This window comes from Microbacterium sp. BDGP8, from assembly GCF_029991045.1.
GTDB classification, from domain to species: domain Bacteria; phylum Actinomycetota; class Actinomycetes; order Actinomycetales; family Microbacteriaceae; genus Microbacterium; species Microbacterium plantarum.
In genome coordinates this window covers 2666693-2782035 of sequence record NZ_CP120712.1, presented here as the reverse complement: position 1 = coordinate 2782035, position 115343 = coordinate 2666693, and the positions used below count along the sequence as shown (strand labels likewise).

The window sequence follows — 115343 nt, the reverse complement described above, 5'->3', positions numbered from 1 at the left end:
ACACGGTGCTGCGCTTCACCTACCGGCAGGCCGTGCATGAGCGGGCCGCCGTCCAGCGCACCCTCCAGCGTGCCCTCGCCCAACGGCTCCACCTGCGGCAGTAAGTGGGCTTGCGCAGGGACCGCCCGTGAACTTCGGACAGTTTCGTCGGTATCGGAGCGATCGAGCCGATCGGTCCGAGTTTCGCGTCATTCTCCGAACTTCGCGCAGCCCGCCGGACCCGGACTCACCCCGCCGGCAGCCGGAAGGGCGCGGCTGCGCGCGCCGTCGCATCCAGCGCGAGGTCGGCCAGAGTGGCGCCGACACCGGGCGCGAACTTGAAGCCGTGGCCCGAGAATCCCGCGCCCACCACCACCGAGCCGACGCGATCCAGCACGAAGGCGCTGTCGTCGGTCGAGGTGTAGGTGCACGACAGGTGCACGGCGGATTCGGGGTCGAGCCCCGGCATCCATTCCCGCACGTACTCGACGAGCGTCTCGTGGTGCGTCACCCGGTGCGGGCGCGCATCGGGATCGACGACGTCCCCGACGCGGTGGAACCCGACCTTGACCCCTTCGTCCGGCGTCGGCATCCCGTACACCGGCGCCGGGTAGCGCGCGGGGTCGAGCCGATGGTTGAACGAGGGCCAGGGACCGGTCGTCGAAGCGAAATGCGCCGGGGTCTCCTCCGTGACCGTGAGGCGGGGCAAGCGGATGCCGGGCAGCAGGCCCTCGGTCCAAGCGCCGACCGTCGCGACGACGACATCCGCGTCGACCTCGCCGCCGCTCGCCAGCCGCACCCGCGCGCCGCGCTCGCCGAGATCCTCGATGCCGGCGACAGGCGCGCCCCAGCGCACTTCGCCGCCGCCGCCCTGCACGCGGCGCTCCAGCTCGAGCATCGCCGCCGACGCCCGCGCCACGCCGGCGTCCGACGAGTACAGGACGTCGGTCTCGAATCGCATCCCCGGCCACCGCGCGCCCGCCTCCACAGCAGACAGCATCTCCGCGGGGATGCCGCGCGCGCCGAGGCTCCGCGCGATCGTCTCAAGCCCGTCGCCGTCGTCGGCGCCGCCGCCGAGGTCGCTGCCGACGCCGTGCGTCACCAGCCCGTGCCGTCGCAGCAGCGGCTCCCCGTCGACCTCGCCGAGAGCGTCCCACCCGTCGCGGGCCCGCTGCAGCAGATCGAGGTAGTGCGCGTCGGCGTAGGCGTTGTTGAAGTTGCGGGTCGCGCCGTGCGACGCGCCGTGGGTGTGCCCCCGCCCGAAGCGCTCGAGGACGAGGGGGCGCTCACCCCGGCGGACGAGGGCCCACGCGGTGGCGAGGCCCATGATGCCCGCGCCGACGATCACGATGCGTGTCATGCCGCCAGCATCCCACTCGCCGCGGTCCGGGCGCGCGCACGAGCGCGCCCCGGCGTGCGATAGCCTGGTCGGCTCCGCAGTGGAGCGGAAAGGCCCGGTCCACGATGGGATCGCTCGACATACAGGGTGTCTCGTACACCCTCCCCGACGGCAGGCCGCTGCTCGACGAGGTCACGTTCCGCGTCGGCGCGGGTTCGACGACCGCGCTGATCGGGCAGAACGGCGCGGGAAAGACGACGCTGCTGCGCATCATCCGAGGGGATGCCGCGGCCCACGGCGGTGTCGTCCAGATCGACGGCGGCCTCGGGGTCATGGACCAGTTCGTGGGGCACGGCGGCGCCGGTGAGACCGTCCACGACCTGCTGATCTCGGTCGCGCCCGATCGTGTCCGTCGTGCGGCCCGTGAGCTGGACGACGCCGAGAACGCCGTCATCGCGTCCGACGAGCTCGACACCCAGATGCGCTACGCCGCCGCGATCGCCGACTACGCCGACGCGGGCGGCTACGAGTACGAGACGGTGTGGGACACCTGCACGACGGCGGCCCTCGGTGTGCCGTTCGAGCGGGCGCGCTACCGCGAGCTGACGACGCTCTCGGGCGGCGAGCAGAAGCGGCTCGCTCTCGAGGCACTGCTCCGCGGGCCCGACGAGGTGCTGCTCCTCGACGAGCCCGACAACTATCTCGACGTCCCGGGCAAGCGCTGGCTCGAGGACCGCCTGCGCGAGACGGCGAAGACGGTTCTGCTCGTTTCGCACGACCGCGAGCTGCTCGCCCGTGCCGCCGACCGCATCGTCACTCTCGAGGCCGGGGGAGCGGGCAGCACCGCCTGGGTCCACGGCGGGAGCTTCGAGACCTATCACCGCGCCCGCGACGACCGGATGGCCCGGCTCGACGAGCTGCGCCGCCGGTGGGACGAGGAGCACGCGAAGCTGAAGAGATTCGTCGCCGATATGAAGGCGAAGGCCGCGGCCAGCGACGAGTTCGCGTCGCGATACCGCGCGGCGCAGACGCGGCTGCGCCGGTTCGAGGAGGCCGGGCCGCCCGAGGAGCGGCCGGCCGAGCAGAACCTCGAGCTGCGCCTGCGCGGCTCGCGCACCGGCAAGCGCGCGGTCGTCGCCGACGGGCTGGAACTCGTCGGCCTCATGCGGCCGTTCGACCTGGAGGTCTGGTTCGGCGACCGTGTCGCGGTGCTGGGCTCCAACGGCTCGGGCAAGTCGCACTTCCTGCGTCTCCTCGCCGCGGGCGGCACGGAGCCCGACGCCCTGCTCGGACACGTCACCGCCGTCGGCTCCGCCCTCGAGCCGGTCGAGCACGCGGGGACCGTGACGCTCGGCGCGCGGGTCGTCCCGGGCTGGTTCGCCCAGACCCACCGGCATCCGGAGTTCACCGGCCGCACGCTGCTCGAGATCCTGCATCGGGGCGACGATCGCCGAGCCGGGATGCCGCGGGATGCCGCGAGCTCGGCGCTCGACCGCTATGGGCTCGTCCGCCAGGCGGAGCAGAGCTTCGACAGCCTGTCGGGTGGTCAGCAGGCGCGGTTCCAGGTGCTGCTGCTCGAGCTGTCGGGTGCGACGCTGCTGCTGCTCGACGAGCCCACCGACAACCTCGACCTCACGTCGGCCGAGGCGCTCGAGCTCGCGCTCACCGCTTTCGAGGGCACGGTGCTCGCGGTGACCCACGACCGTTGGTTCGCTCGTTCGTTCGACCGCTTCGTCGTCTTCGGCGGCGACGGACGCGTCTACGAGTCGAATGAGCCCGTCTGGGACGAGCAGCGGGTCGCGCGCGCCCGTTGAGCGGACGGCCGGTCCGGCGGTCGTGTCCGGACCGGCCGGTAGGCTGGAGGAGTGACCATGGAGATCGAGCTCGGCCGCGCCAAGCGCGCCCGTCGGGCCTACGCGTTCGACGACATCGCTGTGGTGCCCTCGCGGCGCACCCGCAACACCGAGGACGTGTCGACCGCGTGGTCGATCGACGCCTTCCAGTTCTCGATCCCGGTGCTCGGCGCCCCGATGGACTCGGTCATGAGCCCTCGGACGGCCATCATGCTCGGTCAGCTCGGCGGACTCGGCGTGCTCGATCTCGAAGGGCTCTGGACGCGGTACGACGACCCCGAGCCGCTGCTCGCCGAGATCGCGGGGCTGCCCGACGCGTCGGCGACCCGACGCATGCAAGAGCTCTACGCCGAGCCGATCAAGCCCGAGCTCGTGCGCGACCGTCTGGCCGAGATCCGCGCGGCCGGCGTCACCGTCGCCGGCTCGCTGACCCCGCAGCGCACGCAAGAGCTGTACGAGACCGTCGTCGCCGCCGGCGTCGACCTGTTCGTCATCCGCGGCACCACGGTGTCGGCCGAGCACGTCTCGAGCGTCGACGAGCCGCTGAACCTCAAGAAGTTCATCTACGACCTCGACGTCCCGGTGATCGTCGGCGGCGCCGCGACCTACACCGCGGCCCTGCACCTCATGCGCACCGGTGCCGCGGGCGTGCTCGTGGGCTTCGGCGGCGGTGCCGCCTCGACCACGCGCGCGACGCTGGGCCTCCACGCTCCCATGGCCACGGCGGTCGCCGATGTCGCCGGGGCCCGCCGTGACTACCTCGACGAGTCGGGCGGACGGTACGTCCACGTCATCGCCGACGGCGGCGTCGGCACGTCCGGCGACATCGTGAAGGCGCTCGCCATGGGCGCCGACGCGGTCATGCTCGGCGTCGCCCTGGCGCGCGCGACGGATGCCCCCGGCCAGGGGTTCCACTGGGGACCCGAGGCCCACCACGCTCAGCTCCCGCGCGGCCGCCGCGTCGCCGTCGAGCAGGTCGGCTCGCTCGAAGAGGTGCTCTACGGCCCGGCACCGGTGGCCGACGGCACCGCGAACCTCATCGGCGCGCTGAAGAAGTCGATGGCGACGACCGGCTACTCCGATCTGAAGGAGTTCCAGCGCGTGGAGGTCGTGGTGGCGCCGTACAGCGTGCGGTGACATGAGCTCGACCGACTCGGTTCCGCCACAGGCGTCGACGGCGGCCTTCGCGCCGACGTTGCGCGAGGTCATGCTGCGCCCGTGGTGGCTGGGCATGCTCGCGTTCGCCCTGCTCGTGGCGGCGGTCTTCGCGTGGCTCGGCCAATGGCAGCTCTCGCGCGCCGTCGACACGTCGCCCCCGCCGCCGGGTCAGACCGAGCAGGTGCGCCCGCTCGCCGACGTCGCCGAACCCGGGGAGTATCTCCCCGAGCCCCTCGTCGGTCAGCGGGTAGAGGTGAGCGGCTCGTTCGTCGCCGACGACTTCGACGTCGTGTCGTCGCGATTCGACCGAGGCGAAGAGGGGTACTGGGTCACGGGGCAGTTGCGGGTCGATCCCGAGTCCGCGCGATCGTCGGAGCCGACCTCGCTCGCCGTCGCGGTGGGATGGACCTCGGATCGGACCGAGGCGGATGCCGTTGCGGCAGCCCTCGACGCCGATCCGCCGCAGGATGTCGTGCTCACGGGGCGAATCATCTCCGACGAGGGGCCTGCTCTGCCCGGACGCGGAGCCGGTCCGCAGGAGATGACGCGGATGTCGCCGGCGGCTCTCCTCAGCCGCTGGCACGACACCGCCGGGCTCGACGTCTACCGCGGCTACCTCACCTCCGCGGAATCCTTCGGGGGACTCACCGCGATCCACTCGCCGGCACCCGAAGAGCGGTCGAACGTCAACTGGCTCAACATCTTCTACGCCGTGGAGTGGGCGGTCTTCGCGGGCTTCGCGTTCTACATGTGGTACCGCCTCGCCAAGGACGCGTGGGAGAAGGAGCTCGAGGACCTCGAGGACGAGCACGAGGGCGCCGACGTCCCCGCAGCGGGAAGCGCGCCGTCGGGCCGCGACTAGACTGGACGCCATGCCTCGCGCCCCGAAACTCGCCACGTTCCCGGCGATCCGGAACGCTCTGCGCTTCTACCAGATCTGTTCGGTGATCACGGGTGTCGGCCTGCTGCTCCTGCTCGCGGAGATGATCCTGAAGTACACCCCGATCCACACCGAGCTCTTCGCCGGCGGCTCGGGTGGGTTGCTCTGGTTCGCGCCGGTGATCGCGGGCGCCGACTGCGAGTGGTGGTCGCTGTTCCTGCCGCAGACGAACTCGTGCGAGATGCTCTCGACGGGCGACGGGTTCAACATCTCGCTCGCGATCCTCGTGGTGCACGGTTGGTTCTACGTCGTGTACCTGTTCTCGTGCTTCCGCGTGTGGAGTCTCATGCGCTGGTCGTTCCCCCGCTTCATCCTGCTCGCGCTCGGCGGCGTCGTGCCCGCCCTGTCGTTCTTCATGGAGGCCCGCGTCGCACGCGAGGTGAGGACGTACCTCGCCGAGCGCGAAGCCGCTGAGGCATCCGCATCCATCCCCGCCACGGAAGGCACCCGATGACCACACAGACCGAAACGTCGCAGCGTCCTGTCCTCGTCGTCGACTTCGGCGCGCAGTACGCCCAGCTCATCGCCCGCCGCGTGCGTGAGGCGGGGGTGTACAGCGAGCTCGTCCCGCACACCGCGACGGCCGAGGAGATCGCAGCGAAGGAGCCGGTGGGCATCATCCTCTCCGGTGGCCCCTCATCGGTGTACGAGCCCGGTGCCCCGGCTCTCGATCCGGGCGTGTTCGATCTCGGCGTCCCGACGCTCGGCATCTGCTACGGCTTCCAGGTGATGGCCCAGACGCTCGGCGGCGAGGTCGCCAACACCGGACTCCGCGAGTACGGCGCGACCGACGCGACCATCGTGACGGAGGGCACGCTGCTCGAGGGGCAGCCCCCCGAGCAGAACGTGTGGATGAGCCACGGCGACCAGGTCTCGCGTGCGCCGGAGGGCTTCGAGGTGCTCGCCCGGACTGCGGCGACCCCGGTGGCAGCGTTCGCCAACGACGTGCGCAAGTTCTACGGCGTGCAGTGGCACCCCGAGGTGAAGCACTCCGACCACGGCCAGAACGTGCTCGAGAACTTCCTGCACAAGGCCGCGGGACTCCCGGCGGACTGGAACAGCGGCAACGTCATCGCCGAGCAGGTCGAGCGCATCCGCCAGCAGGTGGGCTCGGGCCGGGTGATCTCGGCGCTGTCGGGCGGTGTCGACTCAGCGGTGTCGACCGCGCTCGTGCACAAGGCGGTCGGCGACAAGCTGACCGCGATCTTCGTCGACCACGGGCTGCTCCGGAAGGGTGAGCGGGAACAGGTCGAGAACGACTACGTCGCGTCGACGGGAGTCCGGCTCATCACGGTCGATGCGCGCGAGCGTTTCCTCGAGGCCCTCGCCGGCGTCAGCGATCCGGAGCAGAAGCGCAAGATCATCGGCCGCGAGTTCATCCGCGCGTTCGAACAGGCCGAGCGCGACCTGATGGCCGAGGCGGCCGCCGACGGGGAGCCGATCCGCTTCCTCGTGCAGGGGACGCTGTACCCGGATGTCGTGGAGTCCGGCGGCGGTGCCGGCACGGCGAACATCAAGAGTCACCACAACGTCGGCGGATTGCCCGAAGACCTGCAGTTCGAGCTGATCGAGCCGCTGCGAACCCTGTTCAAGGACGAGGTCCGTGCCATCGGGCGCGAGCTGGGTCTGCCGGAGGCCATCGTCGGGCGCCAGCCGTTTCCGGGGCCCGGCCTCGGAATCCGCATCGTGGGCGAGGTCACCGCTGATCGTCTCGAGATCCTGCGTGACGCCGACGCCATCGCGCGCGCCGAGCTGACGAAGGCGGGGCTCGATGCCGAGATCTGGCAGTGCCCCGTCGTGCTGCTCGCCGATGTCCGATCGGTGGGCGTCCAGGGGGATGGCCGCACCTACGGTCACCCGATCGTCCTCCGTCCCGTCTCGAGCGAAGACGCCATGACCGCCGACTGGACGCGGCTGCCCTACGACGTGCTGTCGAAGATCTCGAACCGCATCACGAACGAGGTCCGCGAGGTCAACCGCGTGGTGCTCGATGTCACGTCGAAGCCCCCGGGGACGATCGAGTGGGAGTGAGCGCGCGAGCGACGCTCCACAGCGAGACGGCGGATGCCGCGGCCGAACAAGCCGCGGCATCCGCCGTTTTCCGCGTCATGGCGCGGATCGCGGGCCTCCCGAGGCCGCGCGACACGCCCGGGATGTCACGCCGCTTTGCCACGATGCCGGGAGCCGCGTAACTTATTACTTGTTCGCCCCACAGGGAAGAGCGAGAAGGCCGGAAGGCCTACGCCCCCTCAAGCGGAGAACAAATCCCATCCCAAACCTCTTGCGAGAACAAGGCGCTTGCGTCTAGGATGGAACTTCCACCCCGAACAGCAGTCCTCGACTGGCGCGGAACCTCGTTCCGACGGCAGATTGAAGCGCGTCGTCGGTGGGGTATGGTTGTGAAGTTGCCCTCTGGGCTGGCTGTGAGGTCAGTTGGGGGAGCGTCCGATCCTTGAGAACTCAACAGCGTGCACTTGTCAAATGCCAAATAACCTCGACTCCACTTCGGTGGGGTGAGATTCCTTTGGATCAAAGACCTTCCCTTCGGGGGAGGCAACGGATAGTCAGCAATGATTTATCTCTTTGGTCAGCATCAAACTCGCTGCTCCAGTCTTTTTCCGGCTGGTCGCAGCAAATTTTCTTTACGGAGAGTTTGATCCTGGCTCAGGATGAACGCTGGCGGCGTGCTTAACACATGCAAGTCGAACGGTGAAGCAGAGCTTGCTCTGTGGATCAGTGGCGAACGGGTGAGTAACACGTGAGCAATCTGCCCCTGACTCTGGGATAAGCGCTGGAAACGGCGTCTAATACCGGATACGAGCTGCGACCGCATGGTCAGTAGCTGGAAAGAATTTCGGTCAGGGATGAGCTCGCGGCCTATCAGCTTGTTGGTGAGGTAATGGCTCACCAAGGCGTCGACGGGTAGCCGGCCTGAGAGGGTGACCGGCCACACTGGGACTGAGACACGGCCCAGACTCCTACGGGAGGCAGCAGTGGGGAATATTGCACAATGGGCGAAAGCCTGATGCAGCAACGCCGCGTGAGGGATGACGGCCTTCGGGTTGTAAACCTCTTTTAGCAGGGAAGAAGCGAAAGTGACGGTACCTGCAGAAAAAGCGCCGGCTAACTACGTGCCAGCAGCCGCGGTAATACGTAGGGCGCAAGCGTTATCCGGAATTATTGGGCGTAAAGAGCTCGTAGGCGGTCTGTCGCGTCTGCTGTGAAAACCCGAGGCTCAACCTCGGGCCTGCAGTGGGTACGGGCAGACTAGAGTGCGGTAGGGGAGATTGGAATTCCTGGTGTAGCGGTGGAATGCGCAGATATCAGGAGGAACACCGATGGCGAAGGCAGATCTCTGGGCCGTAACTGACGCTGAGGAGCGAAAGGGTGGGGAGCAAACAGGCTTAGATACCCTGGTAGTCCACCCCGTAAACGTTGGGAACTAGTTGTGGGGTCCATTCCACGGATTCCGTGACGCAGCTAACGCATTAAGTTCCCCGCCTGGGGAGTACGGCCGCAAGGCTAAAACTCAAAGGAATTGACGGGGACCCGCACAAGCGGCGGAGCATGCGGATTAATTCGATGCAACGCGAAGAACCTTACCAAGGCTTGACATATAGAGGAAACGTCTGGAAACAGTCGCCCCGCAAGGTCTCTATACAGGTGGTGCATGGTTGTCGTCAGCTCGTGTCGTGAGATGTTGGGTTAAGTCCCGCAACGAGCGCAACCCTCGTTCTATGTTGCCAGCACGTAATGGTGGGAACTCATGGGATACTGCCGGGGTCAACTCGGAGGAAGGTGGGGATGACGTCAAATCATCATGCCCCTTATGTCTTGGGCTTCACGCATGCTACAATGGCCGGTACAAAGGGCTGCAATACCGTGAGGTGGAGCGAATCCCAAAAAGCCGGTCCCAGTTCGGATTGAGGTCTGCAACTCGACCTCATGAAGTCGGAGTCGCTAGTAATCGCAGATCAGCAACGCTGCGGTGAATACGTTCCCGGGTCTTGTACACACCGCCCGTCAAGTCATGAAAGTCGGTAACACCTGAAGCCGGTGGCCCAACCCTTGTGGAGGGAGCCGTCGAAGGTGGGATCGGTAATTAGGACTAAGTCGTAACAAGGTAGCCGTACCGGAAGGTGCGGCTGGATCACCTCCTTTCTAAGGAGCATCTGACTCTTCGGAGTCCAGAACCCAGATCGAAGGCACATGTTCTTCGCTGGGAGCTCATGGGTGGAACATTTGACATGGTGCGAAAGATGAGGTTCTTCTCTAGTACGCCGCTTGCGGTGGGAACGGGGAGGGTTTCGGAGGTCGCACCTGCACGCTGTTGGGTCCTGAGGGACCGGATGAGAGTCCGCAACCTCTGGGCCTTTTCTTCATGCTGCTTGGGTGGCATGTGGGAGGGTACCGCCCGTACTTTGAGAACTACACAGTGGACGCGAGCATCTTCGATGCGACACCTTCGGGTGTTGTGTCGTGAAGATGATCTTAAAGATCATTAGTCAATTTTTTGACGATTCAACTCATGTGATTTCAAGTCTTTAAGAGCAAACGGTGGATGCCTTGGCATCTGGAGCCGAAGAAGGACGTAGCAATCTGCGATAAGCCTCGGGGAGTGGATAAGCACACTGTGATCCGAGGGTGTCCGAATGGGGAAACCCCGCTGGGCGGCGTGCCGACCTAGTGACTCCCGCCTGAATATATAGGGCGGGTAGAGGGAACGTGGGGAAGTGAAACATCTCAGTACCCACAGGAAGAGAAAGCAACAGCGATTCCGTTAGTAGTGGCGAGCGAAACCGGATCAGGCTAAACCTTGCGTGTGTGATAGCCGGCAGGCGTTGCACGTTGGGGGTTGTGGGACTTTTCTGATCATTCTGCCGAGTGGTCGACGTTACAAGAAGGTATAGACGAACAGGTTTGAATGCCTGGTCATAGAGGGTGCGAACCCCGTAGTCGAAATGCTTCTCTTGGCGTGAAGAGTATCCCAAGTAGCACGGGGCCCGAGAAATCCCGTGTGAATCTGTCAGGACCACCTGATAAGCCTAAATACTCCCAGATGACCGATAGCGGACAAGTACCGTGAGGGAAAGGTGAAAAGTACCCCGGGAGGGGAGTGAAATAGTACCTGAAACCGTTTGCTTACAAACCGTTGGAGCCTCCTTAGTAGGGGTGACAGCGTGCCTTTTGAAGAATGAGCCTGCGAGTTAGCGATACGTGGCGAGGTTAACCCGTGTGGGGTAGCCGTAGCGAAAGCGAGTCTGAATAGGGCGATTCAGTCGCGTGTCCTAGACCCGAAGCGAAGTGATCTATCCATGGCCAGGTTGAAGCGACGGTAAGACGTCGTGGAGGACCGAACCCACTTAGGTTGAAAACTGAGGGGATGAGCTGTGGATAGGGGTGAAAGGCCAATCAAACTTCGTGATAGCTGGTTCTCTCCGAAATGCATTTAGGTGCAGCGTTGCGTGTTTCTTGCCGGAGGTAGAGCTACTGGATGGCCGATGGGCCCTACAAGGTTACTGACGTCAGCCAAACTCCGAATGCCGGTAAGTGAGAGCGCAGCAGTGAGACTGTGGGGGATAAGCTTCATAGTCGAGAGGGAAACAACCCAGACCACCAACTAAGGTCCCAAAGCGCGTGCTAAGTGGGAAAGGATGTGGAGTTGCTCTGACAACCAGGAGGTTGGCTTAGAAGCAGCCACCCTTGAAAGAGTGCGTAATAGCTCACTGGTCAAGTGATTCCGCGCCGACAATGTAACGGGGCTCAAGCACGCCACCGAAGTTGTGGCATTGACATTATTGGTAGGCCTTCGTGGTCCAGCCGTGTTGATGGGTAGGAGAGCGTCGTGTGCCGGGTGAAGCGGCGGGGTGACCCAGCCGTGGACGGCACACGAGTGAGAATGCAGGCATGAGTAGCGAAAGACGTGTGAGAAACACGTCCTCCGAAAGACCAAGGGTTCCAGGGTCAAGCTAATCTTCCCTGGGTAAGTCGGGACCTAAGGCGAGGCCGACAGGCGTAGTCGATGGACAACGGGTTGATATTCCCGTACCGGCGAAGAACCGCCCAAGCTAATCCAGTGGTGCTAAGAGTCCTAACCCGGGCTTAGTTGATCCCTTCGGGGTGAGACGGTCCGGTCTAACGCTCGACCCCATGCTGGTGCGGCTAGCGTATTAACAGGTGTGACGCAGGAAGGTAGCCCAACCCGGGCGATGGTTGTCCCGGGGCAAGTGCGTAGGCCGAGTCATAGGCAAATCCGTGACTCATCAAGGCTGAGACACGATGCGGATAAAAAGTGGGTGATCCTATGCTGCCGAGAAAAGCATCGACGCGAGGTTCTAGCTGCCCGTACCCCAAACCGACTCAGGTGGTCAGGTAGAGAATACCAAGGAGATCGAGAGAATCGTGGTTAAGGAACTCGGCAAAATGCCCCCGTAACTTCGGGAGAAGGGGGGCCTTCCACTTATTAGGATTTACTCCGAAAGGGTGTGGAGGCCGCAGAGACTAGTGGGTAGCGACTGTTTACTAAAAACACAGGTCCGTGCCAAGTCGCAAGACGATGTATACGGACTGACGCCTGCCCGGTGCTGGAAGGTTAAGAGGACCGGTTAGCCGCAAGGCGAAGCTGAGAATTTAAGCCCCAGTAAACGGCGGTGGTAACTATAACCATCCTAAGGTAGCGAAATTCCTTGTCGGGTAAGTTCCGACCTGCACGAATGGCGTAACGACTTCCCAACTGTCTCAACCGCGAACTCGGCGAAATTGCACTACGAGTAAAGATGCTCGTTACGCGCAGCAGGACGGAAAGACCCCGTGACCTTTACTACAGCTTGGTATTGGTGTTCGGCGTGGCTTGTGTAGGATAGGTGGGAGACTTTGAAGCGGTGACGCCAGTTACCGTGGAGTCATTGTTGAAATACCACTCTGGTCACTCTGGATATCTAACTTCGAACCGTAATCCGGTTCAGGGACAGTGCCTGGTGGGTAGTTTAACTGGGGCGGTTGCCTCCCAAAAAGTAACGGAGGCGCCCAAAGGTTCCCTCAACCTGGTTGGCAATCAGGTGGCGAGTGTAAGTGCACAAGGGAGCTTGACTGTGAGACTGACAGGTCGAGCAGGGACGAAAGTCGGGACTAGTGATCCGGCAGTGGCTTGTGGAAGCGCTGTCGCTCAACGGATAAAAGGTACCTCGGGGATAACAGGCTGATCTTGCCCAAGAGTCCATATCGACGGCATGGTTTGGCACCTCGATGTCGGCTCGTCGCATCCTGGGGCTGGAGTAGGTCCCAAGGGTTGGGCTGTTCGCCCATTAAAGCGGTACGCGAGCTGGGTTTAGAACGTCGTGAGACAGTTCGGTCCCTATCCGCTGCGCGCGTAGGAAATTTGAGAGGATCTGACCCTAGTACGAGAGGACCGGGTTGGACGAACCTCTGGTGTGCCAGTTGTTCCGCCAGGAGCACCGCTGGTTAGCTACGTTCGGGATGGATAACCGCTGAAAGCATCTAAGCGGGAAGCCGGCCTCAAGATGAGATTTCCATGCCTTCGGGCGAGAGGCTCCCAGCCAGACTACTGGGTTGATAGGCCGGATGTGGAAGCGTGGTAACACGTGAAGCTGACCGGTACTAATAAGCCGATGACTTGATAACACACCGTTTTTGGTGCTTGCGTCCACTGAGTGGTTCTCGATGTACGGTCGAGAACCGCATAACGAATTGATCGTTGTGCAGACTGAAACATCAATAGTGTTTCGGCGGCCATAGCGTGAGGGAAACGCCCGGTTACATTCCGAACCCGGAAGCTAAGCCTCACAGCGCCGATGGTACTGCAGGGGGGACCCTGTGGGAGAGTAGGACACCGCCGGACTTCTTTCGTGAAATGGCCACCCAATGTTGGGTGGCCTTTTCTCGTTTCCGGGACGAAAGGAACGTCGTGACTGAAGAAGACCGCCCGCGATCGGAGCGCAAGCCCCGTTACTCTGCTGCGGATTCCGGCGCACGGCGTCCGCGTCGCGACGGCGATGCTCGTCCGCCGCGTTCCAATGACGAGCGCCCGCGCCGGGAAGGCGATTCCCGTCCGCGTCGTGACGGCGATTCCCGCCCGCGTCGTGACGGTGACCGCCCGTCGTACCCGCGTCGCGATGGCGCGGGGGATGGTCGTCCGCGTCGTGACGGTGATTCGCGCCCCCGTCGTGATGGTGATTCGCGTCCGCGTCGTGACGGTGATTCCCGCCCGCGCCGCGACGGCGACCGTCCGTCGTACCCGCGTCGCGATGGTGATTCCCGCCCGCGCCGCGACGGCGACCGTCCGTCGTACCCGCGCCGTGACGGTGACGCGCGCCCGCGGCGCGACGACCGCGACGGGGCACGTTCATCGCGTCCGCCGCAGGGGTCCGAGCGTCGCGACGTCCCGCGCGGCCCCGAGATCCCCGAGACCGTCACGGCTCGCGATCTGCCGGGCGCTGCGCGCAACGAACTGAAGACTCTGAGCAAAGAGAACGCGGAGCAGGTGGCCCGCCACCTCGCCATGGTCGCCCAGCTGATCGACGACGACCCCGCGCTCGCGCACGAGCACGCGCTCGCGGCTTCACGTCGCGCCGGACGCGTCGGGGTCGTGCGCGAGACCGTCGCCATCACCGCCTATGCGACGGGGGACTACGCCCTCGCCCTGCGGGAGCTCCGCACGTACCGACGGATCTCCGGCAGTGACGACCAGATCGCGATGATGGTCGACAGTGAGCGCGGTGTCGGTCGCCCCGACCGGGCGCTCGAGGTCGGTCGAGCGGTCGACCGGTCGACGCTTCCGATCGAGGTTCGCGTCGAGCTCGCGATCGCGATGTCGGGGGCACGGCTCGACCTCGGTGAGACCGAGCGCGCGCTGCAAGAGCTCGACATCCCCGAGCTCGACCCCGACCGTGCGTTCTCGTGGAGCCCCGCCCTGTTCGCCGCCCGGGCTGCCGTGCTCGAGGACCTCGGTCGCTCCGAGGAGGCCGCGCTCTGGCAGCGGCGCGCCCTCGTCGCCGAGGAAGCCCTCGGCGCGACTGATGCGGACCGTGAACTGATCGTGGTCGACGACATCGACGAGGACGCCGCGCTCGAAAGCGAGGCGCCGGCGGAAGGCAAGACCGAGGAGCGCGGCTGATGGGCCTGTTCTCCCGGGCACCGTCGACACCGCTCGACGGTGTGGATGCCGTCCTGGCCGATCTCGACGGTGTCGTCTATGCCGGTCCCGGCGCCCTGCCGCACGCGATCGAGAGCCTCAACCGCGCGGGGGAGACCCGCCGGCTCGGGTACATCACCAACAACGCGTCCCGGCGCGACTCGGTGGTCGCCGACCATCTGCGGGAACTCGGCCTGACGGCGACGCGCCCCGAGGACGTCATCACGAGCCCGCAGGCAGCGATGCGCCTCCTTCGCGAACGTGTTCCCGCCGGGGCGACGATCCTCGTCGTGGGCGGCGATGGACTGGTCCACGAACTCGAGAAGGCGGGCTACGTCCCCACCCGATCGGCCGACGACGATCCGGCCGCCGTCGTGCAGGGATTCGCACCCGAGGTCGGCTGGGCGCAGCTTGCCGAAGCCGCCTATGCGCTGGCGACTCCGGAAGACGAGGGCGGCATCCCCTGGATCGCCACGAACACCGACTGGACCATTCCGCAGGCGCGGGGGATCGCGCCGGGGAACGGCACGCTGGTGTCCGCCGTGCACACGGCGGTCGGACGTCTCGCGACCGTCGCCGGCAAGCCCGAGCGACCCATCTTCGATGAGGCCGTCGCGCGTTTCGGCGCCTCCCAGCCGCTCTTCATCGGTGACCGACTCGACACCGACATCGCCGGGGCCCAGGCGGCCGGCATCCGGTCGGTGCTGGTGCTGACGGGTATCGATCGGCCCAAGCACGTGCTGGCGGCGCCCGCCAACTCGCGCCCGACTTACATCGTGAGCGACCTGCGCGAGCTCCACGAGCCCTACCCCGAGGTCAGGACGAAGGGCGACGTGACGACCGTCGGCAACGCGTCGGTGCGCATCGACGGCGCCGACATCGTCATCGTCTCGGCAGGCGACCGGCCGATCGATCTGGTCCGGGCGGGCGCGGCCGCGATCTGGGCGACGGGTCGCGCGATCTACGGATTCCGGGTTCCCGAGGCTCTCTACGCGGATCCCTTCCACCGTCCCTGACCCCGCGTATCGTGGGAGCCATGTCGATGGATGGTGCCGACCCGGGCGAGCACGAGCCCACCGCCGCGGACAGCGCGACGCCGAGCATCGCCGAGCAATGGCGCGACGACCTGCTGTCTTCGCTCGACGTCATCGAAGACCAGCCCCTGAGCGAGCGTGCCGCGTCGTACGCGGCGCTGCACGACGAGCTCGCGCGCCGCCTCGACTCCGGTCCGACCGGCGCCGCGTGAGCACCCGACTCGATGCGGCCGTCGCCGCCCGGGGTCTGGCGCGCTCACGCAGCCACGCCGCAACACTGATCGCTGAGGGACTCGTCTCCGTCGACGGGCGCACCGTCGTGAAGGCGTCACATCCGGTGGCCGACACCGCGACCCTCGTCGTCGCCGGCGCCGACCACTACGTCAGCCGCGCCGCCCACAAGCTGATCGCCGGACTCGATGCGTTCGATATAGCCGTCGCCTCGCGGAGCGCACTCGACATGGGCGCCTCGACCGGCGGCTTCACCCAGGTGCTCCGCGAGCGCGGCGCTCGGCCGGTCGTCGCCGTCGACGTCGGTCACGGTCAACTCGCGCCGAGCATCGCCGCGGACGACGACGTCATCGCGGTCGAGGGCTTCAACGTCCGCGACCTCTCGCCCGAGACGCTCGCCGGGCTCGTCGGCGCCCCGTTCGAGCCGCAGGTCATCACCGGCGACCTCTCCTTCATCTCCCTCGAGCACGTCCTGCCCGCCGTCGTCTCGGTCTGCTCACCGGGAACGGATGTCGTCCTGCTCGTGAAGCCGCAGTTCGAGGTCGGGCGGACCGCCGTCAAGGGCGGGCTGGTCACCGATCCGGCGCTGCGGGCGGATGCCGTGATGAGTGTGCTGTGGTCGGCGTGGGACGCCGGACTCGCCACCCACGGGGTGATCGCCTCGCCGCTAGTCGGCACCCACGGCAATCAGGAGTACGTCGTCCACCTGTGCATCCGCGCTGGTGAGGCGGGCAATCCGACACAATGGATACACACGGTGGACGAACTGGCGGGAGCCCGATGATCGACGCGATGCGCAACATCCTCGTCGTCGCCCACGCGCGCCGTCCCGACACCGTCGCCGCGGCGCAACGCGTCCTGAACGCGCTGTCCGACGCGGGGGCGCGTCCCGTGCTGGCGGCCGACGACCGCGCCGAGCTCGTCGAGGCGCTGGGCGAGCTTCCCGGTGTCGTGACGCTCGACCTCGACGTGAGCGTCGCCGAGCTCGAACTGGCGATCGTCCTGGGCGGCGACGGCACGATCCTGCGCGCCGTCGACCTCGTCCGGGGCGGCACCGCTCCCGTCCTGGGGATCAACATGGGCCACGTCGGGTTTCTCGCCGAGATCGAGGCCGACGACATGGACGATGCCGTCCGGCGGGTCATCGATCGCGACTACGACGTGGAGGAGCGCATGGCGCTCTCGGTGCGGGTCAAGGACGGCTCCGGCGACGTCGTCTACGAGACGTGGGCGCTGAACGAGGCGACCGTCGAGAAGGCCAGCCGCGAACGGATGCTCGAGGTCGTCCTCGAGGTCGACCGGCGTCCGCTCTCGGCCTTCGGCTGCGACGGAGTGGTGATCGCGACTCCGACCGGGTCGACGGCGTACAACTTCTCCGCCGGCGGTCCCGTGATTTGGCCGGACGTCGAGGCGGTCGCGGTGGTGCCGCTCTCCGCGCACGCGCTGTTCGCACGCCCGCTCGTGATCAGCCCGGAGGCATCCGTCGCGATCGAGGTCGGCGCGGGTACGAACGGCACCGGCATCCTCTGGGCCGACGGACGCCGCTCGCAGGAGCTGCCTCCCGGAGCACGCGTCGTCGTGCGCCGTTCGAAGACCCCGGTTCGCCTGGCCCGGCTGCATCCGGCCGCCTTCACCGACCGGCTCGTCCGGAAGTTCCGGTTGCCGGTGGTCGGGTGGCGTGGTCCCAGTCTCGAGCAGCGGGAGGGCGCCTCGTGATCGAAGAGATGCGCCTGCGCGGCCTCGGTGTCATCGCCGAGGCGACGCTGCCGATGGGTCCCGGGTTCACCGCGATCACGGGCGAGACGGGCGCGGGCAAGACGATGGTCGTCACCGGACTCGGGCTGCTGCTCGGCCAGCGGGCCGACTCGGGCGCCGTGCGTGCGGGCGCGCCGCAGGCATCGGTCGACGGCGTCTGGATCATCGACGAGGGCGGACCCGTCGCCGAACGCGTCCGCGAAGCCGGGGGAGACGTCGAGCCGATCGGCGGAGGCCGCTCCGAGCTGTATCTGGGACGCGTGCTGTCGAGCGAAGGTCGTAGTCGCGCCAGCGTGGGCGGGCGTCCCGCGCCGGCGGCCGTACTCGCCGAGCTCGCCGAACAGCTCATCGTCGTCCATGGGCAGTCCGACCAGCTGCGGCTGAAGTCGGCCACCGCCCAGCGCGACGCACTCGACCGCTTCGGCGGCCCCGAGATCACCACGGCGCGCGACCGCTACCGCGCGGCGTTCGACGCCTGGCGTGCCGTCGACGCAGAACTGACGCAGCTCGACGCCGATCGCGACGCGCGCCGCCGCGAGGCCGACGACCTGCGCGCGCGCATCGCCGACATCGAGGCCGTCGCCCCGCAGCCGGGGGAGGACGCGGCGCTCGCCGAGCGGGCCGAGAAGCTCGCCAACGTCGAAGAGCTGCGTGCCGCCGCTGCGACGGCGCACGACGCGCTCTCGAACGACGACGAGCTGCCCGACGCGGTGTCTCTGCTCGCCGAGGCCCGGCGCGCGATCGAGCGCTCGGCGGCGAGCGACACGGCCCTCGCCGCTTTCGTCGAGCCGCTGGCCGACCTCGGCTACCGCGCCGCCGACCTCGTGACAGGGCTGAGCGCGTACCTCGCCGATCTCGATGAGAGCGGGCCGCAGGAACTCGCGGCCGTCGAGGAGCGGCGCGCCGCGCTCGGCGGTCTGCTGCGCGTGCACGGCACCCTCGACGAAGCACTCGCGCTGCTCGAGAGCGGATCCGCACGGCTCATGGAGCTCGACGACGACGGCGACCGCATCGAGCGCCTGCGCGCTCAGCGCGACGAGCTCGCCGAGGCGCTGGATGCCGCCGCCGCCGAGCTGACCGCGGCCCGCACTGCCGCCGCGGAGCGACTCGGTGCCGCGGTCACGGCGGAGCTCCGCGAACTCGCCCTGCCCGACGCGCGCCTGGTCGTCACGGTCGAGCCCGGCACGCCATCGGTCTCGGGGCGCGACGACGTCACGATCCTGCTCGCGCCTCACCCCGGCGCCGAGCCCCGTCCGGTCGCCAAGGGCGCCTCGGGCGGTGAGCTCAGCCGGGTCATGCTCGCGATCGAGGTCGTGATCGCGGGAACCGACCCCGTGCCGACGTTCGTGTTCGACGAAGTGGATGCCGGAATCGGCGGCGCCGCGGCGATCGAGGTCGGGCGCCGGCTCGCCCGGCTCGCCGAGACGAGCCAGGTGATCGTCGTGACCCACCTCGCCCAGGTCGCCGCTTTCGCGACGAACCACCTGACCGTCGTGAAGTCGAACGACGGCTCGGTGACCGCGTCGAGCGTCCGGCGGCTGGAGGGCGGCGACCGCGAGGCCGAGATGGCGCGTCTGCTGTCGGGCCTGCCGGATTCGGGCGCCGCGATCGAGCACGCCCGAGAACTGCTGAACCTCTCGCGTTCCTGACTGATAGAATAGAAGCCCGTGACGGACACTCATCGCGCGGCCTCTTCCCAGAACACCACCAAGCAGATCTTCGTGACCGGTGGTGTGGTCTCTTCTCTCGGTAAGGGACTGACCGCCGCGAGTCTCGGCAACCTCCTCACCGCACGCGGTCTTCGCGTCGTGATGCAGAAGCTCGACCCGTATCTGAACGTCGACCCGGGCACGATGAACCCGTTCCAGCACGGTGAGGTCTTCGTGACCGATGACGGCGCCGAGACCGATCTCGACATCGGACACTACGAGCGGTTCCTCGACATCGAGCTGAGCCAGGCGGCGAACGTCACGACGGGCCAGATCTACTCGCAGGTCATCGCCAAGGAGCGCCGCGGCGAGTACCTCGGCGACACCGTCCAGGTCATCCCGCACATCACCGACGAGATCAAGCGCCGGATGCGGCTGCAGGCGACCGAGGAGCCCCGCCCCGACGTCATCATCACCGAGGTCGGCGGCACCGTCGGCGACATCGAGTCGCAGCCGTTCCTCGAAGCGGCCCGTCAGCTGCGCCACGAGCTCGGCCGCGACAACGTGTTCTTCGTGCACGTCTCGCTCGTGCCGTTCATGGGCGCCTCGGGCGAGCAGAAGACGAAGCCGACGCAGCACTCCGTCGCGGCCCTCCGCCAGGTCGGCATCCAGCCCGACGCCCTCGTGCTGCGCAGCGACCGCCCCGTCAGCGAGAGCAACCGCAACAAGATCGCGCTCATGTGCGATGTCGACGTCGAGGGCGTCGTGAACACCGTCGACCTGCCGAGCATCTACGACATCCCCTCGACCCTGAACGATCAGGGTCTCGACGCGTACATCACGCGCCGGCTCGGGCTGGCCGAGAAGGCCGACGACGTCGACTGGACGCGGTGGAGCAAGGTGCTCGACGCCGTCCACAACCCCAAGCACGAGGTCACGATCGGTCTCGTCGGCAAGTACATCGATCTTCCCGACGCGTACCTCTCGGTCACCGAGGCGCTGAAGGCCGGCGGCTTCGCGCAGGAGACCAAGGTCAACGTCACCTGGATCCCCTCCGATCTGTGCGAGACCCCCGAGGGCGCCGAGAAGGCGCTCGCGAGCGTCGACGGCATCGTCGTGCCCGGCGGCTTCGGCATCCGCGGCATCGAGGGCAAGCTCGGCGCGCTGAAGTTCGCGCGCGAGCAGGGCATCCCGACCCTCGGCATCTGCCTGGGGCTGCAGTGCATGGTGATCGAGTACGCCCGCAACATGGCGGGCCTCGCCGGTGCGTCGTCGAGCGAGTTCGACCCGGAGACCGAGTTCCCCGTCATCGCGACGATGGCCGAGCAGGTCGACATCATCGCCGGCGGCGACCTCGGCGGCACGATGCGCCTGGGCCTGTACGAGGCCGACCTCGCCGAGGGCTCGCTCGCGGCCGAGGTGTACGGGGCGACGAAGGCCTCCGAGCGCCACCGCCACCGCTACGAGGTGAACAACCGGTACCGCGACCAGATCGCCGAGGCCGGCCTGGTCTTCTCGGGCCTGTCACCCGACCGCAACCTCGTCGAGTACGTCGAGCTGCCGCGCGACGTGCACCCGTACTACATCGCGACGCAGGCCCACCCCGAGCTCCGGTCGCGTCCGACCGAGGCGAACCCGCTGTTCCGTGGGCTGGTCGCCGCCGCCCTCGACCGGCACCGCGCGAGCGAGCTGTTCGAGGTCGAGGATGCCTGAGCTGCGCGACGAGCCCGTCGAGCCCGAGGTCATCTCGAGCGAGCTGGTGTACTCGGGGCACGTCTGGGACGTGCGGAGCGAGACGGTGCGTTTCGGTGACGGGGAGATCACGCGCCAGTTCGTGGACCACCCCGGGGCGGCCGCGGTCGTCGCGATCGACGACGAAGAGCGCGTCGTGCTGATCCAGCAGTACCGGCATCCGATCCGTCATCGCGACTGGGAGATCCCCGCGGGGCTGCTCGACGTCGCCGGCGAGCCCCCGATCGAGACCGCGCGGCGGGAACTCGCCGAAGAGGTCGACCTGGTGGCGGCGTCGCTCGAGCCGCTCGTCAGCATCTTCACGACGCCCGGGGGCAACGACGAGGTCATCCACGTCTTCCTCGCGCGCGGCCTCAGTCCGGCGCCGAGCGCGTACGAGCGCGAGGACGAGGAAGCCGACATGCGCGTCGAGCGCGTACCGCTCACGGAGGTCGTCGACGGCGTGCTCGCGGGACGGTTCCGCAACGGCATCCTGGCGACGGGCGTGCTGGCGGCAGCCGAACGGCTGCGCCGGGGCTGACGGACGTGCGGCTCGACCGCGCCGTCGCGGCGTACCTGCGCCACATCTCGGTCGAGCGGGGGCTGTCGGCGCACACGGTCGCGGCCTACCGGCGCGATCTCGACGCGTACACCGCGTGGCTCGCCGAGCAGGGGATCGGTGACACGTCCGAGATCACGGCTGAGGTCGTGACCCGGTTCGCCGAGGAGGCGGCATCCGCCGACCCGCCGCCGGCGGCCACGTCGCTGGCGCGGCTGCAGTCGTCGCTGCGCGGGTGGCACCGCTTCCTCGCCCGTGAAGGCATCGTCGATGCCGATCCCACGCAGCGGCTGCGCCCGCCCAAGACGCCGCGGCGCCTGCCGAAAGCTCTGACGATCGACCAGGTCGAGAGTCTGCTCGACGCGGCGGGTCCCGCTCCGGGCGATGTCGCCGCGACCGACATCGCCGCGCTGCGGGATCGAGCGCTGCTCGAGCTGCTCTATGCGACGGGCGCGCGCGTGTCCGAGATCGTGCAGCTGGATGTCGACGACCTCGCCCTCGGCGACGTGCTGCGCGTTCGCGGTAAGGGCGCGAAGGAGCGGATCGTCCCGGTCGGCTCGTACGCGCGCGCTGCCGTCGAGGCCTATCTGGCGCGGGGCCGGCCGGAGCTCTCCCGGCGCGGACGCGCGACGCCCCGGCTCTTCCTCGGCGTCCGCGGTGCTCCGCTGTCGCGGCAGAGCGCGTGGCTGATCATCCAGCAGGCGGCCGAGCGCGCGGAACTGACGGCGCATGTGTCGCCGCACACCCTGCGGCATTCGTTCGCGACGCACCTGCTGCAGGGCGGGGCCGACGTCCGCGTCGTGCAGGAGCTGCTCGGGCACGCGTCGGTCGCCACCACCCAGATCTACACGCACGTCACGGTCGACGCGTTGCGGGAGATCTACGCCACGTCGCATCCTCGCGCGCGCTGAGACGGGGTACAAGCGGACGGCGTCGCAGCCCCGGCACGGCAGGATAGGGGCATGAGCAGCGGCGCACCCCGGGACGACGCCGGCGCCACCCCGTTCGGCACCGAGGCGCTCACGACCCCGCTCCCCGAGCCTGGCGAAGAGGGGCTCCGTGGCGAAGCGGGCCGGCGCGCCTCATGGCTGGTCGCCGTGCGAGCGGTGTTCGTCTCGGCGGTGCTGGTGCTCGGGGTGGGCGTGCTCGCGTTGCTCTTCGTCCTCTTCATCCAATCGATGGCAGGCGGCTCGGGCCTGTCGTGGTCGAACATCGTGATCGCGGCGGTGATGGTGCTGCCACTCGCGGTGAGTCGCTTCGGCGGGATGCGTCGCGCCCGGCAGGAGGCCGACGCCGCGTTGTACCGTCTGGAAGGGTTCGCGACCGCGAACCGGCTCGGTCTGCGCCACCGCGAGGACGACCCGCAGGAGAGTGCGACCGTCTTCGGCCTCGGCAAGCGCCGGATGGCGACCGCTGTCGTGACGGGGAGCGAGCCGCGCCCGTTCCGGTCGGCGGACTATTCGTTCGACACCTGGATCGGCCGCTATCGGATGCCGCACTCGCTGACGTATCTCCGCGTAGGCCTCGCCGCCGAGCTGCCGCGGGCGAGCCTGGTCGCGGTGCACGCGCCGGGCGCGCCCTCCTGGCGTCCGCCCCTCGGGCAGGAGCGGATCGAGATCGGTGGCGGGTTCGACGAGCACTTCGGCGTCTGGTGCGCGCCCGCCGACGGCGACCGTGTTCGCCGGATGCTCACGCCGTCCGTGCGCTCCGGCCTGGCGGCGGTCGCGCCCGACGTCGACGTCGAGACCGTCGGCCGACACGTGTACTTCCTCTCCCGTGGCGCGCTGGCGCGCTGGACCGCCCCGTTCTGGCGCTGGACCGAGGACCTGCTCGCGATCGCCGCGCGTATGGAGGATGCCGCGACCGCTCACCCGGAGCCGTCGCCGGGCGGCGCGCTGCGCAGCACCGACGCGGAACGGGCCGAGACGCGAGCGCTCCTGTTCACCCGGCCCGCGGTCGGTCGCCCCGTCGCCATCGGCTGCCTGCTGCCCCTCGTCTTCGGGGTCGTCGCAGGTCTCCTCACCGCCACCTGGCGCTGAAGCTCGGGCGGGGCTCGCGGCATCCGGTCGAACCCGGTTTTTCCCGGCACGGGGCGGCCGCGGGCGCGGTACCGGCGCCGCAGGATGACAGCATGCCCACCGCAGCATCCGCCGCCGTTTCGGAGAACAGGCGCGGCATCCGTCCCGGCCCCGCGCTCGCCGTCGTCTGGATCGTGGCGGGCGTCGCGGGCTGGATCGTGTCGTTCCTGCTCTACCACGAGTACGTCGGCCAGCTCACCGGTGCCGAAGCCCTCATCTCGTGCGACATCAGCCCGATCGTCACGTGCGGCCCCAACCTGCTGAGCCCCGGCGGGAACCTGCTCGGGTTCAGCAACTCGATCATCGGGATCGTGCTCTTCCCGGGCGCCATCTACGCGGGAGCCTCCGGGCTCGCGGCGCCGGGCGGGCTGCGTCCCTGGTACTGGCGGGTGTACGCGGGGTTCGTCGCGGCGGCGTTCGCGCTCGTCCATGTCTTCGCCTACCGCAGCGTGTTCGAGTACGGCTCGCTCTGCCCGTGGTGCATGGTCGTGTGGCTCGTGACGATCCCGCTGTTCTGGACGACTCTCGGCTGGACGCTGCGCGAGGGTGTCTGGGGCCGCGCGCCGCAGCGCGTCGGCGCGCTGCTGCTGGCGTGGACGCCCCTCGTCGTGGTCGTCGACTACCTGCTGATCGCCGTCGCCGCCCAGCTGCGGCTCGACGTGCTCGGGAGCCTATGACCCGGAGGCGTTGCGGCGATACGTTCGTCGGATCGGCGGTGCTGGTGTCGCCTCGGGCGTCGGCCCAGGCCACTTCTGCCCCGCGCGTCCGACGAACGTATCGGCTCACGCCGGGTGCCTGTGCGAGAATCGATCGCACGCTACGGAAAGCAGGAGTCTCGGTGACGGACAAGTCGCGGAAGGCCGGGAAGGCCCCCACGGAGGACACCCCGATCGGACCCACCGGTCGGCCATACCGAGGTTTCCCGACCCCGCCGAAGCTCGATGGTCACGGCCCGGCCCGCATCATCGCCCTCTGCAACCAGAAGGGCGGCGTCGGCAAGACCACGACGACGATCAACCTCGCCGCCGCGCTCGCCGAGTACGGTCGCAAGGTGCTCGCCGTCGACTTCGACCCGCAGGGGGCGCTGTCGGCGGGCCTCGGAATCGCGACGCACGACGTGCCGACGATCTACGACCTGCTGCTCGACACCAAGCGCGACCCTCACGAGGTCATCGTCGAGACGTCTGTGCCCGGGCTCGACGTCATCCCCGCGAACATCGACCTCTCGGCGGCCGAGGTGCACCTCGTCAACGAGGTCGCCCGCGAGACGATCCTGGCGCGCGTGCTGCGCGGGGTCTCGTCCGAGTACGACGTCATCCTCGTCGACTGCCAGCCCTCGCTCGGGCTGCTCACGGTCAACGCGCTGACGGCGAGCCACGGCGTGCTCATCCCGCTCGAGTGCGAGTTCTTCGCGCTGCGCGGCGTCGCGCTGCTGATCGAGACGATCGACAAGGTGCGCGACCGGCTGAACCCGTCCATCGAGCTCGACGGCGTCCTCGCCACGATGTACGACCCGCGCACCCTCCACTCGCGCGAGGTGCTCGAACGCGTCGTGGAGGCCTTCGGCGACGACGTACTCGAGACGGTCATCGGGCGCACCGTGAAGTTCCCCGATGCGTCGGTCGCGGGGGTCCCGATCATCACCTTCGCGCCGGAGCATCAGGCCGCGCAGGCCTACCTGCGTCTCGCGCGGGAGCTCGTCGCCCGTGGCGCCGTCGCCTGACGGGATCGTCGATGCGGCCGGGCCGGCCGAACCCGACGCGGGCGATCCGAACGGTCCGGGCTTCCGGGTCTCGCTGACGAACTTCGACGGCCCCTTCGACCTGCTGCTGAACCTCATCGGCAAGCACGAGCTCGACATCACCGAGGTGTCGCTCAGCAAGGTCACCGATGAGTTCATCGGCTACCTGCGCGGGCTCGAGCCCGCAGAGCTCGACGCCGCCTCGGAGTTCCTCGTCGTCGCCGCGACGCTGCTGGACATGAAGGTCGCCGGGCTCCTGCCGCAGGGCGAGCTCATCGACGCCGAGTCGGTGGCGCTGCTCGAAGCGCGCGACCTGCTGTTCGCCCGTCTGCTGCAGTACCGCGCGTTCAAGCAGGTCGCCGGCTGGTTCGCCGAGCGGGTCGTCGCCGAGGACCGTCGTCACACCCGGTCGGTTCGCCTCGACGAGAAGTACCGCGCGGCCGCGCCGGAGCTCGTGTGGACGCTGACCCCCGACGACTTCGCGGCACTGGCGATGCTCGCGTTCGCTCCGAAGGAGATCCCCGTCGTGGGGCTCGACCACCTGCACGCTCCGCTCGTGTCGATCCGCGCGCAGGCGGCCATCGTCGTGACGCTGCTGCGCGGCGCGGGTACCCTGAACTTCCGTGAACTCGTCGCCGGGGTCGCGCAGCCCGGCGTCGTCGTGGCCCGTTTCCTCGCCGTGCTCGAGCTCTACCGTCACGCGGCGCTGTCGTTCGAGCAGCTCGAGCCGCTCGGCGAGCTGACGCTGCGCTGGACCGCGGAGCGCTGGTCCGAGGAGAACCTCGCCACCCTGGGAGCCGACTATGACCGATGACCCGACACCGACCGTGGCCAACCCGATCGCGGACGTCGCGCGGCGGCTCGAGGCGGTTCTGCTGATCGTCGACGAGCCGCAGAGCCTCGTCTCCCTTGCCGCCGCCGTCGGGGCGCCCGTCGCAGCCGTGCGGCAGGCGGTCGCCGGGCTCGTCGCCGATTACGACGGCGAGACGGGCGGGCCGCGTCGCGGCTTCGAGCTGCGCGAAGTGGGCGGCGGGTGGCGGATGTACGTGCGAGCGGAGCACGACGCCCTCGTGAGCGAGTTCGTCAACACGCAGGCGCCGTCGCGGCTCTCGCAGGCAGCCCTCGAGACCCTCGCGGTCATCGCGTACAAGCAGCCGGTGTCGCGCAGTCAGGTGGCGTCGATCCGCGCCGTCAACGTCGATTCGGTCGTGCGCACCCTGCTCTCGCGCGGGTTGGTGACGGAAGTCGGTCACGACCCCGAGACCGGTGCCATCCTGTACGGCACGACCGACGCGCTGCTGGTCAACCTCGGCATCAACTCGCTCGACGAGCTGCCGCCCATTTCGCCGTTGCTCGACGACGGCGCCGACGGTTTCGAAGGAGAGGCGACGCGATGACGGATGCCGAAGGGGTACGCCTGCAGAAGGTCCTGGCCAATGCCGGGGTGGCGTCGCGCCGCGTGTGCGAGCAGCTGATCGTCGAGGGACGCGTCCGGGTCAACGGCGTCGTCGTGACCGAGCTCGGCAGCCGCATCGACCCGGCTGCCGACAGGGTCGACGTCGACGGCACGGCCGTGCAGCTCGACACGACGAAGCGCTACGTCATGCTCAACAAGCCGACGGGTGTCGTCAGCTCGATGAAGGACGAGAAGGGCCGCGCCGACCTGCGCCGGTTCACGAAGGACTGGGACGAGCGCCTGTACAACGTCGGCCGCCTGGATGCCGAGACCAGCGGTCTGCTCGTGCTCACGAACGACGGCGAGCTCGCCCACGTCCTGGCCCACCCCTCGTTCGGGGTGACGAAGGTGTACATCGCGAAGGTGCGCGGGCGCGTGACCCCGCAGACGATCGCACGGCTGACGAAAGGCGTCGAGCTCGACGACGGCCCGATCGCGGCCGACAAGGCGCGGCTGCTCGACACGTCGGGTGAGACGAGCCTCGTCGAGCTGACGCTCCACTCGGGCCGCAATCGCATCGTGCGGCGCATGATGGCCGAGGTCGGGCATCCGGTTCTCGAGCTCGTGCGGCGACAGTTCGGGCCGCTTCACCTGGGAACCCTCCCGGCGGGACGCGCCCGGGAGTTGACTACAGTGGAACGCGGTGCGCTGCTGACGCTCTCGCGCAGCGCCGACGGTGCCCCCGAGCACCCGACTTCTCCGGAGAACCCGTGACCGATTCCTCGCTCGATCCCGTGCGCCCCGGCCGTGCCGCGCGCACGGCCGGCACCGTGCGCATCGTCGGCGCGGGCCTGCTCGGCTCGAGCATCGGTCACGCCCTGCGTCTGCTCGGCGTCGACGTCGTCCTCGACGACGCTTCGCCCGCTCAGCTGCGGCTCGCCGTCGACTACGGCGCGGGCCGGCTCGCGGCCCCGGACGACCGCCCCGTCCTCATCGTGGTCGCGGTGCCGCCCGACGTCACGGCGGATGTGATCGAGCGCGAGCTGCGCGCCCACCCCGGCGTCGTCGTGACGGACGTCGCGAGCGTCAAGCTCGAGCCCTACCTCGAGCTGCGCAAGCGCGGGGTCGACCTCACCCACTACATCGGCTCGCACCCGCTCGCCGGCCGCGAGCGGGGCGGTGCGATCTCGGCGCGCGCGGACATCTTCGTCGGTCGCCCGTGGGTCGTGTGCCGTGACGATGAGACGCGCGCCTCCGATCTCGCGGTCGTCGAAGGGCTCGCGCTCGACCTCGGCGCGATGCCGCTCGAGATGACACCGCAGGAGCACGACGAAGCGGTTGCCCTCACCTCGCACGTCCCGCAGCTGGTGGCGAGCCTCCTCGCCGGACGCTTCGTCGCCGCTCCCGAGGGATCCCTGCGCCTGACCGGTCAGGGCGTGCGCGACACGACGCGCATCGCGGCATCCGCTCCCGAACTGTGGGTGCAGATCCTCGGCGCGAATGCGGCTCCCGTCGTCGCCGTGCTCGATGAGCTGGCGGGCGACCTGCGGGCGGTGGCCGACGCGCTGCGCGACCCGGCGGCTCCCGGTGCCCGCCGCGCGCTCGCCGACACCATCCGTCGTGGCAATGAGGGCGTCGAGCGCCTGCCCGGTAAGCACGGCCAGAACCGCCGGTTCGAGCAGATCGTCGTGCGCGTCGACGACACCGCGGGTCAGCTCGGGCGCCTGTTCGGCGACCTCGGCGAGCTCGGGGTGAACATCGAGGACCTCCGCCTCGAGCACTCCCCAGGCGCGCAGTTCGGGCTGGCCGAGCTGAGCGTCGTCCCCAGCGCCGTCCATGAAGCCGTCGCCGGGCTCGAGAAGCGCGGCTGGAAGATCGCGAGTGTTCCCCATGCCTGAATCGTCTCCGGTGCCTGAATCGTTCCCGGTGACCGTCGCGATCGACGGTCCCGCCGGCAGCGGCAAGTCGAGCGTGTCGAAGCAGGCCGCCCGCGTGCTCGGCTACGGCTTCCTCGACACCGGCGCCGCCTACCGTGCGCTGGCGTGGCGCGTGCTCGAGCGCGATGACGACACCGCCGACGCGGACGCCGTGGTGCGCGCCCTCGACGGTTTCGACTACGCGATCTCGCTCGACCCCGATGACCACTGGGTCCGCGTCGGCGACGTCTTCGTCACCGATGAGATCCGCGAGCCCCGCGTCTCGGCGGCCGTCAGCGGCGTCGCACGCGTGCCCGAAGTGCGCGAGCGCGTGAACGTCCTGTTCCGGGCGCTCGTCGCGGCATCCGGATCGGCCGGTGTCATCGTCGAGGGGCGGGACATCACCACCGTGGTCTTCCCCGATGCGCCCGTGCGCATCCTGCTGACCGCCAGCCCCGAGGTGCGCGCCGCGCGCCGCAGCGCCGAGCTCACGGGGGAGGATGCCGCGGCTGTCGCCGAGGCGCTCCACCGGCGTGACGCGTCGGACTCGAAGGTCGTCGACTTCCTCACCGCGGCGCCCGGCGTCGTGGTGGTCGACTCGACCGAATTGGACTTCGATCGGACCGTGGACGCCGTCATCGACGTCGTTCGCACCGCGACAGGAGAGAACTGATGGCTACGACCGAAGACGAGTACCAGGGCGGTCCCGACCAGCTCGAGGAGAAGCTCGCGAACCTCGACGAGGAGCTCGCCGACCAGCGGGCCGCCGCGCTGCGGGCGACCCTCGCCGACTACGAGCTCGATGATGAGGATGCCGACCTGCTCGCGGGCCTGACCGCGGGTGGCGAGGTCGTCGAGGTGCTCCCGGCGCTGCCGGTGGTCGCCATCGTCGGGCGTCCGAACGTCGGGAAGTCGGCGCTGGTCAACCGCATCCTGGGTCGGCGCGAAGCCGTCGTCGAGGACACCCCGGGTGTCACGCGTGACCGCGTCAGCTACAAGGCCGAGTGGATGGACCGCCGTTTCACCCTCGTCGACACCGGCGGGTGGGAGCCCGACGCCCGCGGCATCGACCGTTCGGTGGCCGCGCAGGCCGAGGTCGCGATCGACCTCGCGGATGTCGTGCTGTTCGTCGTCGACGCGATGGTCGGGGCCACCGCCACCGACGAGGCCGTCGTCCGTCTGCTGCGCAAGAGCGACAAGCCGGTCTTCCTCATCGCGAACAAGATCGATGACGCGCGCCAGGAGCCCGAGGCTGCGGCGCTGTGGAACCTCGGCTTGGGCGAGCCGCACCCCGTTTCGGCCATCCACGGGCGTGGAGTCGCGGATCTTCTCGACGAGATCATGAAGGTGCTCCCCGAGGTCTCGGCCGTCGCGAAGAACGAGCTGGGCGGACCCCGTCGCGTCGCGATCCTGGGGCGCCCGAACGTCGGCAAGTCGTCGCTGCTCAACAAGGCCGCGGGCGAGGAGCGCGTCGTCGTGAACGACCTCGCGGGCACGACCCGCGACCCCGTCGACGAGGTCGTCGAACTCGGCGGCAAGCTGTGGCGACTCGTCGACACGGCCGGCATCCGTCGACGGGTGCACCTGCAGCAGGGTGCGGACTTCTACGCGTCGCTGCGCACGTCAGCGGCCCTCGAGAAGGCCGAGGTCGCCGTCGTCGTGCTCGACGTGACCGAGTCGATCAGCGTGCAGGACCTCAACATCATCGACCTCGTGCTCGAGTCCGGTCGAGCGCTCGTGCTCGCGTTCAACAAGTGGGACCGCCTCAACGACGCCGACATGGACAACGCCGACCGTCGCCGCTACCTCGAGCGCGAGATCGAGCAGGACCTCGCGCACGTCACGTGGGCGCCGCGCGTCAACCTCTCGGCCCGTACCGGTCGTCACCTCGACAAGCTGGTTCCCGCTCTCGAGACCGCGCTGCAGTCGTGGGACCAGCGCATCCCGACGGGCAAGTTCAACGCGTTCCTCGCCGAGCTCGTCGCGGAGCACCCGCACCCGCTGCGCGGCGGCAAGCAGCCCCGCATCCTGTTCGGGACCCAGGCGTCGACGCGTCCGCCGACATTCGTGCTGTTCACGACCGGGTTCCTCGACCCGGGCTACCGCCGGTTCATCCAGCGACGGCTGCGCGAGATCTTCGGCTTCGAGGGCACGCCGATCGTGACGAACATGCGGGTGCGCGAGAAGCGCCAGCGCTGACCGTTCGAGTACCGTTCACCTGGCAGTCCGCGCCCCCTCGCACGAGTCTTGGGGGCGCGAATTGCCAGGTGAAGCGCTTGGCGGGGCTGCTGCCTCAGCGCTTGGCGGGTGACGCGCGACGCACCATCGCGGTCTCGTCGGGGGTCTCGAAGCCGAATTCGGCGTAGAGACTGTGCGCGTCGCGCGTGAACAGCGTCCAGCGGAAGTCGTGCCCGGGGCCCTCGTCGATCATGCGCCGGAGGATGCGGTGCGCGACGCCCGCGCCCTGATGCTCAGCGGCGACGAAGACGTCGGCGAGATAGGCGAAGCTCGCACCATCGGATGCCGCGCGGGCGAAGCCGATCTGTTCTCCGGTGTCGGCGCGATAGGCCCCGACGACCCGCCAGGCCGCGTCGAGCTGCGCCTCGAGCACGGAGCGCTCGCGCCAGCGGCCCCAGTAGGCCTCGGACGAGAGCCAGCGCCATACGACGTCGCGCTGGATGCGGGCGGGTGAGTCATCGATCTCGTACTCCACGTCCCCATTGTGCGCCGCAGCACCGGGGAGACCCGGCTGGTAACACGATGCCAATCACGGGCCCGCGGACCGCGGCTGTGTCAGGCTGTGAGGATGACCGACGATCCCGCCGCCGCCCCGCGCCCGCCGCACGGCCCGCGCGATCCCGGCGACGCGTGGGTCGTGGCGCCGTCGGGCGAGCGGTACTGGGGGCGCTTCGGTGCCGCGGGCCTGCTGGCCATCGATCCGGAGCGGGGCGTGCTGCTGCAGCATCGGGTGTCGTGGAGCCACTTCGGCGACACCTGGGGTCTTCCCGGCGGCGCGCGTCACGCGGGGGAGTCCGCGCGCGACGGAGCGTTGCGCGAGTCGGCCGAAGAGGCCGGCGTTCCCGCGGACGCCGTTGCTCCGCGGTTCCTGTCCGTGCTGGATGTCGGGGTGTGGACCTACGGCACCCTCGTGGCCGACGTCACGACGCCCTTCCACCCAGTCATCAGCGATCCCGAGAGTCGCGAGCTCGCGTGGGTTCCCATCGACGAGGTCGAGTCCTTCCCGCTGCATCCCGGGTTCGCGGCATCCTGGCCCCGGCTGCGCGGCCTGCTCTCGCTACGCCCGACCGTCATCGTCGACGTCGCGAACGTGGTCGGCTCGGTCCCCGACGGCTGGTGGCGCGATCGGGCCGGCGCCGCCGAGCGGCTGCTCGCCCAGGTGGCCGCGCTGTCCGACCGGGGGATGGATGCCGCGGGCCTGGAGCTCCCCGAGGACATCTGGTTCCCGCGCGTGGTCGCCGTGGTCGAGGGGCAGGCCCGCGAGGTCACCGCCCCCGCGGGGGTCGAGCTCACTCGCGCACTGGCTGCCGGTGACGATGCGATCGTCGACGCGACCACCGCCGCCGTGGCCGCGGGTGAGCGGGTCAGCGTCGTGACGTCGGATCGCGAGCTGCGCGCTCGCGCCGAGGCGGCGGGGGCCCGGGCGGTCTCGACGTCGTGGCTCCGCGACCGGCTGTGACCGCCGGCCGCGCAGCCCGGCGCTGGGGCGCGGTCGCGCTGGCCGTCGCTGTCGTCGCGGCAGGGCTCGTCGTTCACGGCATCCTGCCCGACACCGCGGCGACCGACATCGCCGGTGACGCGCTCTACGCCGTGTTGATCTACGCTCTCGTCGTCGCCGTCGCACCCCGTGCCGGAACCGTCGTCGTCGCGGCGATCGCCGGCGGCTGGTGCATCGCCGTCGAGCTGCTGCAGCTGACCGATCTGCCCGCGCGGGCGGCCGCCGTCTTCCCGCCGGCGGTCCTGGTGCTCGGGACGGTGTTCGACGCGCGCGACCTGCTCGTCTACGTCGTGACGATCGTCATCACCGGGGCGCTGGATGCTGTGTGGCGCCGCCGGCGAGCACCGTCGTCACCCCCGCGATGATCAGGTCGAGCGCCGCGGTGAAGCCGTCATCGTCGCTGGCGGCGATGCGTTCGGGCGACGCAGCGACGTCGCCCGAGGCCGCGCCCCACGCGTCGGCGCTGCGGCGCTGCTGCTGGTGGAAGGTGAAGCCGACGACGAAATGGGTGACGGTGTCGGCGATCGTGTCGGCGAGAGAAGCCGACTCGCCGCGCTCGAGTGCGACGGCCCGGAGCCGCGCGTGCGCGGGTGGCTCGACGAGCCCGAGCGCGAGCGAGCTGGAGACGACCTCGGCCCCGTCGCGGTAGGCGAGCAGGCTGTCGTGCAGGCGCACGGCGACCTCTCGGGCGGCGACGTCGAGGCTCGTGCCGGCCTCGTCAGCTGCGCTGACCGGACGGAGGATGCGCGCGCTCACGGCCGCGAGCAGCTGCTGCTTGTTCTCGACGTGCCAGTACAGGGCACTCGGCTGCACGCCGAGATGCTCGGCGAGGCGCCGCATCGACAGATCGGGCAGGCCGACCCGGTCGAGCAGCTCGAGGGCGGCGTCGACCACGTCGTCCCTCGAGCGTCGGGGCGCGCGACCTCCGCGGTTTGAATCGTCGGCGATCATGGCGCTACTCTACCTGAACGCCGTTCACGTGAACGGTGTTCAGGAGGAACAATGACCCCGTCGATCCCCGCGTCGCGCGCCGCGCTCGATGCGACCGACCTCGCCCGCGCCGCGGTGTTCGCGGCCCTGATCGCCGTGCTCGGGCTGCCCGGCTCGTTCCCGCTGTTCGGGGGTGTGCCGATCACGGCGCAGACCCTCGGCGTGATGCTCGCCGGCGCCGTTCTCGGGCCCGTCGTCGGCGCGGCCTCGGTGGGCACCTTCCTCGCTCTCGTCGCCGTGGGGCTTCCGCTCCTCGCGGGCGGTCGCGGCGGGCTCGCGGTCTTCGCCGGCCCGACGGCGGGCTACCTCGTCGGCTGGCTCGTCGGCGCCGTGGTGGTGGGGCTGATCGTCCACGCCGGCGGGCGGCGACCCGTGTGGTGGCGCACCGTGGCCGGGCTCCTCATCGGCGGGGTGCTCGTCGTGTATGCGTGCGGCATCCCGGTCCAGAGCCTCGTCCTGCGCCTGCCGCTCGAGCAGGCGGCGCTGGCGAACCTCGCCTTCGTCCCGGGCGACATCGTCAAGGTCGTCGTCGCGACGCTCGTGATCGGAGCACTCGTGCGCGGCTACCCTCGCGCCTTCCGGCGTACGTGGGCGCCGCGTGCGAGCACCCGGGCCGGCGATGATGCGCCGACCCGGACCGCCGCCCCGGCATGACGGTCGGCATCCGTCTCGAGGCCGCGGCCGTCCGCCTCGGGGACGTGCAGGTGCTGGCACCCCTCACCCTCGGCCTCGACGCGCGCACGATCGCGGTGGTCGGCGACAACGGTTCGGGCAAGTCGACGCTCGCCCGACTCATCGGCGGACTCGTGCGGCCGACGTCGGGAGCCGTCCGGGTGCTCGGCTGCGACCCGGTCCGGGATGCGGCCGAGCTGCGGCGCCGCGTCGCGATCGTCTTCAGCAACCCGGACGCGCAGATCGTCATGCCCACGGTCGCCGAGGATGTCGCCTTCTCGCTTCGCGGCGATCGCGGCTCGCGCGCCGACCGCGCTGCACGGGTCGACCGGGCGCTCGATCGGTTCGACCTGACCGACCTCCGCGATCACCCCGCGCACGAGCTGTCGGGCGGGCAGAAGCAGCTGCTCGCCCTGTGCGGAGCCTTCGTCCGCGACCCCGAGCTCGTCGTCGCGGATGAGCCGACCGCGTTCCTCGACGGGCGGAACGCCGCCCGTATCGCCGGGCATCTTCTCGGCGACACCGGCCACCGAATGCTGCTCGTGACCCACGACCTCGCTCTCGCGCGGCGGTGCGAGGTCGGCGTGCACGTCGCCGCGGGACGCATCGTCGCCGTGGGAGACGCGGCCGAGGTCGTCGATTCATACGCGAGGACCTGGCGATGACGTCGGCCGAGGCGGATGCGGCGCGATGCTGACCCTCTACCGTCCGGATGCGCGTGGGTGGCACCGGCTCCCGGCGGGACCGAAAACCCTGCTCCTCCTCGGCCTGGTGATGACGGTGTCGCTGCTCCCGGCTGCACCGGCGACTGCGGCCGGTGCGGCCGTCCTGTGCCTCGCCTGCTACGCCGTCCCCGGAACGGGCTGGCGCGAGCTGATCCGACAGATCCGGGCGCTGCGGTGGCTCGTGATCATCGCGCTCGCCGGCCAGCTCATCTTCCTGGGGCTCGAGCCCGCCGTGGTCGGAACCGTGCGCATCCTGGCCGCGATCCTGCTCGCCGCCCTGCTGGCGCTGACGACGCCGGTTGCCGCGCTGCTCGACCTCTTCGAGCGTGCCCTCCGTCCCGCCCGGGCGATCGGCGCCGACCCCGAGCGCATCTCCCTCCTCCTCGTCGTCGCGCTCGGCTCCGTGCCGACGCTCGCGCGCCTGGCAGGCGAGGTGCGAGACGCGCACCGCGCGCGGGGCGCGGGAGGCGGCATCCGTTCCTCCGCGCTGGCGTTCATCGTCCTGGCACTGAAACACGCCGACGACCTCGGCGACGCTCTCACCGCGCGGGGCGTGCGCTGACTCGTGCCGAGTTCGCGCAACCGCGGCGCCTCATCTCACGTCGACGCGCTCGAACCGTTCTCGCGGCACGCGGTCGAGCCGCAGCGGGGCGGCGACCGGCGTGCCGCACCGGCTGCCCGCCGCACGGAATCGCTGGATCGCCCACCGCCGCACCCCGCGGTCGGCCAGCAGCTCGCCGAGATCGCCGAGCCGGGCGTCGTCGATGAGGTCGGGATGCACGGTCGTGCGGACCTCGACATCGAGCGGATGCGGCGAGTCGGCGCGCTCGCGCTGAGCGGCGACCACGAGGTCGAGCGAGCGCAGTGCGGCGCGTCCGCTCGGACCCCGGCCCGTCACGCCGGCGTAGTCGTCGGCCCCCGCTTTCATATCGAGGCCGATCCACGACAGGGCCGGCAGCACGGCTTCGAGCAGGTCCGGGTAGGCGCCGCCCGTATGCAGTCCGACGTCGAACCCGAGTTCGCGGGTCCGTGCGATCGCGTCGGGGAGGGCGCGTTGCATCGTCGGCTCACCGCCCGAGAAGACCACCCCGTCGAGCAGGCCGCGGCGCTCGCCGAGGAAGGCGGCGACGTCCGCCCACGGCATCACCCCGCTTGTCCGCGGATCGATCAGATCGGGGTTGTGGCAGTAGGTGCAGTCCCATGGGCACCCCTGCAGGAACACCGTCGCCACGAGGTGCCCCGGCCAATCGACCGTCGAGAACCGCGAGAGTCCCGCGATGCGCAGCTCGGAAGCGCTGCGACCCGCCACAGCGGACACGTCACACGACCGCCGCGGCGCGTTCGTACGAGAACGCCACACGCTCGGCGGCCTCGCCTCTCTTGCCGATGTTGAACGACGAGACCGGGCGGAAGTAGCCCATCACCCGCGTCCAGACCTCGCACTCGGCGAGGCACTGAGGGCACGTCGCGTGGTCGCCCGAGAGGTACCCGTGCTGGGGGCAGATTGAGAACGTGGGGGTGATCGTGATGTACGGGATGCGGAACCGCTCGAGCGAACGGCGGACGAGGGTCTTGCACGCCGCCGCCGTCGGTGCGGCCTCGCCCATGTAGAGGTGCAGGACGGTGCCGCCGGTGTACCTCTGCTGCAGCCCCTCCTGGAGCTCCATCGCGAGGAATGGGTCGTCGGTGAACGCGACCGGCAGCTGCGACGAGTTCGTGTAGTACGGATTGGCGGTCGTGCCGGCGTGACGGATGCCCGCGAAGCGCGCGATATCGGCGCGGGCGAAGCGGTAGGTCGCCGACTCGGCCGGGGTGGCCTCGAGGTTGTAGAGGTGCCCGGTCTGCTCCTGGAACTCCACCATGCGTACGCGCACGTGATCGAGCAGGTCTGCGGCGAACCGCATCCCCTCCTCGGTCGTGATGTCATCCGTGTCGCCCGAGAAGTTGCGCACCGCCTCGTTCAGCCCGTTCACGCCGATCGTCGAGAAGTGGTTGTCCAGGGTGCCGAGGTAGCGCCGGCTGTAGGGGAACAGGCCCCCGTCGAGGTGGCGTCCGATGACGGTGCGCTTGGCCTCGAGGCTGTCGCGCGCGATCTCCAGCAGCCGGTCGAGCTGCGCGTACAGGCCCGCGCGGTCGCCGGCGTGCACGAATCCGAGCCGCGCGCAGTTGATCGTGACGACCCCGACCGACCCGGTCTGCTCGGCCGAGCCGAACAGCCCGTTGCCGCGCTTGAGGAGCTCCGTGAGGTCGAGCTGCAGGCGGCAGCACATCGAGCGGATCATTCCGGGGTCGAGGTCGGAGTTCACGAAGTTCTGGAAGTAGGGCAGGCCGTACTTCGCCGTCATCCGGAACAGCGCGTCGGCCTCGGGAGAGTCCCAGTCGAAGTCCTTCGTGATGTTGTAGGTCGGGATGGGGAAGGTGAACGCCCGGCCGTCGGCGTCGCCCTCGGTCATCACCGACAGGAACGCGCGGTTGATCATCGCCATCTCGGGCGCGAGATCGCCGTACGTGAAGTCGGCGAGGCGCCCGCCGACGAGCGGGCGCTGGTCGGCGAGGTCGTCGGGGCAGGTCCAGTCGAAGGTCAGGTTGGTGAACGGGGTTTGGGTGCCCCATCGCGAGGGGACGTTGAGGTTGAAGACGAGCTCCTGGATGCCCTGGCGCACGGCTCGCTCGTCGAGCCCGTCGAGCCGCACGAAGGGTGCGAGATAGGTGTCGAACGAGCTGAACGCCTGCGCTCCGGCCCACTCGTTCTGAAGGGTGCCGAGGAAGTTGACGATCTGGCCGAGGGCGCTCGAGAAGTGCTTCGGCGGGGCCGACGAGATCGCGCCCGGAACCCCGTTGAACCCCTGCTCGAGGAGCTGGCGCAGCGACCACCCGGCGCAGTAGCCGGCGAACACGTCGAGATCGTGGATGTGGATGTCGCCGTCGCGGTGCGCGGCTCCGGCCTCGGGCGCGTAGACCTCGTCGAGCCAGTAGTTGGCGATCAGCTTGCCAGACGCGTTGAGGATGAGCCCGCCGAGGCTGTAGCCCTGATTCGCGTTCGCGTTGACGCGCCAGTCGCGTCTCTCGAGGTACTCCTCCACGGTGCTTCGGACGGGGATGGTGCGCGTGGTCATGGAGGTCCCTTCGCGAGATGCCCCAGATGTGGGGGTCGAATCTCGATTCAGCCACCACATGCTGTGTCGGCCCCGCGTGGCGCGCCGGAACAAATCCGCGCACGGCTCGCGCACGAACAGCGGAGAATGTCGCGGACTTCGGACATATCGCGCGAATAGGTCCGAAGTACGCGGCATCCTCCGAGTTCCGCGACCCGCGGAGGCAGGGCTCAGCGGGCGAAGCGGAGGGTCACGATCTCGAACGGGCGGAGGGAGAGGGGAACGGCATCGTCGACGAGGGCGGAGGCCGCGACCTCGCGCTCGAGCAGATCGGTCCGAACCGCCCCGAGCGCGTCGAAACCGGGGTGCACGACGGTGTCGACACGGCGGCCGAGCGCCTCGTACAGACGCACGACCACGTCGCCCGAGCCGTCCTCGGCGAGCTTGACCGCCTCGACGACGACCCCCGGATCCGCCACCGTCACGATCGGCTCGATCGCGGAGGCGGTCCCCGTCACCACCCGTTCGGGCAGATTCAGCCGATAGCCCTCGACGACGGCATCCTCGACGTCCGCGCCGACGACCAGGCCGACCCGCAGTGCATACGCGCCCTGATCCTGCGTGGGATCGGGGAACAGCGCCGACCGGATGAGCGACAGCCGGACGACCGAGACCGTGCCGCCGCCGACCGAGCGCTCGGCTCGCGTGATGTCGTGACCGTAGGTGGAGTCGTTCACGACCGCGACGCCGAAGCCGGGTTCGCCCACGCGCACCCACCGCTGCGCGACGGTCTCGAAGCGCGCGGCATCCCACGACGTATTGGTGTGGGTCTTCCGCTCGATGTGGCCGAACTGCACCTCCGAGGTCGCGCTGTCGGTGTGCACGTCGACGGGGAACGCGAGCTTGAGCAGTTTCTGCGTCTCGTGCCAGTCGAGTTCGAACCCGAGCGACAGGGTGCGCGACCCGGCATCGAGTCCGATGCGCTCGACCACGCGCGACGAGCCGAACGATCGGGTGACGACGACCTCGTCGCCGTCGAGCTCGAGGCCGTCGATGTCGGTGAGGTCGGTGACGGTGTTCCGATAGTGCACGTCGACATCCCAGGCATCCCACTGCGTCGGGGTGTCGCGGTGCAGTTGCAGAAGAGCGGATGCCGCGCCCGGCGGCACACTCTCGCGACCACTCGCCACATCGACCGCCGAGACGATCAGGCCGCGATCGTCGATCACCACGCGCACGATGCCGTTGTCGAGCACCCAGCCCTCGGGCGAGCGTTCGGGGCGCACGCGGGATGCCGGGGCAACGGGTACGGCTCCGAGCGCCGGAACCCCGCCGCGCGCATGCGGCGCGGCGTTGACCCTGAGCTCGGATGTCGCCTCGCCCGGCTCGGGCGATCCCGCGAGAGCGGTCAACGCGTCGCCGATGATCTCCTCGAGCTCGCGGGCGACCGCGGCGTAGTTGCGCTCGGCGTCCTGATAGACCCAGGCGATCGACGATCCCGGCAGGATGTCGTGGAACTGCTGCAGAAGCACCGTCTCCCACGCCCGCGCGAGCCTCTCGGCGGGATACGTTGCGCCGGTGCGTACGGCCGCGGTCGTCGCCCACAGCTCGGCCTCGCGCAGCAGGTGCTCGCTGCGGCGGTTGCCCTGCTTCGTGGCGAGCTGGCTCGTGTAGGTGCCGCGGTGGAACTCGAGATAGAGCTCGCCGACCCAGACCTCGGGCTCGGGGTACTCCGCTTCGGCGGTCTCGAAGAACCGCTGCGGCGTCGAGTGAACGACACGGGGTGAGCCCTCCAGCGAGGTCGTCCGCGCGATCGCCGCCGTCATCTCGCGAGTGGGGCCGCCCCCGCCGTCACCGAATCCATAGGGGAGCAACGACACCGTGCCGCGCCCCTTGTCGGCGTAGTTGCGTTCGGCGTGCGCGAGCTCGGCTGCCGACACGATCGAGTTGTACGAGTCGACCGGCGGGAAGTGGGTGAACAGGCGGGTGCCGTCGATGCCTTCCCACCGGAAGGTGTGGTGCGGCATCCGGTTCGTCTCGTTCCACGAGATCTTCTGCGTGAGGAACCAGCGGGCGCCCGCGGCCTTCGCGATCTGCGGAAGAGCTCCGCTGTAACCGAACGAATCGGGAAGCCACACCTCGGGGGTGTCGATGCCGAACTCGCGCTCGAAGAAGCCTTTGCCCGCGATGAACTGCCGCGCCAGGGCCTCCGCGCCGGGCAGGTTCGTGTCGGATTCGACCCACATGCTGCCGACCGGCACGAACCGGCCCTCCGCCACACGCGCGCGGATGCGCTCGAACAGGTCAGGGTAGTACTCCTTCACCCATGCGTACTGCTGCGCCGACGACGCGGCGAAGACGAAGTCGGGGTCTTCGTCCATGAGCGAGAGGACGTTCGAGAACGTGCGAGCGACCTTCCGCACCGTCTCGCGCACCGGCCACAGCCACGCCGAGTCGATATGGGCGTGCCCGACGGCATGCAAGGTGTGTGCGCTCGCCGAGGCCGGCGCGGCCAGCACGGGAGCGAGGACGGCGCGGCCCGCGGCGGCGGTACCGGCGACGTCGTGCGGGTCGACGACGTCGATCATCCGCTCCAAGGCGAGAAGGAGGTCGGCACAGCGGGCCGACGCCGGGTCGAGCTGCGCCGCAAGTCCCCGAAGCGCCGAGGTGTCGTCCAGGAGAGCGGTGACCTCGAGGTCGCGCAGTCGCACATCGACCGTCCGCAGCACGTAGACGGGATCGTCCCCGGCGGTCGCCCGGTCGCCGACCGGTGTGGGCGCGAAGGTGAAGATGCTCCCGACGTCGGGGTTGGAGGCGCCCTCCACGAAGACGTCGATCTCACCGCCCGGCGACACCGCCTCGGTCACCGCGTTGTTGAACGGCGCGATGCCGCGCAGCGGCCGGCCGTCGACCGACCACACCATCGCCTCGCATTGGAAGCCCGCCTGTCCGGTCGTGAATCCGAGGTCGACGACGAGCTCGGGTCGCGTCCCGGCGATCGGCTCGCCCCCGTCGAACCACTCGTCCGGCGCCTCGCCCGTGACGCGGAACCAGGTCGTCCCCCACGGGCGTCCCCACGGGTCACCGACAGTGATCGGACGGTAGGCGCCGTCGCGGGCCTCGTCGAAGGCGACCGGCTCGGCCGGCGCCTCCCAGCAGCTGACCGCGAGCGGGCGGGAGTCGCGGTGGATCGCCGGGGCCAGACGTTCGCGGACGAATCGGTCGATGCGCAGCAGCGCGAGAGTGGAGCGGTCGTGCATGGAGGAGCCTTTCGAGGAGGAAGCGGGTCAGCCCTTGACGGAGCCGGCGAGGGCGAACGAGCCGCCCGAAAATCGCTGGACGAGGACGTACAGCACCACCATCGGTGCGGCGTAGAGCACCGAGTAGGCGGCGAGCTGCCCGTAGGCGATCGAGCCGTACTGACCGAAGAAGTTGAAGATCGACACCGCCGCCGGGAACTTCGACGACGTGAAGAGCAGCACGAAGGGGACGAAGAAGTTCCCCCAGGCGGTCGTGAAGACGAAGATGAACACGACGCCGATGCCCGAGCGCATGAGCGGGATGACGATGCGCGCGAGAGCCTGCATCGACCCGGCCCCGTCGACCCAGGCAGCCTCTTCGAGAGAGATCGGCACCGAGTCCATGAAGTTCTTCAGCATCCAGATCGCCATCGGCAGAGATGTCGCGGCCATGAAGACGATGACGCCCCACACCGAGTCGAGCAGCCCGAACGAGACGAACAGCGCGTAGACCGGCACCATCATCGCGGTGATCGGCAGCCCGGTGCCGAAGAGGATCGCGTACATGAAGGTCTTCTGGAACCGCATCGCGTAGCGCGACAGCGGGTAGGCCGCGAGCACACCGACGACGACGGTGATGACGGCGGTGCCCAGCGAGACGAGGATCGAGTTCAGGAGAGGCTGGAACGTGAGCTCCCACGTCATCACCTGCGTGTAGTTCTCGAGGGTCCAGGTCTCGGGGACCTTCATCGTGACCTTCGCGTCGCCGTCGAAGGAAGCGAAGACGATCCACAGCAGCGGCACGAGGAAGAGCACGCCGATCGCCGCGAGGATGATCGACGACAGCACGGTCTGAGCCCGCTTCCGCGGTGCCGAGACCGAGGTGGCGATGGTGGCCATGTCAGTCGACCTCCGGCTTGAGGATGCGGATGTAGACGGCGGAGAAGACGGCGCCGATCAGGAGCGTCACGACGGCGATCGCGGTGCCGTATCCGACCTGGGCGAACTTGAACGCCTCCTGGAACGCCAGCACGGGGAGCGTCGACGACTGCGTTCCCGGACCGCCCCCGGTCATCACCCAGATGAGCGTGAACACGCCGAGCGTCTGCAGTGTCGTCAGCAGCAGATTGGTGGAGATCGACCGCCGGATGACGGGGAGGGTGACGCGGATGAAGCGCTGCCAGGCGCCTGCGCCGTCGATCGTCGCGGCCTCGATCAGCTCCGGCGGCACCTCGGAGAGCGCCGCGTTGTAGACCATCATCGAGAAGGCCGTGCCGCGCCAGATGTTCGCCAGGATCACCGCCAGCATCGGGAAGTAGTACAGCCAGCTCGTCCCCTCCAGCCCGAACCAGCCGAGGAAGGTGTTGAGGGTGCCGTCGGTCTGGAAGAAGGCGTAGAGGGCGAAGGCGGCGACGATCTCGGGCAGCACCCACGCCAGCACCACGAGTCCGCCGACGAGCGAACGCAGCGGCTTCACCGAGTTGCGGATGAGGACGGCGAGCAGCATCCCGAGGACGTTCTGGCCGATCACGGCCGAGGCCAGCACGAACACGACGGTGAGTCCGAGCGAGAGCCAGAACTCTCCCGAGGCGAACAGGGCCGTGTAGTTGTCGAGTCCGATGAACTGCGGGTTCGCGGCGCGGGGCCCGGTCATGGCGCGGTCGGTCAGTGACCCGTAGAGCGCGTAGACGATCGGTCCGAGCATGAACGCCAGCAGCAGGAGCACCGCGGGCAGGAGCGGGAGAAGTCGTGCGGCGGCACGGCCGGCCGACCGGCCGGACCGGGAGGTGATCTCCCGGCCCGGGCGGTGCCGACCGCCGGTGGTGACGGTGGCGGTGGCGGTCATCGCTGGATCAGCCCGCCTGCGTGTTCTCCTCGCCGACGATGCCGACGAGAGCGGAGTCGTACGCGGCCTGTGCATCCTGCGGGGTCGCCTGACCGGTGAAGATCGACTCCGTCGCGCGCGGGATGTTCGCCGAGATCTGCGAGTAGTCGGGCGTCGCCGGCCGGAAGTGGGTGTACGGCACGAGCGATGAGAAGAACTCGAACGACGGGTTGTAGTCGAGGTACTCCTGGCTGGCGGCGACGTCCTTGCGCACAGCGATCTGTCCGGCCTCCTGGTGGTACATCAGCGCGTTCTCGAACGTCAGCGCCTGGGCGATGAAGTCGAAGGCAGCCTGCGGGTTCTTCGCGTTGGCGCCCATCGCGAGCGTCCAGCCGCCCGACATCGAGGTGAAGCCGTCACCGCCGCCGTCCTGCGTCGGCATCGCGGCGAAGCCCATCGTCTGCTCCCACTCCGGCCAGGCGTTCTCGCCGTCGATCCAGTTGCTCGGCAGCCACGAACCGTCGAGCGCGATGGCGATCCCGCCCTGGGGAAGGAGTTCCGTGCTGACCTTGGTTCCCCAGCCGGCGTCGAGAGCCAGCGCGGGGTCGGGGCCGAGCTTCTCCTCCGCGACCGTCTGATAGAACTCGAGTGCGTCGAGGAACCCCGCCGAGCCGGTGACCCACTTGTTCGTGTCGGTGTCGAGGAGCTCATCCTCGGTGCCGTAGAGCAGCATCTCGAAGCCCTGCATCGACGTCGCCTCGCCCAGGGCCTGCGACGCGTAGATGTTGAACGGGATGACGTCGGGGTTGCTCTCCTTGATGGTGCGCGCAGCCTCGAGCACGTCGTCCCAGCTCTCCGGCGCCCAGTCCTCGGGAAGCCCCGCCGCCGCGAACAGCTGCTTGTTGAAGTAGAGGCCCCGGGTGTCGGTGCCGAGCGAGACGCCGTACGTCTTGCCGTCGTCGCCGAGCCCGGCCTGCTTGGCGCCGTCGTCGTACTGCTCCCACTGGTCCCAGTCGGCGAGATAGTCGTCGATCGGCTGCAGGTATCCGGCGGCGGCATCCGATCGGATCTGGAAGGTGTCCTCGTAGATCACATCGGGCGCCGTCCCCGCCGACCCGTTCATGAGGGCGAGCTTGGTGAAGTACTGGTCCTGCTCCGCCTCGATCGGCACGAGCTCGACCGTCATCCCCTCGTGCGCGGCCTCGTACTCCTCCTTCGTCTTCTTCATGAGCTCGTCCATCGCGGTGAACGACGTCGTCTTCTGATAGGCGACGCGGATCGTGTCGGACGACGCTTCGTCTCCGCCCCCACCGCCGCTGCCGCAGCTCGTGAGAGCGAGCGAGAACGCTGCGATGCCGACGACGGCCACGGTCGTGATGGGTCTCTTCATGGTCGAAGCTCCTTTGCTTTGACGAGGGGCGCTGGTGCGTGCGCACGTCTTTTATAAAACAAATGGAATAAAAGAACAAGGCTTCGCCTCGACCCGTCCCGGCGGGTTCAGTTCGGGGCGCCCGCAATCATGAGGTCGGTCGGGCGGGCGGTCATCGCGGCATCGAGCACGAGGCACGCGGCGCCCACGGCGGCGGCATCCGTGGCCAGTCCGCTTTCGAGCACGCGGATGCCGCGCACCGTGGCGGTCTCGGTGCTCGCCGCCACGGCGTCGGAGAGGGCGGGCCCGGCCGTCGTCGAGAGGAGCTTCCACAGCGGCCCCCCGACCACGACGACATCCGCGTCGAGGAGGTTGTTGATCTGCACGACGGCGCGGGCGAGGCTCGACCCGGCTCGCCGCACCGCCGACGCGGCGCGCTCGTCGCCGGCGCGCGCCCGGGCGGCGAGTTCGCGGAGGCGTTCCCGGAGCGCGGGTGCGGCCACGGGCTCACTGCCGTCGATCACGCCCCCGTCGACGAGCAGCCGTTCGGGGGCGATGGCGGCGCCGAGGCATCCGCGCTGACCGCATCCGCATGCCGGCCCGCCCGGTTCGACGACGAGGTGGGCGACGTCTCCGGCGTTTCCCGTGCGGCCCCGGATCGGTGCGCCGTCGACGGCGAGGCCCGCGCCGACGCCCGCTCCGTAGTAAACGAAGATGGAGTCCTGCAGCTCTTGCGCGGCATCCCGCCAGAGCTCGCCGACCATCGCCGCGACGACATCCTTCTCGACCGTGGTCGGCAGTCCCGTCGCCTCGCGCAGCAACGGCCCGAGGGCGAGGTCGTGCCAGACCGGCGGCAGGAGCGGCGGCTCGAACAGGACCCCCGCGTCCGCGTCGAGGGGGCCAGGAGCGGCGACGCCGATGCCGAGCACGGATGCCCGGGAACGGCCGCCCTCCGCGAGCAGCGACTCGACGGTGCCGACGAGGTCGTCGAGGATCTGCTCGCGGGTCGCGTCGGGTCGCGGGGTGCGCTCGGTCTGAGCGACGACCTTGCCCAGAAGGTCGACCACGACGACCGTCTCGACTGCCGGATCGAGATGGATGCCGACGGCGCACCGGGCCGTCGGGTCGAGCTGGAGCGGGGTCCGGGGCTTGCCGGGGCCGGTGACGATCGGGGTTCCCTCGCGCACCCAGCCCTCGGCGACGAGACGGCGGGCGACGTTGCTGAGCGTCTGGGCGGACAGCCCCGTGCGGGCGGCGAGCTCGATGCGGCTGATGCCGTCGGGGGAGCGCCGGATCAGGTCGAGCACGAGCGTCTGGTTGTACGTGCCGACGGCCGGCAGGTTCGAGCCGCGTCTCATGGTTCCTCCCGTCGAACCATACTGCGCACGCGCATGACGAAGGCCCGCCCGGCGAACCGGACGGGCCTTCGGGGATCGCGGGGGAGCGTCAGTTGTTGCCGCGCAGGATCGCGATGATGCGGAGGATCTCGACGTACAGCCAGACGACCGTCACCATGATGCCGAATGCGCCGACCCAGCCGTACTGACGGGGTGCGCCGTTGCGGACGCCCCGCTGGATGTTGTCGAAGTCGAGCACGAGCGAGTACGCCGCCATGATGACCACGAGCACGCCGATGATGAGGCCGAGCGGGATGCCGGCGATCTTCATGCTGTGGAGGCCGAACATCATGCCGCCCGGGATTACCCCGAAGAGCATCAGGCCGACGTTCAGCAGCGAGAAGACGAGGTAGCCGAGCATCGCGATCATGAAGATCTTCGTCGCCTTGGCCGACGCGCGGACCTTGCCGCTGGCGAAGAGGGCGAGGGTCACGCCGACGACCGCGAGGGTCGCGAGGGTCGCCTGCATGACGATGCCCGGGAAGATGAACTCGAGGTAGGCGGAGATACCGCCGACGAAGAGGCCCTCGAACGCGGCATACCCGAAGATCAGGCCGGGCCGGACCTTCTTGCGCGAGGTGAAGGTGACGACCATCGCCAGGACGAAGCCGCCGAGCGCACCGATGATCCAGGGCATCATCGTGGGGGCGGGGTTGTCGCGCGTCACCGGCGAGAGCGTCCAGACCCAACCGACGACCGCCGTGGCCAGCAGGATCGCGAAGAGCCCGAGCGTCTTGACGACGGTGTCTTCGACCGTCATGCGGGAGGTCTCGCGGGCACCGGCGGCGGGTGCCGCGTACATGCCTTCGAGGTGGGCCTGCGTAGCGGCGTTCACGCCGGCGTGCTGCGCCGAGGCGGTCTGCATGCCGGGGGCGGCGGGCGGCGTCAGACCCGGCCGCTGCTCCTTGAACGCGGGATTGTCGAATGCGGGGTTATTGAGGGCCACTGCTCTCACACTCCAAGTCGAGGGTCGACACAGCTGGATGCCGTGTATACCCAGCCTACGGGAACCGGTTCCTCCCGGATATGCGCGGCGCTGTGAGCAGGCCATGAAGCCGATCGCCCTGAGCGAAATCACGCGTCATCGGCCCGTACGCTGGGGTCGTGTCCCGCCCGCTCGTGATCGGCCACCGCGGTGCGCCCGGGTATCGTCCCGAGCACACCCGCTCCTCCTATCACCTCGCGCTCGAGAGCGGGGTCGATGCCGTCGAGCCGGACGTGGTCTTCAGTCGGGACGGGGTCGCCGTGATCCGGCATGAGAACGAGATCGGCTCGACCACCGACGTTGCCGACCATCCCGAGTTCGCTTCGCGCCGCACCACGAAGACCGTCGACGGCGCGTCGCTCACCGGCTGGTTCGCGGAGGACTTCACCTGGGACGAGCTGTCACGGCTGCGCTGCCGCGAGCGGCTCCCGGCGCTGCGGCCCGACAGCGCTCGTCATGACGGCGCGGAGCCGATGCTGCGGCTGCGCGATCTCCTCGACCTCGTCACGGATGCCGCGAAGACCTCCGGGCGGCGGCCCGGCGTCGTGCTCGAGATCAAGCACGCCACCTTCCTGGAGGCCGCCGGCTTCGACGTGGCCGGGCTCATCGCGGCAGAGCTCGACGCGGCTGGCTGGACCGACGGCGACCTGCCGCTGTGGATCGAGTCGTTCGAGCTCACGATCCTCGACCGCCTGGCAGACGCCGGCGTCCGGGGCGCGCGGATCTTCCTCCTCGAGGCCGACGGTGAGCCGTACGACCTGGTCGCGACCGAGGGCGCGGGGGCACGCAGCTACCGGGAGTGGTCGTCGCCCGCGGGGCTCGACGACCTCCGCGGGCGGGTCGCCGGTGTGAGCCTGGACAAGCGGATGATCCTCGACCCCGCGCGGGGCACGGACGGCGGTCGGGTGCTCGTTGCCGCAGCGCACGAGCGCGACCTGGCCGTCTTCACGTGGACGGCGCGTCCCGAGAACGCCTTCCTCGTCCGGCGGCACCGACGCGGTGGCGGTCGATCCGCCTGGGGAGACTACGCGGGCGAGTGGGCCGAGCTCGTGGCATCCGGCGTCGACGGCGTCTTCGTCGACCACCCGGATCTCGGCGTCGACGTGTTCGGGCGCTGATCCCCGATGCTCAGCAGACCCCGGATCCAGCCCTACGCCCAGTATCTGATGGGGGCGTCGACGGTGATGATCTCCACGACCGTCGCGGTCGTCGCTCCCGAGCGCATCACCGTGGCTTACGTCGTCGGCGTGAGCGTCATCGTCGCGGCCTGTGTCGCGATGGGGTTCGTCTGGCGCGACAAGCCGACTCGCGGAACCGTCTGGGTGTGCATCGTCCCGCTCGTCTCGATTCTCGCCTGCGCCCCGCTGCGCAACGGTGCCATCGATCTGCTGCCGGTGACCGGAATGCTCGTCATCTTCCCGATCGCCTGGCTCGCCTTCGCGTTCCCACCGCCCGTTGCGGCGCTGGGAGTCCTCCTCGCGGGGCTGCTGCCTCTCGCGGCGGCGACCGAGCCGCCCGCCGGGCTCGCGGAGTGGCTGGCGCTCGCGACGGTGCCGGCGCTGCTCGGCATGTTTGCGATGGGAAGTCGTTTCGTCTCCACCGACCTCGGCCGCCACCGCACCAGGGCCCGACGCGCCACGCATCGATTGGCCGAGGCGCTCGACTCCTCGAACCGGGCCGACGCCGCGCTGCGCCAGCTGCTCGACACGAGCCCGGACGCGATCGTGCTCTTCGGCGATGACGGCGCGGTGCTGGTCGCGAACGCCCCCGCGCATGCGCTGGCCCAGCGTGCGGGGATCGCGATCTCGCTCGACCAGGACGGGCGCACGTCCGTCTACGAGGAAGACCGGATCACCCCGGTCGTGGTGGGGGCGGACCTGCGCGACATCATCCTTTCGGGTGAACTCGCCGAGGCGCGTCGCGTGTGGGTCGGTGAGCCGGGCGATCAGGTAGCGCTGCGCTTCGTCGCCCGCCCCATCGCGCTCGACGGCGAGCCCATCGGCGTGCTCGTGGTCGCCCAGGACGTGACCGAGCTCGTCGAAGCCGTCGACGTCCGCGATCGATTCCTCGACACGGTGGGCCATGAACTTCGGACGCCGCTCACGGTCATCCTCGGCAATGCCGAGCTCGCGCTCGCCGGAGCGATGCCGGAGCATCGCGACCGCTGGGAGACCATCCACCGCGCCGCCGAGAGACTGGAGCACACCGTCGAACTGATCCTCGCGACGGGTCGAGCGGACGCGACGCCCGGGACAGCGGCGTGCGAGGCTCGTGCCGTCGTCGACAGGGTCGTCGCCGAATCGGCCGACGGCGACTCCGGCGTGGCCGTGACCGTGACTGGAGCCACGGTGCACGCGCGCATCGCAGCCCGCGACCTTCAGGCGATCATGACCGAGCTGCTGCACAATGCCCGGCAGGTGTCGCCTTCCGCCGGTGTCGTCGAGATCTCGATCGCGATGAGACCGGACGAGGTCGAGATCTCGGTGACCGACGAGGGCCCCGGCATGACCCCTGCCGAGCGCCGTCAGGCGTTCGAGCGGTTCTATCGCACCACGCGCTCGCGTCGGAGCGCTGCGCAGGGGCTCGGGCTCGGGCTCGCCCTCGCGCGCGGGCTGGCGCGCGCCCACGGGGGCGAGGTGCGGCTGACGCCCGGGCGGGTGGGCGGTACCGTCGCCGTCGTGAGGCTGCCGCGGGCCAGCCCGCCGGACGCCCCTCCCCCTCTCGATCACGTCTCCGCCGTCCCCTAGGGTGTCGGACATGCTCACCGCCGGGATCACCGTCCGCGATGTCCGTCGATCGTTCGGGCGCGTCGAAGCCGTTCGCGGAGTGGATCTCGACGCTCGCGCGGGAGCGGTGACCGGACTCGTCGGCCCCAACGGCGCCGGTAAGACGACGCTGCTCCTGATGCTCGCGTCGCTTCTGCAGCCGGACGCGGGCAGCATCCGGATCGCCGGCGTCGACCCGGTGACCGATCCCGCCCAAGCCCGCGCACGGCTCGGATGGATGCCCGACGCGCTGGGCGCGTGGGGCTCGCTCACCGTGCGGGAGACGCTGGAGATGACCGCCCGGCTCTACGACCTCGACAGAGCCGCAGCGGCCCGCCGCGCGCGGGAGCTTCTCGATCAGGTCGGTCTGGTCGATCTCGCCGAGTCGCCCGCCCGTGTGCTCTCGCGCGGGCAGAAGCAGCGCCTCGGTCTCGCCCGAGCTCTCGTGCACGACCCGTCCGTCCTCCTCCTCGACGAGCCTGCCTCGGGCCTCGACCCCCAGGCGCGGGTGGACCTGCGCGGACTCCTGCGCGCGTTCGCCGCTGCAGGGAAGACCGTGCTGATCTCCAGCCACATCCTCTCCGAGCTCGAGGAGGTCGTCGACGACGCGGTGTTCCTGCTCGATGGCGCGACCGTGAGTCCCGACCGGGTCGCGGCGGCGGCTCGCCGCACCCGCACCTGGCGCGTCCGCGTCGCCGATCTCGATGCGCAGGCTGCCGTGCTCCCGATCGCGACGGCCCTCGGACTCGACGTCGCGCGCGTGCCGACAGACCGCCGCGATGTCCTGATCCCGTTCTCGTCCGAGATCGAGGCTGCCGCCGGTCTGCGGGCGCTGCTGAGCGCGGGCATTGCGGTCGCCGAGTTCTCGGCCGCGACCGGGATGCTCGAGCACACCTTCCTCGATCTCGGCACCGGCCGGGATCTGGGCACCGAGGGGAAGGAGGCGTCATGAGCGTCGCCCGGCTGTGGACCGTCGCTCGGCTCGAGCTGCTCCAACGGGTGCGCACGGTGTCGTGGTACGTCCTGCTCGGCATCTTCGCCGTGCTGCTGATCGGTGTGACCGCGCTGTCGTTCCTGGCCTTCGGCGGGGGCATCGCGGAGGGCGACCAGCGCGGCGCCGGCATCTACTCGACGATCGTCATCATCACGTTGCTGCTCGTCGTCCTCGTCTCGCCCACACTCAGCGGCAACTCCGTCAACGGCGACCGGGATGCCGCGACCCTCGCACCGGTCCAGGTGACGCTCGCGCGAACCTCCGAGATCCTGCTCGGCAAAGTGCTCGCGGCATGGGTCACGGGTCTCGCGTTCGCCGCGGTGGCCGCCCCGTTCCTCGTCATCGCGACCCTGGCCGGGGGAGTGGACCCTGTCGTCGTCGTGGTGTCGCTGGTCGTCCTCGTGATCGAGATCGGCATCATCGCTGCGATCGGCGTCGGGCTGAGCGGCCTCATCGCCCGGCCTCTCTTCTCGGTCGCCGCGACGTACCTCGTCGTCTCTGCGCTCGTCTTCGGAACGCTCATCGCCTTCGGCCTCGGCGCGACGGCGTTCTCGAGCGAGGCGACCGCGACCTACCGGCCGGCGCAGTACAACGCCGACGGGTCGCCGCAGTGCATCGACGGGGCGGACGACTGCTGGAACGATCCCGCTCGCATGGTCTGCGGCGAGCCGGAGACATCGACCTACACCGTGCCGCGGTTCGATCGTGTGTGGTGGGTGCTCGCGGCCAACCCCTTCGTCATCCTCGCCGACGCGACGCCTGCCGAGTACGACCGGTTCGGCTACCCCGTCGACCTGTTCGGTCAGATCGCATCCGGTGTCCGGCAGGCACAGGTCGCACCTGATCTCGAGACGGGGTACGACGAGTGCCGGCCGGCCGCAGACGGCGCCGTGCCGACCGCGGCGGAGATCCGGGAACGAACGGCGCCGAGCTGGTTCGTCGGACTGGCCGGGCAGATCGTGGTCGCGGGTCTGCTCGTGGCGGGAGCGTGGTCGCGGACGAGGACGCCGGCCCGAGCCCTGCCGCCCGGAACGCGGATAGCGTAAGAGTGCCATGGTCACCGAACTCGACATCACCCGCCGCGAGGCGATCGACGCCTATCACGTGATCGGCGAGGCCCCCGCGCCCGACCTGCAGGGGATCGTCCGCCTCGCAGCCACCGTTTGCGGCGTCAACACGGCCGTCATCAACATCATCGACGACCGCTCGCAGCATCAGATCGCCGCGGTCGGTTTCGAACCCGCGGTCTGCTCACGCGAAGACTCGATGTGCGCCGCCGTCATCGCGCGTCCCGGTCGGGTCATCGTGCCCGACGCGCGGCTCGACGAGCGGTTCGCACACAACCCCTTCGTCACCGGTGAGATCGCCCACGTGCGCTTCTACGCATCGAGTCCGCTCGTCACGCCGGCGGGCGTCGCCATCGGCACCCTCTGCGTCTTCAACGACTCCGTGGGCGACCTCGACGAATCGGCTCGCGAGGCGCTCGATCTGCTGGCTCATCAGGTGGTCGACCTGCTCGAGCTGCGCCGGATCAGCCGCGCTTTGAGCGAGTCGAACGATCAGCTCTCGCGTTTCGCGGGGCAGATCAGTCACGACCTCCGCAATCCGCTGACGGCCCTCACCGGCTTCCTCGAGCTCGCGATCGACAGCCCCGACATGGACAACGCGCCCGAGGCGGCGCGCGTGCTCGCCCGTGCGGAGTCGGCGGCCGACCGCATGAACGCCATGATCTCCGACATCCTCGCCTACGCCCGCATCGGCGGTGCGAGCCCCCAACGGGCGCGCGTCGATCTCGGTGCCGTGATGCACGCCGTCGTCGAGGATCTCGACGCGTCCATCTCGGCCTCCGGCGCCGACATCCGTCAGGACATCGCGGTCGAGCCCGCCGGTGATCCCACGCTCCTGCGCGCGGTGCTCCAGAATGTCGTGGCGAACGCGGTGAAGTTCACCGCGGCCGCGGGGAAGGTCCCGCAGGTGCGCGTCGAGGCGCACGCGGTGCACGGCGGCTGGCGCATCACGGTCGACGACAACGGTCCCGGGGTGCCCCCGGCGGACCGCGAACGCGTCTTCGCGCTGATGGAGCGGGGGGACTCCGAGGCCGAGGGCCTCGGCATCGGCCTGTCGACCTGTCGACGGGTGATCCAGGCGCACGGTGGGCGCATCGGTCTCGACGACTCACCGCTCGGCGGCACCCGCGTCTGGATCCTCCTGCCGGACCCGGCGGCGACCGCCGCCTGAGTCGCGCGCCTCAGCGGCGCAGCGTGTGCGAGGGGTGCTCGCCGTACATCGCGGCGTAGAGCTGCGCGAAGCGTCCCGTGTGCGCGAACCCCCAGCGCAGAGCGACATCCCGCACGGTCGTCGACCCGGGAGGCGCAGCGCGGAGCTCGCGGTGGGCGCCCTCGATGCGCAGGCGGCGAAGGTAGGTGCTCGGCGGGATCTCGAACGCCTTGTGGAAGGCGCTCTGGAGTGCGCGGACCGATGTTCCGGAGGCCACCGCGATGTCGCTGATGCTGATGGGGTTGCTGACGTTCTCCTCCATGAACGCCACAGCGCGGCGCACGGCTCGCGCGGTCGGGCGTCGGCGTTCCCCCTCTTCGGGGTCGATGACGGGGAACGCCGTCACGAGCGATGCGACTGCCTGGTGCATGAGCTGAGTGCGCATGAGAGGCGAGGCGGCGACCTTCTCGTCGGCCAGCATGGTCGCCTCGAGAAAGCGCAGGGTCTCGGCGACGAGCCGTGGATTCTCAGCCCGGCGGTTCAGTCCGGAGAACTGCAGATGGTGAGGGTCGTCGCCGATCATGCCGCGCAGCACGTGGTCGAGCGTCTCCGTGGTGACGCTGAACGTGCGCAGGTGCAGCTGACCGAACTCGGCGGTGAACTCGGTGTCCGGCGGCACGATGAAGGGGGTCCGGCCGTCGCCGGACTCGCCTCCGACCTGCCACCGGTGGCTGCCATGCGCCGCGTGCGCCACGATGAGACGCGGAAAAGCTCGCGTCGTGGTGCGCATCGTCCCCGTGAACCGCACAGCGGCGGCGGCTGCGGCCGGGTGGGCGAGCGCCGCCATCTCGTATCGGAATGGCGCGGACCCGTCGACCGCGAGCGCCACCGGCGTCTCGTACAGCGAGCTGACCGATTCCTGTGCCCGACCGGGGTCGTCGGTCTGCAACCCCCGCCGAACGGGCTCGCTATTCAACAACGAGCTTGTCGGATGCGGACTCTGCCGGTTCGGGGACGACGTAAAGTCCGCTGGGGGAGTTGGCCGTGTACATCAGCGCCTCGAGCCAGGCACGGTTGATCGCGGGGGTCCGGCTGCCGTGGAACGTGAAGACGAGAGAGGCTCCGGCGTGCATCCAGACGGTCGTCCGCCCCTTGCCGACGCTGACGTCGTCCTTCCAAGTGAAGAAGAACGCCTCACCGCGACGAAGCTTCGCACCGATGGTCATCTGGAGGTGTGCGAGCGTGCGGTCCTCGATCTCGACGCGATTGTTGCCGTCGTAAACAAACCTGCCCAATATTCCTCCTCGCGCGCCATTCGGCGCGATCATCAGCTTCCGCGATCGGGTCACGACGCCGCGCGGAAGAGTCCGTTCCGCGCGCGCTCTGTCCGCGACGCGCACAGCCGTGCTGTGCCACCGCAGATTTCAGGCAGTTGTCAGGGAGCGGGAGGGGGTTGACTTTTACGGACGATTACGTAACACGTTAATCACCGGGGATGGCGGCGAGTGTGACGTCCACCCCGGAGGTGATGAGCAGATCGGTGGTCTGCGCCACGCCTTCGCCATCGTTCACGGTCAGCCAGCCGTGACCGAGCGCGAGTGCCGCCGCGATCTCGGCGCGGACGTCTTCGATGTCGCGACCGCCGATGCTGTACGGGCGACCGCCATAGAACACATCGACTCTCTTCGACACGCTTTCGCCCTTCGCTCCACCGGCGTCGAGTCCGCCGTGTCAGGCGAGACTACCGAGCAGCTGAGGAATCACAAGGGGATGCGGCAGGACCGCGCTGATCACTATTGTCAGGTCGAGCACGGGAAGGAAGTGCGATGGGCAGATTCATCTACGAGAACCAGATCCGCGCAGATTTCGAGGATCGGACGCTCGCGCACCTCCAGGCCGTGATCACGACGAAGCTCCGCCGGGGCGAAGCCTTCACGCTCACCTGGAAGGACGACGTGAGCATCGGCGACGGCCGCACGACGGTATGGCTGCACCCGGGCTGCGGCCTCGTCTTCAAGTACTACGGCAGCCGGACGCCGTCGCTGAATCGCGCATGGCTCGAGGCGCTGACGTACACGGCGAACTCGCCGACGGGCCTGTACGTCGTTCCCGAGCCGCCGGAATCGCCCCGTAACGGCGCATTCCTCGACGGCGCGGAGTAGCGGGGCGCCGAGCGTCCCGCCTGTGCGACCGCCGTGCATCGCCGGTGAGACCGGGGCATATACCGCTCCGGCGATCCAGCGCTCCGTAGTGTGAGCCACAGCCGTCGGCATCCGCCTTCTGCTCCCGACCTTCCCGGTCACGAACGAGTCAGCAGGTGCTCTCATCGCTTCATCCGTCGTCGAGTCGCGTCTCGGCCCCATCCGCACCACTTACGCCGGAACCGCCGATTTCCCGCCGATGGCCAAGGCCTTCACCGATGTCTCCCGCGTCGTTCGGGAATCGGGTCTGCTGCGGCGCACGCCCTGGTTCTACGGCCTCGTCGGCCTCGCCCTGATCCTCGCGATCGGCGGCTGCGTGACCGGATTCGTCCTGCTCGGCGACAGCTGGTTCCAGCTGCTCATCGCGGCAGCCCTCGGCATCGTCTTCACCCAGGTGGCTTTCCTCGCACACGAGGCCGACCACCGGCAGGTTCTCGCCTCCGGCCCCGCGAACGACCGCCTGGCCCGCTTCCTCGCCGTCGGCGTCGTCGGCATGAGCCTGTCGTGGTGGACGTCCAAGCACGCCCGGCACCACTCGAACCCGAACAAGGTGGGCAAGGATCCCGACATCGAGATCGACACGATCTCGTTCATCGAAGAGGACGCGGCCACTGCGCGCGGCATCCGCCGATTCATCACGCAGCGCCAGGGCTGGTTCTTCTTCCCGCTGCTGCTGCTCGAAGGCCTGAACCTCCACGCGCTGTCGATGCGCCACCTCTTCAGCCGAGGCCCGGTGAAGAAGCGTGCGGTCGAGATCACGCTGATCATCGCGCGGTTCGCGGTCTTCGTCGCTCCGATCTTCATCTTCCTGCCGATCGGTATGGCCTTCGCCTTCTTCGGCGTGCAGGTCGCCGTCTTCGGGCTGTACATGGGCGCCTCCTTCGCGCCGAACCACAAGGGCATGGCGATCATCGCGCCCGACGCGAAGCTCGACTTCTTCAGCAAGCAGGTGCGCACCTCGCGCAACATCGGCGGCGGCTGGTGGGCGACGTGGCTCATGGGCGGCCTCAACTACCAGATCGAGCACCACCTCTTCCCGAACATGCCGCGGCCGGCACTCGCCCGCGCTCGCGAGATCGTGAAGGACCAGTGCGACGCCCTGAACGTGCCGTACACCGAGACCACACTCTGGCGCTCCTACGCCATCGTCATCGACTACCTCAACCGCGTCGGACTCGCCGCCCGCGACCCGTTCGACTGCCCCATGCGCGCGGAGTTCCGTCGCGCCTGAGGCGCAGCATCCCTCGACGTCGGCCACGGCTCATACTGAGTCCGTGGCCGAAGTCGATTCCGAACGCTGGCTCGTCATCGACGGGAGACGCTGGCGGCGCACCGACCCCTCGCTGCCCGATGATCTCGTCGCTGCGCTGAAGTCCCACCTCGGACGCGGCCGATCGGCGGTGGGAGCCGCGAAGCGGCGCGGAGACGACGAGGCGGTCGCCGCAGCACGCGAGCGCGTGGGCCTGGCCAAGCATGGCCTGGGAGAGCGCGGACCGTACTGGTGGGACGAGCCCGAGGGCGATCGCCTCGCGCGGGCGCGGGACGCGCTGCGGCGACTCGATGCGCTCGATGAGGGCTGAGACCCGAATGGACGCGACGGCGGGAGTCGAACCCGCAACGCGATCGGTTATGAGCCGATGCCCGGGACCACCCGGATCGCCGCGATGCCTTCACGCTACGTGGGCGCCCGCCGGGTCGCCAGGGGTGTGAAGGCCGGAGACGCCGTGCTACGTCGTGTGACGCTCCGGCGTCTCGGTGGTCTCGGTGACGTGGTCCGTGCTGGGCGCAGCAGCGTGGCGGGGCGCCAGCGAGCGCTGAGCGTGCCTGAGCATGCCGACGATTCCCGTGACGAGGACCGCGGCGCCCACGGTCAACAGGCCCGTGGCGACGAGCGTCGGAATCGAGATCGCCGCCACCCACTCGAGCAGTCCGCCGTAGGCGTCGGGTGACCGGGTGAGCACGACGCCCGCGACAGCGAGGGCCGCGAAGGCGAGGCCCCACACGATGCCGGCCCACCGCACGCGGGGACGAGGAGGAGGCGAGGGGAGCGCCGTGTCTTCGGTGGAGGTCAGGTCGGTCATCGGTCGGTCTCCTTCGGGTCGAGGATGCGGATCTCGATGTAGCCGCTCTCCTGGTCGAGGGTGAGCGACTGACGCGTCGTCGTCTCCCCTCGAGAGGGGATCGTCGTGTCGACCGCGGTCCGGTTCGCGCTGAGATCTCGCGCGTCGGGGCCGTCAGTGAGTACGGTCCATTCGTCGCCCTCCGAGAGGATGAGTGACGCTTCGTCGCCGACAGATGCGTGCAGCGTCACTTCGACACCGGGTGCGACCGTCACGTAGGTCGAGCCTGACCCCTTCTCGATGGTCAGCGGCGCCGCATCGGACGCGTCGACGAGCGCGACGCGGAGTTCGCCGAACGTCTGCCGATAGGTCTCCGTCCGGGCCTCGGATGAGACGTTCGAGATCCCGTAGACGCCGATGTGCAGTTCCTCGACGACGGAGACAGCGACCGCGACGCCCCCGCCCATGAGCAGGCATGCGGTTGCGAAGGCGAGGAAGCCGCTGCGGCGGCGGATGGCTCCGGCGACGATCATGGCGAGAGCCGTGACGGCGGCCGCGGCGAACAGCCCGAGCGCCGTCTGCAAATCACCCGACGCACTGAGCGCGGCGATCGTGCCCGTGACGACGGCAGCACCGGCGGTCACCGCGACGAACGCGACGCTGGTGCGCGGCCGTTCCGACCGCCGGATGCGCCGGCGTTCTGCCGCCTCGCGCGCGAAAGCGGCCGCCGACGCGCGACGCTCTTCCCGCGCGGCGGAGCGAGCCGCGCGATCGGCGTCATCCTGTTCCCGTCGCCACGCTCGATCGCGCTCTTTCCAAGCCGCGTGCTGAGCGCGCCAGGCCGTCAGGTCGGCCGGGTCGGCGTCGTTGTTCAGAGGCGCGGGCGGGGTGGGCGCAGGCTCGCGCTCCGCTCCCCCCGCGCCGGCATCCCCGACAGAGCGGTCGGCGGATGCAGCCGGCGCCGTCTCGGACGCTGCGGAAGCCCGACGCGCTGCTCGGACCAGCAGCGCGATCATGCCGGCCGCCACCACCACCCCGCCCATGAGGGCGAGTGCCCCGAGGACGGCCGTGACCGCTGCAGCGCTCGAATTCGTCGCGAGGCCGGCGAGAGTGATCAGGAGACCGAGGATCTGCACGACGCCGGTGATCGCGACGGCGAGGATCGCACCCTGAGCGTATGAGAACCGGCCGCGCTCGAGGTCGGCGGCGTGCGACCGCCCCGAGGTATCGGGCAGGATCGCCCAGGCGGTGGCGTAGGCGACGATGGCGGGGAGGCCGATCACGGTCGCGACGACGGCGAGCCCGCGCACGATGACCGGGTCGACACCCCAGCGCGCGGCCACTCCCGCACACACGCCGCCGATCCACCCGTCTCGGCGGGCGGCGCCGAGGGCGTCGACCCAGCGGAAGAACCGGCCCTCCGTCGGTGACACGGGATCGGGTCGCGGTGGGGCGGCGAGAGGCGGTGCGGAAGTCATGATCCGATCCTCCGCGGTGCGCGGCAGCGGGCGATATGGGGGATCGCCCTGAGGCTTCCCTGATCCTGCGCCGGCGCTGGTGTGCGGCCGCGTCCGGAGTGATTGGATGTGGCCATGTCCTCCGCTCTCGCGACTCCCGCCGCGCACCCGGGACCTCCGCCTCCGCGACCGGTCATCGGCCCGGGCACGCGACCGCCGCTCGATCGCGCTCGCGACAGCGTGGTCTCGGGCGTCAGCGCGGGGCTCGCCCAGCACCTCGGCGTCGGGGTGGGCAGCATCCGTGCGCTGTTCGTCGTCCTGACGCTCGTCGCGGGAGTCGGTCCGCTCCTGTACCTCTGGTTCTGGGCCCTCGTGCCCCGCCGGCCCGGGCCTGCGGCGCCGACCCGGCAGGCGCCGGTCGCCTGGATCCTCGCCGCAGCCGCGACCGCCGCGCTGCCGATCCTGTTCGCGGTCCTCGCCATCGAGGCCCGTGATGCCTGGATGTCGCGATCCTTCTCGCCCACTCTCCTGGCGGTCGTCGCGTTCGTGACCGTCCTCGCGACGACCGCGGGGTGTTGGGCCGAGCTCGTCGACCGCCGAGACATCGATCGCGGGGGCCGGCATACCGTCACCGTTCGGACGGTCGCGGCCGGCATCCTGATCGTGGTGCTCCTCGCGATGCTGCCGCGCGTCGACTCCGACGGTCTCGTGGCGCTTCCTGACCTGGCCCTTCCCGTCGCGGGGGTGCTCGCGCTCGGCGGGGCATTCCTCGCCGGTCGGTGGCGCGACCTGTCGGGGGAACGCGTCCGGCGCATCCGCGAGGAGCAGCGAAGCGCGATGGCAGCGCATCTGCACGATTCGGTGCTGCAGACTCTCGCGCTCATCCAGAACACGGCGGGCGCCTCGAGCGAGGCCGCGCGCATCGCTCGGGCACAGGAGCGCGAGCTTCGCGCCTGGCTCTTCGACGGCGAGGCGCACCCCGACAGCGACCTCGTCAGCGACCTGCGCGACTACGCCGCCGCGCTCGAGCTCGATTATGCGGTGCGGATCGACGTGGTCTCCGCCGGGCTGTCGGCCGAGCAGGCCAGCGGTGAACTGGCGGCGGCGGCGCGCGAGGCGATGCTCAACGCCGCCCGGCACGCCGGCGGCGACGTCTCGGTCTACATCGAAGGTGGAGCCCACGGGGTCGACGTCTATGTGCGCGACCGAGGGCCCGGGTTCGACGTGACCGCGATCCCGGATGACCGGCTGGGCGTCCGGGAGTCGGTCATCGGCCGGATGCGGCGCGCCGGGGGATCGGCATCGGTCCGCACGGCGGCCTCGGGCGGCACCGAGGTCCACCTCCATGTCGGCGGCCCCGGGGACGCACGTGGCTGACGCGCTGCGCGTCGTCATCGTCGACGACCACTCCATCTTCCGGTCGGGGCTCCGGGCTGATCTGGGCACGGGGATCGCCGTCGTCGGGGAGGCCGCGGACGTCGAATCCGCCGTCGAGGTCATCGCGCGAACGGAGCCCGACGTCGTGCTGCTGGACGTGCACCTGCCCGGCGGAGCGGGCGAGGACCGTGCCGGGGGAGCGGAGGTGATCGCCCGGACCGCCCCGACACCGGCGCGGTTCCTCGCGCTGAGCGTCTCGGATGCCGCCGACGACGTCGTGCGGGTCATCCGCGCTGGCGCACGCGGATACATCACCAAGGGCTCATCGGGCGACGAGGTGAGCCGCGCCGTCGCTGCGGTGGCGGGCGGAGACGCCGTCTTCTCGCCGAGGCTCGCGGGATTCGTCCTCGACGCGTTCGGGGCCGTGGCCGGTGAGACGGCGACGGCGGTGGAGGAGCTCGACCGGCTGTCTTCGCGCGAGCAGGAGGTCATGCGGCTCATCGCCCGCGGCTACGCATACAAGGAGGTCGCGGCCGACCTGTTCATCTCCGTGAAGACGGTCGAGACGCACGTCTCGGCGGTGCTGCGCAAACTGCAGCTGTCGTCGCGGCACGAGCTGACCGCCTGGGCGACGGCCCGACGCCTGCTCTGAGTCGCCGGGCGGGTGTCGGTGGCCGAACGTAGAATCGAGTGGTCATGCCAGAGCCCATCAAGCCCGTCATCGTCGGGTCCGCCGCATCCGTGCGCCCCGGCGCCTCCTCGGGCGAGCGTCCCGACGCCGACCTCCTCGAGGGACTCAACCCGCCCCAGCGCGAGGCGGTGACCTATCGCGGTCCGGCGCTGCTGATCGTCGCGGGCGCCGGCTCGGGCAAGACCCGGGTGCTCACACATCGCATCGCGTCGCTGCTCCGAGGCCGCGAGGCGTGGCCGAGCCAGATCCTCGCCATCACCTTCACCAACAAGGCCGCCGGCGAGATGCGCGAGCGCGTGCAGCAGCTGATCGGCGACAGCGCACAGGGCATGTGGATCTCGACGTTCCACTCGGCGTGCGTGCGGATCCTCCGGCGCGAGGCGCAGCAGTTCGGCTTCACCAAGAACTTCACGATCTACGACTCGGGCGATTCGCGCGCGCTCATCAAGCGTCTCGTGAAAGAGCACGAGGCCGACGCCTTCGGACTCACGCCGGCGGCTGTCCAGAGCCGCATCTCGAAGCTCAAGAACGAGCTCGCCGACGCCGACTCGTACGCGCGCCAGGCGAACATGTCCGATCCCGCCGAGCGCGTCTTCGTCGAGCTCTTCGGCGCCTACCAGTCCGCCCTGCAGCGGGCCAACGCCTTCGACTTCGACGACCTCATCGCCCAGACGGTCTACCTGTTCCGGGCGTTCCCGCATGTGGCCGACGTGTACCGCAAGCGGTTCCGGCACATCCTCGTCGACGAGTACCAGGACACCAACCACGCCCAGTACGCGCTGATCCACGAGCTCACGCGCCCCGTCCAGGGGCAGGGCGGCGACGCGTTCTCGTCGGGCGGCATGATGATCTTCGAGCCCGAGTCGGCCCCCGAGGTCGAGGCTGCGTCGCTGACCGTCGTCGGCGACTCCGACCAGTCCATCTACGCGTTCCGCGGCGCCGACATCCGCAACATCACCGAGTTCGAGCGCGACTATCCCGGCGCGAAGGTCGTGCTGCTCGAACAGAACTACCGCTCGACGCAGAACATCCTCTCTGCCGCCAACGCCGTCATCTCCCATAACTTCGACCGCAAAGACAAGAAGCTCTGGACGGATGTCGGCGCGGGCGACGCGATCGTCGGCTTCACCGGCTACTCGCAGCACGACGAGGCGCAGTTCGTCGCCGACGAGATCGAAGCGCTGCACCGCTCGTCGGTGCCTTACTCGCAGATGGCGGTCTTCTATCGCACGAACTCGCAGTCGCGAGCGCTGGAGGAGATCTTCATCCGCGCGGCGATCCCGTACAAGATCATGGGCGGCACGAAGTTCTACGACCGTGCCGAGATCAAGGATGCGCTGGCCTACGTCGTCGCGGTGGCGAACCCCGCCGACGAGCTCGCGGTGCGCCGCATCCTGAACCGCCCGCGCCGCGGCATCGGCGACGTCACCGAGACGTCCATCGCCCGGTACGCGGCCGACCACCAGATCACCTTCCGCGATGCGCTCGCCAACGCCTCGGCGCTCGGCGTGGGTCCGAAGATCCAGGCCGCGATCGCGCAGCTCGATGCCGTTCTCGCCGAGGCATCGGAGATCATGCTGCCGAGCTCGGGCGAGATCGCCCCGCCGACGTCCGTGACCGAGGGCCTGACGGTGCTGCTGAACAAGTCGGGGTACATGGACGCCCTCCGGGCGAGCCGCGACCCGCAAGACGAAGCGCGCCTCGAGAACCTCGACGAGCTCATCGCGGTGACTCGCGAGTTCGCCCGTAACAACCCCGAGGGAACCATCCTCGACTTCCTCACCGAGGTCGCCCTCGTCGCCGATGCCGACGACCTCGACGACGCATCCGGCACGGTGTCGCTCATGACCATGCACACGGCGAAGGGTCTCGAGTACGACGCCGTGTTCGTCACGGGCGTGGAAGAGGACCTCATCCCGCACCGCATCTCGGCGAACGAGCCCGGCGGCCCGCAGGAAGAGCGGCGGCTCTTCTACGTCGCGCTCACCCGTGCCCGCAAGCGCCTGCATCTCTCGCTCGCCATGACGCGTGCGCAGTTCGGCGAGGTGTCCGCCGCGATGCCGAGCCGGTTCCTGCAGGAGATCCCGCACGACCTGATCGACTGGCGGCAGTCGCCCGGTGACGTCAACTCGCGCGGGGGCATGCAGTCACGAGCCCTCAATGGTCGGCGTTCCGGCGGATCCGGCGGCGGCTTCGGCGGATCGGGCAAGCGATACGGCGACGACCTCGTGCCGCTTCCGCGCAAGGAGAAGAGCGGCGATATCGCGAAGTTCGCCAACCGCATCCCGGCCAAGGTCCGTGACAACGGCGACCTCGAGCTCGGCCCCGGCGACCGCATCAAACACGACGACTTCGGCGAGGGTCGGGTCGACGCGGTCACGGGCGAGGGGGCGAAGCGCGTCGCGCACGTCCGCTTCGATTCGGCCGGCCCGAAGAAGCTGCTCATCAAGATCGCACCGATCGTCAAGCTGTGACGCAACCCCCCGCGCGGCGCGGGGGCGCGGGTTAGGCTCGGGGACATGGCGATCTTCAAGCGCTCCGCGCGAGACACCACGAGCCAGCCCGCGAACGCCGACGAGGTCGCTGCCGACGTCGACGGCGACTCCGCCGTCACCCCCGACGCCGAGACACCTGCCGAGGTGGTGCCCCACGTGGGCATCTCGGTGTCGACTTTCGGTGCTCCCGCTCAGGCCGCAGCCCCGGCGCAGCCCGAGCGGACGGTCACGCGCCCGCCGGCTGAGGCCCCCGCCCGCACCGAGACGGTGACGGGCATGCCCGACAACACCCTCGTGCAGGCGGCCCTGGCGTCGCTGCCGGAGAAGCCCGGCAACGTCGACGTCATGAACGTCATGCGTCAGAGCATGCAGGGCACGATGTACGTTCGCGTGCGCGGCGACGCGCGGGCCCTGACGGCCGAAGGCAAGCCGATCACGCTCGCGGTCTCGCAGATCGACGGTGCCCGCTTCCTCCTCGCCTTCACCGGCGGCGCATCGCTGCGGGCGAGCGTCGAGGCCGACGGCGACCGCGACACCTCGGCGCTGGGGCTTCCCGTCGCGAACGTGTTCCGCAACGCGATCGAGGGTCCGTACGAGGGCCTCATCATCGATCACGCGGTCGCCGGATCGCGCATCGTCCTGCCCGTGCAGCTCATCACGAAGGCGTTCGAAGAGGGCGATCCCGCCTTCACGATCAAGAACCTGCTCGCCGGACCGCGCAGCGCCGAGACGGCGGCTGCGGTCGGCGAGGCTCTCGCGCAGGCACCGTTGTGGGTGGCCGCGGGTCCCGCGGGCGACAGCGGCCAGCTCGGTCTCGCCGAGTCGCGCACCGTATCGGGCGAGCGGCGCCTCGAGGTCTACTCGCACCCGCTCGAGGTGCTCGTGCTCCAGCGCGGCGACCGCCCCGTGCCGGTGACCGCGCCCCAGCTGGCGCGTGCCCTCCAGTCCAACCCCGCGCTCAACGGCGTCATCGTCGACCCGGGTGGGCCTTGGATCCATGTCGACCGTGCCGACCTCGGTCCCGTCCTCGCGCGGGCCGACGAGCCCGACCCCGAGCCCGCTCCGGCCGCACCGGCTGAGCCGGCCTCCGAGCCGCCGGCGTCCTGACGACGTCCTCGCGCTGATACATCCGTCGGGCCGCCGGTGCAGGTGAGCCCACACGCCGCGTGCGAGGGCTCACCAGCACCGCCGGTCCGGCAGGTGTATCAATCCGCTCGCTCCGTCGCCGAGCATTTCGCCGACGGGATTGTCCAGGGGCTACGTCATCCGTTCCCGACGCCCTAGGGTCGGGCCATGGCGAGCGAGCGCATCACCCTGACCGTGCCCGGCCCCGAGGGCGACCGTGAGGTCGGCCTCTCGAGCCCCAATCGCGTGCTGTGGCCCGAGCTCGGCATCACCAAGCACGAGTACGCCGAGTATGCGATCGCCGTCTCCGAGCCGTTCCTGCGGGCCAACGGCCATCGGCCCGTCTCGCTCGAGCGCTTCCCCGACTCGATCGACGGCGAGCGATTCTTCTCGAAGAATCCGCCGAAAGGCGCCCCGGGCTACGTCGATCAGGTCGTGTGCACCTACAACAGTGGGCGGCGGCATCCGCAGGTCGTGCTGAACGAGACCGCCGCCGTCGTGTGGGCGGTGCAGATGAACACGGTCGTCTTCCATCCGTGGGCCTCGCTCGCCGCCGACACGGACAACCCGGTCGAGCTGCGGATCGACCTCGACCCGCAGCCGGGCACGGACTTCGCGGATGCCGCATCCGTCGCGCCGGCTCTGCGTGAAGTCCTCGCCGAGGCCGGCCTGACGGCGTTCCTCAAAACGAGCGGCAATCGCGGCCTGCACGTCTTCTGTCCGATCGAGCCGACGCACGAGTTCCTCGATGTGCGGCACGCGGTCATCGCCGCCGGGCGCGAGCTCGAACGCCGGATGACCGACCGGGTGACCACCAACTGGTGGAAGGAGGAGCGAGGCGAGCGCGTCTTCGTCGACTTCAACCAGGCGAACCGCGACCGCACGATGGCGGGCGCCTACAGCGCACGGGCGCTGCCGGCGGCGACGGTGGCGACCCCGATCACCTGGGAGGAGCTCGAGGCCGGAGTCGAACCGTCCTCGTTCACGGTCCGCACCGTGCCGCAGCGGCTGGCGGACATCGGCGATCCCTGGGCCGAGCTGCAGGCCGGCCCCGGCCGCATCGACACCCTGCTGGAGTGGTGGCAGCGCGACCTCGACGCCGGTCTCGGCGAGCTGCCCTTCCCGCCGGAGTTCCCCAAGATGCCGGGAGAGCCGCCGCGCGTGCAGCCGAGCCGTGCTCGACAGCCCGGCGCCGACTAGCCGGGATCGCGCCGTTCACCGTGCGGAGGGTCGCTGCCATTCGCGCTCGGTGACCACGCGCGCAACGGTGAGGCCCACCGCCAGAGCGACGACGACGAACACCGCCGTCACCCCGTACTGCACCGCGCTGATGGTGTCGCTCTCGATGGTCCCGACGATGGCCCGGTAGGCGGAGGCCCCCGGCACCATGATCAGCACGGCGGGCACGGTGAGGGTGATGCGCGGCGCCCGGACGAAGCGCGACACGGCGAACGCTCCGAATCCGACCGCGACACCGGCTGCGGCGGCCGCGACCGGCTGCATCGTGCCGTGGTCGATCATGAGGAGGCGGCCCACGTTGGCGACGGTGCCGATCGCCGCGGCCGCGAGGGCGATGCGCCAGGGCGTCGAGAACAGCAGCGCGAAGCCCATCACGCCGACGAACCCCGCGATGAGGCGACCGAGGGAGAGCAGCGGCTCCGCCAGCTCGGGGGCCGCGACGGCGACGGCACTCGTCTGGAACACGGCGGCCACGGCCCACACGGCGCACCCTGTCGAGAGCAGCACGAGGCAGGCGTACACGACGCGGTTCACTCCGGCGTTGAGATCGAGGCGGGCGAGATCGAGGGCACCCGTGACGAGGGGGAATCCGGGCACCAGGTAGAGCACGGCGCTCGTCAGCGCGGCGCCGTACTGCGGCGAGGGCGCACCGAGCAGCTCGATCAGATGCGAGACGCCCAGGAAGGTGAGCAGCGCGGCCGAAGCCGACAGGAACACCAGCAAGAACTCGTTGACCTGCAGCCGGGCTCCGCGAACGCGCACGTACTGGCCGAGCGCGACGGCCAGCGCCACGCTCAGGCACTCGGCCCATCCGCCGTTGTTGAGGAACGCGAAGGCCGTGCAGGCCGCCGCGGCGGCCAGCACCCGCACCGCGGTCGGGTAACGCGGCGGCATCCGTTCGATCCGGTCGAGCTCGCGCTGCAGGTCGTCCGCGGTGACGCCGCCGGCGACGCGATGGGAGAGATGCATGACCTCGGCGATCCGCTCGGAGTTGACGACCGGATGCCGCACGTCGGCCACCCTCGTGCGGAAGAGCTGTCCCCGCTGCGCGGTGATGACGATGTCGGTCATCCCGACGCGCGACTCGAGGCGATCGAGGCCGAGTCCATGAGCGGTGCGGTCCATCGTGTCGCGCACACGGGCCGAGGAAGCGCCCGCGCCGAGCATCAGCGTGCCGAGGCGGAGGACCGCATCCGTCCGCGCGATGAACCGCAGGGGCTCGAGGTGCAGTTCGGCGGTGCCGTCGGGGACGTCGTCGCGCTGGTCATCCCGCATGGTTCGATCCTCCCACCCGAGGAGGCTGCTCGGGTGGGAGGATCGGCCGGACCAATCGGGTCGATCGGGTCGCCGCGCTGTCAGCGGCGCGCGAGGCGACGGAGCCGCGAGAGCAGCACGACGCCTCCGGCGGAGACCAGGAGGACTCCGCCGATCAGGAGACCGATCGGCGAGCCCTCGCCGCCGGTCCGCGCGATGCGGTCGGTGGTGGGCCGCGCCGCGCTCGTTCCGATGGCCGCAGCGGAGTCGCCTCCGGCAGCGGTGTCGGAAGCTCCGGGCATCGGAACGCCGGGCGCCGGGATGCCGGGCGCCGGGGCGCCGGGCGCCGGGGTGCCGGGCGTCTCCCCGGGCGTCTCCCCGGGCGCGGTGACGTCGACGAGGTACACCCCGTCGGCGCGGTACTCGAGGGCGCCGTCGAAGCCCGCGCCGGCGCCGGTGAGCTCCACCGCGTCGAACGTCGTGTCGGCGGCACGCGCGACGTACGCGATCAGCCGCAGGGGAGAGGTCGGAGCCTCCGCGGGAAGGTCGACGCGCAGGGTGCCTCCGAGCGTGGCGGTGCCCGCGATCGAGAGGGCCGGCGCTGCGTTCTCGACCGACAGCTCGAGCGCGGCATCCTTCGCCTGCGTGAAGTCGCCGCCCACGGCGAGCCCGGAGGTCGCCTCGACGAGCGATCCGCCGGTGACCGAGAGGTCGCCCGTGCCGAGGGCCGTCGGGGAGGTCGCCTGCACGATGCCGTCGTCGATGATGGTGCCGCCGGTGTAGGTGTTCTCGCCCGACAGGACGAGGGTGCCGGAGCCGTCCTTCGTCAGCGCCCCGGAACCGTCGATGTCGTTGCGCCACTCGTCGGCTGCGGCGAAGCCGCCGGAGCCGGCATCCATCGTCACCGTGACATCGGTGTCGAAGGCGCCGTAGCCGTTCGACGCCTCGAACAGGTTGAGTCGTCCCCAGCCCTCGGGGTCGTCGAGCACGGCGTGGCCGGAGTCGATGGCGGTGGAGTGGAGCACCCAGCGGCGCTGCTCGGCGTCGAGGTAGGGCAGCCGGTGCTCGAGCAGCACTTCGGCGCCGGCCGGGACGCGTGCGGGCAGGCCGGCGATGCCCGTGCTCGGCAGCCCGTAGGTCATGCGATCGCGGTACTGCTGCGCGAGCGCGTCGTAGTCGGCATCGTCGAGCGTGGATGTGGATGCCGGGGCGGGCAGCGTGTCGATCAGACCCTGGGCCTCGGCCGACGCGGCGGCGCGCAGCTCGGCGTTCGCGGGATCGTTCAGGCTTGCGGCGGCGAGGGCGGTCGCCAGCACGCGACCGCCGATGACGTCGAGCGACGAGTGCATCCCGGCGACGATGCGGCTGTCGCCGATCTCGGCGGCGTTCGCGATGAGGAGGTCCTGGTACTGCGGCGCCGCGTCGGCGAGGGCGAACGAGGCGAGGTAGGCGGCGTTGGTGTGACCGCTCGGAAAGCCGCCGTCGCTCGCCGCCTCGCTGTCGGGCTTTCGCACCGGCATCAGCGCGGGGACGATGATCGAGTCGTCCACCCAGCGGAAGGGTCGCTTGTAGCTGAAGAAGTTCTTCGACGGGTTCGACGAGGCCGAGGGACCGCGCACCGTGTCGACGAGCGCGACGACCGAGCCGAGCTCGGAGTTCGGGTCTGCCCAGCGGCCCGACGCGTTGCCGGCGTCGTCGTAGCGCACCGTCGTGGCGTCGGCGGGGATGGCGTCGGGGATCGTGGTGCCGGCATTCATCGCCTGGCGGAACGCGGAGGCTGCCGGGCCGAGTCCGTCGATGGCGCTGTAGCTCTGATGACGGCGGTCGAAGATCCACGCGGCGGTCTCGTCCGCTGCGGTACGGGTGCGCGCGACCTCCACGTTGCGCGCGATGTTGGCGTCGAGCACCGCCGCGCCGGCATCCGTCGCCCGGCCGGTGTCCCAGGTGGCTCCCGGCTGCCAGAGGTCGAGCATTCCCGAGAGCACCCCGATCGCGGGGTTCGTCTCGGGCGTGGTGTTGGCGGAGCTGTTCGCGGTGTAGACGTCGACGAACGTGCCGTAGGGAGCGGCGTGCGGTGCGATCGCGTTCTCGTCGAGCAGATCGCCGGCGGCCGCGTTCGCGGGCGCGGCGACGCCGAGAGCGAGGGTCGTGACGGCGAGCGCCGCCACAGCCAGGGGGATGCCCGTGCGGCGCCGGGATGGATCGGAAGCAGAGGGAGCGAGGTGCATGCAGCGTCCTTCGGATGCGGGGGGAGAATCGCGCCCCCAGCCCGGGCGGGCGGGGGTTGCGGGCGACTCTCGCACGCTAGGAAGCGGCGCGCAACGATCGGTGGCCGCGGCGTGAACGGCCGGTGTCGCCCCCTCGCCCGCCGTCAGTCCAGAACGTCGGCCAGGTCGTAGGCGGCGACGGTCTCGAGCTGGTCGAACGTGCACGAGCGCGCGTCCCGGTCGTGGCGCCAGCGCTCGAACTGGACCGTGTGCCGGAACCGCCGACCCTCGAGCTGGTCGTAGCGCACCTCGAGCACGAGCTCGGGTCGCAGCCTCACGAATGAGACATCCTTCGACGATGCGAAGCGCGAGCGGTCGGATTCGCCGGTGACCGCCGCCCCGGCGGCATCCCGCTCGACCAGCGGCTCGAGCTCGTCGATCAGCTCACGGCGCCGCTTGTCGCTCCACGCGGACACCCCGCCGACCCCGTGCAGCTCGCCGTCATCGCCGTACAGCCCGACGAGCAGTGAGCCGACCCCGGTGCCGGACTTGTGGATGCGGTATCCGATCGCGACGACGTCCGCCGTGCGGGCATGCTTGATCTTGAGCATCGTGCGCTTGCCCGGGGCGTAGGGCTGATCCACGGGCTTGGCGACGACGCCGTCGAGGCCGGCGCCTTCGAACTCCGCGAGCCAGCGACGCGCGGTGCGCACGTCGTCGGTCGCGCGCGTCACGTGGATCGGATCGGGCACGTCGCGCAGCAGCTCGACGAGTTCCTCACGCCGCCGCGAGAAGGGCTCGGCCTGCAGGTCTCGCTCGCCGCGGGCCAGGAGATCGAACGCGATGAACATGGCAGGTGTCTGCTCGCTCAGCAGCGCCACTCGCGAGGCCGCGGGGTGGATCCGCTGCGAGAGAGCCTCCCACTGCAGCCGCCGGCCGGCACCGGTGTCGGTGGCCACGACGATCTCACCGTCGATGAGGCACGGCTCGGGGAGCAGCCTCGAGAAGGCGTCGACGAGCTCGGGGAAGTACCGGGTGAGCGGCTTCGAACCGCGGCTTCCGATCTCGACCCTCTCGCCGTCCCAGGAGACGATCGCGCGGAACCCGTCCCACTTCGGCTCGAACGACAGCCCCGCGCCGCGGGGCCCGGCATCCGGAATGGCGGGCACCGCTTTGGCCAGCATCGGGGCGGGGATGTCGTACGTCATCGCGGTCCCTCAGGCGCGCAGCTGCTCGCGCGGCTTCGGTCGGGCCCAGCGGGCGGGCAGGTTCGGCCCGTCCCACACCTGCACGATGCCCCACACGACGGCGGTGGTCGGGACGGCGAGCAGGGTGCCCAGGATGCCGCCGATCGCGGTGCCGGCGGTCAGTGCGACGAGCACGACGAACGAGTGCAGCTTCATCGTGCGGCCCATGAGGACCGGCTGCAGGAAGTTGCCCTCGAGCTGGTTGACGAGCACGACGGCACCGACGACGAGGACCGCGTTGAGCGGGCCGTTCGCGACGAGTGCGACGAGCGCGGCCAGGATGCCGGCGAGCGTCGCACCGACGATCGGGATGAAGGCCAGGAGGAAGACGAGCACGGCCAGGGGGATGGCGAGCGGAACCTGGAGGGCGAGCAGCGCGATGAAGATGCCGACCGCGTCGACGAAGGCGACGGCGGCGGTGCCGCGGATGTAGGAGCCGAGCACCACGACCGTCTTGTCGCCGATACGGCGAGCCCGCTGCTCGTTCGCCCCGCGGAACGGGCGCAGCAGGAACTCCCACATGCGCGGGCCGTCCTTGAGGAAGAAGAACAGGATCACCACCATCAGCACCGCGCCGGTGATGAAGGTCGCGACCGCGCTCACGCCGGCGATGGCGCCCGAGCCGAACTGAGCGCTGGTGACGAAGTCGCCGAGGGCGCCCAGCCACTCGTCGATCTGCTTCTGATCGATCGAGAAGGGAAGGGTCTGCGCCCACGCGACGAGCTGCTGGAATCCTTCCTCGGCCTGGGAGTACAGGTCGTCCCACTGGTCGCGGACGGCCCACACGATGAGCCACGAGAGGCCGCTGAGCAGCAGCACGATCGTGAGCAGGGTGATGATCGTCGCCAGCAGCGACGGCACCCCGTGACGACGCATCCAGCTCATGGCCGGCGCGAACGCGCACGCGAAGATGAGCGCGAGGATCAGGGGGATCGCGACGACCGACACCTGGCGCAGCACGTAGACGACGCCGATCGCGAGGATCACCAGGACGATGATCTGCACTCCGCGGATGGCCAGCCGCCCGAAGCCGTCGGCCCACAGGCCTGCGGGAGGTCGCTCGGCGTCGCGGTCGATGGCATCCGCCAGCACGATCTCGGGCCGCGGTCTCCGTCGGAACAGGCTCATGACGACGACGCTAGCGGACCGCGACGCCCCTGACGCGGGGTTGCGCTCGAGGCGCTCGCGGGGCAGGGCAGCGGCGACGGCGGTCACGTCCGCGGCTCCTCCCGTTCACCGACCCGTCGCTCAGGTGTCGGCGGGTGGACACCTGCGCCGACCACCGTTGAAGGGCCGCCCGCACGCGGCGGCTTTCGCACCTCCCCCCAGATACGAAAGAGGATCTCCATGCAACGGAGAGCGCACACGCGCGCCTGCACATTGACGGCGACGAGCATCGTCACCGGCCTCGCCCTCGCGTCGGCACCCGCCATCGCCGCGGGCGCGACCGAGGCCGACCCGGCATCCCTTCCGAAGAACGTCATCCTGATGATCTCGGACGGCGCGGGCTACAACCAGTTCGACGCCGCGAGCCTCTACGAGCACGGAACGAGCGCGCACCAGGTCACCGTCGATCCCGAGACCGGCGCGATCGCGCACGAGGCGGCCACGCCCGGTCAGGCCTACGAGACCTGGCCCGTTCAGGTCGCCCAGTCGCACTACTCGGCCTCGGGTCGGGCGGAGTACGTCACCGAGAAGGCGTGGGGAGACTTCGACTGGGTCGCTTCGGGCGCCACCGACTCCGCGGCAGCGGGCACGGCGCTCGGAACCGGTGTGAAGACGAACAACGGGACCCTCGGCTTCGAGCCGGGCGGGGACCGCCTGCTCACCGTCGGCGAGCAGGCGCAGGAGGTCGGTAAGAAGGTCGGGCTCGTCACCTCCGTGCCCTTCAACCACGCCACCCCCGCGGGCTTCATCGCCCATAACGCCGACCGCAACGACTACCAGGGCCTGGCGGCGGAGATGATCGACAGCGGCGTGGACGTCCTCATGGGCGGCGGACACCCGATGTACACCGACGGACACCAGTCGCGTGCGGCCGACTGGACCTGGATCGCGCAGAACGACTACGAGCGGGTGTCGACGGGCGCCACGCCCTACAGCTTCATCGACGACAGAGCCGACTTCGAAGCTCTCGCCGCAGGCACCGCCGTCCCCGAGAAGGTGTTCGGCCTCGCGCAGGTGGCCGAGACGCTGCAGTACAACCGTCCCGGTCTCGCCAACGATGCCGTGCTGCCGTACACCGATCCCGCGAACGACGTCCCCGACCTGGACACGCTCGCTCGCGGCGCGCTCAACGTGCTCGACACGGGCGACGAGGGCTTCTTCCTCATGGTCGAGGGCGGGGCGGTCGACTGGGCCGGCCACGCGAACCAGACCACGCGCCTGATCGAGGAGCAGATCGCCTTCAACGACGCCGTCGAGGCCGTCGAGGCGTGGGTCGAGGAGAACAGCAGCTGGGACGAGACGCTCGTCGTCGTCACCGCAGACCACGAGACCGGCTACCTCGCGGGTGCGGGCGCCGGTCCCGAGGCCGGATGGACGCCGATGACGGGAACGGCGGGTCAGCTGCCGGACCTCACCTGGCACTCGGGTGGACACACCAACGCGCTCGTTCCGCTCTTCGCCAAGGGTGCCGGGGCCGAAGTGCTCGAGGCGCGCGCCGATCAGTGGGACGTCGTCCGCGGCGCCTATCTCGACAACACCGCGATCGGCGAGACGATCTTCGACTTCCTCGGACACGGCGAGCGCAGCTCGGCGGATGCGGTGGCGCTCGAGGCCACGGTCGCGGGACATCAGGCGGAGGGGGCCCTGAGCCTGAGCGTCGCCGGCCACGGCGAGCGGGTGTCGTTCAGCGGTTCGGGGGAGGGGCTCGACGCCACTCTGCCGCTCGTGACGGTCGCCGATACGCGCAATGAGGTCCGCGCCCAGGGACGCGGTTGGACGCTCGCGGGCTCCGCGACCGATTTCGTCGCGGGCAACCGCACGCTCGCGGCGGAGAACCTCGCCTGGACGCCGCGCGTGATCCGGTCGGAGTCGGGCGCCGCCGCGGGCGGGCGCGCGACCCTCGAGGCTCCCGCGACTCTGGCGGCTGCGGACCGCACCTCGCGCCTGGGCGCGACGGTCGTGGGCGCTGATCTCGACCTGTCGATCCCCGCCGAGGCAGCGGGCGGTCGGTACGGCAGCGAGATCACGCTCACCCTGTTCGCGCAGGACTGAGCGTCCCGCGCAGCACACCCCCATCGGCGGGGGCGGGCTCCCGCCCGTCCCCGCCCACGCTCACCGGAGACACCATGCCCCGCATCCCTCTCGTCCGTGCCGTGCTGCTGGCGACCGGCGTCCTCGTCGCGCTCACGGCGTCCGCTTCGCTCACCGTCGTCCCGGCATCGGCTGCCGCGCCGGAGTCCCCCGCGATCGAGTGGGGGGTCGTCCCCGCCGACGCTGCGGGACCCGACGGCCGGGTGTCGCTGCGGCACACCATCGACCCGGGCGCCGCGATCACCGACGCCGTCGCGGTCACCAACCACTCCGCCGAACCCGCCGTCTTCGCCGTCTCCGCCGGTGACGGGCTCGTCGGCACCGACGGTGCTTACGACGTCCGCACCGATGAGCCGGAGGCGGGCGGCGCGTGGATCGATGTCGGCGGGCTCGACGGCGGGTCGCTGGCCCTGGCGGCGGGCGAGACTCGGGTGCTGCCGGTGACGATCACCGTTCCGGCGGACGCGACGCCGGGCGATCATCCCGCGGGGATCGTCGTCGGACTCAGCACCGACGAGACGGGTGTGACGGTGACGCACCGCGTCGGCGTGCGCGTGCACCTGCAGGTTGCCGGCGAGATCGCCCCCGCGCTGCGGATCGACGCCGCCACGGCGAGCTTCAGACCGTCGTGGATTCCGTTCGCGCCCGGGACCCTGACGGTCGAGTATCAGGTGACCAATACCGGCAACGTCCGGTTCGGGGCGAGCGCCGCCGCCGATGCCGCGGGGCCGCTGGGGCTCATGCCGGGCAGGGGTGCCGGTGAAGCGCTCGAGGTGCTGCCCGGCGGATCGGCGACGCAGCGCATCGAGCTGCCGATTACGCCGCTGTTCTTCGCCGCCGGCGAGGTCGCGGTGACCCCGATCTCGCTCGGCGACGATCGCGTGCCGCTGCCCGAAGCGGCATCCTCGGGGTTCTCGACGCCGGCCGTGCCCTGGTCGTCGATCGCCGTCGTCGTGCTGGGCGCGGGGATCATCGCGCTCGTCGTGACCGTCATCGCGCGGCGGCGCGCCCGCTGAGCCGCCGCCCACCGCGGATCAGGTGAACGCGCCGACGCCGGTGATGTCGCGGCCGAGCAACAGCGCTTGCACGCTCTCGGTCCCCTCGTAGGTGTGGATCGCCTCGATGTCGGCCATGTGCTGCATGACCCCGTTCTCGAGCAGGATGCCGTTGCCGCCGAGCAGGTCGCGCGCGACCTGGGCGATCCGCCGTGCGGCGCGGGTGTTGTGGTACTTCGCCAGGGAGGCCTGGGTCGGGCGCAGGCCGCCGGCGGTCTCGAGGTCGGCGAGGCGGCGGCAGTAGAGCTGCATCGCGGTGAGCTCGTCGAGCATCTGCGCGAGGCGCTCCTGCACCATCTGCGAGCGGGCGAGCGGCCGCCCGAACTGGATGCGCTCCCCGGCATAGGTGACCGCAGCCTCGTAGCAGGCGGTCGCGTGGCCGAGCGCCGACCACGCGACCCCCGAACGGGTGGCGTAGAGGACGGTCGAGGCATCCCGGAACGACCTCGTGCCCTCCAGCACCGCGTCGGCCGGAACCCGCACGTCGCGCAGGGCCACGTGAGCCTGGTGGATGCCGCGCAGTGAAGCCTTGCCCGCGATGACGGTGCCGGTGTAGCCCGGGCGGTCCTGCTCGACCAGGAAGCAGCGCACCGAGCCGTGCAGATCATCGCCCTCATCGTCGACGCGTGCCCACACGAACGTGATGCCGCCCGAGGCGCCGTTGCCGATCCACTTCTTGGCGCCGCGGAGCACCCACTCGTCGCCCTCGCGGCGGGCGACGGTCTCGAGCGAGACCGAGTCGGAGCCGTGGTCGGGCTCGGTGAGGGCGAAGCTGCCCAGCACCTCGCCCGTCGCGAGGGGGCGCAGCCAGCGTTCCTGCTGGGCGGGCGAGCCGAACAGCGCGAGGGTGCGCAGCGCGAGCCCGCCCTGCACCGCGTGCGCCGTGCCGAGCGAGCCGTCGCCGCGTGAGATCTCCATCGTCACCAGGCCCGCCCCGAGCGGTGTGATGCGCGTCAGGTCCGCATGCTCGATGCCGTCGACGAAGAGATCGAGCTCGCCCATCCGCCGGACGAGGTCGAGCGGGTAGATCGCGGAGTCCCAGGCCTGCTGCATCCGGTCGCCCACCTCGTCGACGAAGGCGCGGGCGCGGTTCCAGGCGGCCCGGTCCTCGTCGTCGACGTCGGCGAAGACGCCGTAGTAGTCGGTGTCGCGGCGTCCCGTCAGGACATACGAGGCGACGCGCTCGCCGGGGAGCGCGTCGAGATCACGGTCGGCTTCATCGCTCATGACATCCAGTATCGCCCCTAGTGGCACTGAGTGTCACCGGTTGCACTCAGGAGAGATCGGCGCGGAGACGGCGGGTGACCTCGGCGAGCGGCATGCGGCGGGGGAAGACGGCCACCACGACGTCGTCGGCGGCGGGCGCCTGACCGTCGGGGTGCACGCCGAAGCGATGCAGCAGGTCGTCCAGCGCGGCTTCCACCGTGGCTCGCGTGACCGCGTCGTCGCCGCGCAGGAGGCGGCGCAGGACATGGTTGTGCACCGCGGTCACCGCCGCGCTGAAGGCGACGGCCTCGGCGGGATCCAGGTCGGGCAGGCGTTCGCGCAGGTGGTCGCCGAAGAGCCGCTCGTAACGGAAGACCATGACGATCTCGCGCTCGCGCAGCGCCGGGACACCCCGCACCACGCGATACCGGCGTCGCGCCAGCTCGACATCGGCGGCGAAATGGTCGAAGGCCGCGAGGGCGGCGTCGCACACGGCCCGCCAGGGGCTCTCGTGCGGCGTCTCGAGCAGCTCGCGCAGCGTCGCGATCGCCACGTCGTGGTCGGCGAAGACCACATCGTCCTTGCCGCCGTACTGCCGGAAGAACGTCGACCGCGACAGACCCGCCGCCCGCGCGATGTCGTCGACCGAGGTGCGCTCGTACCCCTGCTCGTCGAACATCGCGACGGCCGCGGCCACCAGAGGGTCGCCGGGGGTGCGGGAGGCCTCGGTCATGGGCACCGAGCCTAGTGTCAAGTCGCTTGCCGCCGTCCGGCGCTCGGCGTTGACTGCGAAGATGACCGCGCTCTGGAAGTCCGACGTCACCGTGCCCGCCGGAACGCCGTTCGAACCCGGTCGACGCCACGACGTGATCATCGTGGGCGCGGGGCTGACCGGCCTCGCCACCGCCCTCGAGCTGGTCCGGAGCGGCATGGATGTCGCGATCGTCGAGCGCGGCGGCATCGGCGAGCTCGCCTCGGGCTCGAACACCGGCAAGATCTCGCTTCTGCAGGGCGCGACGCTGTCATCGCTCCGCCGGCACCACCCGGCATCCCTCGTCCGGGCCTACGTCGACGCGAACCGCGACGGCTTCGAGTGGATCACCCGCGCCGCGGACGAGCTCGGGGTCTCGACCACGACCCGAACCGCGTACACGCATGCGCAGGGGGCCGAAGGCGTGGCGGCCGTGACCGAGGAGTACCGGGCGGCCCGGGAGGCGGGCCTCGACGTGCGGCTCGCGGGCGCCGACGAGCTCGCCGCCAGTCCCGTCCACATGGCCGGCGCCGTCGCTCTGGATGATCAGCGCGCGATCGACCCCATGAGCCTGTTGGCGGCACTGGCGACCGCGTTCGTCGCGGCCGGAGGTCGGCTCCACCTGGGCACGGCGGTGAGCCGGGTGCGGGTCGTGCCGAGGCCGCGGGTCGACACCGAGGCGGGCCCGCTGTTCGCCGGGAAGATCGTGCTCGCCACGGGTGCCCCCATCACCGATCGGGGGCTCTACTTCGCCAAGGTGAGCGGGATGCGGTCGGCGTGCGTGTCGTTCGACCTCGAGGGCGAGGTGCCCGACGGCATGTACCTGTCGGCCGACAGTCCCACCCGGTCGGTGCGCACCGCGACGGCCGCCGACGGTGCCGGCCCGGAGCGGTCACCGCAGCTCATCGTCGGCGGCGCCGGACACCCGGTCGGCCGGACCGACAGCGAGCTCGCGAAACTCGACGAGCTCATCGCGTGGGCCCGGGACACGTTCCCGGTGGGCGCGGAGACCCACCGCTGGTCGGCGCAGGACTACACCTCGCACAACCTCGTGCCGTTCATCGGCTCGATGCCGCGCTCGCTCGGACGCGTGCGCTTCGCGACCGGCTACGCCAAGTGGGGGCTCACGAACGCGCCGGCAGCGGCCCTGCGGATCGCCAGCGAACTGCGCGGCGAGAAGATGCGCGAGCGGCCGACCTGGATGACGGTCATCGGAACGCGATTGACGGTGCCCGCAGACCTGGCGCGCGGGGTCTCCGAGAACGCGAAGGTCGGAGCCGTCGCCGCGCAGGGCTGGACCGCGGCGCTGGCCCGGTCCACCCCGGTCGCGCAGCCTGCGGAAGGCGAAGGGACCGTCGCGCAGCACCACGCCCGGCCGGTGGGCGTCTCGACGGTCGACGGTCAGACACGGGCGGTCAGCGCGATCTGCCCGCACATGGGCGGTGTGCTCGAGTGGAACGACCTCGAGTGCACGTGGGACTGCCCGCTGCACGCGTCGCGCTTCACCCCCGACGGCGAGCGCATCGAGGGTCCCGCCTCGACGGGCCTGCGACGTCTGCGCTGACCCGAGAGGTCAGTCCCGCGCGAGCAGCTGTTCGCGCACCTGACGTCGCAGCACCTTGCCGATGAGCGACCGGGGCAGGTCGTCGACCGCGACGATGCGGCGCGGGACCTTGTACGCGGCTAGACGCGTCCGGCAGAAGTCGCGGAGCCCCTCGACGTCCAGCGAAGCGCCCTCGCGCAACACGACCGCGGCGACGACCTCCTCGCCACCGGATGAGCGGGGAGCCGCGACGACGGCCGCCGCCTCCACGTCGGGGTGCGCGTGCAGGGTGTCTTCGACCTCGCTGGGCGAGACGTTGAACCCGCCGGTGATGATCAGCTCCTTGAGCCGGTCGACGATCGTGACGAAACCGTCGGGCGAGACGACGGCGATGTCTCCGGTGCGCAGCCAGCCGCCGGGCAGCAGCGCGTCGGCGGTCTCGGCGGGGCGGCGCCAGTAGCCCGAGAACACCTGGGGACCGCGCAGGAGCAGCTCGCCCTCCTCGCCCGGTTCGCGGTCGACCGACGGGTCGTCGGGGTCGACGATGCGGATGTCCGTGCTCGGGAACGGCACCCCCACCGTGCCGGGGCGGCGCGAGGGACCCATGGGATTGCCGAGCGCGACGGGGGAGGACTCGGTCATGCCGTAGCCCTCGACGAGGAGCCCGCCCGTGGTGTCCTCCCAGCGGCGGACGGTGGCGACCGGCAGGCTCATCGCTCCCGAGATCGCGAACCGCACGCGCGAGAGGTCGATGGTGCCGCGGGATGCTGCGCGGGCGAGCTGGTCGTAGATCGGCGGCACGGCGGGAAGGAACGTCGGCGGGCTCTTCTTCGCGGCATCCGCCATGAGGCCGACGTCGAACTTCGGAAAGAGCACGAGCTTCGCTCCGATGCTCATCGCGAAGGTCAGGCAGAGCGTCATGCCGTAGGCGTGGAAGAGCGGCAGGACGCCGTAGAACGTCTCCTCGCCCTCGACGAGCCCAGGAACCCACGCGCGCCCCTGCATCGCGTTGGCCCGCAGGTTGCGGTGGCTCAGGATGGCGCCCTTGGGGATGCCGGTCGTGCCGCTGGTGTACTGCAGCAACGCCGTGTCGTCGAGGGTCGGCCCCGCCACACGACGCGACAGGGGGCGGTGGTCGACGAGCTTCGACCAGGGCAGTGCATCCTTGGTCCGCGGCTTCGCGGTCAGCTGGGCGCGCGACTCCCGTGCTTTCGCGATCGGCAGCCGGAGCAGCATCCGCTTGCCGCGGGGGAGCGCCTCGGTGACGTCGACGCTGATGATGCGCTCGACGCGCAGATCGGTCGGGAAGTCGGCGATGGTGTCGACGGTCTTGTCCCACACGATGGCGAAGCGCGCGCCGTGGTCCTCGAACTGGTGGCGCAGCTCGCGGGCCGTGTAGAGCGGGTTGTGCTCGACGACGATCGCGCCGAGGCGCAGCGTCGCGTAGAACGCGACGACGTGCTGCGGGCAGTTGGGCAGCACGATCGCCACCCGGTCGCCCGCGGTCACCCCGAGCCGGCGCAGCCCCTCGGCGGCCCGGTCGACGTTCGCGCCGAGCTCGCGATACGTCATGGTGGCGCCGAAGAACTCCAGAGCGGTCCGGTTGCCGTGCCGTTCGACGGTCGCGGCGAGCATCTCCGGCAGGGTCTGCGTCACCTCGTCGATCTCGGCGGGGACGCCGTCGGCGTAGGCCGACAGCCACGGGCGGGACTCGAGGGCGGTCATGTCCCCATCCTGCATTCCGCGGCATGCCCGCCGCTGAATACGGCCTGGGGGTTGCGTGCGCGTCAGGTGGCGACGTAGAGCACTCCGGTGATGAACAGCGTGATGATCGTCGTCCACATCACGATCGCCGCTCCCTGCCAGAGCAGGACGGTGCGCGGGGGCACTCCGGTGGCGGTCAGGGCGGCGGCGGTGAACTGCGTGGGCAGCAGAAGCGGACCGAGCAGGCTCACGCCCGGGGTGCCGTAGCGGTGGTACGCCTTCTGGAACTTCTCGCTTCGGGCGGACTTCGGCTTCTCGGGTGCCCCGCCGCGCGTCGTCACGGCCGTGCGGACACGAGCGGCCACGAGCACGACGACCGCGACGCAGACGAAGTTGCCGATGGCGCCGGCCAGCGCGGCGACGACGGGGTGGATGCCGCCGATGATGCCGATGCCCGCGGCGCCCTCGCCCTCGATGAAAGGCACAGCGCCGGCGAGGGCGACGATGACGGGCTGAAGGATGTCGGGCATCCGGGCCACGAGGTCCTGGAAGCCGAGGATGAGGTCTGCGAAGGGATTGGTCATGGATCCATCCCAGCGGCGGCCCGACGCTCACGGGAGTGCCGGGGCGTCACCGGAGTCCGGGAGGTTCTGCGACCCGGACCGTGACAAACGTCATGGCCGTACTGTGGGCCTCGTGAACGACCGCGACCCTCGCCCGGCAGCCGCGCCGCGCAGCACGACGCTCGCCCGCGAGGTCGTGGCCACCTCGTGGTACATCGCCGTGTCCATCGTCTTCTTCATGATCTCGGCGCTCGGCATCTGGAGCCTGTGGGCACTGCTGGTCCGCACCCGCCTGGAGGATCCGGCAGTGATCGTCGGATACGCGGTCGGATCGATCGCCGTCCTGGTGTCGACGGTCGTGCTGCTCGTTCGATACCGAGCCGACGGCGATGTGGGGGAAGCGGATCGCCCGCCTCGCCTGCGCCGCTTCCTGTCGTGGCCGGTTCTGCTGGGGACGGGCGGATCGGTGCTGCTCGGCGCGGCGACCGTGTCGGTGCTGTTCGGGGCCTCGGTCCTGGCGACCATCCTGTGCCAGGTGCGCTGGGGGCCCGGCATCCGATGGCGTGGAGTGATCCTGGTGGAGGCGGCGCTCGTGGCGCTCTGGTTCGCCGAGCGTGCCCGTCTCGAGGGTGCGGGCTCGCTGACATTCGCTCTCCTCGTCTTCGGTGTCGCTCTGCCGGCATCCATCGCTCTGTCGCTGTGGTCCTGGGACGTGGTGCTCGAGCTCGATCGTGCGCGTGCGACCGAGTCGCGCCTCGCCGCGACGCAGGAGCGGCTGCGCCTGGCGGGGGAGCTGCACGACCTGCAGGGGCACCACCTGCAGGTGATCGCGCTGCAGCTGGAGCTCGCCGAGCGGATGCTCGCCCGGGATCCGGATGCCGCGGGGGAACAGATCCGCCTGGCCCGCGCCTCCGTCGACGCGGCGCGAACGGGCACCCGAGAACTCGCCGGACGCTTCCGCGGCGTGCCCCTGCCCGATGAGTTGGCCAACGCCGCCGATCTGCTGCGCGCGGCCGGACTCGCGGTGCGGTCGGACGTGGCCGCCGACGCCGTCCTCGCCCCCGCTGACCTCCTGGGGCCGGTGGTCCGGGAGTGCACGACGAACGTGCTCAAGCACGGCGGTGGGCGATGGGCGGAGGTGCGGCTCGATCGCGACGGCGGATTCTGGCGTGTCGTCTTCGCCAACGACCCGGGCCCGACGTCGTCGCTCGGCGCTGGTTCGGGCCTCGCGGGCATCTCGCACCGGGTCGGGGTGGCCGGCGGCGATCTGCGGACCCGCCGCGAGCACGACCGGTTCGAGGTCGTCGTCTCGGTACCCGCGGAAGCCCCCGCGGCCGCCGCGAGGCGGGAGCAAGCGGGCGAGGGGATGCCGCGGTGATCCGGGTGCTCATCGCCGACGACGAGGACATGATCCGTTCGGCCCTCGCCGCGCTGCTCCGGCTCGAGGACGACCTCGAGGTGATCGCCGAATGCCGCGACGGCGAGAGCGCGGTCGAACAGGCGCTCGAGCTGCGTCCCGACGTCTGCCTGCTCGACCTCGAGATGCCCGGCATCGACGGGGTCGAGGCGGCGGCCCGCATCCGGCAGCGGGTTCCGGCGCGCTGCGTCGTCGTCACCCGGCACGCGCGGCCGGGTGTGCTGCGGCGCGCGCTGAGCGCCGGCGTCGACGGCTTCGTGCCGAAATCCCGCCGCGCCGACGACGTCGCCGCCGTCATCCGCGAGGTCGCTGCGGGGCGACGCTACGTCGACCCCGAGATCGCCGCCGACGCCCTCAGTGACGAGCGGAGCCCCCTCACCGATCGGGAACTCGACGTGCTGCGGGCAGGCGCCCGAGGCGAGACGATCGCCGAGATCGCGGCGACGCTGCATCTGTCGGCGGGCACGGTCCGCAACCACGTCTCGTCGGTGCTGGGCAAGCTCCATCTCGCCACCCGGCAGCAGGCGGCGATCATGGCGCGCGAGCGCGGCTGGATCTGACACAGCCCCCTCCGTTCGGCGGGGAGCGGACACGGGGCCGTCAGGCGCGGGTAGTAGGCTTTCCGATCGGGCGATCTCTCGACATCGAGATTCTTCACGCCCATCACCCACCGTCGCCCAGCGAAGGATTGCAGTGGACCTTTACGAGTACCAGGCCCGAGACCTGTTCGAGAAGTACGAGGTGCCGGTGCTCGCCGGCATCATCGCCGACACCCCTGAGGAGGCGAAGGCGGCGGCCGAGAAGATCGGCGGTGTCGTCGTCGTCAAGGCTCAGGTCAAGACCGGAGGTCGCGGCAAGGCCGGCGGCGTCAAGGTTGCCAAGACCCCCGACGAGGCATACGCCGCAGCCGAGGCCATCCTGGGCCTCGACATCAAGGGCCACGTGGTCCAGCGCGTCATGATCGCGCAGGGCGCCGACATCGCCGAGGAGTTCTACTTCTCGGTGCTGCTCGACCGCGCCAACCGCTCGTACCTGAGCCTGTGCTCGGTCGAGGGCGGCATGGAGATCGAGGAGCTCGCCGTCGAGCGTCCCGAGGCGCTCGCGCGCATCGAGGTCGACCCGCTGCAGGGCATCGATAAGGACAAGGCGGTCGAGATCGCCCGGGCCGCGAACTTCCCCGACGACCTCGTCGAGAAGGTCTCGGACGTGTTCGTCAAGCTCTACGACGTCTACAAGGGCGAGGGCGCGACCCTCGTCGAGGTGAACCCGCTCGTCCGCACGGGCGCCGGTGACATCGTCGCCCTCGACGGCAAGGTCTCGCTCGACGAGAACGCCAGCGAGGTGCGCCACCCCGAGCACGAGGAGCTCGAGGACAAGGGCGCCGCAGACCCGCTCGAGGCCAAGGCCAAGGAATCGGGCCTGAACTACGTCAAGCTCGACGGTCAGGTCGGGGTCATCGGCAACGGTGCGGGTCTGGTCATGTCGACCCTCGACGTCGTCGCCTACGCCGGTGAGAAGCACGGCGGCGTCAAGCCCGCCAACTTCCTCGACATCGGCGGCGGCGCGAACGCCCAGGTCATGGCCTCGGGTCTCGACGTCATCCTCGGCGACGAGCAGGTCAAGAGCGTCTTCGTCAACGTCTTCGGCGGCATCACGTCGTGCGTCGCCGTCGCGGAGGGCATCGTCAAGGCCCTCGAGATCCTGGGCGACTCGGCGACCAAGCCGCTCGTCGTGCGTCTCGACGGCAACCAGGTCGACGAGGGCCGCGCGATCCTCGCCGACGCGAACCACCCGCTCGTGACCCTCGCCGCCGGTATGGACGAGGGCGCCGACAAGGCCGCCGAGCTGGCGAACGCCTGAGCTCCGGACGCGAAAAGGACCAACGACATGTCTATCTACCTCAACAAGGACTCCAAGGTCATCGTCCAGGGCATCACGGGCGGTGAGGGCACCAAGCACACCGCGCTGATGCTCAAGGCGGGCACCAACATCGTCGGCGGCGTCAACGCCCGCAAGGCCGGCACCACCGTCTCGCACACCGATGCCGACGGAAACGCCGTCGAGCTGCCCGTGTTCGGATCGGTCGCCGAGGCGATCGAGAAGACCGGCGCCGACGTCTCGGTCGCGTTCGTGCCGCCCGCGTTCACCAAGGACGCCATGGTCGAGGCCATCGACGCCGAGATCCCCCTCCTCGTCGTCATCACCGAGGGCGTGCCCGTCGGCGAGTCGGCCGAGGCCTGGGCCTACGCGAAGTCGAAGGGCAACAAGACCCGCATCATCGGGCCGAACTGCCCCGGCATCATCACGCCCGGCGAGGCTCTCGCGGGCATCACGCCGGCGAACATCACGGGCAAGGGCCCGATCGGCCTCGTGTCGAAGTCGGGCACCCTGACCTACCAGATGATGTTCGAGCTGCGCGACCTCGGCTTCTCGACCGCCATCGGCATCGGCGGCGACCCGATCATCGGCACCACGCACATCGACGCCCTCGCGGCGTTCGAGGCCGACCCCGAGACGAAGGCCATCGTCATGATCGGCGAGATCGGCGGCGACGCCGAAGAGCGCGCGGCCGAGTACATCAAGGCGCACGTCTCCAAGCCGGTCGTCGGCTATGTCGCGGGCTTCACCGCCCCCGAGGGCAAGACCATGGGCCACGCCGGCGCCATCGTCTCCGGCTCCGCGGGCACGGCGCAGGCGAAGAAGGAGGCCCTCGAGGCCGCCGGAGTCAAGGTCGGCAAGACGCCTTCCGAGACCGCCGCGCTCATGCGGGAGATCATCGAGAAGCTCTGACGCTTCGGGATACGACGAAGGGGCGGATGCTGCGGCATCCGCCCCTTCGCTGTTCTCCGGAGCTGCGCCCGGCGGCGGCGTGCCGCGGTCGGGTCAGACTCCGAGGAGCGCCTCGAGGGGCCCGCGGGCGAAGAAGATCACGAATCCGCCGGCGACGACCCACAGCAGCGGGCTGATCTGCTTGACGCGGCCCGAGAGAGCGTTGACGAGCACCCACGAGATGAAGCCCGCACCGATGCCGTTGGCGATCGAGTAGGTGAGCGGCATGACGGTCGCCGTGAGGAACACCGGCAGCAGGACGCGGAAGTCGGTCAGGTCGATGTGCGCGATCTGCGACAGCATCATGGCTCCGACGATGACCAGTGCCGCCGCGGCGACCTCGGTGGGCACGATCGAGGTCAGCGGCGTGAAGAACATCGCCAGCAGGAAGACGAGGCCCGTCACGACGTTGGCGAGGCCTGTGCGCGCGCCCTCGCCGATGCCCGAGCCGGACTCGACGAAGACCGTGGCCGACGACGAGCTCGTCGCGCCACCCGCGATCGCACCGACGCCCTCGACGATCAGCGCCGACTTGATGCGCGGGAAGTCGCCCTTCGCGTCGGCGAGGTTCGCCTCCTTCGCGAGTCCGGTCATGGTGCCCATCGCGTCGAAGAAGTTGGAGAAGACGAGGGTGAAGACGAGCATGACGAGGGTCACGATGCTCACCTTGCCGAGGTCGAACCCGAAGTCGACTGCGCCGATGAGGCTCAGGTCGGGGACGCTGACGGGCGAGCCGGAGAGGGCCGGGACGGTCAGTCCCCACCCGCCGGGGTTCTCGGTGGCCGCGCCGAGATGCCAGATCGCCTCGACGACGATCGACAGGACCGTGCCCGTGACGATGCCGATGAGCATGCCGCCCTTGACCTTGCGAGCGACGAGGATGCCGGTCAGCAGGAGGGTGATGACGAACATCAGGGTCGGCACCGACGCGACGGACCCGCCGACGCCGAGACCGACCGGGGGAGAGGCCTGTCCGGTCGAGGTCACGAAACCGGAGTTGACGAAGCCGATGAACGCGATGAATAGGCCGATGGCCACCGTGATCGCGAGCTTCAGCTGCACGGGCACCGCATCGAAGATGAGCTTGCGCAGGCCGGTGGCGGCCAGCAGCACGATGATGACGCCGTTGATCATGACGAGCGCCATCGCCTCTGCCCACGTGACCTCGCCGACGACCCCGAACGCGACGAAGGCGTTGATGCCCAGGCCGGCGGCGAAGGCGAAGGGCAGACGCGTGATGAGACCGAACAGGATGGTCATGACACCCGCGGTCAGAGCGGTCGCGGCACTGACCGCCGCGAAGTCGAGGGTGGTCCCCGCGACATCCGGCTTGCCCGACAGGATGATCGGGTTCAGGATCACGATGTAGGCCATCGTGACGAAGGTCACGAGGCCGCCGCGGACCTCCGTGCCGATCGTCGAGCCGCGTCGGCTGATGTCGAAGAAGCGGTCGATGGCACCCTGGGGCGCGCGCGATTGCGTAGTGTTCACAAAATCCTCCGAGAAGACGGTAGCGCCCCGCGCGCGTCCGCCCGACACGCACAGGCTCGCTGGGTAGGGTCGATCAGGCATGAATCGCCTGCTCGTCGCCCTCCTCTCCGCCTTCGACGCCCTCGTCGCGGTGGCCGTCGGCGTTGCCGCGGCCCTGGCGCCGCTGACCGTCCTCTGGGCCGTCGCCTTCGGTGGTGGAGCCGACTGGTCGTCGCTCTGGCCCGCGTCGGTGCGCCTCTGGCAGTTCGGGAACCTGGTGCCGCTGGAGGTGACGCTGCCGCAGGAGTACACGGTGGGAACCGGCATCGGCGCCGACGCGATGTCGTTCTCGCTCTCGCTCGCGCCCCTCGCCGTGGCGCTGCTCATCGCGCTTTTCGCCGCGCGGTCGGGATCGCGCGCTGCCGGCGCGGGAGCCGGGTTCACGGGCGTGCTCGCGGGGGCATCGACCGTCGCCGTCGTTTCGGCCATCCTCGCCGCGACAGCCTCGACTCCGTACGCCGTCGTCGAGACCTGGCAGGCCGTCCTGCTGCCCACCGCCGTCTTCGCGGTGCCGGCCCTGGTCGGCTCCGTGACCCGCGCGTGGCGCGACGGCGACGACGGCCCCGTCGATTCGCTCTTCGTGCGGCTCGACCGCAGCGGTCATGCCGCCGCGGTATCGGCGGGGGCTCGCGGCCTCGCGATCGCCGTTCTCGGCTTCGTCGCGGTCGGTGCCCTCCTCGTCGGCATCGCCATGCTCGTCCGCGGCGGCGACATCGTGGCGCTCTTCCAGGCGGCCAACGTCGACGCGATCGGCGCGACGGTCATCACCATCGGCCAGGCGGCGTACCTGCCGACCTTCTTCGTGTGGGGCGGCGCGTTCGCGGCCGGCCCCGGGTTCTCGCTCGGCGCCGGCTCGACGGTCGCCGCCTCCGGCACGCAGCTGGGTGTGATCCCCGGTATCCCCGTGCTGGGAGCCGTCCCGCCGGCGACGCCGCCGATGCTGCTGCTCGCGGCGCTGCTGTTCGTCGCGGTGGGATTCGTCGCCGGGGCGGCGGCACGGCGCAGGCTTCCGGCGCCGGCATCCGCTCTCGCCGCCGAGCCCGTCGCGCCCCGGCTCATCGCCGCCGCGATTCTGGCGGTCGGAGGCGGTCTCGCCGTCGCGGTGCTGTCGATGTCGGCATCCGGCGCGTTCGGTCCTGACCGGCTCGACCAGATCGGCCCGTCCGCGGGCGCCGTCGGCCTCGCCTTCGCGGTCGAGGTCGGCATCGGTGCCGCGATCGCCCTCCTCGGCCCGCGGTCGTCGCATCGCGAACCCGGGCGCGACGCCCCCTCGGCAGCCGATGCCGAACACCCGGCTCAGACCGCCGGAAAGGCGTGGGTAGAGTAGGACGGTGCTGACGGTCGCGGTCCTCATCTCCGGTGGCGGGTCGAACCTGCGGGCCCTCCTGGACGCCGCGGCCGAGCCCGACTTCCCCGCCCGCGTGGTGGTCGTCGGAGCCGACCGGCCCGCCGACGGTCTCGCTCATGCCGACGCGTACAATATCCCGACCTTCGCGGTCCCGTTCCGCGAGTACGCGACGCGTGAGGAGTGGGGTGACGAGCTCGCTCGCCAGCTGGCGGCCTGGGCCCCCGACCTCATCGTGCTCAGCGGGCTGATGCGACTGCTGCCCGCCGCGGTCGTCGACGCGTGGTCGCCCCGCATCATCAACACCCACCCGGCGTATCTGCCCGAGTTCCCGGGCGCTCACGGCGTGCGCGATGCGCTCGTAGCCGGTGCCGAGCTGACGGGGGCAAGCGTCATCGTCGTGGATGCGGGCGTCGACACCGGGCCGATCCTGGCCCAGGAGCGCGTGCCCGTGCTCCCCTCCGACGACGAGGCGTCGCTGCACGAGCGCATCAAGCCCGTCGAACGCCGACTGCTCATCGACGTCGTGCGGCGCATCGCCACCGGCGAGATCGACCTCGCCGCGCCCGCATCCCCGAACCCGACCGCTCCGACCGCCTGACGCACCGCAGGCCCCACACCGCACCCGAGGAGAACCGCCATGGCCGGACCGAGCCACGACCCCGCCCTCTACCGCGCGCGCGACCTCGTCGCCGTCCGCCGAGCGCTCATCTCGGTGAGCGACAAGACCGATCTTCTGCCGCTCGCACAGGCTCTCGCCGATGCCGGTGTCGAGATCGTCTCAACCGGTGGATCGGCCGCGCTGCTCCGCGATGCGGGCCTGACCGTGACCGATGTCGCCGAGGTCACCGGGTTCCCGGAGTCGCTCGACGGGCGAGTGAAGACGCTGCACCCGGGCGTTCACGCCGGTCTTCTCGCCGACCTGCGACTCGAGAGCCACGAGGCCCAGCTCGGAGAGCTCGGCATCTCGGCGTTCGACCTCGTCGTCGTGAACCTGTACCCCTTCGTCGAGACGGTGGCCTCGGGCGCTGCGCCCGACGACGTCGTCGAGCAGATCGACATCGGCGGGCCCGCGATGGTGCGCGCGTCGGCGAAGAACTTCGCCAACGTCGCGATCGTCGTCTCGCCCTCGTCGTACCCGGCCATCATCGAGTCGGTCTCCGCCGGCGGGACGAGCCTCGCGCAGCGCCGCGACCTGGCTGCCCGCGCTTTCGCGCACACGGCGGAGTACGACCGGGCCGTCGCGACGTGGTTCGCCGAGTCGACCCTCGAGGGCGACGAGCTGCCGCAGCACCTCACGATCCGCGCCGAGCGTCTGGCCACGTTGCGCTACGGAGAGAACTCGCATCAGCGCGCCGCCATCTACACGCGCGCGGGCGGCCACGGCATCGCTCAGGCCGAGCAGCTGCAGGGCAAGGAGATGTCGTACAACAACTACGTCGACGCGGATGCCGCACTGCGCGCCGCGTTCGACATGGTCAAGCCCGCCGTCGCGATCATCAAGCACGCGAACCCGTGCGGCATCGCCGTCACCGCACCGCAGGCGCTCGACCCCATCGCATCCGCGCACCTGCGCGCGCACGAGTGCGACCCCGTGTCCGCATTCGGCGGGGTGATCGCCGCCAACCGGACCGTCACGCTCAAGATGGCCGAGAACCTGCGCGACATCTTCACCGAGGTGATCGTCGCTCCCGACTTCGAGCCCGCCGCGCTCGAGGTGTTCAAGCTGAAGAAGAATCTCCGCGTGCTGCGGCTCCCCGCCGACTGGCGTCAGGAGCGCATGGACGTCCGGCTCGTCTCGGGCGGGCTGCTGCTGCAGGACGCCGACCGCTTCCCCGATGACATCGAGTCGGTCGCCACGGACTGGCAGCTGGTGTCGGGGGAGCGTCCCGACCCCTCCGAGCTCGAGGGGATGATCTTCGCGTGGAAGGCGTGCCGTGCCGTCAAGTCGAACGCCATCGTGCTCGCTCAGGGGTCTGCGACGGTCGGCATCGGCATGGGACAGGTCAACCGCGTGGACTCGTGCCGCCTCGCCGTCGAGCGCGCCGGAGAGCGGGCGGCCGGCTCGGTCGCGGCATCCGATGCCTTCTTCCCCTTCGCCGACGGCCCGCAGGTCCTCATCGACGCGGGGATCAAGACGATCATCCAGCCCGGCGGTTCGGTGCGCGACCAGGAGGTCATCGATGCGGCCCAGGCCGCGGGCGTGACGATGTTCTTCACGGGCGAGCGCCACTTCTTCCACTGACGCCGAGCGGGGTCGGCCGAGTCAAGAGGTGATCGGCGGGCCCGGAACGGGCGATAGGGTCGCTTCGGGTGTGGATCGTTTCGAGGAGGAACGAGTGATCTGGGAGATCGATGAGCGCGCTCGGACGATCGAGGGGCTCGATGCGGACGGCCGACCGAGGCCGGAGTACGCCGCGTCTCTCGGACTGCGCCGAGCACCGTTCGGCCGGCGCGTGCTGGCCACGGCCATCGAAGCGCTGGTCCTGCTCCTGATCCAGTCGCCGCTGCTCGTCTTCGTGGTTCCGGCGCTGAGCGGCATCGCTCTGGCGGCCGAGCCCGTCGAGGCGCTCGGCGCCCGTGACGATCTGCTGCTGCTGATCATCCTCGCGGCCGTGAGCTCGGGTCTGTCGACGGCTTTCGTCCTCACCCAGCTCATCCTGCTCGGCCGCCGTGGAGTCACTCTGGGCAAGGCGCTGACGGGCTTGCGCGCCGTGAACGTCCGCACGCTGGAGCGTCCCGGCTTCTGGCGAGGCGCTGTCGTGCGCTACCTCGTCCTCTGCGCGAGCATGATCGTCCCGATTCTCGGCCCCCTGCTCGTCATCGCGCTCTCGCCCTTGTTCGACCCCAACCGGCGAGGCCGCAGCTGGCCCGATCTCGCGGCCGCCGTCTGGCTCGTCGACATCAAGCGCGGGCTCAACCCGTACGACGACAAGCGCATGCGCATCGCGAGGAAGACGGTCGCGACGGACCTGCTCGATGTGAAGACGGAGCTGCCGTCGCTCGCGACACCCGTCGCCTCGGCGGGCACCGGGTCGTACGTTCCGCTCGCGCGAAACAAGGGCGGTGTGCTCGGAGCCGTTCGCTCCGCACCCGGCAGCGGAATCATCGGCGAGACGGATGCCGTCGAGGAGGAGGAACGCCCGGGCATCCCCACCACGGTCGCGCCGGCGCCGTTCGTTGCACCCGCACCGGGCATGCCCGCGGCGTCGCCGCCGCCCGCAGCGCCGGGAGTGCCTGCCGGCGCACCCACGCCCGGTGCTATTGCTCCGGGGGCGATCGTCGCTCCCGCCGCCGGCGCGGCGCCGTGGACGCCGCCGTCGCTGCTCGAAGAGCCCGTTGCGCCGCCTGCCCCGGCTTCGCCTGCCCCGGCCGCCCCCGCCCCGGCTGCGCCCGCTGTGTCGGCGCCGGCACCCGTTCCCGCCGCCGAGCAGGTGGCCGCGCCGTCCGCGGTCGTCGAGCTCACGCTCGACTCGGGCGACACGATCGCGGTGCCGGGCGGGGGCGTCGTTCTGGGCCGGGCCCCGGCAACCGGTCCCGACGATGTGGACGTCTCACCCGTTCCGGTCGTGGACCACACGCGTTCGATCTCGAAGACCCATTGGGCGCTCCTTCGCTCCGGCGGCCGAGTCGTGGCTGTCGAACGCGGCTCGACCAACGGAAGCGTTCTCGTGCGCGGTGCCCGAGAGCAGGTCCTCGTCCCCGGCCAGCCCGTCGAGCTGCGCGACGGCGACACCATCCGCTTCGGCGACCGCTCCGCGGTCGTCGCGATCCGCTGACTCCCCGCCGACCGACGTCGCACGGCTGACAGGAAACCTCGATGAGACTCAAGCTGACTCTGCAGCGCCGCGATCACACCGGGACGGACATCGTCGTCACGTCCGACTCGACCGCCACCGTGCACGACGTCGCGCGTCGGATCGTCGACAGCGACCCGCGACGTGAAGTCGCCGCGGGCGACTCGGATGTCCTGACGTTGACGGTGGCGCCGCCGACGTCGCCCGATTTCGTCATGCTCGACCCGAACATGCTCGTCAGCGATGCTCCGATCGGCTCGGGGTTCGTTGCCACCGTGACGAACCTCGGAGCGGACTACGTCGCCACCCGCGGTGCCGGCGGCCCCGTCGCCGCGATCCTCCACGTGGTCGGCGGGCCGCTTGCGGGACGCGAGTTCTCGCTCCCGCAGGGCCACTTCACGATCGGCCGCTCGCAGGGCAACGACATCGTGCTCGATGACCGGCTGGTGTCCAAGCGTCACGCGCGCATCGAGATCGGGGCATCCGTCGAGCTCGTCGATCTGAACTCCGCCAATGGAATCGTCATCGACGGCGGTCTCGTGCAGCGCCTGCGCGTGATCCCCGGCCAGCGGTTCCAGCTCGGCGACACCGAGCTCGTCATCTCGATGGTCGAGAGCTTCGCCCCCGTCGAACAGGATCCTGTGCTCGAGCGGGGCGGCAGTCTCCTGTTCAACCGCAGCCCGCGGGTCGAGGCGCGCTACGTCGGCGAAGAGCTCGAAGAGCCGCGGATGCCGAAAGATCCGGTGTCGCGCCTCTTCCCATGGCCGATGCTCATCGCGCCCCTCATCCTGGGCATCGCGATGTTCTCGATCACCAACCAGCCGCGCACGCTGCTCATCGTCTTCATGACGCCGATGATGCTGCTCGGAAACTTCATCTCGCAGCGGACGCAGCTGGGCCAGCGTCAGCGCAAAGAGGTCGAAATCTTCGAGCGCACCTTCGAGGAGCTCGAGGAGAAGCTGTACCGGCTGCGGCCGCGTGAGCGCGAGGTGCGCAACGCCGAGGTCCCGCCCGTCGCCGTGGTCTTCGAGCAGTCGATGCAGCTCGGCCCGATGCTGTGGACGCGGCGCCCCGAGCACTGGAACTTCCTCTCGGTGCGGATGGGCACCTCCGAGGCTCCTTCACGCACGAGCGTCAAGCGTGCTGAGAACCCCGATGCGCTGCAGGAGTACGTCGAGCGCGTCGACCGGCTGCGCGAGCGCTACCGGATGATCGACGGCGTCCCCGTCCTTGAGTCGCTGCAGAGCGTCGGCGTGCTCGGCGTCGCCGGCGGCGCACGCGAGGCCGCGGATGCCCTCCGCGGGCTGGCCGTGCAGCTGTTCGGGCTGCACTCCCCGAACGATCTCGCCGCCGTCGCGCTGACCGAGCCCGAGTGGGCGAAGGAGCTCGAGTGGCTCAAGTGGCTGCCGCACACCTCGAGCGAGCGCAGCCCGTTCCGCGACATGCCGCTGTCGGATTCCGCCTCCACCGGCGCCGCACTGCTGTCCGGGCTCGAGGAGCTCGTGATGCGGCGATCGAAGGCGGCAGCCGCGCCCCGTCTGCCGTTCGACGACGACTGGGACCCGATGCGTTACGGCACCGATGTCCGTCGCGCCGCCGAAGAGGCGACCTTCCCGGGGCAGACCGCGGTGCTCGTCATCGTCACCTCCGACGCGCCGGTCGATCGTGCCCGTCTCACGCAGGTGCTGGAGCGCGGCGCCGACGTCGGTGTCTACGGCATCTTCGTCGCGCCCGTCGTCGACGCACTGCCCGCCGTGTGCCGCACGTTCGTCGACGTGTCGGCGGGACTCGGCGCGGCGCGTGTGGGAACCGTCCGCAGCGGCGTCGAGTACCCCGTCACAGAGGTCGAGGGCGTCTCGAACGAGCTCATGACGGTGCTCGCGAAGCGACTCGCTCCGGTGGCCGATGCCAGCACGATCATCGAGGACTCCTCCGACATCCCGAACTCGGTGATGTTCCTCTCGCTCGTCGGTTCCGAGCTCGCCTCCGACCCGACATTCGCTGTCGAGCGCTGGCGCGAGAACAACACGATCCTCGACCGCAGCGGGGGAGCGCTGCCGCGGCTGAAGAAGGCCGGCAACCTGCGCGCCATCGTGGGCCAGGGTGCGACCGACGCCATGACGCTCGACCTGCGGACGCAGGGGCCGCACGCCCTCGTCGGCGGTACGACGGGCGCCGGCAAGTCGGAGTTCCTGCAGGCGTGGGTGCTCGGCATGGCCGCGGCCCACAGCCCCGACCGCGTCACCTTCCTCTTCGTCGACTACAAGGGCGGATCGGCCTTCGCCGACTGCGTCGAGCTGCCGCACACCGTCGGCCTCGTCACCGACCTGAGCCCGCACCTGGTCCGTCGCGCCCTGACGAGCCTCCGGGCCGAGCTGCACCACCGCGAGCACCTGTTCAACCGCAAGAAGGCGAAGGACCTGCTCGAGCTCGAGAAGCGTCGCGACCCCGAGACGCCGCCCGCACTCGTGCTCGTGATCGACGAGTTCGCCGCGCTCGCGGGCGAGGTGCCGGAGTTCGTCGACGGCGTCGTCGACATCGCCCAGCGCGGTCGCTCGCTCGGCATCCACCTCATCATGGCGACGCAGCGTCCCGCCGGCGTCATCAAGGACAACCTCCGCGCCAACACGAACCTCCGCGTCGCCCTGCGCATGGCCGACGAGTCGGATTCCAAGGACGTCGTCGACGACCCCGTGGCGGCCCGATTCGACCCCAGCATCCCCGGCCGCGGTATCGCCAAGACCGGCCCCGGCCGTCTCGTTCCCTTCCAGTCGGCCTATGCCGGTGGCTGGAGCACCGATGAGGTCGTCGCCGCCGACGTCAGCGTCGCGGAGCTCCGCTTCGGGTCGGTGCAGCGCTGGGAGGTCGACGAGAAGCCCGAAGACCCGGCCGCCGAGGTCGATCCCGGACCCAACGACCAGAAGCGCATCGTCGCCACCCTCGTCGCCGCCGCGAACCGAGCGGCGATCCCGGCACCCCGTCGGCCCTGGCTCGACGACCTCGAGACCACCGTCGACATCCGTTCGCTGCCCGCGGGTCGCGCCGGGTCGATCCTCATCGGCAAGAGCGACATCCCCGAACGCCAGCTGCAAGAGGCGGTGTACTTCGATCCCGACCGCGACGGCTCGATGCTCGTGTACGGCACCAGCGGCTCGGGCAAGTCGACGGTCCTCCGCACGATCGCCATCGCCGCCGCGACGACGGGCCGCCGTGCCGAGAACATCGAGGTCTACGGTCTCGACTTCGGCTCGGGATCGCTCAAGAGCCTCGAGATTCTGCCCCATGTCGGGTCGGTGATCCCCGGCGACGACGCCGAGCGTGTGCAGCGCATCATGCGCTCGCTCGGGAAGGTGCTCGACGATCGCGGCAAGCGGTTCAGCGCCGCCAACGCGTCGACGATCGCCGAATACCGCGATCTCACCGGCCGTGACGAGGCGCGCATCGTGCTGCTCCTCGACGGGTTGCCGCAGTTCCGGGCCGAGTGGGAATCCACCACGGCGCGGATGCCGTTCTACCAGGCGTTCATGCGGATCCTCGGCGAGGGACGTCCGCTCGGCGTCCACGTCGTGGCCACCGCCGACCGTTCCGGCTCGGTGCCGACGGCGGTCAGCTCGAACATCTCGCGCCGCGTCGTGCTGCGCCTCTCGGACGAGAACGCCTACGCGCTGCTGAACGCGCCGAAGGACGTCCTCGACGAGCGCTCCGCGCCCGGGCGCGCGATCGTCGACGGGTTCGAGACGCAGATCGCCGTCCTCGGCGGAACGCCGAACGTCGCGGAGCAGACGAAGCTGCTCGGTCAGCTCGCCGACGAGCTGCGATCGCGCGGCGTGCGCGAGGTCGCGGAGATCGGTTCGCTGCCGACGCGTCTCGCGCCCGCGGACCTTCCCGACCGCATCGGCGAGTTCCCGGTGCTCGGCGTCGCGGAAGACACCCTGGCTGCGCGCGAGTTCGACCCCGTGGGAACGTTCGTCGTGGCGGGCCCGCCGATGGCCGGCAAGACCACCGCGATGAAGGCCCTCATCACGTCGATGACGCGCCTCGACCCCGAGGTGACGCTGTTCCACTTCGGCGGGCGCCGGTCGCAGCTGCGCGATTTCGCGCCGTGGGTGCGCAGTGCCACCACGCCCGACGATGCGAAGGAACTCGCCACTGAGCTCGCCGAACTCGTCGCCGACGAGACGCTGGGGCGCCGCATCCTCATCGTCGTCGAAGACGTGCCGCAGTTCGCCGACTCGCCGGCGGAGCGCCCGCTGAAGGCCCTGTTCCAGGCGGTCAACCGCAGCGACCACCTGCTCATCGGCGACGCCGACGTCACGCAGGTGACCAGCGGATTCGGCCTCGTCGGCGACTTCAAGGGCGGGCGCAAGGGCATCATCCTCAAACCGGATGCCTTCGACGGCGACGCCGTGTTCAAGGTGCCGTTCCCGAAGGTCAAGCGCAGCGACTTCCCCGAGGGCCGCGGCATCTTCGTGCAGGCCGGTCGTGCCGTCACGGTGCAGATGCCGCTGGTGGAGTCCGAGACCGTCGCGGCGTCTCGTCCGGTCGCGGCGGGCGCGGGGGAGGCCGTGTCGACCGACACCGTCACCGAGACCATCCGCTGAGTCGGATGTCGTCGGGGCGGGTCCGCGCGTCGCCAGCCACTGCGGGCGGGCGGTGGTGGGCGTGGATCGCGGGCGCCGGGATGACGTCCGCGGTCGTCTCGGCTGCCGTGATGTATCCACCGCTCCGGCGTATCCGGCTCGACCCCGGCCTCGCCCTTCCGATCATGGTGACGGCATCCGTCGTCGCGGTTCTCGCTCTCGGCGCGGCGGCCGTCGTCCGGCCTGCGGCAAGGCGAACGGATGCCGCGATCATCGCCACGATCGTCGCGGTGGCAATGGTCGCGGCGATCGGATACCGCGCTGTGGTGGGAACGTCTGCGGGCACGTCGTTCTCGGAAGCGCAACTGCGGCTGTGGTTCGCACTCGCCGTGGCGCAGGTCGTGCTCCTCGTCATCATCGCGGTGCGATCGCCCCGCACCCGGCGCGCCGATGAGGTGCGGCGTTGAGCATGCGAGCGACGATGCGGCGGTCATCGCCTACGTCCAGGCCGACCTCGAGCAGCTGTTCGCGTCGGTCGTCACGGTGACGCACTGAGCGTCTCTGTCGCTCCGGGCGCCGTGCCGCAGCGACCGCCTCACCACGACGAGCGCACTCCGCGAGCCGAACGCTCCATGTGGTGATCACCGTCGTCTCACCGATCGGGTGGCCAAGTGAGCGCACCGATGGACACGAAGTGGGACCCCGTCATCCCCTATCCGCTCTTCCTCGCGCCGACGGCGATCCTGGTCGGCCTCGCTGCCCTCTCCGGGGTTCTCGCGCTGGTGGTCGCCCTCAGTGCGCGAGCCGGCGACGAGTCAGGGCAGCGGGGTCCACTGGGCCCCACGGCGCCGGCCATGGTCAGTGCTTTCGCTTTCTCCTCCTCGTCCCCGACGGGGCACCCGGTGGGGTGACACCGTCTTCGGTGAGCAATGGGTGGCAGCAGCCGTTCGCGCCGGCGCGTTCGTCGTGCTGCTCTTCGGCGTGGCTGCCTCGTCCGCGAAGAGTCGTCGTCGCCGAGGCGCAGACGCATGAGCCCGTCCGCCGCGCACCTGGACGATGACCGCCCGCAGAGCGTGAACGTGGGATGACGTTCTTCAACGACAGTGCCACCGACTGGGCCGACGATCATTCCTTGAGCGCGGAGACGCGGTTCAGTCGCCTCGAAACGGTCGCTTTCCAGCGGCATTCCGAGTTCTTTCATACCCTGGCGCTGCGCGTCGGAACGGCGGAGATGCGCGCCAGAACGGTGGTGGTACGTCGGGTGGTGGCTCAGCCGTGCCGTGTGGTTCTGGGATCGTGAAGGTGACCAGTGGTGGTGGTGCGTCTTCGCGATAGACCCGCCCGGTCGGTGAGGTCCAGACGAGGGTTCCACCCGCGAGTTGTACCACGTGCCATCTGGTGTGGTGTTTGACGTCGTGGTGGCGCTTGCAGAGGTCGGCGAGGTTGCACACGTGTGTCTTGCCGCCGTCGGATGCGGCGATGGTGTGGTCGAGTTCGCATCGGATGGCGGGTTGTCGGCATCCGGGGAACCGGCAGTGCCGGTCCCGGGCTCGCAGCAACCGGATCATCGCCGCGGTGGGCCGGTACGCGTCGCATTCCAGCACGGTTCCGGTGACGGGGTGGGTGAGCAGCCGGTCCCACGAGGTGGCGTTGCCCGCGAGCTCGCGGGCGGTGGCGGCGTCGATGGGGGAGCGCCCGGCTAGATCGGCCGGCCCCTCGTCCTGACCCATCAGCGTCAGCGCGGATACCGCGACCTGCACGTGTGCGCGGATCGCGCCGAGGGTTCCGTTGCCGTCACCGGTCGCGGTGGGATCGAGGGTCGGTGTTCCGGCCAGCAGGAGGTCGGAGAACACGTCGGCTCGAACCTGGTCGATGCTCCGGCCGTCGTCGATGAACGACGACCCGACATCAAGCGTCGTTTCGGCGTCGGGTGCGCGGCCATTCGCGTCGGCTCGCTCGTCAGGAACGCCCGCGGCGTCGCGCGCAGGTCGTGCGTTGATGATCTCCCGCGCCTGTCGCGTAAGTCGGTCGACGATTCCGTCGGCGATCACGGTCGGCAGCGTCGCGATCAAATCCGACATCCCGTCCGGGCCGGGCTTGACCGAGACGCACCTCCCCGCCGCGACCTCCTCGTGGCGTTCCGTGAACGATCGCGGGTGCACCCGTTCGGCGACCATTTGGAGCGCGTCGCGCACCCGGTTCGGGGCGTCGCGTTCGCACTTCTCGATCGCGAGGCGTTCGAACTCCGCACGGTCACCCGCCGGGATGACGCATCCGACGTCCTGGATGACCCGCACGTGCCCGCGGACGATCCGCCCGGCCTCCCATGCCGCCATCGTCAACGGGTAGTTGTCGACGAGGTCTCGGGCTTCGTCGATGCGACGCTGCAACGTCCGGTCGGTCGCGACGAACACCCCGGCAAGCTCGGCGGCGATCAGTGCCATCTCCCGCGCCTTCACCCGCTCGGACGCGCCCGCCGACTGCTGCTCAGCCAGCACCCCCGCCGCCACCAGAACCCGCACCTCCCGGACCTGCCCGGCCCGCACCACATCCGCAGCCGCCTCGGCATCCGCGACCAGCGCCGCGAGCGCGGCGACGTCGGCGTCGCTGCCCATCCCGCTGTCGGATGCGTGGTTCGAATGCATGTTCTAATCATGGCACCGACGTCCGACATTCACCCGAACTGTCCACAGGCTGCGGCATCCGCGCGATCGACCGTGGGAACATGCCGCAGCACAGCCGTCCGAACCTGACGCGTCACGCACGTTCGGACCGCGGTGGAGCCTCCCGAACGCCTGGGTTCCGCTCATCATCATCGCCGTCGTCAACATCGTTCCCGCCGCGATCGTTCTGGCTGGCCGCGGCCGCGGCTCACATCGCCCTGCACGTCTTCCTCTCGCGCGTCGTCCGATTCCGCGGGGATGGTCCGATGTCGAGAAGCTCGAGATGACGATGGCGCCGGAGGCCATGTCGCCTCGCACGAAGGCCGCGCTCGCGGGTGTCGGCCACCTCACCTGAGCCCACCGACGGGCGGGATGGAAAAGACCGCGGTATCACGGCGCGTCCTCTCGGCATGAAGGGCGGAACTGCGCCACGGGCTGCCAGAGGAAAGCGATTGCCTAGCACATTCCGAGATGGGGAGTTCTCCCCATCGACCTGATGTGATCGGTGCCGATAGGTTTTCTGTGTCGGCTCCGGAGGGGGGTCGGGACATCTACTTTCAGGAGGGCCGTCATGGCTGATTTCGGTGCATCTTATGGCGAGATGGAGCAGGTTGCGAGCTCGCTGGCGCAGGCTCGTGATGACATTCAGGGTCAGCTGGACACCCTGAAGTCGCAGGTCGACACGCTTCTGGGCGACGACTTCAAGACGCAGCACGCGTCGGGCAAGTTCGGTGAGGGCTACTCCGAGCTCACCACCGGTCTGAAGAACGCGGTCGATGGCATCAACGACATGTCCGAGTCGCTGCTGGGCATGATGCGCGCGATCCAGGACCTCGACCAGCAGCTCGCCGGCAGCTGATCTCGTCTTCTCGGAGCCGAGGCGTCCTGGGCGCCTCGGCTCCGCTCGATTCTCGGAGGTGACCATGGTCGACGTGCGGATCGACTACGGCGCGATGCGCGCCAGCCGCAACGCTTACGCGAACATGCGGGATGTTCTCGACGGGGCGACACGAGCGATGTCGAACGTGTCGGGCGCGGCCGTGCCCCAAGACGTGCTGCGGCGGCGTCTCGAGGATCTCCACGACTCGTGGGGTGGCGGTATCGACAAACTCGCCCGCTATGCGGAAGACGCGGGCACGGGACTCGAGGGCATTCTCGAGGCATTCCAGCAGCTCGACACCGAGCTCGGCAACAGCATGGTTCCGCAGGAAGGATCGGCGTCGTGACCGACTTCTCCGCTCTCGGCTTCGACCCCGCCCCTGGCGATGTCGCGACGCTCTCCGGATATGTGGATGCGCTCACCACCAGCTGCGACGGCGTCGATGACGCGCTGTCGATGATGGACGGCTCCGACGACGCCGCCTGGATCGGGAAGTCGGCGACGGCGTTCCGCGCCGCACTCAGCGAGGACTTCCGACCGCACCTCAGTGACACCGGCGAGGCGTTGCGCACATCGCGGACGGCCCTCGCGACCTGGACCGATCAGCTCACCAACTACCAGCGGCGTGCCGCAGCGCTCGCGGAGGAGGCCTCAGCGGCATCCGCGAGCGTCGCCTCATCGGAATCGGCCCATGCGCAGGCGCAGGCGAACAAGGACGCCGAGGACGCCGACCCGGATGCCGTGTCGAACGCGTCGACGGCGCTGGCGAACGCGCAGGGCGAGCTGGAGTCGATCCGCGCGCGCGCTCGTCAGCTCAAGGACGAGGTCGATGCCGACGCCGCCGCCGCGGCCGGAGCACTGCTTTCCGCGAGCGACACGCTGAACTCCTACGCCGGCAACCCGGTCATGAACTTCCTGGGCTCGGCCGGCGACTGGCTCGCCGACGCAGGCAACTGGCTCATGGACAACGTGGTGCCGATCCTGGAGGACATCCTCCGGGCGGCGCTGCCGATCATCGCGATCCTCTCGCTCTTCATCCCCGTCCTCGGCACGGTGGCGCTCATCATGTCCATCGCGCTCGTCGCGATCGACGGCCTGCAATGGGCGACCGGTCGCGGAACGTTCGCCGAGTTCGCCACCGGCGCCCTCGGACTGCTGGCGGGTGGCGCGCTCGGGCAGGCTGCAAAGGCGCTGATCGGCCCCGGTGGACAGGTGCTCATCCCGTCGATCCAGGGCATGACGCCGGCGATCGCCGGCGGTGGGGCCGCGGCGGGAAGCGTCGCCGTGGCGCTCAACGTCAATCTGCCCAACATGGTCGCGAACACCTACTGGACCGTGAACAGTGCGATGGACGCCCACAGCAAGGGGACGGACTTCGTCGACAGTCTGACCGGGCCGTGGCAGAACCTCTCCGAGCGGTTCAACAACACCCTGCGCGGCAACGGTCCGCGCACCGACGAGGAGGTCTGATGACCGAGCAGGAGGCGACGCTCGACCCGATCGCGGCTGAGGGGGCGCCGCTGCGGGTCTGGCAGCGCGTGCCCCAGGGGTGGATCGAGTTCCGCTCGTTCGGCGATCGTTCGCCGCAGGAGTGGCTCGACTGGTACCTCGTGAGTGCCGAGGGCTGGCTCCCGGATGCTGCGCGCGACGCGATCGTCGACGGATTCCGCGCCGGCGTCGAGCTGTTCGCCGACACAGCTTTCGCGTTCGCCGGTGTCTCGCTGACGTTGGGCGAGCGCCCGGCGGCGTTCTTCCTCTGCACGAACGTGGTGCCGGGGGCGGCCGAGACCGACGCCGCCGCGACGGCGTTCCACCGGCTGCTCCCGCTCGCGCGGTTCGGCGAGGGCGGGCGCAGCGAGAGCTTCACCACCCCGGACGGCCGCGTCGGCACCATCACCCTCGGTGCGTCGATGGACGGCGGGATGCCGCATCTCACGGCGGTCGGCGAGATCCGTCTTCCCGGCGGCGCGGGCACCGCCGTCGTCATGGGGTTGTGCTCCGACCCGCAGCAGTCGGCCGAGCTGGCGCTGCACGTCGCGTTCGCGCTCACGACCACTCAGGCTCTGCCCGAGGGTGTCGAGCCCGCGGAGCCCGAGCCCGCCGCCACGTAGCATTCTGTCCATGGCGTTCGCTTTCATCCAGGCAGCATCCCGCCCGCTCCTCGAGACAGGCGAGGCGGGGGAGCCTGCGGCATCCGCGGGGCCGTCCGACGCCGATCGTGCTGTCACCGTCCTGCGTGCCGACTACGAGCGATGGTCGCGCTGGGCGCTCGGAATCGTCGGATTCGTCGCTGCCGCGGGCGGCGTGTTCTTCGCGGGCGGGCTGGTCGCGACCGTCGTGGCGATGGGCGTCGTGACACCGGACACCGTCATCGTCATCGTCATCGCAGCGGCGATCGCGCTCGGAGGCGTCGCGCTGCTCGTGGTGTTGTGGCGCACGGGTCGCGCTTTGACTCGCGCCGCGTCGTTCTGGCTGCGCGCACCGTACGTCGCGGGCCAGCGCGCGCCGCGCGCCGCCGGATGGGTACAGGCGCGTACCGTCAACCTCGAGCCGCGCATCCTGGTCCGTCTGAGCACGGCGACCTTGGCGCTGCTCGTCGCCATCGGCGGTGTCGCGGTCTTCGTGCGTGACCTCGGCGCCGGCGTCTCGGTTTTCACGGTGCCGGTCCTGCTGGTCGGCATCTGCGGCGCCCTCAGCGGCATCGGTCAGATCAGCGGCGTATTGCGTATCGTCAACGGCCTGAGTGCGGGCGACCCGCTGTGGGCGTGGCTGACGCGCTCGGTGCGCGCTCGCTGACACGCGCTCCATCTGCCGCATACGCTGACACCGTGGTCCTGCCGTCGTCGCCGCCGAGCCGCGTGCACGCGTTCGCCACACGAGCCTTTGCGATCGTTGCCGTGATTCCGTCCGTTGCGCTGATCGTATTCCTCGTGGGGTCGCTGATCCTCTCGGGCGGGCAGGTCAGCGAGTCCACAAGGGCCAAGTGGGCCGTCGCGGCGCCGTATCCGCTCTTCGTCATGCCCGCCGGAGTCCTGATCGCGCTAGCCGGTGCATTCGTGGTCTTGGCCGTCGTCTCGGTGGCGACCGCGCGTCGCGACGATGTGCCGGGTCTGCGCGGACTTATCGGGCCTGGCATTGCCGCCGCGATCGCTGCGGTCCTGTTCGCCGGTATGACGCCGGAGCGCGGCGTGCGTGCGGGGGACATGGTGTGGGGTGCCCAATGGACCGCGGCCCCGATCTCGGCTCTCGCGGTCGTCATCCTGGTCGTGGGCATCGCCGTGCTCTCCCGACGTTCCTCGATTGGTGAGCGATGACGGCGGGCCGGCTGAGGCACTCGCGGAGCAGCTCATACCGCCACCGCGCGACAGGGCGAGCGCGACGCACGTTTGCCATGGCCCTGGCCACGGGAATGGTAGTGATCATGACGGGATGCAGTTCCGCAGCCGAAGCACCGACGGGAGATGCGCTCTACCGCGACGGCGAGGATCGATACCTCTCGTACGCGACGACCATGCATTCGGTGATCATGGCGATCCACGATGGTGAGTGGAAGGTGGATCAGGGGTCGTGGGGCGCCTCGCCTATCCCGTGCCGGACAGAGGGCGGCTCCGACGGGTATGCCTTCTCGTGGGCCCGACTGCTGGAGCAGGATGCCCCGGATGTCGACGCGATCGTGGCGGCATCATCCGCTGCCTTCGAGGCCGCAGACATGTCGGCGACCACCACGACCTACGGCGAGGGAGACCGCCAGGAAGTCAACGTGATCGCGACGGGTGGTCCCGTCGTTCGTGGCGTCGTGACCATCCGCCCTGCCCTGGGTACGATCCGAGTGACCGCGGAACCCGGGTGCTTCCCCGGTGACGCCGCGAAGCTGTATGACATGGTTTTCGCCGGCATCTCCTACCCCGGACTCGCCCTGCGCGTGCCGGCCTTCGAGGGGCCCGATTGGCAACCCCGGTTCTATTTCCCCGAGGACGGCAGCCCGGTGTACTGGAACGAGGACGGAACGCCGATCGAACCTCCGCCCGCGTCCACCGACTTTCCCGTCGCCCCGTACGGTGGTGACTCATAGGCTTCCTCCACACCACGGCTCGCGGCTGGGCAGAAGGCCACTCGCTCGCCGCTGACGTCCGATTCGCGCAACTCGAGGCTGTGGCCTACCAGCGGCATCCGGAGATCTTCCAGCACTTCGGCGCCGACGGCGCCGCGATGGCGCACCGCCTGCACGCGAACGCGAAGAGGTCATCGTTACATCGCATCCTCGACGTCGTGCTGTGGGCCCTCGTGATCGGCGCGTTCTTCGCACCGATCGCGGGCCTCGCCGTGCTCATGGGCGACCGCTTCGACTTCCACCGCATCGAGGCCCAGCGGGCGATGCCGATCGCGGGCGCGATGTTCACCGTCGCGGCGGTCAGCCAGGCCACCCTCCTGGTCATCTGGCTGGTCCGGGGCGCCCGGTTCTCGTGGCCGGAGTTCTCCATCCACCTCGTGGCGGCGGCGATGGCACTTCTCGCGCTGGGCACGATGCCCGGCGTCGCCGAGCTCGACGACTACACGGGGTGGCAGCAGTGGCGGGTTCCGGTCCTCATCGCGCTCGGCGTCGCCGGGCTGGCAGCCCTCGTGATGCTGGTGCGCTTCCGCGTCCGCGAGCCCGATGGCGACGGCGAGGGCGCGCCCGAGACAGGCCTCAGCGTCGGCGACATCCGCGCCCGCATCGCGGCGCTGCCGGCGGGTGAGCGTCAGGCCATCGTCGACGACCGGAACGCCGCGCTCGCCGTGCTGCACGAGCGTGGCCTGATCGATGCCGAAACCCTCGAGCGGGCCCTCGGGTGCGAGCCGGGAACGCTGTTCCTCCTCGACGCCGAGCGGCCCGCGTGAGCCGGTGGCTGCGGCGGGCCGACCGGGTCAGATGTTCGGGCGACCGTAGGTCTCGAGGAAGCGCAGCCACACCTCGCTGAGCGTCGGGTACGCCGGCACGGCGTGCCACAATCGCGCGAGCGGAACCTCGCCGACGACCGCGATCGTCGCAGCCTGCAGCAGCTCGCCGACATCCGCCCCGACGAACGTCGCTCCGATGAGAACGCCGCGGTCCTCGTCGACGATCGCCCGTGCCTGACCGGAGTAGGCGTCAGACCGCGTCGACGCGCCCGCGATCCACGAGAGGTCGTAGTCCAGCACACGGATGTTGCGTCCCGCAGCACGCGCGGATGCCTCGGTCTCGCCGATCGATGCCACCTCGGGGTCGGTGAACGTCACCTGCGGCACGGCGCCGTGGTCGGCGGTCGCGACGTGCGCGCCCCATGGGGCGTCGTCGATGGTGCCCCCGGTCGCCCGCGCGACGATCCCGTCGCCCGCGGCGCGGGCCTGGTACTTGCCCTGGTGGGTGAGGAGGGCGCGGTGGTTGACGTCGCCGACCGCGTAGAGCCAGTCGGATCCGCGGACGAGCATCGTGTCGTCGACCTCCAGCCACGAGCCGGGCTGGAGGTCGACGGCATCCAGCCCGAGATCGTCGGTACGCGGGACGCGACCGGTCGCGACGAGCACCTCAGCGGCGCGGACGCGCGTGCCGTTCGACAGCTCGAGCTCGACCTGACCGTCGTCGACGCGCTGGGCGGAGACGAGGTCGGTGTGCAGCAGCACCCGCGCGCCGCGGTCGGTCAGCGACTGCGCGACGAGGTCGCCCGCGAAGGGCTCCATCGGTCCGAGCAGCCGGCTGCGCGCGATGAGCGTCACCTCGCTGCCGAGGTCGACGAACGCCGTGGCCATCTCCGCGGCGACGACACCGCCGCCGACGATCGCGAGCGAGCCCGGGATCTCCTGCACGGCGGTCGCTTCGCGACTCGTCCACGGAGACACATCGGCCAGGCCGGGGATATCGGGGAGGAGAGCCGCCGAACCGGTGCACACCGCGACGGCGTGACGTGCGATGAGGGTGGTGAGCGAGCCGTCGGGTCCGGTGACCTCGACGCGCTTCTCGCCGGAGAGGCGGCCGTGCCCGCGGACGAGGTCGACGCCGGCCCCCTGGAGCCACTCGACCTGCGACGCGTCGTTCCAGTCGGAGGTCAGCGAGTCGCGGCGGCGAAGTACCCCGGCGACGTCGATCTCGCCCGTCACAGCCTGCTTCGCACCGTCGACCGCGCGCGCCGCGCGGAGGGCGGCGCCGGCTCGCAGCAGACCTTTCGACGGCATGCACGCCCAGTACGAGCACTCGCCGCCGACGAGTTCGCTCTCGACGATGGCAACGCTCAGGCCGCCCTGCACGGCGCGGTCGGCGACGTTCTCTCCGACGGGACCGGCTCCGATGACGACGAGGTCGTAGGTGCGTTCGCTCATGTCGCGACGCTAACCCCGGTTGCGGGCTGTGCGCCAGCACTTGCGCTCAGCGGGGTCGCGCGTGCCGCCAACGGGCTGAGCGGCTCGATCCGACCCGTGAGCGGGGATGGCAGGGGGTTGAGCCTGTGCGCGGTCCGGTCTGGCGGCGATTCGTCGGCCGGCGACGCAGGGGAGTTCTCCCCATCGACGCGGCGTCCAGGCCCCCGATAGCGTGTGAGCGTCGGCCGGACCGAGCCGGCGGAGGGGGCCCGATGTCAGACGTCGAGATCTACTATCACGCGCTCACGAGCGCCGCGGATGCGATCCAGACGCGGGTCTCGAGCGCGGTGATGGACAACGCCGACATCCAAGGCGACGACACCGGTGTCGAGCACCCCGCGCACCGGGTCGCGCTCCGTCTCGAGATGAACCGGCGGCTGAGCGGACTGAATCGCGCCGTGCTCGAGCGCACGACCGCGGCATCCGAGGTCGGCGCGTTGCTGACCGCGATCGCGACGCGCTACTCCGACCTCGACGTCGAGCTCACCGGGCAGGAGCAGCCGTGACCCTCACCTCTCCGAACCGCGGCTACCCGCTCGAACGCCTCGAGGGCAATCCCGGGTCGATGAGCTGGTGGAGCAGCGCGTTCAGCCGTGTCGCCGGCTCGCTCGGTGAACTCCGTACGACCGTCCAGTCCGCGACCGATCTCGACGGTGTCGGTGCATCGATCCGGTCGGCTCGCTCCAAAGCGCAGGAGGTCGCCAGCGCCTTGGCCGCGGAGATCGCCGAGGCGGAGCTTCTCGCGGGGGTGCTGCAGCGGTACGCGGACGCGTTCTCGTCGTCGGCGGAGGCGGCGAACCGGCTCATCGACGACATCGAGTCCGCCCACGCTTCGTTGGCATCGGCATCAGCCGCAGCCGATGAAGCGGGGCTGAACGCGCTGTGGACCTCGCGCTCCGGCGAGCCGGCCGACGTCCGGCGCGCGAACGATGCGGCGCAGGATGCCGTCGCCGCCCGGGATGCCGCGGCGCGCGATCTGGCCGATCTTTGGGAGCAGTTCGAGAGCCACTACTCCGCCTGGGATGCGGCCTACGACGCGGCGCTCGCCGAGCTCGCCGGCGGTGCGGGGCCGGCGATGACGTCGCAGGCGCAGAACCTGCTCGACCAGCTGCTCGCGGCGGACACCCCGCAGGCGGTGCTCGAGCTGTGGCTCGCACACCCCGAGCTGCAGGACGAGATCGCCCGAGCGCATCCCGACATCATCGGCAACCTCGACGGCATCCCCTACGACGTCCGCGGGCGGGTCAACCGAGAGCGCCTGGAGGCGTTGTACAACTCCAACCTGACCGGAGAGTTCGGCGACCAGATCGACGCGCTCTGGAACACCCTCGTGCAAGGTGCACCGCCGCCACTTCTGGTTTCGTTCGATCCGGACGGGTCGGCTCAGGTGACGGCCGCTCTCGCGTACGGCGACCTCGCGACCGCGACCGACATCAACGTGCTCGTGCCCGGGATGCTGTCGAACGTGACGGGGATGGGCGAATGGGGCGATTCTGCGCGTGCGCTCAACGCCGCCGGGTCGAACATCGCGAGTGTCGTGTGGTTCGGGTACGACTCGCCCACCGTCGCAGAGGAGCCGTCCATGCAGCGCGCGAACGACGGCGCTCCGGCTCTTCGTGCCTTTCTGCTCGGTCTTGACGCAGTGCACCCCGCGGCAGAGAAGGCCGTCATCGCGCACTCTTATGGCAGCACCACCGCCGCCCTCGCGATCGGGTCACGCCCGGACGCTCTCGGCGTCGACCAGTTCATCGCCGTGGGATCGGCCGGATTCCCGAGCGACCCGCAGATCTTGTCGAACCTTCAGAACGCCGAGGGCCTGAGGATGTACGCGACGCTGTCCGAGAACGACGCCTGGGCGCGGATCGGCCGCGACACGAGCTGGGGTGGCGCGCACGGCACCGTACCGGAGACTCTTCCGGGAATGACGGAGTTCGGCAGCGACGGTGGCCGCGCCGACGGCGAGGACCTCGCCCCGACACCTGGGCATGCCGCGCATTCGGGTGGGAACGGGCCGCTTCCCTCCGGGGACGGCGAGGGATACCTCGTGGAAGGATCGGAGTCGTTCTACAACATCCAGCAGATCATCCTGACCGGTGAGCCCGGGACGGAGATGGACGGCGAAGGCAGCGAGAGCGGCTTCTGGGATCTGCCCGACTGGCTGGAGTGGCTGCCCGTTGACCCTTACCGGACGTGACTGATGAGATCGACCTCGCGGATGACGATGACGGCGCTCGCCGTCGGATTGGTGTTGACGATGACCGGATGCGGTGGGCAGGGCGATCCCGGATCGACCGGAGGCGCCGGTGGCGGCGAGTCCGGTGAGACGTACGCCCAGGCCGAGCAGCGGTTCACGGCGCTGGCGACCGGCGTGCACTCGGTCATCATGGCCATCGAGCCGGCCGAGTGGAGTGTGGTCGACGGCGCGTATGGTGCTCATCCGACCGGGTGCCAGTCGGGCCTCAGCGAAGAGGGCGGGTATCGTCTCGTGGCGGTCCGCGGGATCGAGCTTCCCGGCCGTGACCCGCTGGAGGTCGCTCAGGCGGCCACGGGCGCTTTCGATGCTCTCGGTATCGACAGCGACACCGCCGACCGTGGGCAGGGAGATGCGCGCGAGGTGACCGTCGTCGCGACAGGCGGCATCGCCGAGCGGACTGTGGTCACTATTCGCCCGGCAACGGGCCAGGTGAGGGTGTCGGCCGAGACGGAGTGCGCGCCCGGATCAGCGCACGACCTCGCGACGCAGGTCTTCGGCGAAGAACGGCTGCCCGCGGATGTCTGGCGCCGGCTCCCGGCCTTCGACGGTCCGACATCCGAGCCGTCGTTCTCGTTCCCGCCCGACGGGCCGCTGTACTACGACGAGTCCGGCAACCCCGTGCAGCCGCAGCCCAGCGGCGACTGATCGCGTGCGCGCTCGTCAGCGTCTCGCCGTCGTCGCGACGATCGTCGCCGCTGCGGGCCTGACCGGTGCGTGCGCCGGTACGCCCGACGCGGATCCGTACCCCCGGGCGCGCGAGCAGTTCACGGCGATGGCCGACGAGCTGCATACGGTGATCATGGCCATCGAGCCGACCGATTGGCGAGTCGACCAGGGACAGTACGGAGCCCGCCCGAGCGGATGTCAGCTGGGCGTCAGCTCGGACACGGGATATTCGTTCACGGCGGTGCGCGCGCTCGATCTGCCGGGCCGGGAAGCCGCGGAGATCGCGGCGGCGGCATCCGAGGGCTTCGCCGAGCTCGGTGTCAACGCGGAGACCGTCGAGCGGGGTTCAGGGGATGCGCGGGAAGTGACGGTGGTGGGCGAGAGCGATGCCGCGCGCACCGTGGTGGTGATCCGTCCGGTCGATGGCCGTGTGCTCGTCTCCAGCGAGACCGCCTGCACGCCCGGGTCGAGCTCGGAGATCCTCACTGCGATCTTCGGGGAGGAGCAGTATCCCGACGACGTCTGGCGTCGGCTTCCCGCGACGGAGGGGCCGTCATCGGTGCCGCAGTTCTCCTTCCCGCCCGGCAGCCCCCTCCACTACGACGCCACCGGCGCGCCCATCCTGCCCCCGCCCCGCTGACTTCCCCGTCGACTCGCCAAAAAGTGCGCCGGAACGGTCGTGTCCGATTTCCGCGAGCCGGTGTCGGTGGAGCGTGTCAGGCTGGGGGCATGACCAGTGACGGGATGACCTTCGACGAGCGGTATCGCGCCATCGACGCGCGCGACCGCCGCTTCGACGGCCAGTTCGTCACGGCGGTGCGCTCGACGGGCATCTACTGCCGCCCGAGCTGCCCCGCGCGCACACCTCAGCCCGCCAACGTGACCTTCTACCCGACGAGCGCCGCCGCTCACGAGGCCGGATACCGCGCATGCAAACGCTGCCTGCCCGAGGCCACGCCCGGGTCGCCGCAGTGGAACCTCCGCGGCGACCTCGCCGCGCGAGCGATGCGTCTCATCGCCGACGGGGTCGTCGATCGCGAGGGCGTTCCGGGGCTCGCATCGCGCCTCGGCTACTCGTCGCGTCACCTCACCCGACTGCTCACCGCGGAGCTGGGGGCCGGACCCCTCGCGCTGGCCCGCGCGCACCGTGCCCACACCGCGCGCACCCTGCTCGTCGACACCGATCTCCCCATCGCCGATGTCGCCTTCGCCGCGGGGTTCGCGAGCGTACGACAGTTCAACGAGACGGTCGGTGAGGTCTTCGCGATGCCTCCCGGTCAGCTGCGCGCGCGCCGCCAGGCGGGGGAGCGGATGCCGGGCCGCATCGACCTCGTCCTCCCGGTGCGCGAGCCGTTCGACGCCGCGGGCCTCTTCGGATGGATGCGGGCCCACGCCATCCCCGGGGTCGAGTCGGGCGACGAACGCTCGTTCGCCCGCGTGATCCGTCTTGCCGGGGGACCGGCGTGGTTCGAGGTGCGCCAGGATGACGCGGGGCGCGTGCGCCTGCGCGCCGAGCTGGCCTCGCTGGCCGACCTGTCCACCCTCATCGCGCGGGTCCGGCGGCTGTTCGACCTCGACGCCGATCCGACGGCGATCGACGAGGCCCTCGCGCGGCATCCCGCACTCGCGCCTCTCGTGGCGAGGATCCCGGGCGTCCGCCTGCCCGCGGCGATGGACCCCGACGAGATGCTCATCCGCGCGATGATCGGCCAGCAGATCAGCGTCGCCTCCGCCCGCACCGTGCAGGGGCGCCTGACCGCCGAGCTCGGCGAGCCCGTCCAGACCGCCGCCGGCCCCGCGACACTCTTCCCGACGATGGCGGCGATCGCCGAGCGCGGCGCTGAGGTGCTGCGCGGGCCCGGGGCGCGCATCCGGGCGATCGTCGGCGCCGCCACCGCGCTCGCCGACGGCTCGCTGCGGCTGTCTCCCGGTGACGACACGCACGAGCAGCGCGCGGCGCTCCTCGCCTTGCCCGGCATCGGCCCCTGGACCGCCGACTATGTGCGGATGCGGGTGCTCGGCGACCCCGACATCCTGCTGCCCGGCGACGTCGCGGCACGCGCGGGGGCGGCCGCCGCCGGTATCCCCGCCGGCCCGTCCGAGCTGGTCGCCTGGGCCGAACGCGCCGCCCCCTGGCGCAGCTACCTCATGGCCCACCTCTGGTACGCCGCCCCCGTCACGCAGGCGTGGCGCGAAAGCGCGACCGAGCCGACCCTCCCGCCGTCCCGAAAGGCCCGAGCATGACCGCCGTCTCCCACGCCCCCGCCCCGATCGACGCCACCCGGGTCGAGACCGCTTCGATCCAGACGGTCGAGACGCCCGACGGTCCCTTCACGATCCTCGAGGCGCGCGGCGAGGTGCTCGCGTCGGGGTGGACGGCCGACCCGGTCGCGATCGTCGATCGGCTCCGGCCCGCCGCCCGCCCCATGCGGGTCGTCGAGGCCCGCACGGATGCCGCCGCCGCGGTCGCCGCGTACTACGCCGGCGACCTCGCGGCGATCGACGCGGTGCCGGTGCGCCAGTCGGGCACGGCGATGCAAAGCGCCGGCTGGCAGGCGCTCCGGCGGATCACGCCGGGCGAGCCGCTGACCTACACCGGCTTCGCGGCGGCGCTCGGTTCTCCCGGAGCCGTGCGTGCCGCGGCATCCGTCTGCGCGCGCAACGCCGCGGCCCTCTTCGTGCCGTGCCACCGCGTACTCCGCACCGGTGGGGCGCTCGGCGGGTTCGCCTGGGGCGTCGAGGTCAAGCAGAGTCTCCTGACGCGCGAGGCGCGGCTGAGCGGCTGAGCCGGCGCCAGTTTTTCCTTGCACTCAGCGAATACTCAGGTATAGCCTGGAGGGCTCCCGTGTGTGCAGCGGGTGCTCTGTCCGCTCGACCTCAGGAGGAAGCCATGTCCCCGGCCATCGTCATCACGAAGTCCGTCGCTCTCCTCATCATGGTTGACGGACGCCCCGCACGCGAAGGAATCGCCCGGTAGCTCCGGGAAGCGCTTCGCCGCTTCCGACGTTTCCTCCCGCGGGGCCCCGGTCCCGCTTCGCCGCGCTCGCGCGCGCCCCTCGCCGTCTTCGGCATCCGCTCGACACACCTCAGGATCATGACTTCCTCGACGCCCCCTCGTCTGTCCACGCCGCGCGCGCTCGCGCGTCTGCTCCCCTTCGCCAAACCGGTGCTGCCCCGGCTGAGCCTCGGCTTCGCCAGCGCGCTCATCGCGAGCCTGCTGGCTCTCGGCATCCCGCTCGTCCTCGAGGTGATCGTCGGCCCTGACGGCCCGATCAACTCGGGCGACCCGTGGCTCATCGTCCTCGGCGCCGGCGCCGTGCTCGCCCTCGGTCTGCTCGAGGCCCTCATGGTCTGGGCGCGCCGCTGGTTCGTCCTCGCCCCGGCGACCAAGGTCGAGTACGAACTGCGCACCGACTTCTTCGCGCGCCTGCAGCGGCTGCCGGTCGCCTTCCACGACCGCTGGCAGTCGGGTCAGCTGCTCAGCCGGATGATGCAGGACATCAGCCTCATCCGTCGCTGGCTCGCCTTCGGCATCGTCCTGCTCGTCGTCAACATGCTCACGATCGTCGTCGGCTCGATCATCCTGTTCCGGTGGCACTGGCTGCTCGGCACGATCTTCGTCGTGGTCTCGGCGCCGCTGTGGATCGCGGGATTCATCTTCGAGAACCGCTACGGCCTGCTCTCTCGGCAGAGCCAGGACCAGGCGGGCGACCTCGCCACGGCCGTCGAGGAGTCGGTCCACGGCATCCGCGTGCTGAAGGCGTTCGGCCGCGGCGGACACGCCTTGCAGAAGTTCACGCGTCAGGCCGAGACCCTGCGCGAGACCGAGGTGAAGAAGGCCAAGGCGGTCGGCTGGATCTGGTTCTGGCTCGTGCTGCTGCCCGACATCGCCTTCGCGCTGTGCCTCGGGGCGGGCATCTACCTCGTCCAGGCCGGTGAGCTCGGTGTCGACTCGCTCATCGCCTTCTTCGCGATGGCGACGATCCTGCGCTGGCCCGTCGAGTCGATCGGCTTCCTGTTCTCGTTCCTCGTCGACGCGCGGACGGCGACCGACCGTATCTTCGAGGTCTTCGACGAGCAGAACACGATCGTCGACCCCGAGGTCCCGACGACCATCGCGCAGCCGCGGGGCGAGCTCGTCTTCGAAGGCGCTCACTTCCGGTACCAGGACGCCCCCGAGAGCGAGCGCGACCTGCTCGACGGCATCGACCTGGCGCTGCGACCTGGCGAGACGATGGCCCTCGTCGGCCTCACGGGCTCGGGCAAGACGACGCTGACGACCCTGCCCGGGCGCCTGTACGACGTCACGGGAGGCCGCGTGCTGCTCGACGGCGTCGACGTGCGCGACCTGCGGCTCGACGAGCTGCGCCGTCACGTCGGCATGGCGTTCGAGGACGCGACGCTGTTCTCGCAGACCGTCCGAGAGAACGTGCTGCTCGGTCGCGAGGACCTCGAACGCGGCAGCGAGGAGGCCGAGCGCGTCATGCGCGAGGCTCTCTCGGTCGCGCAGGCGAACTTCGTCGACTCCCTTCCGAACGGCGTCGACACGGTCATCGGCGAAGAGGGGCTGAGCCTGTCGGGCGGACAGCGGCAGCGCCTGGCGCTCGCCCGAGCCGTGGCCGCGCGCCCGGCCGTGCTCGTGCTCGACGACCCGCTGTCGGCGCTCGACGTCGACACCGAGGCGCTCGTCGAAGATGCGCTGCGCGAGGTGCTGGCCGACACGACGGCACTCATCGTCGCGCACCGCCCCTCGACCGTGACCCTTGCCGATCGTGTGGCGCTGCTCGAGGAGGGGCGGGTGACCGCGGTCGGCACCCACTCCGAGCTGCTGCGCACGAGCGAGCACTACCGGCACGTGATCTCGAGCCTCGAGGACGAGCAGGACCGACACGACCAGGAACGACAGGATGAAACGGAGGTGACCCTGTGAGCACCGTCACCGGGACGAGCGGCGAGGACCGCTCCGATTACACCCGCGAGGAGAGCCGAGAGATCCGGCGACGCTCGCTGCGTCTGCTCGGGTCGCTGGTCTCCCCGCTGCGCATGCAGCTGGCGCTGGCGGCGGTCGTGCTCGTCGTCTCGACGGCGCTGCGCGTCGCGGGCCCCGCACTCGTCGGCTGGGGCATCGCCAACGCGCTGCCGGCCGTGCAGGAGCAGGCCGACTGGATGCCGACCATCGCGGTCGTCGTCGTCTTCCTCATCACCGCTGTCGGCGGTGCCGCGCTCATCGGCTGGTACGCCGTTGTCGCGGCGCGTCTGACCCAGGCGGTCATGATCGACCTCCGCAAGCGCATCTTCCGCCACACGCAGCGCCTCAGTCTCGAGTTCCACGAGTCGTACACGTCGGGACGCATCATCTCGCGCCAGACGAGCGACCTCGACACCATCCGCGAGCTGCTCGACGGCGGCCTGAACGAGCTCGTCTCGGGTCTGCTCTACGGCGGATTCACGCTCATCGCGCTGCTGCTGCTCGACTGGCAGTCGGGCGTCATCCTCGCGGTCATGGGCATCCCGCTGTTCCTGCTCATGCGCTGGTTCTACCTGCGGTCGCAGGTCGTCTACCGCGAGTCGCGCGTCATCAGCGCGAAGGTGATCGTGAAGTTCGTCGAGTCGATGACCGGCATCCGTGCGGTCAAGGCGTTCCGCAAAGAACCCGCGAACGACACCGAGTTCGGTGGGCTGTCGAGCGACTACCGCGATGTGAACATGCGCTCGATCCGCCTGTTCGGAACCTTCGAGCCGGCGCTCATGGCCGTGGCATCCGTCTCGCTCGCCCTCGTGCTCGCCTGGGGAGGATTCCGGGTCGTCGACGGCACGCTGAGTCTCGGGTTCCTGCTGTCGGCCGTGCTGTACGTGCGGAACTTCTTCGCGCCCATGCAGGAGGTCGCCTTCTTCCTCAACTCGTACCAGTCGGCGACGGCGGCGCTCGAGAAGGTCTCGGGTGTGCTCGAGGAGGACCCGACGGTCCCCGACCCGACCGATCCCGTCGAGCTGCGGGAGGCCCGCGGGCACCTGCGGTTCGAGGACGTGACGTTCGGCTACTCGGATGCCGTGACGATCCTGCCCGACTTCGCGCTCGACATGCCCGCGGGGCAGACGATCGCGCTCGTCGGCACGACCGGTGCGGGCAAGTCGACGCTCGCCAAGCTCGTCGCGCGGTTCTACGACCCCACGAAGGGGCGGGTCACGCTCGACGGCGTCGACCTGCGCCGGCTGCATCCGAAAGATCTGCGCCGCGCGATCGTCATGGTCACGCAGGAGGCCTACCTGTTCAGCGGGACGGTCGCCGACAACATCGCGCTCGGCAAGCCCGACGCGACGATGGATGAGATCCAGGCGGCGGCGAAGGCCGTCGGGGCGCACGAGTTCATCGAGCGGCTGCCCGACGGATACGCAACCGACGTCAACAAGCGCGGCGGGCGCGTGTCGGCCGGGCAGCGTCAGCTGATCTCGTTCGCGCGAGCCTTCCTCGCCGACCCGGCGGTGCTGATCCTCGACGAGGCGACGGCGTCGCTCGACATCCCGAGCGAGCGGCAGATCCAGGAGGCCCTGGGCACGCTGCTGGCCGACCGTACGGCGATCATCATCGCGCACCGCCTGTCGACGGTGGCCATCGCCGACCGGGTGCTCGTGATGGAGCACGGCCGCATCATCGAGGACGACACCCCCGCCGCGCTCATCGCCGGCACGGGCAAGTTCGCCCAGCTGCACAGCGCGTGGCGCGAGTCGCTCGTCTGAGCTCACGCCGAGAACGCACCGCCCCCGCGAGAACGTACCGGGGGCGGTGCGTTCTCGGCGTAACGGTGCGTTCTCGGTGCCGGTCAGCGGATGTCGCCAGCGCGGTGGGTGACCGCGGCGAGGGGGTGAGAGGTGTCGAGATCGGCGAGGGCCATCACGCCGTCGATGCCGACACCGACGGGCGCCACCAGGCGCACCGATGCGTCGCCCGTGTGCAGGTCGGCGGTGAAGGCCTCGAGCAGCGGGATGGAACCGAAGACGCCGCCGATCGCGCACACCGGGAAGGTCTCCTCGTCGGTGCGCACCTGGGCGATCGCCGC

101 protein-coding genes, 1 tRNA gene and 3 rRNA genes (2 of these 105 running past the window's edge) are annotated in these 115343 nt (G+C 70.1%); 76 read left to right on the top strand and 29 right to left on the bottom strand.

Annotated elements, in window-relative coordinates; translation table 11 throughout:
• A protein-coding gene (locus P6897_RS13435; protein WP_282501466.1) for a DUF559 domain-containing protein crosses the window boundary here: on the top strand, nucleotides 1-104 show its 3' portion. 757 nt of this gene lie to the left of the window's left edge; the window shows 104 of its 861 coding nt (coding positions 758-861); its start codon lies beyond the left edge, outside the window; the stop codon is at nucleotides 102-104.
• A 122-nt stretch (nucleotides 105-226) separates the two neighbouring features.
• Here P6897_RS13435 and P6897_RS13430 read toward each other — a convergent pair whose 3' ends face one another.
• Entirely contained in the window at nucleotides 227-1339 is a 1113-nt protein-coding gene (locus P6897_RS13430) for an FAD-dependent oxidoreductase (RefSeq protein WP_274179348.1), read from the bottom strand.
• A 104-nt stretch (nucleotides 1340-1443) separates the two neighbouring features.
• On the opposite strand from P6897_RS13430, the gene P6897_RS13425 reads away from it, so the two are divergent.
• The 27 genes from P6897_RS13425 (at nucleotide 1444) to der (ending at nucleotide 30709) form a co-directional block, all read left to right on the top strand.
• Nucleotides 1444-3132 carry an ATP-binding cassette domain-containing protein gene (locus P6897_RS13425; protein WP_274179347.1) on the top strand — a complete coding sequence of 563 codons (1689 nt, stop codon included), beginning with the start codon at nucleotides 1444-1446 and terminating at the stop codon, nucleotides 3130-3132.
• 57 nt (nucleotides 3133-3189) lie between these two features.
• A complete protein-coding gene (locus P6897_RS13420) occupies nucleotides 3190-4308 on the top strand; it encodes a GuaB3 family IMP dehydrogenase-related protein (protein WP_112617902.1) in 1119 nt (372 codons plus the stop codon).
• A gap of 1 nt (nucleotide 4309) precedes the next feature.
• Nucleotides 4310-5191 (top strand): SURF1 family cytochrome oxidase biogenesis protein, encoded by an 882-nt coding sequence (locus P6897_RS13415; protein WP_274179346.1) that lies wholly within the window; start codon nucleotides 4310-4312, stop codon nucleotides 5189-5191.
• Nucleotides 5192-5201: 10 nt separating this feature from the next.
• The gene (locus P6897_RS13410) at nucleotides 5202-5723 is read left to right on the top strand and encodes a DUF3817 domain-containing protein (RefSeq protein WP_282501465.1); all 522 of its coding nucleotides are present in this window, start codon (nucleotides 5202-5204) and stop codon (nucleotides 5721-5723) included.
• On the top strand, nucleotides 5720-7300 hold the full coding sequence (gene guaA / locus P6897_RS13405) for a glutamine-hydrolyzing GMP synthase (protein WP_112617904.1): 1581 nt from the start codon (nucleotides 5720-5722) through the stop codon (nucleotides 7298-7300). The genes P6897_RS13410 and guaA overlap by 4 nt, the downstream gene beginning before the upstream one ends.
• Before the next feature lie 610 nt (nucleotides 7301-7910).
• Nucleotides 7911-9430 (top strand): 16S ribosomal RNA (locus P6897_RS13400).
• Between the two features lie 373 nt (nucleotides 9431-9803).
• Nucleotides 9804-12910 (top strand): 23S ribosomal RNA (locus tag P6897_RS13395).
• Nucleotides 12911-13010: 100 nt separating this feature from the next.
• Nucleotides 13011-13127, top strand: a 5S ribosomal RNA gene (rrf, locus tag P6897_RS13390).
• Together the 16S, 23S and 5S rRNA genes form the textbook arrangement of a ribosomal RNA operon.
• Nucleotides 13128-13302: 175 nt before the next feature.
• A complete protein-coding gene (locus P6897_RS13385; protein WP_282501464.1) occupies nucleotides 13303-13740 on the top strand; it encodes a hypothetical protein in 438 nt (145 codons plus the stop codon).
• A gap of 29 nt (nucleotides 13741-13769) precedes the next feature.
• On the top strand, nucleotides 13770-14402 hold the full coding sequence (locus tag P6897_RS13380) for a hypothetical protein (RefSeq protein WP_269268025.1): 633 nt from the start codon (nucleotides 13770-13772) through the stop codon (nucleotides 14400-14402).
• Entirely contained in the window at nucleotides 14402-15436 is a 1035-nt protein-coding gene (locus tag P6897_RS13375) for an HAD-IIA family hydrolase (RefSeq protein ID WP_274179021.1), read from the top strand. The genes P6897_RS13380 and P6897_RS13375 overlap by 1 nt, the downstream gene beginning before the upstream one ends.
• Nucleotides 15437-15456: 20 nt before the next feature.
• On the top strand, nucleotides 15457-15666 hold the full coding sequence (locus P6897_RS13370) for a hypothetical protein (RefSeq protein ID WP_112617530.1): 210 nt from the start codon (nucleotides 15457-15459) through the stop codon (nucleotides 15664-15666).
• Nucleotides 15663-16469 carry a TlyA family RNA methyltransferase gene (locus P6897_RS13365; protein ID WP_274179020.1) on the top strand — a complete coding sequence of 269 codons (807 nt, stop codon included), beginning with the start codon at nucleotides 15663-15665 and terminating at the stop codon, nucleotides 16467-16469. Before P6897_RS13370 ends, P6897_RS13365 begins: the two co-directional genes overlap by 4 nt.
• Nucleotides 16466-17401: an NAD kinase gene (locus P6897_RS13360; RefSeq protein ID WP_274179019.1), complete on the top strand. Its 936-nt coding sequence runs from the start codon at nucleotides 16466-16468 to the stop codon at nucleotides 17399-17401. Before P6897_RS13365 ends, P6897_RS13360 begins: the two co-directional genes overlap by 4 nt.
• Entirely contained in the window at nucleotides 17398-19089 is a 1692-nt protein-coding gene (gene recN, locus P6897_RS13355; RefSeq protein WP_274179018.1) for a DNA repair protein RecN, read from the top strand. The genes P6897_RS13360 and recN overlap by 4 nt, the downstream gene beginning before the upstream one ends.
• A gap of 18 nt (nucleotides 19090-19107) precedes the next feature.
• Nucleotides 19108-20802: a CTP synthase gene (locus P6897_RS13350; RefSeq protein ID WP_094262415.1), complete on the top strand. Its 1695-nt coding sequence runs from the start codon at nucleotides 19108-19110 to the stop codon at nucleotides 20800-20802.
• A complete protein-coding gene (locus tag P6897_RS13345; RefSeq protein WP_112617526.1) occupies nucleotides 20795-21361 on the top strand; it encodes an NUDIX hydrolase in 567 nt (188 codons plus the stop codon). Before P6897_RS13350 ends, P6897_RS13345 begins: the two co-directional genes overlap by 8 nt.
• Nucleotides 21362-21366: 5 nt before the next feature.
• Complete coding sequence (xerD, locus tag P6897_RS13340; RefSeq protein ID WP_274179017.1) at nucleotides 21367-22290, top strand: site-specific tyrosine recombinase XerD; 924 nt, start codon at nucleotides 21367-21369, stop codon at nucleotides 22288-22290.
• 51 nt (nucleotides 22291-22341) lie between these two features.
• A complete protein-coding gene (locus P6897_RS13335) occupies nucleotides 22342-23418 on the top strand; it encodes a hypothetical protein (protein WP_274179016.1) in 1077 nt (358 codons plus the stop codon).
• Nucleotides 23419-23510: 92 nt separating this feature from the next.
• On the top strand, nucleotides 23511-24134 hold the full coding sequence (locus tag P6897_RS13330) for a vitamin K epoxide reductase family protein (RefSeq protein WP_274179015.1): 624 nt from the start codon (nucleotides 23511-23513) through the stop codon (nucleotides 24132-24134).
• 161 nt (nucleotides 24135-24295) lie between these two features.
• Entirely contained in the window at nucleotides 24296-25180 is an 885-nt protein-coding gene (locus tag P6897_RS13325; RefSeq protein ID WP_094262410.1) for a ParA family protein, read from the top strand.
• Nucleotides 25164-26012 (top strand): ScpA family protein, encoded by an 849-nt coding sequence (locus tag P6897_RS13320; protein ID WP_282501463.1) that lies wholly within the window; start codon nucleotides 25164-25166, stop codon nucleotides 26010-26012. Before P6897_RS13325 ends, P6897_RS13320 begins: the two co-directional genes overlap by 17 nt.
• A complete protein-coding gene (gene scpB / locus P6897_RS13315) occupies nucleotides 26002-26595 on the top strand; it encodes an SMC-Scp complex subunit ScpB (RefSeq protein WP_112617521.1) in 594 nt (197 codons plus the stop codon). The genes P6897_RS13320 and scpB overlap by 11 nt, the downstream gene beginning before the upstream one ends.
• Nucleotides 26592-27368: a pseudouridine synthase gene (locus tag P6897_RS13310; protein ID WP_274179014.1), complete on the top strand. Its 777-nt coding sequence runs from the start codon at nucleotides 26592-26594 to the stop codon at nucleotides 27366-27368. The genes scpB and P6897_RS13310 overlap by 4 nt, the downstream gene beginning before the upstream one ends.
• Complete coding sequence (locus tag P6897_RS13305; RefSeq protein WP_274179013.1) at nucleotides 27365-28492, top strand: prephenate dehydrogenase; 1128 nt, start codon at nucleotides 27365-27367, stop codon at nucleotides 28490-28492. The genes P6897_RS13310 and P6897_RS13305 overlap by 4 nt, the downstream gene beginning before the upstream one ends.
• Nucleotides 28485-29183 carry a (d)CMP kinase gene (gene cmk / locus P6897_RS13300; protein WP_274179012.1) on the top strand — a complete coding sequence of 233 codons (699 nt, stop codon included), beginning with the start codon at nucleotides 28485-28487 and terminating at the stop codon, nucleotides 29181-29183. The genes P6897_RS13305 and cmk overlap by 8 nt, the downstream gene beginning before the upstream one ends.
• On the top strand, nucleotides 29183-30709 hold the full coding sequence (der, locus tag P6897_RS13295; RefSeq protein ID WP_112617517.1) for a ribosome biogenesis GTPase Der: 1527 nt from the start codon (nucleotides 29183-29185) through the stop codon (nucleotides 30707-30709). Before cmk ends, der begins: the two co-directional genes overlap by 1 nt.
• Before the next feature lie 94 nt (nucleotides 30710-30803).
• Here the strand turns inward: der and P6897_RS13290 are convergent, their stop codons facing one another.
• Nucleotides 30804-31223: a GNAT family N-acetyltransferase gene (locus P6897_RS13290; RefSeq protein WP_282501462.1), complete on the bottom strand. Its 420-nt coding sequence runs from the start codon at nucleotides 31221-31223 to the stop codon at nucleotides 30804-30806.
• 93 nt (nucleotides 31224-31316) lie between these two features.
• Here P6897_RS13290 and P6897_RS13285 point away from each other — a divergent pair, with 93 nt between their 5' ends.
• Nucleotides 31317-32207, top strand: coding sequence for an NUDIX hydrolase (locus tag P6897_RS13285; RefSeq protein ID WP_282501461.1), 891 nt, complete (start codon nucleotides 31317-31319; stop codon nucleotides 32205-32207).
• Nucleotides 32204-32611: a DUF2809 domain-containing protein gene (locus P6897_RS13280; RefSeq protein WP_282501460.1), complete on the top strand. Its 408-nt coding sequence runs from the start codon at nucleotides 32204-32206 to the stop codon at nucleotides 32609-32611. The genes P6897_RS13285 and P6897_RS13280 overlap by 4 nt, the downstream gene beginning before the upstream one ends.
• Here P6897_RS13280 and P6897_RS13275 read toward each other — a convergent pair.
• Nucleotides 32550-33197, bottom strand: coding sequence for a TetR family transcriptional regulator (locus tag P6897_RS13275; protein WP_282501459.1), 648 nt, complete (start codon nucleotides 33195-33197; stop codon nucleotides 32550-32552). The genes P6897_RS13280 and P6897_RS13275 overlap by 62 nt on opposite strands.
• Before the next feature lie 51 nt (nucleotides 33198-33248).
• On the opposite strand from P6897_RS13275, the gene P6897_RS13270 reads away from it, so the two are divergent.
• From P6897_RS13270 to P6897_RS13260, 3 genes are read left to right on the top strand one after another with little or no spacing between them, the layout of a single operon-like run.
• The gene (locus tag P6897_RS13270; protein ID WP_112617513.1) at nucleotides 33249-33890 is read left to right on the top strand and encodes a biotin transporter BioY; all 642 of its coding nucleotides are present in this window, start codon (nucleotides 33249-33251) and stop codon (nucleotides 33888-33890) included.
• On the top strand, nucleotides 33887-34573 hold the full coding sequence (locus P6897_RS13265; protein ID WP_282501458.1) for an ABC transporter ATP-binding protein: 687 nt from the start codon (nucleotides 33887-33889) through the stop codon (nucleotides 34571-34573). The genes P6897_RS13270 and P6897_RS13265 overlap by 4 nt, the downstream gene beginning before the upstream one ends.
• 25 nt (nucleotides 34574-34598) lie before the next feature.
• Nucleotides 34599-35195, top strand: a complete 597-nt coding sequence (locus tag P6897_RS13260) for a CbiQ family ECF transporter T component (RefSeq protein ID WP_282501457.1) — start codon at nucleotides 34599-34601, stop codon at nucleotides 35193-35195.
• Nucleotides 35196-35225: 30 nt separating this feature from the next.
• Here the strand turns inward: P6897_RS13260 and P6897_RS13255 are convergent, their stop codons facing one another.
• From P6897_RS13255 to P6897_RS13220, 8 genes are all read right to left on the bottom strand, one after another.
• Nucleotides 35226-35942 carry an anaerobic ribonucleoside-triphosphate reductase activating protein gene (locus P6897_RS13255; RefSeq protein WP_282501456.1) on the bottom strand — a complete coding sequence of 239 codons (717 nt, stop codon included), beginning with the start codon at nucleotides 35940-35942 and terminating at the stop codon, nucleotides 35226-35228.
• A 10-nt stretch (nucleotides 35943-35952) separates the two neighbouring features.
• Entirely contained in the window at nucleotides 35953-37749 is a 1797-nt protein-coding gene (locus P6897_RS13250) for a ribonucleoside triphosphate reductase (RefSeq protein ID WP_282501455.1), read from the bottom strand.
• Nucleotides 37750-37958: 209 nt separating this feature from the next.
• Nucleotides 37959-40988 carry a glycoside hydrolase family 38 C-terminal domain-containing protein gene (locus P6897_RS13245; protein ID WP_282501454.1) on the bottom strand — a complete coding sequence of 1010 codons (3030 nt, stop codon included), beginning with the start codon at nucleotides 40986-40988 and terminating at the stop codon, nucleotides 37959-37961.
• Between the two features lie 27 nt (nucleotides 40989-41015).
• Nucleotides 41016-41867 carry a carbohydrate ABC transporter permease gene (locus tag P6897_RS13240; RefSeq protein WP_112617507.1) on the bottom strand — a complete coding sequence of 284 codons (852 nt, stop codon included), beginning with the start codon at nucleotides 41865-41867 and terminating at the stop codon, nucleotides 41016-41018.
• A 1-nt stretch (nucleotide 41868) separates the two neighbouring features.
• Complete coding sequence (locus P6897_RS13235) at nucleotides 41869-42813, bottom strand: sugar ABC transporter permease (RefSeq protein ID WP_112617506.1); 945 nt, start codon at nucleotides 42811-42813, stop codon at nucleotides 41869-41871.
• 7 nt (nucleotides 42814-42820) lie between these two features.
• Nucleotides 42821-44182: an extracellular solute-binding protein gene (locus tag P6897_RS13230; RefSeq protein WP_282501453.1), complete on the bottom strand. Its 1362-nt coding sequence runs from the start codon at nucleotides 44180-44182 to the stop codon at nucleotides 42821-42823.
• Nucleotides 44183-44289: 107 nt separating this feature from the next.
• Nucleotides 44290-45519, bottom strand: coding sequence for an ROK family transcriptional regulator (locus tag P6897_RS13225; RefSeq protein ID WP_282501452.1), 1230 nt, complete (start codon nucleotides 45517-45519; stop codon nucleotides 44290-44292).
• Nucleotides 45520-45607: 88 nt separating this feature from the next.
• Nucleotides 45608-46504 (bottom strand): Bax inhibitor-1/YccA family protein, encoded by an 897-nt coding sequence (locus tag P6897_RS13220; RefSeq protein ID WP_282502596.1) that lies wholly within the window; start codon nucleotides 46502-46504, stop codon nucleotides 45608-45610.
• 158 nt (nucleotides 46505-46662) lie between these two features.
• Here P6897_RS13220 and P6897_RS13215 point away from each other — a divergent pair, with 158 nt between their 5' ends.
• From P6897_RS13215 to P6897_RS13195, 5 genes are read left to right on the top strand one after another with little or no spacing between them, the layout of a single operon-like run.
• Complete coding sequence (locus tag P6897_RS13215; protein ID WP_282501451.1) at nucleotides 46663-47661, top strand: glycerophosphodiester phosphodiesterase family protein; 999 nt, start codon at nucleotides 46663-46665, stop codon at nucleotides 47659-47661.
• A gap of 6 nt (nucleotides 47662-47667) precedes the next feature.
• Nucleotides 47668-49290, top strand: a complete 1623-nt coding sequence (locus P6897_RS13210) for a PAS domain-containing sensor histidine kinase (protein ID WP_274178998.1) — start codon at nucleotides 47668-47670, stop codon at nucleotides 49288-49290.
• A gap of 10 nt (nucleotides 49291-49300) precedes the next feature.
• Nucleotides 49301-50260 carry an ABC transporter ATP-binding protein gene (locus P6897_RS13205; RefSeq protein WP_282501450.1) on the top strand — a complete coding sequence of 320 codons (960 nt, stop codon included), beginning with the start codon at nucleotides 49301-49303 and terminating at the stop codon, nucleotides 50258-50260.
• Complete coding sequence (locus P6897_RS13200) at nucleotides 50257-51348, top strand: ABC transporter permease (RefSeq protein WP_282501449.1); 1092 nt, start codon at nucleotides 50257-50259, stop codon at nucleotides 51346-51348. Before P6897_RS13205 ends, P6897_RS13200 begins: the two co-directional genes overlap by 4 nt.
• Nucleotides 51349-51355: 7 nt before the next feature.
• Nucleotides 51356-52540 (top strand): GAF domain-containing sensor histidine kinase, encoded by a 1185-nt coding sequence (locus tag P6897_RS13195; RefSeq protein ID WP_282501448.1) that lies wholly within the window; start codon nucleotides 51356-51358, stop codon nucleotides 52538-52540.
• Nucleotides 52541-52550: 10 nt separating this feature from the next.
• Here P6897_RS13195 and P6897_RS13190 read toward each other — a convergent pair whose 3' ends face one another.
• From P6897_RS13190 to P6897_RS13180, 3 genes are all read right to left on the bottom strand, one after another.
• Complete coding sequence (locus tag P6897_RS13190) at nucleotides 52551-53468, bottom strand: helix-turn-helix domain-containing protein (RefSeq protein ID WP_274178995.1); 918 nt, start codon at nucleotides 53466-53468, stop codon at nucleotides 52551-52553.
• 19 nt (nucleotides 53469-53487) lie between these two features.
• Entirely contained in the window at nucleotides 53488-53814 is a 327-nt protein-coding gene (locus P6897_RS13185; RefSeq protein ID WP_112617498.1) for an ATP-dependent DNA ligase, read from the bottom strand.
• Nucleotides 53815-54001: 187 nt separating this feature from the next.
• Entirely contained in the window at nucleotides 54002-54211 is a 210-nt protein-coding gene (locus P6897_RS13180; RefSeq protein ID WP_274178994.1) for a hypothetical protein, read from the bottom strand.
• 134 nt (nucleotides 54212-54345) lie between these two features.
• Between P6897_RS13180 and P6897_RS13175 the strand changes: the two genes are divergently transcribed.
• From P6897_RS13175 to P6897_RS13165, 3 genes are all read left to right on the top strand, one after another.
• Nucleotides 54346-54681 (top strand): ATP-dependent DNA ligase, encoded by a 336-nt coding sequence (locus P6897_RS13175; RefSeq protein ID WP_269267985.1) that lies wholly within the window; start codon nucleotides 54346-54348, stop codon nucleotides 54679-54681.
• A gap of 163 nt (nucleotides 54682-54844) precedes the next feature.
• The gene (locus tag P6897_RS13170; protein ID WP_269268047.1) at nucleotides 54845-55951 is read left to right on the top strand and encodes an acyl-CoA desaturase; all 1107 of its coding nucleotides are present in this window, start codon (nucleotides 54845-54847) and stop codon (nucleotides 55949-55951) included.
• Between the two features lie 43 nt (nucleotides 55952-55994).
• Nucleotides 55995-56300 (top strand): biopolymer transporter Tol, encoded by a 306-nt coding sequence (locus tag P6897_RS13165; RefSeq protein ID WP_282501447.1) that lies wholly within the window; start codon nucleotides 55995-55997, stop codon nucleotides 56298-56300.
• Between the two features lie 8 nt (nucleotides 56301-56308).
• Here P6897_RS13165 and P6897_RS13160 read toward each other — a convergent pair.
• The 3 genes from P6897_RS13160 to P6897_RS13150 form a co-directional block, all read right to left on the bottom strand.
• A tRNA-Met gene (locus tag P6897_RS13160) sits at nucleotides 56309-56384 on the bottom strand.
• Between the two features lie 63 nt (nucleotides 56385-56447).
• The gene (locus tag P6897_RS13155) at nucleotides 56448-56801 is read right to left on the bottom strand and encodes a hypothetical protein (protein ID WP_282501446.1); all 354 of its coding nucleotides are present in this window, start codon (nucleotides 56799-56801) and stop codon (nucleotides 56448-56450) included.
• Nucleotides 56798-58258 (bottom strand): PspC domain-containing protein, encoded by a 1461-nt coding sequence (locus tag P6897_RS13150; RefSeq protein ID WP_282501445.1) that lies wholly within the window; start codon nucleotides 58256-58258, stop codon nucleotides 56798-56800. The genes P6897_RS13155 and P6897_RS13150 overlap by 4 nt, the downstream gene beginning before the upstream one ends.
• 114 nt (nucleotides 58259-58372) lie before the next feature.
• On the opposite strand from P6897_RS13150, the gene P6897_RS13145 reads away from it, so the two are divergent.
• From P6897_RS13145 to ligD, 5 genes are all read left to right on the top strand, one after another.
• Complete coding sequence (locus tag P6897_RS13145) at nucleotides 58373-59614, top strand: ATP-binding protein (RefSeq protein WP_282501444.1); 1242 nt, start codon at nucleotides 58373-58375, stop codon at nucleotides 59612-59614.
• A complete protein-coding gene (locus tag P6897_RS13140) occupies nucleotides 59583-60266 on the top strand; it encodes a response regulator transcription factor (RefSeq protein ID WP_282501443.1) in 684 nt (227 codons plus the stop codon). The genes P6897_RS13145 and P6897_RS13140 overlap by 32 nt, the downstream gene beginning before the upstream one ends.
• Nucleotides 60267-60310: 44 nt before the next feature.
• A complete protein-coding gene (locus P6897_RS13135; protein WP_282501442.1) occupies nucleotides 60311-62779 on the top strand; it encodes a UvrD-helicase domain-containing protein in 2469 nt (822 codons plus the stop codon).
• A 45-nt stretch (nucleotides 62780-62824) separates the two neighbouring features.
• On the top strand, nucleotides 62825-63907 hold the full coding sequence (locus P6897_RS13130; protein ID WP_282501441.1) for an SseB family protein: 1083 nt from the start codon (nucleotides 62825-62827) through the stop codon (nucleotides 63905-63907).
• A 186-nt stretch (nucleotides 63908-64093) separates the two neighbouring features.
• Complete coding sequence (gene ligD, locus P6897_RS13125) at nucleotides 64094-65125, top strand: non-homologous end-joining DNA ligase (protein WP_282501440.1); 1032 nt, start codon at nucleotides 64094-64096, stop codon at nucleotides 65123-65125.
• Between the two features lie 15 nt (nucleotides 65126-65140).
• Here ligD and P6897_RS13120 read toward each other — a convergent pair whose 3' ends face one another.
• From P6897_RS13120 to P6897_RS13105, 4 genes are all read right to left on the bottom strand, one after another.
• Nucleotides 65141-66439: a threonine/serine exporter family protein gene (locus P6897_RS13120; protein WP_269267980.1), complete on the bottom strand. Its 1299-nt coding sequence runs from the start codon at nucleotides 66437-66439 to the stop codon at nucleotides 65141-65143.
• An 80-nt stretch (nucleotides 66440-66519) separates the two neighbouring features.
• Nucleotides 66520-68646, bottom strand: a complete 2127-nt coding sequence (locus P6897_RS13115; RefSeq protein ID WP_282501439.1) for a phosphatase PAP2 family protein — start codon at nucleotides 68644-68646, stop codon at nucleotides 66520-66522.
• A gap of 143 nt (nucleotides 68647-68789) precedes the next feature.
• Nucleotides 68790-69833, bottom strand: a complete 1044-nt coding sequence (locus P6897_RS13110) for an ATP-dependent DNA ligase (protein WP_112617487.1) — start codon at nucleotides 69831-69833, stop codon at nucleotides 68790-68792.
• A gap of 9 nt (nucleotides 69834-69842) precedes the next feature.
• On the bottom strand, nucleotides 69843-71000 hold the full coding sequence (locus P6897_RS13105; RefSeq protein ID WP_282502595.1) for an AI-2E family transporter: 1158 nt from the start codon (nucleotides 70998-71000) through the stop codon (nucleotides 69843-69845).
• A gap of 219 nt (nucleotides 71001-71219) precedes the next feature.
• On the opposite strand from P6897_RS13105, the gene P6897_RS13100 reads away from it, so the two are divergent.
• Together P6897_RS13100 and P6897_RS13095 are read left to right on the top strand one after the other, a co-directional pair.
• Nucleotides 71220-73091, top strand: coding sequence for an alkaline phosphatase (locus P6897_RS13100; RefSeq protein WP_282501438.1), 1872 nt, complete (start codon nucleotides 71220-71222; stop codon nucleotides 73089-73091).
• A 74-nt stretch (nucleotides 73092-73165) separates the two neighbouring features.
• Nucleotides 73166-74146 (top strand): hypothetical protein, encoded by a 981-nt coding sequence (locus P6897_RS13095; RefSeq protein ID WP_282501437.1) that lies wholly within the window; start codon nucleotides 73166-73168, stop codon nucleotides 74144-74146.
• Nucleotides 74147-74164: 18 nt separating this feature from the next.
• On the opposite strand, the gene P6897_RS13090 is transcribed toward P6897_RS13095, so the two are convergent.
• Nucleotides 74165-75412, bottom strand: coding sequence for an acyl-CoA dehydrogenase family protein (locus P6897_RS13090; RefSeq protein ID WP_274178980.1), 1248 nt, complete (start codon nucleotides 75410-75412; stop codon nucleotides 74165-74167).
• Between the two features lie 46 nt (nucleotides 75413-75458).
• On the bottom strand, nucleotides 75459-76124 hold the full coding sequence (locus tag P6897_RS13085; protein ID WP_282501435.1) for a TetR/AcrR family transcriptional regulator: 666 nt from the start codon (nucleotides 76122-76124) through the stop codon (nucleotides 75459-75461).
• A gap of 61 nt (nucleotides 76125-76185) precedes the next feature.
• On the opposite strand from P6897_RS13085, the gene P6897_RS13080 reads away from it, so the two are divergent.
• The gene (locus P6897_RS13080) at nucleotides 76186-77706 is read left to right on the top strand and encodes an FAD-dependent oxidoreductase (protein WP_282501434.1); all 1521 of its coding nucleotides are present in this window, start codon (nucleotides 76186-76188) and stop codon (nucleotides 77704-77706) included.
• 9 nt (nucleotides 77707-77715) lie between these two features.
• Here P6897_RS13080 and P6897_RS13075 read toward each other — a convergent pair whose 3' ends face one another.
• Both P6897_RS13075 and P6897_RS13070 read right to left on the bottom strand, forming a co-directional pair.
• A complete protein-coding gene (locus P6897_RS13075) occupies nucleotides 77716-79410 on the bottom strand; it encodes a long-chain-fatty-acid--CoA ligase (protein ID WP_282501433.1) in 1695 nt (564 codons plus the stop codon).
• A 62-nt stretch (nucleotides 79411-79472) separates the two neighbouring features.
• A complete protein-coding gene (locus P6897_RS13070; RefSeq protein ID WP_282501432.1) occupies nucleotides 79473-79973 on the bottom strand; it encodes a small multidrug efflux protein in 501 nt (166 codons plus the stop codon).
• Between the two features lie 112 nt (nucleotides 79974-80085).
• Here P6897_RS13070 and P6897_RS13065 point away from each other — a divergent pair, with 112 nt between their 5' ends.
• From P6897_RS13065 to sucD, 4 genes are all read left to right on the top strand, one after another.
• Nucleotides 80086-81330: a histidine kinase gene (locus P6897_RS13065; protein WP_282501431.1), complete on the top strand. Its 1245-nt coding sequence runs from the start codon at nucleotides 80086-80088 to the stop codon at nucleotides 81328-81330.
• Nucleotides 81327-81929 (top strand): response regulator transcription factor, encoded by a 603-nt coding sequence (locus tag P6897_RS13060; protein WP_274178975.1) that lies wholly within the window; start codon nucleotides 81327-81329, stop codon nucleotides 81927-81929. The genes P6897_RS13065 and P6897_RS13060 overlap by 4 nt, the downstream gene beginning before the upstream one ends.
• A 133-nt stretch (nucleotides 81930-82062) precedes the next feature.
• Complete coding sequence (sucC, locus tag P6897_RS13055) at nucleotides 82063-83229, top strand: ADP-forming succinate--CoA ligase subunit beta (RefSeq protein ID WP_269267968.1); 1167 nt, start codon at nucleotides 82063-82065, stop codon at nucleotides 83227-83229.
• Nucleotides 83230-83256: 27 nt separating this feature from the next.
• Nucleotides 83257-84159 carry a succinate--CoA ligase subunit alpha gene (sucD, locus tag P6897_RS13050; RefSeq protein ID WP_112617478.1) on the top strand — a complete coding sequence of 301 codons (903 nt, stop codon included), beginning with the start codon at nucleotides 83257-83259 and terminating at the stop codon, nucleotides 84157-84159.
• A gap of 93 nt (nucleotides 84160-84252) precedes the next feature.
• On the opposite strand, the gene P6897_RS13045 is transcribed toward sucD, so the two are convergent.
• Entirely contained in the window at nucleotides 84253-85689 is a 1437-nt protein-coding gene (locus tag P6897_RS13045) for an NCS2 family permease (protein WP_269267966.1), read from the bottom strand.
• Nucleotides 85690-85768: 79 nt separating this feature from the next.
• On the opposite strand from P6897_RS13045, the gene P6897_RS13040 reads away from it, so the two are divergent.
• The 7 genes from P6897_RS13040 to P6897_RS13010 all read left to right on the top strand — a co-directional run bounded on the left by P6897_RS13040 (nucleotide 85769) and on the right by P6897_RS13010 (nucleotide 96361).
• The gene (locus P6897_RS13040; protein WP_282501430.1) at nucleotides 85769-87055 is read left to right on the top strand and encodes a DUF6350 family protein; all 1287 of its coding nucleotides are present in this window, start codon (nucleotides 85769-85771) and stop codon (nucleotides 87053-87055) included.
• Between the two features lie 4 nt (nucleotides 87056-87059).
• Nucleotides 87060-87674, top strand: a complete 615-nt coding sequence (purN, locus tag P6897_RS13035) for a phosphoribosylglycinamide formyltransferase (protein ID WP_274178973.1) — start codon at nucleotides 87060-87062, stop codon at nucleotides 87672-87674.
• A gap of 39 nt (nucleotides 87675-87713) precedes the next feature.
• The gene (gene purH / locus P6897_RS13030; RefSeq protein WP_112617475.1) at nucleotides 87714-89318 is read left to right on the top strand and encodes a bifunctional phosphoribosylaminoimidazolecarboxamide formyltransferase/IMP cyclohydrolase; all 1605 of its coding nucleotides are present in this window, start codon (nucleotides 87714-87716) and stop codon (nucleotides 89316-89318) included.
• Nucleotides 89319-89412: 94 nt separating this feature from the next.
• Nucleotides 89413-90852, top strand: a complete 1440-nt coding sequence (locus P6897_RS13025) for an RDD family protein (protein WP_282501428.1) — start codon at nucleotides 89413-89415, stop codon at nucleotides 90850-90852.
• A gap of 41 nt (nucleotides 90853-90893) precedes the next feature.
• Nucleotides 90894-95471 carry an FtsK/SpoIIIE domain-containing protein gene (locus tag P6897_RS13020; protein WP_282501427.1) on the top strand — a complete coding sequence of 1526 codons (4578 nt, stop codon included), beginning with the start codon at nucleotides 90894-90896 and terminating at the stop codon, nucleotides 95469-95471.
• An 80-nt stretch (nucleotides 95472-95551) separates the two neighbouring features.
• Nucleotides 95552-95917, top strand: coding sequence for a hypothetical protein (locus tag P6897_RS13015; RefSeq protein WP_282501426.1), 366 nt, complete (start codon nucleotides 95552-95554; stop codon nucleotides 95915-95917).
• Between the two features lie 216 nt (nucleotides 95918-96133).
• Entirely contained in the window at nucleotides 96134-96361 is a 228-nt protein-coding gene (locus tag P6897_RS13010; RefSeq protein WP_282501425.1) for a hypothetical protein, read from the top strand.
• Nucleotides 96362-96601: 240 nt separating this feature from the next.
• On the opposite strand, the gene P6897_RS13005 is transcribed toward P6897_RS13010, so the two are convergent.
• A complete protein-coding gene (locus P6897_RS13005) occupies nucleotides 96602-98095 on the bottom strand; it encodes an HNH endonuclease signature motif containing protein (protein WP_282501424.1) in 1494 nt (497 codons plus the stop codon).
• A 589-nt stretch (nucleotides 98096-98684) separates the two neighbouring features.
• On the opposite strand from P6897_RS13005, the gene P6897_RS13000 reads away from it, so the two are divergent.
• From P6897_RS13000 to P6897_RS12965, 8 genes are all read left to right on the top strand, one after another.
• Nucleotides 98685-98972: a WXG100 family type VII secretion target gene (locus P6897_RS13000; protein ID WP_112617469.1), complete on the top strand. Its 288-nt coding sequence runs from the start codon at nucleotides 98685-98687 to the stop codon at nucleotides 98970-98972.
• A gap of 64 nt (nucleotides 98973-99036) precedes the next feature.
• Nucleotides 99037-99339: a hypothetical protein gene (locus P6897_RS12995; protein WP_023955668.1), complete on the top strand. Its 303-nt coding sequence runs from the start codon at nucleotides 99037-99039 to the stop codon at nucleotides 99337-99339.
• Nucleotides 99336-100463, top strand: a complete 1128-nt coding sequence (locus tag P6897_RS12990) for a hypothetical protein (protein ID WP_112617468.1) — start codon at nucleotides 99336-99338, stop codon at nucleotides 100461-100463. The genes P6897_RS12995 and P6897_RS12990 overlap by 4 nt, the downstream gene beginning before the upstream one ends.
• Nucleotides 100463-101104, top strand: coding sequence for a hypothetical protein (locus P6897_RS12985; RefSeq protein WP_282501423.1), 642 nt, complete (start codon nucleotides 100463-100465; stop codon nucleotides 101102-101104). Before P6897_RS12990 ends, P6897_RS12985 begins: the two co-directional genes overlap by 1 nt.
• A 10-nt stretch (nucleotides 101105-101114) precedes the next feature.
• Complete coding sequence (locus P6897_RS12980; protein ID WP_282501422.1) at nucleotides 101115-101789, top strand: hypothetical protein; 675 nt, start codon at nucleotides 101115-101117, stop codon at nucleotides 101787-101789.
• A gap of 32 nt (nucleotides 101790-101821) precedes the next feature.
• Complete coding sequence (locus P6897_RS12975; protein ID WP_282501421.1) at nucleotides 101822-102307, top strand: hypothetical protein; 486 nt, start codon at nucleotides 101822-101824, stop codon at nucleotides 102305-102307.
• Between the two features lie 107 nt (nucleotides 102308-102414).
• Nucleotides 102415-103065, top strand: coding sequence for a hypothetical protein (locus tag P6897_RS12970; RefSeq protein WP_274178964.1), 651 nt, complete (start codon nucleotides 102415-102417; stop codon nucleotides 103063-103065).
• A gap of 80 nt (nucleotides 103066-103145) precedes the next feature.
• Entirely contained in the window at nucleotides 103146-103871 is a 726-nt protein-coding gene (locus tag P6897_RS12965) for a hypothetical protein (protein ID WP_274178963.1), read from the top strand.
• A 27-nt stretch (nucleotides 103872-103898) separates the two neighbouring features.
• On the opposite strand, the gene P6897_RS12960 is transcribed toward P6897_RS12965, so the two are convergent.
• The gene (locus P6897_RS12960; RefSeq protein WP_282501420.1) at nucleotides 103899-105326 is read right to left on the bottom strand and encodes an NAD(P)/FAD-dependent oxidoreductase; all 1428 of its coding nucleotides are present in this window, start codon (nucleotides 105324-105326) and stop codon (nucleotides 103899-103901) included.
• Between the two features lie 251 nt (nucleotides 105327-105577).
• Here P6897_RS12960 and P6897_RS12955 point away from each other — a divergent pair, with 251 nt between their 5' ends.
• From P6897_RS12955 to P6897_RS12920, 8 genes are all read left to right on the top strand, one after another.
• Nucleotides 105578-105871 carry a hypothetical protein gene (locus P6897_RS12955; protein WP_282501419.1) on the top strand — a complete coding sequence of 98 codons (294 nt, stop codon included), beginning with the start codon at nucleotides 105578-105580 and terminating at the stop codon, nucleotides 105869-105871.
• The gene (locus tag P6897_RS12950) at nucleotides 105868-107559 is read left to right on the top strand and encodes an alpha/beta hydrolase (RefSeq protein ID WP_112617460.1); all 1692 of its coding nucleotides are present in this window, start codon (nucleotides 105868-105870) and stop codon (nucleotides 107557-107559) included. The genes P6897_RS12955 and P6897_RS12950 overlap by 4 nt, the downstream gene beginning before the upstream one ends.
• Before the next feature lie 3 nt (nucleotides 107560-107562).
• A complete protein-coding gene (locus P6897_RS12945; protein ID WP_162815471.1) occupies nucleotides 107563-108264 on the top strand; it encodes a hypothetical protein in 702 nt (233 codons plus the stop codon).
• A gap of 4 nt (nucleotides 108265-108268) precedes the next feature.
• Nucleotides 108269-108925 (top strand): hypothetical protein, encoded by a 657-nt coding sequence (locus P6897_RS12940; RefSeq protein ID WP_282501418.1) that lies wholly within the window; start codon nucleotides 108269-108271, stop codon nucleotides 108923-108925.
• Nucleotides 108926-109014: 89 nt separating this feature from the next.
• On the top strand, nucleotides 109015-110529 hold the full coding sequence (locus P6897_RS12935; RefSeq protein ID WP_282501417.1) for an AlkA N-terminal domain-containing protein: 1515 nt from the start codon (nucleotides 109015-109017) through the stop codon (nucleotides 110527-110529).
• Nucleotides 110526-111071: a methylated-DNA--[protein]-cysteine S-methyltransferase gene (locus P6897_RS12930; protein WP_282501416.1), complete on the top strand. Its 546-nt coding sequence runs from the start codon at nucleotides 110526-110528 to the stop codon at nucleotides 111069-111071. Before P6897_RS12935 ends, P6897_RS12930 begins: the two co-directional genes overlap by 4 nt.
• A gap of 308 nt (nucleotides 111072-111379) precedes the next feature.
• Nucleotides 111380-113215 carry an ABC transporter ATP-binding protein gene (locus tag P6897_RS12925; RefSeq protein ID WP_282501415.1) on the top strand — a complete coding sequence of 612 codons (1836 nt, stop codon included), beginning with the start codon at nucleotides 111380-111382 and terminating at the stop codon, nucleotides 113213-113215.
• Nucleotides 113212-115023 (top strand): ABC transporter ATP-binding protein, encoded by a 1812-nt coding sequence (locus P6897_RS12920; protein ID WP_112617454.1) that lies wholly within the window; start codon nucleotides 113212-113214, stop codon nucleotides 115021-115023. The genes P6897_RS12925 and P6897_RS12920 overlap by 4 nt, the downstream gene beginning before the upstream one ends.
• A gap of 83 nt (nucleotides 115024-115106) precedes the next feature.
• Here the strand turns inward: P6897_RS12920 and P6897_RS12915 are convergent, their stop codons facing one another.
• A protein-coding gene (locus P6897_RS12915; RefSeq protein ID WP_282501414.1) for a BadF/BadG/BcrA/BcrD ATPase family protein crosses the window boundary here: on the bottom strand, nucleotides 115107-115343 show its 3' portion. The gene runs 690 nt beyond the window's last position; only the last 237 of its 927 coding nucleotides appear in the window; its start codon lies beyond the right edge, outside the window; it ends in the stop codon at nucleotides 115107-115109.

Excerpts from the sequence above, each read along its gene's own strand:
- P6897_RS13430 (WP_274179348.1), bottom strand. The coding sequence starts at position 1,339 with ATGACACGCATCGTGATCGTCGGCGCGGGCATCATGGGCCTCGCCACC.
- P6897_RS13425 (WP_274179347.1), top strand. The coding sequence starts at position 1,444 with ATGGGATCGCTCGACATACAGGGTGTCTCGTACACCCTCCCCGACGGC.
- P6897_RS13420 (WP_112617902.1), top strand. The coding sequence starts at position 3,190 with ATGGAGATCGAGCTCGGCCGCGCCAAGCGCGCCCGTCGGGCCTACGCG.
- P6897_RS13415 (WP_274179346.1), top strand. The coding sequence starts at position 4,310 with ATGAGCTCGACCGACTCGGTTCCGCCACAGGCGTCGACGGCGGCCTTC.
- P6897_RS13410 (WP_282501465.1), top strand. The coding sequence starts at position 5,202 with ATGCCTCGCGCCCCGAAACTCGCCACGTTCCCGGCGATCCGGAACGCT.
- guaA (WP_112617904.1), top strand. The coding sequence starts at position 5,720 with ATGACCACACAGACCGAAACGTCGCAGCGTCCTGTCCTCGTCGTCGAC.
- P6897_RS13385 (WP_282501464.1), top strand. The coding sequence starts at position 13,303 with ATGACGAGCGCCCGCGCCGGGAAGGCGATTCCCGTCCGCGTCGTGACG.
- P6897_RS13375 (WP_274179021.1), top strand. The coding sequence starts at position 14,402 with ATGGGCCTGTTCTCCCGGGCACCGTCGACACCGCTCGACGGTGTGGAT.
- P6897_RS13370 (WP_112617530.1), top strand. The coding sequence starts at position 15,457 with ATGTCGATGGATGGTGCCGACCCGGGCGAGCACGAGCCCACCGCCGCG.
- P6897_RS13360 (WP_274179019.1), top strand. The coding sequence starts at position 16,466 with ATGATCGACGCGATGCGCAACATCCTCGTCGTCGCCCACGCGCGCCGT.
- P6897_RS13345 (WP_112617526.1), top strand. The coding sequence starts at position 20,795 with ATGCCTGAGCTGCGCGACGAGCCCGTCGAGCCCGAGGTCATCTCGAGC.
- P6897_RS13335 (WP_274179016.1), top strand. The coding sequence starts at position 22,342 with ATGAGCAGCGGCGCACCCCGGGACGACGCCGGCGCCACCCCGTTCGGC.
- P6897_RS13330 (WP_274179015.1), top strand. The coding sequence starts at position 23,511 with ATGCCCACCGCAGCATCCGCCGCCGTTTCGGAGAACAGGCGCGGCATC.
- scpB (WP_112617521.1), top strand. The coding sequence starts at position 26,002 with ATGACCGATGACCCGACACCGACCGTGGCCAACCCGATCGCGGACGTC.
- P6897_RS13310 (WP_274179014.1), top strand. The coding sequence starts at position 26,592 with ATGACGGATGCCGAAGGGGTACGCCTGCAGAAGGTCCTGGCCAATGCC.
- cmk (WP_274179012.1), top strand. The coding sequence starts at position 28,485 with ATGCCTGAATCGTCTCCGGTGCCTGAATCGTTCCCGGTGACCGTCGCG.
- der (WP_112617517.1), top strand. The coding sequence starts at position 29,183 with ATGGCTACGACCGAAGACGAGTACCAGGGCGGTCCCGACCAGCTCGAG.
- P6897_RS13285 (WP_282501461.1), top strand. The coding sequence starts at position 31,317 with ATGACCGACGATCCCGCCGCCGCCCCGCGCCCGCCGCACGGCCCGCGC.
- P6897_RS13275 (WP_282501459.1), bottom strand. The coding sequence starts at position 33,197 with ATGATCGCCGACGATTCAAACCGCGGAGGTCGCGCGCCCCGACGCTCG.
- P6897_RS13270 (WP_112617513.1), top strand. The coding sequence starts at position 33,249 with ATGACCCCGTCGATCCCCGCGTCGCGCGCCGCGCTCGATGCGACCGAC.
- P6897_RS13265 (WP_282501458.1), top strand. The coding sequence starts at position 33,887 with ATGACGGTCGGCATCCGTCTCGAGGCCGCGGCCGTCCGCCTCGGGGAC.
- P6897_RS13260 (WP_282501457.1), top strand. The coding sequence starts at position 34,599 with ATGCTGACCCTCTACCGTCCGGATGCGCGTGGGTGGCACCGGCTCCCG.
- P6897_RS13250 (WP_282501455.1), bottom strand. The coding sequence starts at position 37,749 with ATGACCACGCGCACCATCCCCGTCCGAAGCACCGTGGAGGAGTACCTC.
- P6897_RS13245 (WP_282501454.1), bottom strand. The coding sequence starts at position 40,988 with ATGCACGACCGCTCCACTCTCGCGCTGCTGCGCATCGACCGATTCGTC.
- P6897_RS13240 (WP_112617507.1), bottom strand. The coding sequence starts at position 41,867 with ATGGCCACCATCGCCACCTCGGTCTCGGCACCGCGGAAGCGGGCTCAG.
- P6897_RS13235 (WP_112617506.1), bottom strand. The coding sequence starts at position 42,813 with ATGACCGCCACCGCCACCGTCACCACCGGCGGTCGGCACCGCCCGGGC.
- P6897_RS13230 (WP_282501453.1), bottom strand. The coding sequence starts at position 44,182 with ATGAAGAGACCCATCACGACCGTGGCCGTCGTCGGCATCGCAGCGTTC.
- P6897_RS13225 (WP_282501452.1), bottom strand. The coding sequence starts at position 45,519 with ATGAGACGCGGCTCGAACCTGCCGGCCGTCGGCACGTACAACCAGACG.
- P6897_RS13210 (WP_274178998.1), top strand. The coding sequence starts at position 47,668 with ATGCTCAGCAGACCCCGGATCCAGCCCTACGCCCAGTATCTGATGGGG.
- P6897_RS13205 (WP_282501450.1), top strand. The coding sequence starts at position 49,301 with ATGCTCACCGCCGGGATCACCGTCCGCGATGTCCGTCGATCGTTCGGG.
- P6897_RS13200 (WP_282501449.1), top strand. The coding sequence starts at position 50,257 with ATGAGCGTCGCCCGGCTGTGGACCGTCGCTCGGCTCGAGCTGCTCCAA.
- P6897_RS13195 (WP_282501448.1), top strand. The coding sequence starts at position 51,356 with ATGGTCACCGAACTCGACATCACCCGCCGCGAGGCGATCGACGCCTAT.
- P6897_RS13175 (WP_269267985.1), top strand. The coding sequence starts at position 54,346 with ATGGGCAGATTCATCTACGAGAACCAGATCCGCGCAGATTTCGAGGAT.
- P6897_RS13155 (WP_282501446.1), bottom strand. The coding sequence starts at position 56,801 with ATGACCGACCTGACCTCCACCGAAGACACGGCGCTCCCCTCGCCTCCT.
- P6897_RS13150 (WP_282501445.1), bottom strand. The coding sequence starts at position 58,258 with ATGACTTCCGCACCGCCTCTCGCCGCCCCACCGCGACCCGATCCCGTG.
- P6897_RS13145 (WP_282501444.1), top strand. The coding sequence starts at position 58,373 with ATGTCCTCCGCTCTCGCGACTCCCGCCGCGCACCCGGGACCTCCGCCT.
- P6897_RS13140 (WP_282501443.1), top strand. The coding sequence starts at position 59,583 with ATGTCGGCGGCCCCGGGGACGCACGTGGCTGACGCGCTGCGCGTCGTC.
- P6897_RS13135 (WP_282501442.1), top strand. The coding sequence starts at position 60,311 with ATGCCAGAGCCCATCAAGCCCGTCATCGTCGGGTCCGCCGCATCCGTG.
- P6897_RS13130 (WP_282501441.1), top strand. The coding sequence starts at position 62,825 with ATGGCGATCTTCAAGCGCTCCGCGCGAGACACCACGAGCCAGCCCGCG.
- ligD (WP_282501440.1), top strand. The coding sequence starts at position 64,094 with ATGGCGAGCGAGCGCATCACCCTGACCGTGCCCGGCCCCGAGGGCGAC.
- P6897_RS13120 (WP_269267980.1), bottom strand. The coding sequence starts at position 66,439 with ATGCGGGATGACCAGCGCGACGACGTCCCCGACGGCACCGCCGAACTG.
- P6897_RS13115 (WP_282501439.1), bottom strand. The coding sequence starts at position 68,646 with ATGCACCTCGCTCCCTCTGCTTCCGATCCATCCCGGCGCCGCACGGGC.
- P6897_RS13110 (WP_112617487.1), bottom strand. The coding sequence starts at position 69,833 with ATGACGTACGACATCCCCGCCCCGATGCTGGCCAAAGCGGTGCCCGCC.
- P6897_RS13105 (WP_282502595.1), bottom strand. The coding sequence starts at position 71,000 with ATGAGCCTGTTCCGACGGAGACCGCGGCCCGAGATCGTGCTGGCGGAT.
- P6897_RS13100 (WP_282501438.1), top strand. The coding sequence starts at position 71,220 with ATGCAACGGAGAGCGCACACGCGCGCCTGCACATTGACGGCGACGAGC.
- P6897_RS13095 (WP_282501437.1), top strand. The coding sequence starts at position 73,166 with ATGCCCCGCATCCCTCTCGTCCGTGCCGTGCTGCTGGCGACCGGCGTC.
- P6897_RS13090 (WP_274178980.1), bottom strand. The coding sequence starts at position 75,412 with ATGAGCGATGAAGCCGACCGTGATCTCGACGCGCTCCCCGGCGAGCGC.
- P6897_RS13085 (WP_282501435.1), bottom strand. The coding sequence starts at position 76,124 with ATGACCGAGGCCTCCCGCACCCCCGGCGACCCTCTGGTGGCCGCGGCC.
- P6897_RS13080 (WP_282501434.1), top strand. The coding sequence starts at position 76,186 with ATGACCGCGCTCTGGAAGTCCGACGTCACCGTGCCCGCCGGAACGCCG.
- P6897_RS13075 (WP_282501433.1), bottom strand. The coding sequence starts at position 79,410 with ATGACCGCCCTCGAGTCCCGCCCGTGGCTGTCGGCCTACGCCGACGGC.
- P6897_RS13070 (WP_282501432.1), bottom strand. The coding sequence starts at position 79,973 with ATGACCAATCCCTTCGCAGACCTCATCCTCGGCTTCCAGGACCTCGTG.
- sucD (WP_112617478.1), top strand. The coding sequence starts at position 83,257 with ATGTCTATCTACCTCAACAAGGACTCCAAGGTCATCGTCCAGGGCATC.
- P6897_RS13040 (WP_282501430.1), top strand. The coding sequence starts at position 85,769 with ATGAATCGCCTGCTCGTCGCCCTCCTCTCCGCCTTCGACGCCCTCGTC.
- purH (WP_112617475.1), top strand. The coding sequence starts at position 87,714 with ATGGCCGGACCGAGCCACGACCCCGCCCTCTACCGCGCGCGCGACCTC.
- P6897_RS13020 (WP_282501427.1), top strand. The coding sequence starts at position 90,894 with ATGAGACTCAAGCTGACTCTGCAGCGCCGCGATCACACCGGGACGGAC.
- P6897_RS13015 (WP_282501426.1), top strand. The coding sequence starts at position 95,552 with ATGACGTCCGCGGTCGTCTCGGCTGCCGTGATGTATCCACCGCTCCGG.
- P6897_RS13010 (WP_282501425.1), top strand. The coding sequence starts at position 96,134 with ATGGACACGAAGTGGGACCCCGTCATCCCCTATCCGCTCTTCCTCGCG.
- P6897_RS13005 (WP_282501424.1), bottom strand. The coding sequence starts at position 98,095 with ATGCATTCGAACCACGCATCCGACAGCGGGATGGGCAGCGACGCCGAC.
- P6897_RS13000 (WP_112617469.1), top strand. The coding sequence starts at position 98,685 with ATGGCTGATTTCGGTGCATCTTATGGCGAGATGGAGCAGGTTGCGAGC.
- P6897_RS12995 (WP_023955668.1), top strand. The coding sequence starts at position 99,037 with ATGGTCGACGTGCGGATCGACTACGGCGCGATGCGCGCCAGCCGCAAC.
- P6897_RS12985 (WP_282501423.1), top strand. The coding sequence starts at position 100,463 with ATGACCGAGCAGGAGGCGACGCTCGACCCGATCGCGGCTGAGGGGGCG.
- P6897_RS12980 (WP_282501422.1), top strand. The coding sequence starts at position 101,115 with ATGGCGTTCGCTTTCATCCAGGCAGCATCCCGCCCGCTCCTCGAGACA.
- P6897_RS12970 (WP_274178964.1), top strand. The coding sequence starts at position 102,415 with ATGACGGGATGCAGTTCCGCAGCCGAAGCACCGACGGGAGATGCGCTC.
- P6897_RS12960 (WP_282501420.1), bottom strand. The coding sequence starts at position 105,326 with ATGAGCGAACGCACCTACGACCTCGTCGTCATCGGAGCCGGTCCCGTC.
- P6897_RS12955 (WP_282501419.1), top strand. The coding sequence starts at position 105,578 with ATGTCAGACGTCGAGATCTACTATCACGCGCTCACGAGCGCCGCGGAT.
- P6897_RS12945 (WP_162815471.1), top strand. The coding sequence starts at position 107,563 with ATGAGATCGACCTCGCGGATGACGATGACGGCGCTCGCCGTCGGATTG.
- P6897_RS12935 (WP_282501417.1), top strand. The coding sequence starts at position 109,015 with ATGACCAGTGACGGGATGACCTTCGACGAGCGGTATCGCGCCATCGAC.
- P6897_RS12930 (WP_282501416.1), top strand. The coding sequence starts at position 110,526 with ATGACCGCCGTCTCCCACGCCCCCGCCCCGATCGACGCCACCCGGGTC.
- P6897_RS12925 (WP_282501415.1), top strand. The coding sequence starts at position 111,380 with ATGACTTCCTCGACGCCCCCTCGTCTGTCCACGCCGCGCGCGCTCGCG.